Origin of the sequence: Aureimonas flava (genome assembly GCF_003583935.1) — a bacterium.
Taxonomy (GTDB): domain Bacteria; phylum Pseudomonadota; class Alphaproteobacteria; order Rhizobiales; family Rhizobiaceae; genus Aureimonas; species Aureimonas flava.
This window is the reverse complement of the sequence record NZ_QYRN01000004.1, coordinates 278,364-387,515: the sequence shown is the minus strand read 5'-3', so window position 1 is coordinate 387,515 and position 109,152 is coordinate 278,364. Positions and strand designations below refer to the sequence as shown.

At 67.3% G+C, this 109,152-nt stretch carries 117 protein-coding genes, 5 tRNA genes and 2 pseudogenes (1 of these 124 cut by a window edge); 28 read left to right on the top strand and 96 right to left on the bottom strand.

Annotation, left to right across the window (positions count from 1 at the left end; translation table 11 throughout):
- From lpdA to tpiA, 11 genes and pseudogenes are all read right to left on the bottom strand, one after another.
- Positions 1–665, bottom strand: the start of a protein-coding gene (gene lpdA / locus D3218_RS09640; RefSeq protein WP_119539850.1) for a dihydrolipoyl dehydrogenase. It extends 787 nt beyond the left edge of the window; only the first 665 of its 1,452 coding nucleotides appear in the window; the start codon lies at positions 663–665; its stop codon lies off the left edge, out of view.
- 30 nt (positions 666–695) lie between these two features.
- Positions 696–1,331 (bottom strand): SGNH/GDSL hydrolase family protein, encoded by a 636-nt coding sequence (locus D3218_RS09635; protein ID WP_119539849.1) that lies wholly within the window; start codon positions 1,329–1,331, stop codon positions 696–698.
- Between the two features lie 25 nt (positions 1,332–1,356).
- Complete coding sequence (locus D3218_RS09630) at positions 1,357–2,751, bottom strand: pyruvate dehydrogenase complex dihydrolipoamide acetyltransferase (RefSeq protein ID WP_119539848.1); 1,395 nt, start codon at positions 2,749–2,751, stop codon at positions 1,357–1,359.
- 219 nt (positions 2,752–2,970) lie between these two features.
- Complete coding sequence (locus D3218_RS09625) at positions 2,971–4,386, bottom strand: pyruvate dehydrogenase complex E1 component subunit beta (protein WP_119539846.1); 1,416 nt, start codon at positions 4,384–4,386, stop codon at positions 2,971–2,973.
- A 12-nt stretch (positions 4,387–4,398) separates the two neighbouring features.
- Positions 4,399–5,343, bottom strand: coding sequence for a pyruvate dehydrogenase (acetyl-transferring) E1 component subunit alpha (pdhA, locus tag D3218_RS09620; protein ID WP_245414993.1), 945 nt, complete (start codon positions 5,341–5,343; stop codon positions 4,399–4,401).
- Positions 5,344–5,628: 285 nt separating this feature from the next.
- A complete protein-coding gene (locus D3218_RS09615) occupies positions 5,629–5,964 on the bottom strand; it encodes an FtsB family cell division protein (RefSeq protein WP_119539842.1) in 336 nt (111 codons plus the stop codon).
- Between the two features lie 112 nt (positions 5,965–6,076).
- Positions 6,077–7,354: a phosphopyruvate hydratase gene (eno, locus tag D3218_RS09610; protein ID WP_119539840.1), complete on the bottom strand. Its 1,278-nt coding sequence runs from the start codon at positions 7,352–7,354 to the stop codon at positions 6,077–6,079.
- A gap of 78 nt (positions 7,355–7,432) precedes the next feature.
- Positions 7,433–8,266 (bottom strand): 3-deoxy-8-phosphooctulonate synthase, encoded by an 834-nt coding sequence (kdsA, locus tag D3218_RS09605; protein WP_119539838.1) that lies wholly within the window; start codon positions 8,264–8,266, stop codon positions 7,433–7,435.
- A gap of 20 nt (positions 8,267–8,286) precedes the next feature.
- Positions 8,287–9,915, bottom strand: a complete 1,629-nt coding sequence (locus D3218_RS09600; RefSeq protein WP_119539836.1) for a CTP synthase — start codon at positions 9,913–9,915, stop codon at positions 8,287–8,289.
- Positions 9,916–10,148: 233 nt separating this feature from the next.
- A pseudogene (secG, locus tag D3218_RS20365) lies at positions 10,149–10,679 on the bottom strand (preprotein translocase subunit SecG); the annotation flags it as partial.
- A gap of 85 nt (positions 10,680–10,764) precedes the next feature.
- Positions 10,765–11,520 carry a triose-phosphate isomerase gene (gene tpiA, locus D3218_RS09590; protein ID WP_119539834.1) on the bottom strand — a complete coding sequence of 252 codons (756 nt, stop codon included), beginning with the start codon at positions 11,518–11,520 and terminating at the stop codon, positions 10,765–10,767.
- 166 nt (positions 11,521–11,686) lie between these two features.
- Between tpiA and D3218_RS09585 the strand changes: the two genes are divergently transcribed.
- The 6 genes from D3218_RS09585 to lexA all read left to right on the top strand — a co-directional run bounded on the left by D3218_RS09585 (position 11,687) and on the right by lexA (position 17,853).
- Entirely contained in the window at positions 11,687–13,576 is a 1,890-nt protein-coding gene (locus D3218_RS09585; protein ID WP_119539832.1) for a peptidyl-prolyl cis-trans isomerase, read from the top strand.
- Positions 13,573–14,598: an anthranilate phosphoribosyltransferase gene (gene trpD / locus D3218_RS09580; RefSeq protein ID WP_119539830.1), complete on the top strand. Its 1,026-nt coding sequence runs from the start codon at positions 13,573–13,575 to the stop codon at positions 14,596–14,598. The genes D3218_RS09585 and trpD overlap by 4 nt, the downstream gene beginning before the upstream one ends.
- A complete protein-coding gene (gene trpC, locus D3218_RS09575; RefSeq protein WP_210209665.1) occupies positions 14,599–15,411 on the top strand; it encodes an indole-3-glycerol phosphate synthase TrpC in 813 nt (270 codons plus the stop codon).
- Positions 15,408–15,890 carry a cyclic pyranopterin monophosphate synthase MoaC gene (gene moaC / locus D3218_RS09570; RefSeq protein WP_119539826.1) on the top strand — a complete coding sequence of 161 codons (483 nt, stop codon included), beginning with the start codon at positions 15,408–15,410 and terminating at the stop codon, positions 15,888–15,890. The genes trpC and moaC overlap by 4 nt, the downstream gene beginning before the upstream one ends.
- Positions 15,887–17,107, top strand: a complete 1,221-nt coding sequence (locus tag D3218_RS09565) for a molybdopterin molybdotransferase MoeA (protein WP_119539825.1) — start codon at positions 15,887–15,889, stop codon at positions 17,105–17,107. Before moaC ends, D3218_RS09565 begins: the two co-directional genes overlap by 4 nt.
- A 62-nt stretch (positions 17,108–17,169) precedes the next feature.
- Positions 17,170–17,853: a transcriptional repressor LexA gene (gene lexA / locus D3218_RS09560; protein ID WP_119539823.1), complete on the top strand. Its 684-nt coding sequence runs from the start codon at positions 17,170–17,172 to the stop codon at positions 17,851–17,853.
- Positions 17,854–17,921: 68 nt separating this feature from the next.
- Here lexA and D3218_RS09555 read toward each other — a convergent pair whose 3' ends face one another.
- Positions 17,922–20,240 carry a ComEC/Rec2 family competence protein gene (locus D3218_RS09555; RefSeq protein ID WP_119539821.1) on the bottom strand — a complete coding sequence of 773 codons (2,319 nt, stop codon included), beginning with the start codon at positions 20,238–20,240 and terminating at the stop codon, positions 17,922–17,924.
- 147 nt (positions 20,241–20,387) lie between these two features.
- On the opposite strand from D3218_RS09555, the gene gltX reads away from it, so the two are divergent.
- Both gltX and gltA read left to right on the top strand, forming a co-directional pair.
- Entirely contained in the window at positions 20,388–21,809 is a 1,422-nt protein-coding gene (gene gltX / locus D3218_RS09550) for a glutamate--tRNA ligase (protein WP_119539820.1), read from the top strand.
- Between the two features lie 139 nt (positions 21,810–21,948).
- Positions 21,949–23,238 carry a citrate synthase gene (gene gltA / locus D3218_RS09545; protein ID WP_119539818.1) on the top strand — a complete coding sequence of 430 codons (1,290 nt, stop codon included), beginning with the start codon at positions 21,949–21,951 and terminating at the stop codon, positions 23,236–23,238.
- Positions 23,239–23,260: 22 nt separating this feature from the next.
- On the opposite strand, the gene D3218_RS09540 is transcribed toward gltA, so the two are convergent.
- The 14 genes from D3218_RS09540 to D3218_RS09475 form a co-directional block, all read right to left on the bottom strand.
- Positions 23,261–24,436: a lipid-A-disaccharide synthase gene (locus D3218_RS09540; protein ID WP_119539816.1), complete on the bottom strand. Its 1,176-nt coding sequence runs from the start codon at positions 24,434–24,436 to the stop codon at positions 23,261–23,263.
- Positions 24,433–25,311 carry an LpxI family protein gene (locus D3218_RS09535; RefSeq protein WP_119539815.1) on the bottom strand — a complete coding sequence of 293 codons (879 nt, stop codon included), beginning with the start codon at positions 25,309–25,311 and terminating at the stop codon, positions 24,433–24,435. The genes D3218_RS09540 and D3218_RS09535 overlap by 4 nt, the downstream gene beginning before the upstream one ends.
- A complete protein-coding gene (gene lpxA, locus D3218_RS09530; RefSeq protein WP_119539813.1) occupies positions 25,308–26,117 on the bottom strand; it encodes an acyl-ACP--UDP-N-acetylglucosamine O-acyltransferase in 810 nt (269 codons plus the stop codon). Before lpxA ends, D3218_RS09535 begins: the two co-directional genes overlap by 4 nt.
- Positions 26,114–26,578 (bottom strand): 3-hydroxyacyl-ACP dehydratase FabZ, encoded by a 465-nt coding sequence (fabZ, locus tag D3218_RS09525; protein ID WP_119539811.1) that lies wholly within the window; start codon positions 26,576–26,578, stop codon positions 26,114–26,116. The genes lpxA and fabZ overlap by 4 nt, the downstream gene beginning before the upstream one ends.
- Positions 26,556–27,623, bottom strand: coding sequence for a UDP-3-O-(3-hydroxymyristoyl)glucosamine N-acyltransferase (gene lpxD, locus D3218_RS09520; RefSeq protein WP_119539809.1), 1,068 nt, complete (start codon positions 27,621–27,623; stop codon positions 26,556–26,558). Before lpxD ends, fabZ begins: the two co-directional genes overlap by 23 nt.
- A gap of 22 nt (positions 27,624–27,645) precedes the next feature.
- On the bottom strand, positions 27,646–30,063 hold the full coding sequence (bamA, locus tag D3218_RS09515) for an outer membrane protein assembly factor BamA (RefSeq protein ID WP_119539807.1): 2,418 nt from the start codon (positions 30,061–30,063) through the stop codon (positions 27,646–27,648).
- 201 nt (positions 30,064–30,264) lie between these two features.
- Positions 30,265–31,404 carry an RIP metalloprotease RseP gene (gene rseP / locus D3218_RS09510; RefSeq protein WP_119539805.1) on the bottom strand — a complete coding sequence of 380 codons (1,140 nt, stop codon included), beginning with the start codon at positions 31,402–31,404 and terminating at the stop codon, positions 30,265–30,267.
- Between the two features lie 155 nt (positions 31,405–31,559).
- Positions 31,560–32,411: a phosphatidate cytidylyltransferase gene (locus D3218_RS09505; protein WP_119539803.1), complete on the bottom strand. Its 852-nt coding sequence runs from the start codon at positions 32,409–32,411 to the stop codon at positions 31,560–31,562.
- Positions 32,412–32,415: 4 nt separating this feature from the next.
- Entirely contained in the window at positions 32,416–33,144 is a 729-nt protein-coding gene (locus D3218_RS09500; RefSeq protein ID WP_119539802.1) for an isoprenyl transferase, read from the bottom strand.
- A gap of 44 nt (positions 33,145–33,188) precedes the next feature.
- Positions 33,189–33,746 (bottom strand): ribosome recycling factor, encoded by a 558-nt coding sequence (gene frr, locus D3218_RS09495; RefSeq protein WP_119539800.1) that lies wholly within the window; start codon positions 33,744–33,746, stop codon positions 33,189–33,191.
- 37 nt (positions 33,747–33,783) lie between these two features.
- A complete protein-coding gene (gene pyrH, locus D3218_RS09490; protein WP_119539798.1) occupies positions 33,784–34,497 on the bottom strand; it encodes a UMP kinase in 714 nt (237 codons plus the stop codon).
- 106 nt (positions 34,498–34,603) lie between these two features.
- Positions 34,604–35,530 carry a translation elongation factor Ts gene (tsf, locus tag D3218_RS09485; RefSeq protein ID WP_119539796.1) on the bottom strand — a complete coding sequence of 309 codons (927 nt, stop codon included), beginning with the start codon at positions 35,528–35,530 and terminating at the stop codon, positions 34,604–34,606.
- Positions 35,531–35,636: 106 nt separating this feature from the next.
- Complete coding sequence (gene rpsB, locus D3218_RS09480) at positions 35,637–36,431, bottom strand: 30S ribosomal protein S2 (protein WP_119539795.1); 795 nt, start codon at positions 36,429–36,431, stop codon at positions 35,637–35,639.
- 166 nt (positions 36,432–36,597) lie between these two features.
- Positions 36,598–37,407 (bottom strand): EipB family protein, encoded by an 810-nt coding sequence (locus D3218_RS09475; protein WP_119539793.1) that lies wholly within the window; start codon positions 37,405–37,407, stop codon positions 36,598–36,600.
- A 103-nt stretch (positions 37,408–37,510) separates the two neighbouring features.
- On the opposite strand from D3218_RS09475, the gene D3218_RS09470 reads away from it, so the two are divergent.
- From D3218_RS09470 to D3218_RS09455, 4 genes are all read left to right on the top strand, one after another.
- A complete protein-coding gene (locus tag D3218_RS09470; RefSeq protein ID WP_119539791.1) occupies positions 37,511–37,975 on the top strand; it encodes a RidA family protein in 465 nt (154 codons plus the stop codon).
- A gap of 4 nt (positions 37,976–37,979) precedes the next feature.
- The gene (locus D3218_RS09465) at positions 37,980–38,705 is read left to right on the top strand and encodes a glycerophosphodiester phosphodiesterase family protein (RefSeq protein ID WP_119539790.1); all 726 of its coding nucleotides are present in this window, start codon (positions 37,980–37,982) and stop codon (positions 38,703–38,705) included.
- Positions 38,706–38,737: 32 nt separating this feature from the next.
- A complete protein-coding gene (locus D3218_RS09460; RefSeq protein ID WP_119539788.1) occupies positions 38,738–39,940 on the top strand; it encodes a GNAT family N-acetyltransferase in 1,203 nt (400 codons plus the stop codon).
- Positions 39,941–40,005: 65 nt separating this feature from the next.
- The gene (locus tag D3218_RS09455) at positions 40,006–40,428 is read left to right on the top strand and encodes an HIT family protein (protein ID WP_119539787.1); all 423 of its coding nucleotides are present in this window, start codon (positions 40,006–40,008) and stop codon (positions 40,426–40,428) included.
- Positions 40,429–40,432: 4 nt separating this feature from the next.
- Here D3218_RS09455 and D3218_RS09450 read toward each other — a convergent pair whose 3' ends face one another.
- The 5 genes from D3218_RS09450 to D3218_RS09430 all read right to left on the bottom strand — a co-directional run bounded on the left by D3218_RS09450 (position 40,433) and on the right by D3218_RS09430 (position 45,108).
- Positions 40,433–40,798 (bottom strand): AzlD domain-containing protein, encoded by a 366-nt coding sequence (locus D3218_RS09450; protein ID WP_119539785.1) that lies wholly within the window; start codon positions 40,796–40,798, stop codon positions 40,433–40,435.
- Positions 40,795–41,535 (bottom strand): AzlC family ABC transporter permease, encoded by a 741-nt coding sequence (locus tag D3218_RS09445; protein WP_119539783.1) that lies wholly within the window; start codon positions 41,533–41,535, stop codon positions 40,795–40,797. Before D3218_RS09445 ends, D3218_RS09450 begins: the two co-directional genes overlap by 4 nt.
- Before the next feature lie 67 nt (positions 41,536–41,602).
- Positions 41,603–44,113 (bottom strand): ATP-dependent Clp protease ATP-binding subunit ClpA, encoded by a 2,511-nt coding sequence (gene clpA, locus D3218_RS09440; RefSeq protein WP_119539781.1) that lies wholly within the window; start codon positions 44,111–44,113, stop codon positions 41,603–41,605.
- 8 nt (positions 44,114–44,121) lie between these two features.
- Entirely contained in the window at positions 44,122–44,520 is a 399-nt protein-coding gene (clpS, locus tag D3218_RS09435) for an ATP-dependent Clp protease adapter ClpS (RefSeq protein ID WP_119539779.1), read from the bottom strand.
- A 228-nt stretch (positions 44,521–44,748) separates the two neighbouring features.
- The gene (locus D3218_RS09430) at positions 44,749–45,108 is read right to left on the bottom strand and encodes a phasin family protein (RefSeq protein ID WP_119539777.1); all 360 of its coding nucleotides are present in this window, start codon (positions 45,106–45,108) and stop codon (positions 44,749–44,751) included.
- A 325-nt stretch (positions 45,109–45,433) separates the two neighbouring features.
- On the opposite strand from D3218_RS09430, the gene D3218_RS09425 reads away from it, so the two are divergent.
- A complete protein-coding gene (locus tag D3218_RS09425) occupies positions 45,434–46,915 on the top strand; it encodes a D-alanyl-D-alanine carboxypeptidase family protein (RefSeq protein ID WP_245414983.1) in 1,482 nt (493 codons plus the stop codon).
- Positions 46,916–47,022: 107 nt separating this feature from the next.
- Positions 47,023–47,286, top strand: a complete 264-nt coding sequence (locus D3218_RS09420) for a hypothetical protein (protein ID WP_210209660.1) — start codon at positions 47,023–47,025, stop codon at positions 47,284–47,286.
- A 7-nt stretch (positions 47,287–47,293) separates the two neighbouring features.
- Here the strand turns inward: D3218_RS09420 and D3218_RS09415 are convergent, their stop codons facing one another.
- Complete coding sequence (locus D3218_RS09415; protein WP_119539775.1) at positions 47,294–47,716, bottom strand: DUF1489 family protein; 423 nt, start codon at positions 47,714–47,716, stop codon at positions 47,294–47,296.
- Between the two features lie 107 nt (positions 47,717–47,823).
- Here D3218_RS09415 and D3218_RS09410 point away from each other — a divergent pair, with 107 nt between their 5' ends.
- Entirely contained in the window at positions 47,824–48,522 is a 699-nt protein-coding gene (locus D3218_RS09410) for a DUF599 domain-containing protein (protein WP_119539773.1), read from the top strand.
- Complete coding sequence (locus tag D3218_RS09405; protein WP_119539771.1) at positions 48,522–48,794, top strand: DUF3253 domain-containing protein; 273 nt, start codon at positions 48,522–48,524, stop codon at positions 48,792–48,794. The genes D3218_RS09410 and D3218_RS09405 overlap by 1 nt, the downstream gene beginning before the upstream one ends.
- A 2-nt stretch (positions 48,795–48,796) precedes the next feature.
- Here D3218_RS09405 and D3218_RS09400 read toward each other — a convergent pair whose 3' ends face one another.
- Both D3218_RS09400 and D3218_RS09395 read right to left on the bottom strand, forming a co-directional pair.
- On the bottom strand, positions 48,797–49,594 hold the full coding sequence (locus D3218_RS09400; RefSeq protein ID WP_119539769.1) for a YdcF family protein: 798 nt from the start codon (positions 49,592–49,594) through the stop codon (positions 48,797–48,799).
- A 69-nt stretch (positions 49,595–49,663) separates the two neighbouring features.
- Complete coding sequence (locus tag D3218_RS09395; protein WP_119539767.1) at positions 49,664–50,494, bottom strand: aldo/keto reductase; 831 nt, start codon at positions 50,492–50,494, stop codon at positions 49,664–49,666.
- A 106-nt stretch (positions 50,495–50,600) separates the two neighbouring features.
- On the opposite strand from D3218_RS09395, the gene D3218_RS09390 reads away from it, so the two are divergent.
- Positions 50,601–51,557: a heparan-alpha-glucosaminide N-acetyltransferase gene (locus D3218_RS09390; protein WP_119539765.1), complete on the top strand. Its 957-nt coding sequence runs from the start codon at positions 50,601–50,603 to the stop codon at positions 51,555–51,557.
- 5 nt (positions 51,558–51,562) lie between these two features.
- Here the strand turns inward: D3218_RS09390 and D3218_RS09385 are convergent, their stop codons facing one another.
- Positions 51,563–51,955 carry a MerR family transcriptional regulator gene (locus tag D3218_RS09385; RefSeq protein ID WP_119539764.1) on the bottom strand — a complete coding sequence of 131 codons (393 nt, stop codon included), beginning with the start codon at positions 51,953–51,955 and terminating at the stop codon, positions 51,563–51,565.
- A 125-nt stretch (positions 51,956–52,080) separates the two neighbouring features.
- A tRNA-Leu gene (locus tag D3218_RS09380) sits at positions 52,081–52,165 on the bottom strand.
- A 178-nt stretch (positions 52,166–52,343) separates the two neighbouring features.
- On the opposite strand from D3218_RS09380, the gene lipB reads away from it, so the two are divergent.
- Genes lipB through D3218_RS09360 form a run of 4 tightly spaced genes read left to right on the top strand, consistent with a single transcriptional unit; the run spans position 52,344 to position 55,210 of the window.
- Positions 52,344–53,093 carry a lipoyl(octanoyl) transferase LipB gene (gene lipB, locus D3218_RS09375; protein ID WP_119539762.1) on the top strand — a complete coding sequence of 250 codons (750 nt, stop codon included), beginning with the start codon at positions 52,344–52,346 and terminating at the stop codon, positions 53,091–53,093.
- Positions 53,090–53,548 (top strand): YaiI/YqxD family protein, encoded by a 459-nt coding sequence (locus D3218_RS09370; protein ID WP_119539760.1) that lies wholly within the window; start codon positions 53,090–53,092, stop codon positions 53,546–53,548. Before lipB ends, D3218_RS09370 begins: the two co-directional genes overlap by 4 nt.
- Before the next feature lie 58 nt (positions 53,549–53,606).
- Entirely contained in the window at positions 53,607–54,434 is an 828-nt protein-coding gene (locus tag D3218_RS09365) for a cytochrome b/b6 domain-containing protein (protein ID WP_119539758.1), read from the top strand.
- Positions 54,431–55,210, top strand: coding sequence for a molybdopterin-dependent oxidoreductase (locus D3218_RS09360; RefSeq protein WP_119539757.1), 780 nt, complete (start codon positions 54,431–54,433; stop codon positions 55,208–55,210). The genes D3218_RS09365 and D3218_RS09360 overlap by 4 nt, the downstream gene beginning before the upstream one ends.
- On the opposite strand, the gene D3218_RS09355 is transcribed toward D3218_RS09360, so the two are convergent.
- From D3218_RS09355 to tuf (D3218_RS09115), 50 genes are all read right to left on the bottom strand, one after another.
- Positions 55,211–55,930: an ATP12 family chaperone protein gene (locus D3218_RS09355; protein ID WP_119539755.1), complete on the bottom strand. Its 720-nt coding sequence runs from the start codon at positions 55,928–55,930 to the stop codon at positions 55,211–55,213.
- Positions 55,931–55,959: 29 nt separating this feature from the next.
- Positions 55,960–56,649 (bottom strand): HAD-IA family hydrolase, encoded by a 690-nt coding sequence (locus D3218_RS09350; protein ID WP_119539753.1) that lies wholly within the window; start codon positions 56,647–56,649, stop codon positions 55,960–55,962.
- The gene (locus D3218_RS09345; RefSeq protein WP_119539752.1) at positions 56,649–57,638 is read right to left on the bottom strand and encodes an RluA family pseudouridine synthase; all 990 of its coding nucleotides are present in this window, start codon (positions 57,636–57,638) and stop codon (positions 56,649–56,651) included. Before D3218_RS09345 ends, D3218_RS09350 begins: the two co-directional genes overlap by 1 nt.
- 101 nt (positions 57,639–57,739) lie before the next feature.
- A complete protein-coding gene (locus D3218_RS09340; RefSeq protein WP_119539750.1) occupies positions 57,740–59,074 on the bottom strand; it encodes a replication-associated recombination protein A in 1,335 nt (444 codons plus the stop codon).
- A gap of 7 nt (positions 59,075–59,081) precedes the next feature.
- On the bottom strand, positions 59,082–60,521 hold the full coding sequence (locus D3218_RS09335; RefSeq protein WP_119539748.1) for a DegQ family serine endoprotease: 1,440 nt from the start codon (positions 60,519–60,521) through the stop codon (positions 59,082–59,084).
- Between the two features lie 101 nt (positions 60,522–60,622).
- A complete protein-coding gene (locus tag D3218_RS19720) occupies positions 60,623–60,793 on the bottom strand; it encodes a hypothetical protein (protein ID WP_168990470.1) in 171 nt (56 codons plus the stop codon).
- A 231-nt stretch (positions 60,794–61,024) separates the two neighbouring features.
- Positions 61,025–62,041 carry an NAD-dependent epimerase/dehydratase family protein gene (locus tag D3218_RS09330; protein ID WP_119539746.1) on the bottom strand — a complete coding sequence of 339 codons (1,017 nt, stop codon included), beginning with the start codon at positions 62,039–62,041 and terminating at the stop codon, positions 61,025–61,027.
- Between the two features lie 83 nt (positions 62,042–62,124).
- Positions 62,125–62,547 (bottom strand): 50S ribosomal protein L17, encoded by a 423-nt coding sequence (gene rplQ, locus D3218_RS09325; RefSeq protein WP_119539745.1) that lies wholly within the window; start codon positions 62,545–62,547, stop codon positions 62,125–62,127.
- Positions 62,548–62,691: 144 nt separating this feature from the next.
- Positions 62,692–63,711, bottom strand: a complete 1,020-nt coding sequence (locus D3218_RS09320) for a DNA-directed RNA polymerase subunit alpha (RefSeq protein ID WP_119539743.1) — start codon at positions 63,709–63,711, stop codon at positions 62,692–62,694.
- 137 nt (positions 63,712–63,848) lie between these two features.
- The gene (gene rpsK / locus D3218_RS09315; RefSeq protein ID WP_039192607.1) at positions 63,849–64,238 is read right to left on the bottom strand and encodes a 30S ribosomal protein S11; all 390 of its coding nucleotides are present in this window, start codon (positions 64,236–64,238) and stop codon (positions 63,849–63,851) included.
- A gap of 117 nt (positions 64,239–64,355) precedes the next feature.
- Complete coding sequence (rpsM, locus tag D3218_RS09310; RefSeq protein WP_061936338.1) at positions 64,356–64,724, bottom strand: 30S ribosomal protein S13; 369 nt, start codon at positions 64,722–64,724, stop codon at positions 64,356–64,358.
- 182 nt (positions 64,725–64,906) lie between these two features.
- Entirely contained in the window at positions 64,907–65,500 is a 594-nt protein-coding gene (locus tag D3218_RS09305) for an adenylate kinase (protein ID WP_119539741.1), read from the bottom strand.
- The gene (gene secY / locus D3218_RS09300; protein ID WP_119539739.1) at positions 65,497–66,840 is read right to left on the bottom strand and encodes a preprotein translocase subunit SecY; all 1,344 of its coding nucleotides are present in this window, start codon (positions 66,838–66,840) and stop codon (positions 65,497–65,499) included. The genes D3218_RS09305 and secY overlap by 4 nt, the downstream gene beginning before the upstream one ends.
- Positions 66,841–67,043: 203 nt before the next feature.
- Complete coding sequence (gene rplO, locus D3218_RS09295; protein WP_119539901.1) at positions 67,044–67,520, bottom strand: 50S ribosomal protein L15; 477 nt, start codon at positions 67,518–67,520, stop codon at positions 67,044–67,046.
- Positions 67,521–67,536: 16 nt separating this feature from the next.
- Entirely contained in the window at positions 67,537–67,740 is a 204-nt protein-coding gene (gene rpmD / locus D3218_RS09290) for a 50S ribosomal protein L30 (RefSeq protein ID WP_119539900.1), read from the bottom strand.
- A gap of 65 nt (positions 67,741–67,805) precedes the next feature.
- A complete protein-coding gene (gene rpsE / locus D3218_RS09285; protein ID WP_062016722.1) occupies positions 67,806–68,357 on the bottom strand; it encodes a 30S ribosomal protein S5 in 552 nt (183 codons plus the stop codon).
- 141 nt (positions 68,358–68,498) lie between these two features.
- On the bottom strand, positions 68,499–68,861 hold the full coding sequence (gene rplR / locus D3218_RS09280) for a 50S ribosomal protein L18 (RefSeq protein ID WP_119539738.1): 363 nt from the start codon (positions 68,859–68,861) through the stop codon (positions 68,499–68,501).
- 10 nt (positions 68,862–68,871) lie between these two features.
- On the bottom strand, positions 68,872–69,405 hold the full coding sequence (rplF, locus tag D3218_RS09275) for a 50S ribosomal protein L6 (protein ID WP_119539736.1): 534 nt from the start codon (positions 69,403–69,405) through the stop codon (positions 68,872–68,874).
- A gap of 44 nt (positions 69,406–69,449) precedes the next feature.
- Positions 69,450–69,848: a 30S ribosomal protein S8 gene (gene rpsH / locus D3218_RS09270; RefSeq protein ID WP_119539734.1), complete on the bottom strand. Its 399-nt coding sequence runs from the start codon at positions 69,846–69,848 to the stop codon at positions 69,450–69,452.
- A 12-nt stretch (positions 69,849–69,860) separates the two neighbouring features.
- On the bottom strand, positions 69,861–70,166 hold the full coding sequence (gene rpsN, locus D3218_RS09265; protein WP_119539733.1) for a 30S ribosomal protein S14: 306 nt from the start codon (positions 70,164–70,166) through the stop codon (positions 69,861–69,863).
- Positions 70,167–70,187: 21 nt separating this feature from the next.
- Positions 70,188–70,745, bottom strand: a complete 558-nt coding sequence (gene rplE / locus D3218_RS09260) for a 50S ribosomal protein L5 (RefSeq protein ID WP_119539731.1) — start codon at positions 70,743–70,745, stop codon at positions 70,188–70,190.
- Positions 70,738–71,061 carry a 50S ribosomal protein L24 gene (rplX, locus tag D3218_RS09255; protein ID WP_119539729.1) on the bottom strand — a complete coding sequence of 108 codons (324 nt, stop codon included), beginning with the start codon at positions 71,059–71,061 and terminating at the stop codon, positions 70,738–70,740. The genes rplE and rplX overlap by 8 nt, the downstream gene beginning before the upstream one ends.
- Before the next feature lie 12 nt (positions 71,062–71,073).
- A complete protein-coding gene (gene rplN / locus D3218_RS09250; protein ID WP_055885514.1) occupies positions 71,074–71,442 on the bottom strand; it encodes a 50S ribosomal protein L14 in 369 nt (122 codons plus the stop codon).
- Between the two features lie 67 nt (positions 71,443–71,509).
- A complete protein-coding gene (gene rpsQ, locus D3218_RS09245; protein WP_055885512.1) occupies positions 71,510–71,755 on the bottom strand; it encodes a 30S ribosomal protein S17 in 246 nt (81 codons plus the stop codon).
- 12 nt (positions 71,756–71,767) lie between these two features.
- Positions 71,768–71,968, bottom strand: a complete 201-nt coding sequence (gene rpmC / locus D3218_RS09240) for a 50S ribosomal protein L29 (RefSeq protein ID WP_119539727.1) — start codon at positions 71,966–71,968, stop codon at positions 71,768–71,770.
- Positions 71,969–71,979: 11 nt separating this feature from the next.
- Positions 71,980–72,393: a 50S ribosomal protein L16 gene (rplP, locus tag D3218_RS09235; protein ID WP_055885507.1), complete on the bottom strand. Its 414-nt coding sequence runs from the start codon at positions 72,391–72,393 to the stop codon at positions 71,980–71,982.
- Between the two features lie 26 nt (positions 72,394–72,419).
- Positions 72,420–73,148 (bottom strand): 30S ribosomal protein S3, encoded by a 729-nt coding sequence (rpsC, locus tag D3218_RS09230; RefSeq protein WP_119539726.1) that lies wholly within the window; start codon positions 73,146–73,148, stop codon positions 72,420–72,422.
- The gene (gene rplV, locus D3218_RS09225; RefSeq protein ID WP_055885501.1) at positions 73,148–73,534 is read right to left on the bottom strand and encodes a 50S ribosomal protein L22; all 387 of its coding nucleotides are present in this window, start codon (positions 73,532–73,534) and stop codon (positions 73,148–73,150) included. The genes rpsC and rplV overlap by 1 nt, the downstream gene beginning before the upstream one ends.
- Positions 73,535–73,536: 2 nt before the next feature.
- Positions 73,537–73,815: a 30S ribosomal protein S19 gene (rpsS, locus tag D3218_RS09220; RefSeq protein WP_061936381.1), complete on the bottom strand. Its 279-nt coding sequence runs from the start codon at positions 73,813–73,815 to the stop codon at positions 73,537–73,539.
- A gap of 12 nt (positions 73,816–73,827) precedes the next feature.
- Entirely contained in the window at positions 73,828–74,664 is an 837-nt protein-coding gene (rplB, locus tag D3218_RS09215) for a 50S ribosomal protein L2 (protein WP_119539724.1), read from the bottom strand.
- A 25-nt stretch (positions 74,665–74,689) separates the two neighbouring features.
- Positions 74,690–74,983 carry a 50S ribosomal protein L23 gene (locus tag D3218_RS09210; RefSeq protein WP_055885492.1) on the bottom strand — a complete coding sequence of 98 codons (294 nt, stop codon included), beginning with the start codon at positions 74,981–74,983 and terminating at the stop codon, positions 74,690–74,692.
- Complete coding sequence (gene rplD, locus D3218_RS09205) at positions 74,980–75,600, bottom strand: 50S ribosomal protein L4 (RefSeq protein ID WP_119539722.1); 621 nt, start codon at positions 75,598–75,600, stop codon at positions 74,980–74,982. The genes D3218_RS09210 and rplD overlap by 4 nt, the downstream gene beginning before the upstream one ends.
- On the bottom strand, positions 75,600–76,316 hold the full coding sequence (rplC, locus tag D3218_RS09200) for a 50S ribosomal protein L3 (RefSeq protein WP_119539720.1): 717 nt from the start codon (positions 76,314–76,316) through the stop codon (positions 75,600–75,602). Before rplC ends, rplD begins: the two co-directional genes overlap by 1 nt.
- Positions 76,317–76,379: 63 nt before the next feature.
- Complete coding sequence (gene rpsJ / locus D3218_RS09195; RefSeq protein ID WP_006205468.1) at positions 76,380–76,688, bottom strand: 30S ribosomal protein S10; 309 nt, start codon at positions 76,686–76,688, stop codon at positions 76,380–76,382.
- A 166-nt stretch (positions 76,689–76,854) separates the two neighbouring features.
- Positions 76,855–78,030 carry an elongation factor Tu gene (tuf, locus tag D3218_RS09190; protein ID WP_119539704.1) on the bottom strand — a complete coding sequence of 392 codons (1,176 nt, stop codon included), beginning with the start codon at positions 78,028–78,030 and terminating at the stop codon, positions 76,855–76,857.
- A 63-nt stretch (positions 78,031–78,093) separates the two neighbouring features.
- Positions 78,094–80,184 carry an elongation factor G gene (gene fusA / locus D3218_RS09185; RefSeq protein WP_119539718.1) on the bottom strand — a complete coding sequence of 697 codons (2,091 nt, stop codon included), beginning with the start codon at positions 80,182–80,184 and terminating at the stop codon, positions 78,094–78,096.
- Positions 80,185–80,214: 30 nt separating this feature from the next.
- Complete coding sequence (rpsG, locus tag D3218_RS09180) at positions 80,215–80,685, bottom strand: 30S ribosomal protein S7 (protein WP_061938757.1); 471 nt, start codon at positions 80,683–80,685, stop codon at positions 80,215–80,217.
- Between the two features lie 35 nt (positions 80,686–80,720).
- Positions 80,721–81,092, bottom strand: coding sequence for a 30S ribosomal protein S12 (gene rpsL, locus D3218_RS09175; RefSeq protein WP_019998957.1), 372 nt, complete (start codon positions 81,090–81,092; stop codon positions 80,721–80,723).
- A 374-nt stretch (positions 81,093–81,466) separates the two neighbouring features.
- Entirely contained in the window at positions 81,467–85,666 is a 4,200-nt protein-coding gene (gene rpoC, locus D3218_RS09170) for a DNA-directed RNA polymerase subunit beta' (RefSeq protein WP_119539716.1), read from the bottom strand.
- A gap of 139 nt (positions 85,667–85,805) precedes the next feature.
- On the bottom strand, positions 85,806–89,960 hold the full coding sequence (gene rpoB / locus D3218_RS09165) for a DNA-directed RNA polymerase subunit beta (protein ID WP_119539714.1): 4,155 nt from the start codon (positions 89,958–89,960) through the stop codon (positions 85,806–85,808).
- 286 nt (positions 89,961–90,246) lie between these two features.
- Positions 90,247–90,621, bottom strand: coding sequence for a 50S ribosomal protein L7/L12 (gene rplL, locus D3218_RS09160; protein ID WP_119539713.1), 375 nt, complete (start codon positions 90,619–90,621; stop codon positions 90,247–90,249).
- 51 nt (positions 90,622–90,672) lie between these two features.
- Positions 90,673–91,191, bottom strand: a complete 519-nt coding sequence (rplJ, locus tag D3218_RS09155) for a 50S ribosomal protein L10 (RefSeq protein WP_119539711.1) — start codon at positions 91,189–91,191, stop codon at positions 90,673–90,675.
- 369 nt (positions 91,192–91,560) lie between these two features.
- Positions 91,561–92,262, bottom strand: coding sequence for a 50S ribosomal protein L1 (gene rplA / locus D3218_RS09150; RefSeq protein ID WP_119539710.1), 702 nt, complete (start codon positions 92,260–92,262; stop codon positions 91,561–91,563).
- Between the two features lie 5 nt (positions 92,263–92,267).
- Positions 92,268–92,696 carry a 50S ribosomal protein L11 gene (gene rplK / locus D3218_RS09145; protein WP_119539708.1) on the bottom strand — a complete coding sequence of 143 codons (429 nt, stop codon included), beginning with the start codon at positions 92,694–92,696 and terminating at the stop codon, positions 92,268–92,270.
- Positions 92,697–92,842: 146 nt separating this feature from the next.
- The gene (gene nusG / locus D3218_RS09140) at positions 92,843–93,373 is read right to left on the bottom strand and encodes a transcription termination/antitermination protein NusG (RefSeq protein WP_061938778.1); all 531 of its coding nucleotides are present in this window, start codon (positions 93,371–93,373) and stop codon (positions 92,843–92,845) included.
- A 24-nt stretch (positions 93,374–93,397) separates the two neighbouring features.
- On the bottom strand, positions 93,398–93,598 hold the full coding sequence (secE, locus tag D3218_RS09135) for a preprotein translocase subunit SecE (protein WP_119539707.1): 201 nt from the start codon (positions 93,596–93,598) through the stop codon (positions 93,398–93,400).
- 134 nt (positions 93,599–93,732) lie between these two features.
- Positions 93,733–93,808 (bottom strand) — tRNA-Trp (locus tag D3218_RS09130).
- A gap of 51 nt (positions 93,809–93,859) precedes the next feature.
- Positions 93,860–94,717: a 3-deoxy-manno-octulosonate cytidylyltransferase gene (locus tag D3218_RS19715; protein WP_168990469.1), complete on the bottom strand. Its 858-nt coding sequence runs from the start codon at positions 94,715–94,717 to the stop codon at positions 93,860–93,862.
- A 4-nt stretch (positions 94,718–94,721) separates the two neighbouring features.
- Positions 94,722–95,420: a glycosyltransferase family protein gene (locus D3218_RS09120; RefSeq protein WP_119539705.1), complete on the bottom strand. Its 699-nt coding sequence runs from the start codon at positions 95,418–95,420 to the stop codon at positions 94,722–94,724.
- A gap of 141 nt (positions 95,421–95,561) precedes the next feature.
- Positions 95,562–96,737, bottom strand: coding sequence for an elongation factor Tu (gene tuf / locus D3218_RS09115; RefSeq protein ID WP_119539704.1), 1,176 nt, complete (start codon positions 96,735–96,737; stop codon positions 95,562–95,564).
- 184 nt (positions 96,738–96,921) lie between these two features.
- Between tuf (D3218_RS09115) and D3218_RS09110 the strand changes: the two genes are divergently transcribed.
- Both D3218_RS09110 and D3218_RS09105 read left to right on the top strand, forming a co-directional pair.
- On the top strand, positions 96,922–97,101 hold the full coding sequence (locus tag D3218_RS09110; RefSeq protein ID WP_119539702.1) for a hypothetical protein: 180 nt from the start codon (positions 96,922–96,924) through the stop codon (positions 97,099–97,101).
- Positions 97,102–97,725, top strand: coding sequence for an exopolysaccharide biosynthesis protein (locus D3218_RS09105; RefSeq protein WP_119539701.1), 624 nt, complete (start codon positions 97,102–97,104; stop codon positions 97,723–97,725). It begins immediately after the preceding gene.
- Between the two features lie 23 nt (positions 97,726–97,748).
- On the opposite strand, the gene D3218_RS09100 is transcribed toward D3218_RS09105, so the two are convergent.
- Together D3218_RS09100 and D3218_RS09095 are read right to left on the bottom strand one after the other, a co-directional pair.
- Positions 97,749–97,822: transfer RNA gene (locus D3218_RS09100), tRNA-Gly, on the bottom strand.
- 14 nt (positions 97,823–97,836) lie between these two features.
- Positions 97,837–97,921, bottom strand: a tRNA-Tyr gene (locus D3218_RS09095).
- A 169-nt stretch (positions 97,922–98,090) separates the two neighbouring features.
- Here D3218_RS09095 and rlmB point away from each other — a divergent pair.
- The gene (rlmB, locus tag D3218_RS09090; protein ID WP_119539899.1) at positions 98,091–98,942 is read left to right on the top strand and encodes a 23S rRNA (guanosine(2251)-2'-O)-methyltransferase RlmB; all 852 of its coding nucleotides are present in this window, start codon (positions 98,091–98,093) and stop codon (positions 98,940–98,942) included.
- A 14-nt stretch (positions 98,943–98,956) separates the two neighbouring features.
- Here the strand turns inward: rlmB and D3218_RS09085 are convergent, their stop codons facing one another.
- Complete coding sequence (locus tag D3218_RS09085) at positions 98,957–99,166, bottom strand: hypothetical protein (protein WP_136625078.1); 210 nt, start codon at positions 99,164–99,166, stop codon at positions 98,957–98,959.
- A 163-nt stretch (positions 99,167–99,329) separates the two neighbouring features.
- Between D3218_RS09085 and D3218_RS09080 the strand changes: the two genes are divergently transcribed.
- A complete protein-coding gene (locus D3218_RS09080) occupies positions 99,330–99,869 on the top strand; it encodes a TRAP transporter small permease subunit (protein WP_119539698.1) in 540 nt (179 codons plus the stop codon).
- Between the two features lie 24 nt (positions 99,870–99,893).
- The gene (locus D3218_RS09075; protein WP_119539696.1) at positions 99,894–101,465 is read left to right on the top strand and encodes a TRAP transporter large permease; all 1,572 of its coding nucleotides are present in this window, start codon (positions 99,894–99,896) and stop codon (positions 101,463–101,465) included.
- Between the two features lie 61 nt (positions 101,466–101,526).
- On the opposite strand, the gene D3218_RS09070 is transcribed toward D3218_RS09075, so the two are convergent.
- Positions 101,527–102,645, bottom strand: coding sequence for a TRAP transporter substrate-binding protein (locus tag D3218_RS09070; protein ID WP_119539694.1), 1,119 nt, complete (start codon positions 102,643–102,645; stop codon positions 101,527–101,529).
- A gap of 121 nt (positions 102,646–102,766) precedes the next feature.
- Positions 102,767–103,870: a TRAP transporter substrate-binding protein gene (locus D3218_RS09065; protein WP_119539692.1), complete on the bottom strand. Its 1,104-nt coding sequence runs from the start codon at positions 103,868–103,870 to the stop codon at positions 102,767–102,769.
- A gap of 171 nt (positions 103,871–104,041) precedes the next feature.
- Here D3218_RS09065 and D3218_RS09060 point away from each other — a divergent pair.
- Together D3218_RS09060 and D3218_RS09055 are read left to right on the top strand one after the other, a co-directional pair.
- Positions 104,042–104,116, top strand: a tRNA-Thr gene (locus tag D3218_RS09060).
- A 208-nt stretch (positions 104,117–104,324) separates the two neighbouring features.
- Positions 104,325–105,110 carry a DUF4145 domain-containing protein gene (locus D3218_RS09055; RefSeq protein ID WP_119539690.1) on the top strand — a complete coding sequence of 262 codons (786 nt, stop codon included), beginning with the start codon at positions 104,325–104,327 and terminating at the stop codon, positions 105,108–105,110.
- A 354-nt stretch (positions 105,111–105,464) separates the two neighbouring features.
- Here D3218_RS09055 and D3218_RS19710 read toward each other — a convergent pair whose 3' ends face one another.
- From D3218_RS19710 to D3218_RS09025, 5 genes and pseudogenes are all read right to left on the bottom strand, one after another.
- The gene (locus tag D3218_RS19710) at positions 105,465–105,665 is read right to left on the bottom strand and encodes a zinc ribbon domain-containing protein (protein ID WP_168990468.1); all 201 of its coding nucleotides are present in this window, start codon (positions 105,663–105,665) and stop codon (positions 105,465–105,467) included.
- 217 nt (positions 105,666–105,882) lie between these two features.
- A pseudogene (locus tag D3218_RS20360) lies at positions 105,883–106,527 on the bottom strand (RNA-guided endonuclease InsQ/TnpB family protein); the annotation flags it as partial.
- 219 nt (positions 106,528–106,746) lie between these two features.
- Positions 106,747–107,916, bottom strand: a complete 1,170-nt coding sequence (locus tag D3218_RS09035) for a phage major capsid protein (protein WP_119539688.1) — start codon at positions 107,914–107,916, stop codon at positions 106,747–106,749.
- Between the two features lie 12 nt (positions 107,917–107,928).
- Positions 107,929–108,567 (bottom strand): HK97 family phage prohead protease, encoded by a 639-nt coding sequence (locus D3218_RS09030; protein WP_119539686.1) that lies wholly within the window; start codon positions 108,565–108,567, stop codon positions 107,929–107,931.
- 170 nt (positions 108,568–108,737) lie between these two features.
- Complete coding sequence (locus tag D3218_RS09025) at positions 108,738–108,989, bottom strand: hypothetical protein (RefSeq protein ID WP_119539684.1); 252 nt, start codon at positions 108,987–108,989, stop codon at positions 108,738–108,740.
- Positions 108,990–109,152: the final 163 nt, after the last annotated feature.

Here is a 109,152-nt window from a genome sequence, read left to right as displayed (position 1 = left end):
TCGACCACCGTCACCTCGGCGCCCATGGTGCGGTAGAACGAGGCGAACTCGATGCCGATCGCGCCCGATCCCATGACGATCAGCGACTTCGGCATGGCCTGCGGCTTCATCGCCTCGAAATAGGTCCAGATCCGTTCGCCGTCCGCCTCGATGCCGGGCAGGACGCGCGGACGGGCACCGGTGGCGACGATCACGTGCTTCGCCTTGTAGGTCCCGTGGCCGAGAACGCCCTTCGGAACCGGGTTCTGCGGCTGCACCGCCGGCTTGGACGGCTCGCCCACGACGACCTCCACCGGGCCGCCCTTGCCGGCTTTGGACAGCTTCGCCTGACCCCAGATCACGTCGATCTTGTTCTTCTTCATCAAGCCGGCGACGCCGCCGTTGAGCTGGGCCGAGACCCCGCGCGAACGCTTCACCACCGCGCCGATGTCGAAGTCGGGTTTCGCGATCTTTAGGCCGTAGTTGTCGCCGCGCTCGGCATAGTGGAACACTTCGGCGGAGCGCAGCAGCGCCTTGGTCGGGATGCAGCCCCAATTGAGGCAGATGCCGCCCATGTGCTCGCGCTCCACCACGGCCGTCTTGAAGCCGAGCTGCGCCGCGCGAATGGCCGCCACGTAGCCGCCCGGCCCGCCGCCGATGATCAGGATGTCATAGGTATCGGCCATGGTCGTGTCTCCGTCGGAAGGGTTTTTTTGCTAGATCAGCGGAATCAGCATTCGCGCGACCGCCTCGCCGAGCGCGCAGGTGTTCGCGGCATCCAGATGGACCCCGTCGAGCGGGGTCGCGACGCAATGGTCCGCCGCATCCAGATGGTGGCAGCCGGTGGCCTCGGCGACGCGGGCATAGGCGTCCTTGAAGCGACGCGACTCGGCCAGGCCGTGACCGAACATCGCGTCGAAGTCGGGATCGGCCGTCGGCACCAGGGCCGGCGGCGAGACCAGGACGATCTCGCCGACCCGGAAGCCGAAGGGCGACGGGAATTGGCGGGCGATCTCCACCAGCCGCGCCATGCCGAACGCCGCCTCGGCCGCGCGCCCGCCGCCCGTGTGCTTCTTCAGATCGTTCGACCCGAGGGCGATCACGAGAATATCGACGGGCTCGTGCGTCGCGAGGATCGTCGGCAGCAGCCGCGCACCGTTGCGGTCCGCAGGCGAGAGGTGGTCGTCATAGGCCGTGGTGCGCCCGTTGAGCCCTTCCGCGACGACGCGCGCTCGGCCCCCGAGACGTTCGCCGACGACGCTCGGCCACCGATCCTCGTACCGATGCCGGCCGGGCCCGGCCGCGTCGTATCCCCAGGTCAGGGAGTCGCCGAAGCACAGAACGGTCTTCACGATCGCGGCTCCCCAGACCCGCCGATCAGACCAGCATGCTCATCGGGTTCTCGATAAAGCGCTTGAAGGCCGAGATGAGCTCGGCGCCGAGCGCCCCGTCCACCGCACGGTGGTCTGTCGAGAGCGTCACCGTCATGACGTTGGCGACCGTCACGGCGCCGCCCTTCACGACGGCCCGCTCCTCGCCCGCGCCGACCGCGAGGATCGTCGCGTGCGGCGGGTTGATGACCGCCGAGAAGTCCTTGATGCCGAACATGCCGAGGTTCGAGACGGCCGTGGTGCCGCCCTGATACTCTTCGGGCTTCAGCTTGCGGGCGCGCGCCCGCTTGGCCAGGTCCTTCATCTCGTTGGAGATGGTCGACAGCGTCTTCTCGTCGGCCTTGCGGATGATCGGCGTGATGAGGCCGCCCTCGATCGACACGGCGACGCCGACATCGGCGTTGCGGTGCTTCAGCATGGCGCTCTCGGTCCAGGAGACGTTGGCGTCGGGCACCGCGACCAGCGCGCATGCCATGGCCTTGATCACCATGTCGTTGACCGAAAGCTTGTAGGCGGGCTTCTCGCCGGCCTCGGTCTTGATCATGGGCGCCGCGGTGTTGAGCTGCTTGCGCAGGGCGAGGAGCGCGTCGAGCTCGCAGTCCACCGACAGGTAGAAGTGCGGCACGGTCTGCTTCGACTCCACCAGCCGCTTGGCGATGGTCTTGCGCATGCCGTCGTGCGGGATCTTCTCGTAGGAACCCTCGGCAAACAGCTTGAGGATCGCGTCGTCGCTCGCCGGCTTAGGCGCGGCCGAGGGCGCGGCGCCCGCGGCCGCGGGCGTGTCGGACGGCTTGGCGGCAGGCGCCTTCGCGCCGCCCTTGGCCGCGGTCTCGATGTCGGCCTTCACGATGCGGCCGTGCGGCCCGCTGCCCTGAACGCCGGACAGCTCGACGCCCTGCTCCTTGGCGAGCCGGCGCGCGAGCGGCGAGGCGAAGACGCGCCCACCCTTGGGCTGGGAACCGGAAGCGCCCTGTTGCGCGGGTGCGCCGCCTGCGGCCGTCTCGGCGGGGCGCTCGTAGCCGCGCTCGTCGGCGCGCTTTGCATCGGCCTCGGTGCCGACGGCCTGCTGGTCGGCGGCCACGGACTGCGGCGCCGGCGCGGCGGAGCCGCCAGTCGAAGCGGCGGCGGAGGCGTCCTCGCCCTCTGCGGCCAGGATGGCGATCACGGCGTTGACCTTGACCCCTTCCGTGCCCGCCGGAACCACGATCTTGGCCACCGTGCCCTCGTCAACGGCCTCGACCTCCATCGTGGCCTTGTCGGTTTCGATCTCCGCGATGACGTCGCCGGAGGAGACCTTATCACCCTCCTTCACCAGCCACTTCGCGAGGTTGCCCTCTTCCATCGTCGGCGAAAGGGCCGGCATCGTGACGTTGATCGGCATCGGCGAACGTCTCCTCAGTCGCCCATTCGACGGGCATCGATAGTTCCATGGGCCACGATCCGCCTGACGCGGAACCGTTCGGCCGCGATCAAGGGTCGCCTGCGCGGCCGCCCCGTCAAGCGGGCACCTTTGCCGCACCGCGGCGAAGCGGGTCGGCGCGGCCGCCGGGCCCGCAGGGCGAGGTCCCGGCGCACGTGCGCCGGGACTTCGCAAGCGCCTTCAGCGGTAGCAGACGGCCTTGACCGCCTCGACCACTTCCTTAGCGGACGGCAACGCCAGCTTCTCGAGATTGGCGGCATAGGGCATCGGCACGTCCTTGCCGCAGACCTTGAGAACGGGCGCGTCGAGATGATCGAACGCCTTGACCATGAGCTGCGAGGCGATCTCCGAGCCCACCGAACTCTGCGGCCAACCTTCCTCGACCGTCACGCACCGATTGGTCTTCTTCACCGAGCGGACGATCGCATCGACGTCCATCGGGCGGATCGTGCGCAGGTCGATCACCTCGGCGTCGATACCCTCCTTGGCGAGCTGCTCGGCGGCCGCCACGGCATAGGTCATGCCGATGCCGAAGGAGACGATGGTGACGTCCTTGCCCTTGCGGTGGATGCGTGCCTTACCGATCGGCACCGTCCAGTCGTCGGTGTCGGGCACCTCGAAGGAATGGCCGTAGAGGATCTCGTTCTCGAGGAACACGATCGGGTTCGGGTCGCGGATCGCCGACTTCATCAGGCCCTTGGCGTCGGCCGCCGAATAGGGCTGGACGACCTTGAGGCCGGGTATCTGGCTGTACCAGGCCGCGTAGTCCTGGCTGTGCTGCGCGGCGACGCGCGCGGCGGCGCCGTTCGGGCCGCGGAACACGATCGGGCAGCCCATCTGGCCGCCGGCCATGTAGAGCGTCTTGGCGGCCGAATTGATGATCTGGTCGATCGCCTGCATGGCGAAGTTGAAGGTCATGAACTCGACGATCGGCTTGAGCCCGGCGAAGGCCGCGCCCACTCCCATGCCGGCGAAACCGTGCTCGGTGATCGGCGTATCCACCACGCGGCGCGCGCCGAACTCGTCGAGCAGGCCCTGGCTGATCTTGTAGGCGCCCTGGTACTCGGCGACCTCCTCGCCCATCAGGAACACCGTCTCGTCGCGGCGCATCTCCTCGGCCATCGCCTCGCGGAGCGCCTCGCGCACGGTCTGCGTCTTCATCTTGGTGCCGGCCGGAATCTCCTCGGCGAAGTCGCCGTCGGCGTCCTTGACCTCCGGATGCGACAGGCCCTGGGCCGGGACCGGCGCGGGCTTCGACTTGTCGCCCTCGGCGGCCTGCGGCTCGCTCTCGGCCGGCGCGGCTGGGGGCGAAGCGGATTTCGGCGCGGCGGACACGGCGTCGTCGGCGCTCTCGCCCTCCGCCAGGAGGATGGCGATCGGCGTGTTGACCTTCACGCCCTCGGTCCCGGCCTCGATCAGGATCTTGCCGATCGTGCCCTCGTCGATGGCCTCGACCTCCATGGTCGCCTTGTCGGTCTCGATCTCCGCGATCACGTCACCGGGGGCGACGCTGTCGCCCTCCTGCTTGACCCATTTGGAAAGCGTGCCCTCTTCCATGGTCGGAGACAGGGCGGGCATCAGGATTTCGGTCGGCATGCGCCCCTCCCCTCAGTTCGAAGCCTGCGGAACGGCGTCCGCGTAGATGTCGGTCCAGAGTTCCGAAACGTCCGGCTCGGGATCGTTCTGGGCGAACTCCGCGGCGTCCGCCACGATGTCGCGGACCTCGCGATCGACCGCCTTGAGATCGTCCTCGCTGGCGCCGTGCGCATCCACCAGACGCTGGCGGACCTGCTCGATCGGATCGGACTCGGCGCGCATCTTCTGCACCTCGTCGCGCGTGCGGTACTTCGCAGGGTCCGACATGGAGTGGCCGCGATAGCGATAGGTCAGCATCTCGAGGATCATCGGCCCCTCGCCGCTGCGGCAATGCTCCACAGCGAGGTCGCCCGCCGCCTTCACCGCCCGCACGTCCATGCCGTCGACCTGGATGCCCGGAATCTTGAACGACAGGCCGCGGTGGGCGAAGTTCGTCTCGGCCGACGCGCGGTTCACCGAGGTGCCCATCGCGTAGCGGTTGTTCTCGATGACGTAGATCACCGGCAGCTTCCACAGCGACGCCATGTTGAAGCTCTCGTAGACCTGGCCCTGGTTGGCCGCGCCGTCGCCGAAATAGGTGATGGAGACGGAATCGTTGCCCCGGTAGCGGTTGGCGAAGGCCAGACCCGTGCCGAGCGAGACCTGCGCGCCGACGATGCCGTGCCCTCCATAGAAGTTCTTCTCCTTGGAGAACATGTGCATGGAGCCGCCCTTGCCTTTGGAGTAGCCCGAGCGGCGCCCCGTCAGCTCGGCCATCACGCCGCGCGATTCCATGCCCGTGGCCAGCATATGGCCGTGGTCGCGATAGCCGGTGATGACCTGGTCACCCTCCTTCATCGCCATTTGCATGCCGACCACCACGGCCTCCTGGCCGATATAGAGGTGGCAGAAACCGCCGATGAAGCCCATGCCGTAGAGCTGGCCGGCCTTCTCCTCGAAGCGGCGGATGAGCAGCATGTCGCGATAGGCGCGCAGCTCCTCGTCCTTGCCGAACTGCGCGGGCGCGGGCGCCGTGTACTGCTTCAGCGTCTTCTCGATCTCGCCGGCGCCGGGCGCCTTGGCTTCGCCGTCACCGACCGAGCCTGGTTTCTTGAGTGCGGCCATATCGACTCCCATACCTTGACGCCCTCAGTCCGGCGGGCAAGTTTTGGGCAAGTATATGGACAAGACGCAGGCACGCAAGCCGCGCGACAGTCCTTAACCTGTCGAAAGTTAATAGGGGCGCGGACGCGTCATATTAACTCATTGCCGGTTGATGTCGGTGGCCGGATTCAGGAGGATCGTCACCTCGTCCTCGTTGGACAGGTTGAGGGAGCGCCGGGCGCGCTCGTCGATCATGTCGCGCTCCAGCGTCCCGTCGCTCAGGAGCCGCACGCGGGTTTCCAGGGCCTCGCGCGTGTCCACGAGGCGGTCGTAATCCGCTTGCTTGCGCGCCAGTTCCTGCTCCAGGGCGATGCTCGCTTCCGTTCCATATCGGCCGCTCTGCGCGTGGAAGACAAAGTAGGCAAGGCACGGCAGGGTGATGGCGGGTACGACGAGCTGCGACAGCCAGGACCTGCGCTTCTGCTTGGTATGCATCGATGGACCTCCGGAACGGCCCACCCTACGCCACCGCCGATTTACAGCTCGTTAAGCCTGTTGCGGCGCGGAGATAAAGGAGGGGCGCCGGAGCGCCCCTCGATGGGTGTCGTCAGCGGCGGCGCAGGATCGAGCGCCCGGCGTAGACCGCCTGGTCGCCCAGCTCCTCCTCGATGCGCAGGAGCTGGTTGTACTTGGCGAGCCGGTCGGAGCGCGCGAGCGAGCCGGTCTTGATCTGCCCGCAATTGGTGGCCACGGCGAGATCCGCGATGGTGGAGTCCTCCGTCTCGCCGGAACGGTGGGACATGACCGCCGTGTAGCCGGCGCGGTGCGCGACGCTCACGGCGTCGAGCGTCTCCGTCAGCGTGCCGATCTGGTTGACCTTCACGAGGATCGAGTTGGCGACCTTCTTCTCGATGCCGTCGCGCAGGCGCACGGAATTGGTGACGAAGAGATCGTCGCCCACGAGCTGGACGCTGCCGCCCACCTTGTCGGTCAGGCTCTTCCAGCCGGCCCAGTCGTCCTCCGCCATGCCGTCCTCGATCGAGATGATCGGGTAGGCCGCGGCGAGTTCGGCGAGATAGCCGGCCATGTCGTCCGCCGAGAGCTTCCGCTTCTCGCCCTCGAGATCGTAGAGGCCGTTCTTGAAGAACTCGGTCGAGGCGCAGTCGAGCGCGAGATAGACGTCCTCGCCGGGCTTGTAGCCCGCCTTCTCGATCGACGACATCACGAAGTCCAGGCCCGCCTTGGCAGACTCCAGGTTCGGCGCGAAGCCGCCCTCGTCGCCGACATTGGTGTTGTGCCCGGCCGCCTTGAGCGCCTTCTTGAGCGTGTGGAACACCTCGGCACCCATGCGCAGGCCTTCCGCGAAGGTCTCCGCGCCGACCGGCATGATCATGAATTCCTGGAAGTCGATCGGGTTGTCCGCGTGCGCGCCGCCGTTGATGATGTTCATCATCGGCACCGGGAGGAGATGCGCGCTGGCGCCGCCCACGTAGCGGTAGAGCGGCAGGCCGGCGGCCTCGGCGGCCGCCTTGGCGGTGGCGAGCGACACGCCCAGGATGGCGTTCGCACCCAGACGGCTCTTGTTGGCGGTCCCGTCCAGCGACTTCAGCACCGCGTCGATGCGGATCTGGTTCTCCGCCTCGAAGCCGACCAGCGCCTCCAGGATGTCGGTGTTCACCGCCTGGACGGCCTGTTGCACGCCCTTGCCGCCGTAGCGCTCGTCGCCGTCGCGCAGTTCGACCGCCTCGTGCGCGCCGGTCGATGCCCCGGAGGGAACGCCGGCGCGGCCCATGGAGCCGTCTTCCAGCACCACGTCGACCTCGACGGTGGGATTTCCGCGACTGTCGAGGATCTCGCGCGCGATGATATCGATGATGGCGGTCATGATCCGTCCCTTGTCTTGTGGCTGACGCCGGGGTTGGGGATAGCCGGCCCCTAGGGGCGCCGACCGGAATGGATGCTGTCAGAGACCCTTCGCGACGGCGTCGAGATCGCGCAGGCGCTTCAGGAGTTCGGGCATGTCGTCGAGGGGCACCATGTTGGGCCCGTCGGAGGGGGCGTTGTCGGGGTCCTCGTGCGTCTCGATGAAGAGGCCAGCGACGCCCACCGCCACGGCCGCGCGGGCCAGCGTCCCGACGAAGCGGCGCTCGCCGCCCGACGATCCGCCCTGCCCGCCCGGCTGCTGCACGGAGTGGGTCGCGTCGAAGACGACGGGCGCCCCCGTCTCGGCCATGATCGGCAGCGCGCGGAAATCGCTCACCAGTGTGTTGTAGCCGAACGAGGCGCCGCGCTCGGTCAGGAGCACGTTGGCGTTGCCGCTGCCCACGACCTTCTCCACCGCATGGCGCATGTCCCACGGCGCCAGGAACTGACCCTTCTTGATGTTGACGACGCGCCCGGTGCGGGCGGCGGCCACGAGAAGGTCGGTCTGGCGCGACAGGAAGGCGGGAATCTGGAGCACATCGCAGACCTCGCCCACCGGCTCGCACTGCTCGGCGGTGTGGACGTCGGTGAGCACGGCGAGGTCGAACTGCGCCTGGATCTCGTCGAAGACCGGAAGCGATTCCGAAAGGCCGATGCCGCGACGACCCTCGCGGCTGGTCCGGTTGGCCTTATCGAAGCTGGCCTTGAACACGTAGCCGATGCCCAGATCGGCGGTGATCCGCTTCATCCGCTCCGCGATCATCATCGCGTGGTCGCGGCTTTCCATCTGGCAGGGGCCGGCGATCAGCGAGAACGCCGCTCCCTGCGAGAACTCGGCACCCCGAAGTCGGATGGCGGAATTCGGAGCGAGCATGGGAAGCCTTTCGTGGAAGGTCAGAGCAGCCGCGAGCGTTCGATCGCCGCCGCGATGAAGGAGGCGAACAGCGGGTGCGGCTCGAACGGGCGCGACTTCAGCTCGGGGTGATACTGCACGCCGATGAACCACGGATGATCCGGCAGTTCCACCGTTTCAGGCAGCAGCCCGTCCGGCGACATGCCGGCGAAGATCATGCCCGCCTGTTCCAGCCGCTCGCGATAGGTGCGGTTGACCTCGTAGCGGTGGCGGTGCCGTTCGTTGATCGTGGTGGATCCGTAGATCTCGGCGATGCGCGAGCCGTCCGCCAAGCATGCCTCGTAGGAGCCGAGCCGCATCGTGCCGCCGAGGTCGCCCTCCGAGGCGCGCTGTTCGAGCTCGTTGCCCCGCATCCACTCGGTCATGATGCCGACCACGGGCTCGTCGGTCGGGCCGAACTCGGTGGAGGCCGAGGCCTCCACGCCGGCCAGCGACCGTGCCGCCTCGATCACCGCCATCTGCATGCCGAAGCAGATGCCGAAATAGGGCACGTCGCGCTCGCGCGCGAAGCGCGCCGCGCTAATCTTGCCCTCCGAGCCGCGTTCGCCGAACCCGCCGGGAACGAGAATACCGCCGACCTTCTCCAGGTAGGGCGTCGGGTCCTCCTTCTCGAAGACCTCCGACTCGATCCATTCGAGGTTGACGCGCACGCGGTTGGCGATGCCGCCGTGCTGCAGGGCCTCGATCAGCGACTTGTAGGCGTCCTTCAGGCCGGTGTACTTGCCCACCACCGCGATGGTGACCTCGCCCTCGGGCCGAGCGACGCTCTCGACCACCTGCAGCCAGCGTTCGAGCTTCGGCTTAGGCGCGGGGTCGATGCCGAAGGCGGCGAGCACTTCCGTATCGAGCCCCTCGTTGTGGTAGGCGATCGGCACGTCGTAGATCGTCGCGACGTCCAGCGCCTGGATCACCGCGGTCTCCCGCACGTTGCAGAAGAGGCTCATCTTGCGGCGCTCTTCCTTGGGGATCGGGCGATCGGCCCGCACCAGGAGAATGTCGGGCTGAATGCCGATCGAGCGCAACTCCTTGACGGAGTGCTGCGTCGGCTTGGTCTTCAGCTCGCCGGCCGTCGGGATGTAGGGCATCAGCGTCAGGTGGACGTAGACGGCGCCGTTGCGCGGCAGGTCGTTGCCGAGCTGGCGGATCGCCTCCATGAACGGCATCGCCTCGATGTCGCCCACGGTGCCGCCGATCTCGCAGAGCACGAAATCGTATTCCTCGTTGCCCTCAAGGACGAAGCTCTTGATCGCGTCGGTGACGTGCGGAATCACCTGAACGGTCGCGCCGAGATAGTCTCCGCGCCGCTCCTTGGCGATGATCTCCTGGTAGATCCGCCCCGTGGTGATGTTGTCCATCCGGTTCGCGGAGCGACCGGTGAAACGCTCGTAGTGGCCGAGGTCGAGATCCGTCTCCGCGCCGTCGTCGGTCACGAAGACCTCGCCGTGCTGCGTCGGGCTCATCGTGCCCGGATCGACGTTGAGATAGGGATCGAGCTTGCGGAGGCGGACGCGGTAGCCGCGCGCCTGGAGCAGCGCGCCCAGGGCCGCCGATGCGATGCCCTTTCCCAAAGATGAGACCACGCCGCCGGTGATGAAGATGTATCGCGCCATGGGCCTTCCCGATACTCGCTCAAGCAGGATTCGGCCAGTCCCCTCGTGGCCGAAAAGAAAAAGGGGCGCCGGAGCGCCCCTCGGATGATGTCGGCGTGGGCGCGCCGCTACTGCGCCGGCTGGGCGGGAGCCGTCTGCACGGGCGCGGTGGTGTCGGCCGGGGCCGCCTGCTCGGGCGTCGTGGAGCCGGCCGGCGGCGCCTCGACCGGGGGAACCGTCGGCACGTCGGTCGGCTGCGCTTCCGGCGCGGGATTGGCCGGAACGGCGCCGGACGCACCCGTCGGAACGCCCTGCGTCTCGGCGGGAGCCGCCGGGGTCGTCGCGGGGGCTGCGGCGGGAGCCGGCGTGCTCGGCGTCGTGGCCGGCGCGGCGGGCGTCGCACCCGAGGGCACGTCCACCGGCGCCTCGCCCTGCGGCTGCGCCTCGTCGGGCAGCCCGCCGAGCTGGTCGAGCAACGAACCGCCTGCCGCGTCGCCGGCGGCACCGCCGGTGGCGGGCGCGGTCTGCGAGGGCACGCGGTCGAGGAGGTCGAGGCCGTCCGAGCCATAGCGCGCCAGCAGCGCGAGCGCCAAGGACGTGATGAAGAACCCGGTCGCGAGAATCGCCGTGGTGCGCGTCAGCATGTTGGCGGCGCCGCGCGCCGTCATCAGCCCGCCTCCGCCGCCACCCATGCCGAGCGCGCCGCCTTCGGAACGCTGGAGCAGGACGACGACCACGAGGGCCAGCACGATCAGGAGGTGGATGACGATCAGAACGGTCTGCATGGCCTCGAGGCGCAATCTCTCACAAGTTGCGCGTCTTCTATAGGAGGCGTTCGACTATTCCAACCGCTTTCGGAAGCGCGCCGGCTCAGGCGCGCGCGGCGCGGCAGATCGGCAGGAAATCGCCGGCCTTGAGGCTGGCGCCCCCGACCAGCGCCCCGTCCACATCCTCCAGCGCCAGCAGCTCGGCGGCGTTGGAGGCCTTGACCGACCCGCCGTAGAGCACGCGCAGGCCATTCGCCGTCGCCGCGCCGAAGCGGCGGGCCAGCTCGCGGCGGATGAAGGCATGAGTCTCGCCGACCTCGGCTACGGTCGGGGTGCGCCCCGTGCCGATCGCCCAGACCGGTTCGTAGGCGACCACCGTGTTCGAGGGCGTCGTCCCATCCGGCAGGGAGCGCCGGATCTGGTCGCCCAGAACGTCGAGCGTCCTGCCCGCGTTCTTCTCCGCTTCGGTCTCGCCGATGCAGACCACCGCCACCAGACCGGCGGCCCAGGCGCCTTCCGCCTTGGCCGCGACCAGCTCACTCGCCTCCCCATGGTCGGTCCGGCGCTCGGAATGTCCGAGGATCACGTGGCTCGCACCCGCGTCCTTCAGCATGGCAGCGGAGACGTCGCCCGTATGCGCCCCGCTCGCCTTGGCATGGGCGTCCTGCCCGCCGATGGCGACGACGCCGCCCGCGAGCTCCACCGCCGCGGCGACCAGCACGACCGGCGGGCAGATCAGGACCTCGATCCCGTCTGCCGGCGCCTCCCGCAGGTCGTCCACCATCGCGGAGAGTTCGGACAACGCGGCACGCGAGCCATTCATCTTCCAGTTTCCGGCGATCAGCGGCGTGCGGCTCATGGTCGTCCCCCTCGATTCGGCGCGTGGTCCCGCACAAGGAACCCGCGGCCAACCGTGCTACCGGCACGCGCCCCGGTAAATCAAGCGCGTGCTCGGCCGTGCGGCGCTTTCCTTCGCCCGCCAAAATGCCTATTCCCCTCACGCGAAGGATGAATTCGGGAGACGGATGATGCTGAATCAGATGCGGCGCGGCGCGTCCGGCTGGGTGGCCAGGATCTTTCTGGGCGCGCTGGCCGTGAGCTTCGTCGGCTGGGGCATCACCGACGTGCTGCGCAACCGCGACGGGGGCAGCACGATCCTCAGCGCGGGCGACACGCGGGTCACCGTGCCCCAGTTCCAGTTCGCCTACCGCCAGGGGCTCGCACGCCTGTCGCAGCAGTTGCAGCGCCGGCCGAGCGCCGACGAGGCGGAGGCCTTCGGCCTGGATCAGGCCGTGCTGTCGCAGCTCACCGCCGGCGCGCTGCTGGACGAGCAGGCGCGTCGCCTCGGCGTCGGCGTGTCCGACGACGGCCTGATCGGGCTCATCCAGAACGAGGCGGCCTTCAAGGACCGGTCCGGCAATTTCTCGCGCGACACGATGCGCGCGGTTCTGGCGAACGCCCAGATCTCCGAGCAGTCCTATCTCGAAGACCTGCGCGGCAGCGCCACGCGCAACCAGCTCATCGCCCCGCTGTCGGACGGCGCCTCCGTGCCCGTCGCCTTCATCGACGCGCTCGGCGCCTACAACGGCGAACGCCGCACGGTGAACTTCCTCCGGCTGCAGCCGCCCTCCGTGGACACCGTGGAGGAGCCGACCGACGAGGCATTGGACGACTTCTACACGCAGGGGCAGGACGGCTACCGCGCGCCCGAGTATCGCGGCTTCTCCTACCTGTCGCTGTCGCCCGCCGCGCTGTCCGACCCCGCCGCCGTGACGGACGAGGCCATCGCCGCCTACTACGAGGCCAACCGCGCCCGCTACACGACACCGGAGCGGCGCCAGGTCCGGCAGATCGTCTTCGCGGACCGCGCGTCCGCCGACCGCGCCGCGCAGGCCATGGCCTCCGGCACGAGCTTCGCCGACGCCGCCGCGGCGGAGGGGCGGCAGGTGGCCGACCTCGGGCTCGTGCCGCGCTCCGCGATCCCCAACGCGACGCTTGCCGACGCGGCCTTCTCGGCGGCGCCGAACACGCCGACGCCGGTGGTGGAAGGCCCGTTCGGACCGGTCGTGATGCTGGTCGAACAGGTCGTGCCCGAAGTCGTGCGCCCGCTCGACGAGGTGCGCGGCGAGGTGCGCGACGCCATCGCGCTCGATGCAGGCAACGCCAAAGTGACGGAGGTCTACAACGCGATCTCGGACGCGACCTTGAGCGGCGCGCCGCTGGCCGAAGCCGCGCAGCAGGCGGGCTACGAGCTGACGGCCGTGCAGCCGGTCGACGCATCCGGCAACCGCCAGGACGAGGGCGCGGTGGACGGCCTGCCGGCGAAGGCGCAGCTCCTCGCGGCGGTGTTCGCCGCCCAGCCGGGCACCGCCGCCCAGCCGGTGAACTACGACGGCAACAATTACGTGTTCTTCGAGCTCGGAGACGTGATCCCGGCACGCGACCGTCCGCTCGCCGAGGTGCGCGACCGCGTGGTCGCGGATTGGAAGGAGGACGAGGCGGAACGGCTGATGACCGACCGGGGGGAAGCCCTGGCCGAGCGGGTCCGAGGCGGCGAAACGCTCGCCGACGTCGCCACGACCGAAGGCCTCTCCGTGGAGACCGCGGCTTCGATCACGCGTGAAAGCGGCCGCGCCGAGATCGGCGAGGCAGCGACGCGCGCCGCGTTCTCCGGCCCCCAGGGCACCGTGGCGGAAGCGCCGGCCCGCGAGTCCGGCCAGGCCGTGGTGCTGCAGGTCGCTGAGGTTGCGGACGCCGCCGACCCCGCCGCGAACGTGCCCGCCGCGGCGCGCCAGACCCTGGACGACACGATGCGCGAGGACCTGTTCCAGAGCTACGTCGCCTATCTCCAGGGAACGATCCCGGTCTCGCTGAACAGCGCGGCCATGAATCAGGCGAAGGTCGCCGTCCGATGAGCGCAGGCCTCAAGGCGCTGATCGGCAGGGTCGCGGGCGGCGAGGCGCTCTCGCGGGACGACGCGCGCCTTGCCTTCGGCATCCTGATGTCGGGCGAGGCGACGCCCTCGCAGATCGGCGGCTTCCTGATGGCGCTGCGCGTGCGCGGCGAGACGGTGGACGAGATCGCGGGCGCCGTCGACGTGATGCGGGCCAACATGGCTAGGGTCCGCGCACCCGCCGACGCGGTGGACATCGTCGGAACGGGCGGCGACCACGCGGGCACCTACAACGTCTCCACCTGCGCCGCCTTCGTGGTGGCCGGCTGCGGCGTGCCGGTCGCCAAGCACGGCAACCGCGCCCTGTCGTCGCGCTCCGGCTCGGCCGACGTGCTCGCCGCGCTGGGCGTCGACGTCGACCTGACCCCCGACCACATCTCAGCCGTGGTGGCCGAGACGGGCCTCGGCTTCATGTTCGCACCGACCCACCATGCCGCGATGCGGTTCGTCGGTCCGACGCGCGTGGAACTCGGCACCCGCACGATCTTCAACATGCTCGGCCCCCTCGCCAACCCGGCCGGCGTCCGGCGCCTCCTGGTCGGCGTCTACGCAGCGGAATGGGTGCGCCCGATCGCCGAGGCCCTGCTGGCGCTGGGAACCGAGGCCGCCTGGGTCGTCCACGGCGACGGGCTCGACGAGATCACCAATTGCGGGCCGACGGCCGTCTGCGAGATCCGCGACGGCGCGATCCGCGACTTCACGATCGAGCCGGAACAGTTCGGCCTTCCCAGGCGACGGCTCGAGGAGATCGTCGGCGGAGACGCCGCGCGCAACGCCGCGGCGCTCCGGTCGGTGCTGGCCGGCGAGCCCAGCGCGTATCGCGACATCGTGGTGCTGAACGCGGGCGCCGCGCTGGTCGTCGCCGGCCGCGCCTCGGACCTCGCCGAGGGTATCCGGCAGGCGGGCGAAGCGATCGACGGGGGGCGGGCGCGCGAGGCGCTGGATCGCCTCGTGGCCGCCACGTCGAAGGCACGGAGGGCCTGAATCATGTCCGACATCCTGTCCCGGATCGAAGCCTACAAGCGCGAGGAAATCGCGAAGGCCAAGGCGACGGTCTCGCCCGCGGAGCTGCGCGAGCGCATCTCGGCCAGGGGCGCGCCGAGGGACTTCCAGGGCGCGCTGGAGCGCAGGCACGCCGAAGGGCGCTACGCGCTGATCGCGGAGGTGAAGAAGGCGAGCCCATCCAAGGGGCTGATCCGCGCCGACTTCGACCCGGCTTCTCTCGCCCGCGCCTACGAGAACGGGGGCGCGGCGTGCCTGAGCGTGCTCACCGACACGCCCTCCTTCCAGGGCGCGCCGGAATTCCTGGGTGAGGCCCGCGCGGCTACCGCCCTGCCCGCTCTGCGCAAGGATTTTCTGTTCGACACGTATCAGGTGCTCGAAGCGCGGGCCTGGGGCGCGGACGCCATCCTGATCATCATGGCGTCGGTGGACGACGCCCTGGCCGCCGACCTGGAAGCGGCCGCCGCCGATCTCGGCATGGCCGCCCTGATCGAGGTGCACGACGAAGCCGAGATGGAGCGGGCGCTGAAGCTCCGCTCCGCCCTGATCGGCGTCAACAACCGGAACCTGCGGACCTTCGAGGTCGATCTGGCGGTCAGCGAGCGGCTGTCCGGGATGGTGGGCGCCGAGCGCATCCTGGTGGGCGAGAGCGGCATCGGCAGCCACGCCGACTGCGCGCGCCTCACCCGATCCGGCATCTCCACCTTCCTGATCGGAGAAAGCCTGATGCGGCAGGCGGACGTGGAGGCCGCGACACGCGCGCTCCTCACAGGCGAACAGGCTTCGGGCGCATGAGCGGCGACCGCCTCACCCATCTCGACGACGCCGGCAACGCTGCGATGGTCGACGTGGGCGGTAAGGACGTGACAGTGCGCCACGCCAGCGCCGAGGGGCTGGTGATGATGGCACCCGAGACGCTGGAGATGATCCGCACCGGCGCTTCCAAGAAGGGCGACGTGCTCTCGATCGCCCGCGTGGCCGGCATCATGGCCGCCAAGCGCACGCACGAGCTGATCCCGCTGTGCCATCCACTGCTTCTGGAAAAGGTTTCCGTGGACCTCGAGTTCGAGCCCGCCCTGCCCGGCATCCGCGTGACCGCGGGCGCACGCGTCTCGGGCCGAACCGGGATCGAGATGGAGGCGCTCACCGCCGTATCCGTCGCCTGCCTCACGATCTACGACATGGCGAAGGCCGTGGATCGCGGCATGTCGATCACCGGCATCCGGCTTCTCGCCAAGTCCGGCGGCCGTTCGGGCGACTGGTCGGCGCGATGACGCTGGTCCCGTTCGAGGAGGCGCTGGATCGGCTGCTCCGGGGCGCGCAGCCCGTATCCGACGTCGAGACCGTTGCGATCGACGGCGCGTTCGGGCGCATCCTCGCGGCCGACCTCCACGCGCGCCGGACGCAGCCCGCCTTCGACGCCTCGGCCATGGACGGCTATGCGCTTCGCGCCGCCGATCTGCGCGCCACGCCCTGCGAGCTCGACATCGTCGGCGAATCGGCGGCCGGCCACGCCTTCGACGGCGCGATGCCGACGGGCGGCGCCGTGCGAATCTTCACCGGCGCCCCGGTGCCCGACGGTGCCGATGCCGTGGTGATCCAGGAAAACACCGAGCGCGTCTCGGACCGCCGCGTCCGTGTGCTGGAGCCCATGGCGGCCGGCGCCAATATCCGGCGCGCCGGAAACGACTTCGCGGGCGGCGATGTGCTGCTGCGTGCCGGCCTGCGTCTCGGGCCCGCCGCCTGCGCCCTCGCCGCCAGCGGCGGCCACGGCGCCCTTCCCGTTCGCCGTCAGGTCCGCGTGGCGGTCGCCGCCACCGGCGACGAACTCGTTCCGCCCGGCGCGATGCCCGGCCCCTCGCAGACCGTCGCCTCCAACAGCCTCGCCGTTGCCATGATCGTGCGCGCCGCCGGCGGACGGGTGATCGATCTCGGCATCGTGCCGGACCTGCGCGACGCCCTCGCCGATGCCTTCCGCCGTGCCCGGAGAGAAGAGGCCGACGTCCTCGTGACGATCGGTGGTGCGTCCGTGGGGGATCACGACCTCGTGGGTCCGGTGCTCCGGGACGAAGGTGCGAAGCTCGACTTCTGGAAGGTCGCGATGCGCCCCGGCAAACCTTTGATGGCGGGCTCGCTGGGCCCGATGCATGTGCTCGGCCTTCCTGGAAATCCGGCATCGAGCTTGGTGACGGCGGAGCTGTTCCTTCGCCCGCTGGTGGAGCGCCTGTCGGGCCTCCCGGCCGCCGCACGGCGCCGCAAGGGGATCCTCGGGGCGCCGGTCAGGGCGAACGACCATCGCTGCGACTTCCTGCGCGCGCGTCTGGAAAGCGGCGAGGATGGTGGGCCGGCGCGCGTGGTGCCGCTGGACCGGCAGGACTCCTCGCTCCTCACCGTCTTCGCGCGAGCGGATGCGCTTCTGGTCCGGCCCGCGCACGCGTCCGCGGCGCTTGCCGGAAGCGAATGCGAGTATGTCCTCCTGAGCCTTGGATGATCCTTGCAGAACACAAACGGAACAGCTAGTTTTGTTCAGGTTTTGTTTCGAGGAATCATCCCATGCTGACCCGCAAGCAGCACGACCTCCTGATGTTCATTCACGAGCGGTTGCAATCGGTCGGCGTTCCGCCTTCGTTCGACGAGATGAAGGACGCGCTGGATCTGCGCTCGAAATCGGGCATCCATCGCCTGATCACGGCGCTCGAGGAACGTGGCTTCATCCGCCGCCTTCCCAACAGGGCACGCGCGCTGGAGGTGGTGAAGCTGCCCGAATCCGCCGGGCGAGCCGCGGCGGCTCCGCCTCCCCTTCCGTCCAATGTCGAGCCGCTGTTCAAGACGCCGCGCACGGTCGAGCGTGACACGTCCTCGGTGCCGGTCATGGGTCGGATCGCGGCCGGCGTACCCATCTCCGCGATCCAGCAGAACACGCACGATATCGTCGTTCCGCCCGAGATGCTGGGAGCCGGAGAGCACTACGCTCTGGAGGTGAAGGGCGACTCGATGATCGAGGCGGGCATTCTCGACGGCGATACGGTCGTGATCCAGCGGTCGGACTCGGCGACCGTCGGCGAGATCGTCGTGGCCCTCGTGGACGACGAGGAAGCGACGCTGAAGCGCTTCCGCCGGAAAGGCAACATGGTGGCGCTCGAGGCGGCCAACCCGGCCTACGAGACGCGGCTACTCGGCGCCGAGCGCGTCAAGGTGCAGGGAAAGCTGGTCGGGCTGATCCGCCGCTACCACTGAAGGCGATCCCGCGGCGCCGGACGATGCCCGGCGTCGGCCACCGCCGCCGGAACCGCGCCCCGCCGGCCTCATGGCGTCTCGGCATTTGCCGGATCGCGTGCGGTCGAACCATCGGACGGAGCCGGACCGTCCCCGTCGCGGCGCCATCGCTCGGGCCAAGGGGCCAGGCGATGGCGGTTCCACTCCTGCGGAACGGCGGGAACCGAGGGTTCCAGGACGACGGCTCCGTCGGGACCTCGGGAGACGGCAAGCGATCCGGTCCGCCGCAGCGTTCTCAGGGTGACGAGTTGACCGCCGCCCGCGTCGCAGCGGCGGGCGCGGACCGCGCGGGCCATGATGGCGACTTCGCTGGTGCGGCAGAGCTCGTCGAGCGTTTCGTAGTCGTCGCTCCAGCCGACCACGATGCCGGTCCGCGTGCGCGCGTGACAGATACCGTTCTCGCAGCGAAAAGCGTCGGTCGCATCGATCGCGGCCGCCGAGCCCTGCCCTCCGGCGGTCGAGGGGGCGTCCGCTTCGGCGCGGTCCGCCTCTCCCTTTTCCGGGGGCGACCCCGGATAGGCCCGCCGCCATTGATCCCAGACGAAGGCCGCGGGGCGGGGCCGCAGCGAGCGGATCGCGCCGCCGGCATCCAGCACCGCGACCTCGCGCCCGCTTTCGAAGATCAAAAGCTCCGGCGGCGGACCTGGGCGAAACAGAACGAGGCCGAGTGCGGCCGGGGCGAGCGCGGCCCACCGGAAGGCGCTGGCCGAGAAGGACAGGATCAGGATCGCAGCCGAGAAGCACAGGAGCGCGGTGCCGCTCATCCGCCCCGTCGGGTAGTCCGGCAGAGCGTCGGCAAGCCAGCCCGCCGTGGCGAACACGAGATCGAGCCCCCATCCCATCGCCGCGAGAGGCCAGGCGTGCAGTCCGAACGGCATGGACAGGGCCGAAATCATCCCGAGAGGCATGACGGCCAAGCTGAAGATCGGCGTCACCAGCACGTTGGCGATCAACGAGAACGGCGCGCCGCGCTGGAAGTGATGGATGGCGAAGGGCGCCGTCGCGCCGCCCGCGATCAGCGAAGAGACCGCTGCGCCGGAAACGAAGGCCGCGATCGCGCGCGGATCGAGCCAGCCGCGCGTGGGCCTCCCTCGCCGCACCCGCCACCGCGCATAGGCGCCATAGGCGCCGATCAGCGCGGCCGTGGCGGCGAACGACATCTGGAACGTCGCGGTGACGACGGCGTGCGGCGTGAAGGCGATCACCACGACGGCGGCCACGCAGACGTTTCGCAGCGTCAGCGCCGGTCGGTCGAACAGAATCGCGCCGAGCATCACCGCGATCATCACGAAGGACCGTTCTGTCGCCGCGTTGTCGCCTGCCAGAAGGAAATAGAAGCCCGTGCCCGCCAGCGCGACCAGCGCCGCAATCTTCTTGACCGGCCAGTGCAGCGCGAGCGGGGCGACGGCGGCAAGGCCGAGGCGGGTCGCGAGCATGAAGAATCCCGCGACCAGCGCCATGTGAAAGCCGCTGATCGACAGGACGTGGGCGAGGCCGGTGATCCGCAGGTCCTCGTTGATGTCGTCGGGGATGCCGGCGCGGTCTCCCGTCACCAGCGCCGCCGCGACCGCGCCCGTGGGGCCCGGCAGAGCCTCGCGGATCCGCTCGCTCATCGTCAGCCGAAGCGTGGCGACCCGGTCGGCGAATGTCGGGTCGCGCAGCTCGCCTCCGGATTCGGGAGCACCGAGCGAAAAGCCGTAAGCGCCCAATCCGTCGAAGTAGGCGCCGAAGGCGAAGTCGTGCGCGCCGGGAAACGCGGGGCCGGCGGGCGGGCGCAGGCGCACGAGCCCCATGTACCGCGCCCCGATCGCCAAGGGTTCGTGACGGCTGGAGACGACGATGCGCACGCGCTCGGGCGGCCGCGACAGGACGGGTCGCTCGGTGTGCGAGACGTCGAGCAGATAGCGGTATCGCCCGCGTTCGTCCTGCTCGCGTCGCACCACGGTCCCCGTGAGGCGAACGGTCGCCTCCCCCGAGAAAACGGTGGTGCGGGTGCGGGCAAGTTCCACATGGCAGGCCGCAAGGCCTGCCGCGAGGCCAAGGAGAACGATCCCCGCCGTGCGCAGCGGGCGTGCGTGGACCCACGGCGACACGAGGGCCAGCGCGCAGACGGCGAGCATGGCCACGGACGGCACGTCCGGCCGGACGGGCCCGCGGTAGACGAGGACGGCCGCGACCATCATGGCGATCGGAAACAGCGCGAAGCCGCTGCGCGCCCGTTCTTCGAGAGAGAGTTGCGCGACCGCCCACCGGCGCCAGCGAGCGCGCGGCGCGGCGAGCGGCGCGGTGCCGGCCTGCGCCCCGGAAGACAGCGCACGCGCCGCGATGCCTGGATCGGCTGAGGTCACGATGGTTCGCTTCGCTTGTCTCCCCTGTCCTCTATGCTACACCACGGCTCGAAAAAGACAGGCATCGTCTCGCCGGGTTCGCACAGGCTTTCGCGGACCACCGCCGCCCGGCCCCGGGCCGAGACGCCCCACCTTCGAGGATCTTGGATGACCGACCGCGTGGTAACCCGGTTCGCACCGTCGCCGACGGGCTATCTTCACATTGGCGGCGCGCGCACGGCGCTCTTCAATTGGCTCTACGCGCGGCGGATGGGCGGCAAGATGCTGCTACGCATCGAGGACACCGACCGCGAGCGTTCCACCGAGGCTGCCGTCTCGGCGATCATCGAGGGGCTGCATTGGCTCGGCCTCGATGCGGACGAGCCGCCGGTGTCCCAGTTCGCCCGCGCCGCGCGCCACCGCGAGGTCGCCGAAGCCCTCGTGGCCGCCGGCAAGGCGTACTATTGCTACGCCTCGCCCGCCGAGCTCGACGAGATGCGCGAGAAGGCGAAGGCGGAGAAGCGGCCGCCGCGCTACGACGGCCGTTGGCGCGATCGCGATCCGTCGGAGGCACCGGCGGGGGTCAAGCCCGTGATCCGCATCAAGGCGCCGCTCGACGGCGAGACCGTGGTGCAGGACCGCGTACAGGGCGAGGTCCGCTTCCCCAACAAGGACCTGGACGACTTCATCCTGCTGCGCTCGGACGGAACGCCGACCTACATGCACGCCGTCGTCGTGGACGACCACGACATGGGCGTCACGCACATCATCCGCGGCGACGACCACCTGACCAATGCCGGCCGCCAGACGCTGATCTACCGTGCGATGGACTGGGACGTGCCGGTTTTCGCGCACATCCCGCTCATTCACGGCGCGGACGGGGCCAAGCTGTCGAAGCGGCACGGCGCGCTGGGCGTCGAGGCGTATCGCGAGATGGGCTACCTTCCCGTCGGCCTGAAGAACTATCTCGTGCGCCTCGGCTGGAGCCACGGCGACGACGAGATCATCTCGCCGGAGGAGATGATCGCCTGGTTCGACATCGACGACGTGAACCGGGGGGCGGCGCGCTTCGACTTCGCCAAGCTCGACGCGGTGAACGGCCACTGGATCCGCGCCAGCGGCGACGCGGAGCTCGTGGACATGCTGATGTCCGTGCGCGAGCATCTGCCGAACGGCGCCATCCTGCGGTCCGAACCGGACGAAGTGGTGCGCGACCGCCTGCTGCGGGCGATGCCTGGCCTCAAGGAACGCGCGAAGACGCTGGTGGAACTTGCCGAGAGCTCGGCCTACCTGTTCGCCGCCCGCCCGCTGGCCATCGAGCCGAAGGCCGAGGAAATCCTGGCCGGTGGTGGACGCGAGGTCGTGTCCGGTCTCCTGCCCGTCCTGGAGCAGGTCGCCGATTGGAACGCGGCCAGCGTCGAAGCCGCGGTGCGAGACTACGCCGAGCAGCAGGGCCTGAAACTCGGCAAGGCTGCTCAACCCTTGCGCGCCGCGCTCACGGGCAAGACCACGTCGCCCGGCGTCTTCGACGTTCTGGACGTTCTCGGGCGTGATGAAACATTGGCCAGACTGCGCGAACAGGCCGCATGAACCAACGCTCTGCACTGGCGCTTAATAGAGTGCGGTGCAATATTCCGCTCACCAATGGCCCGGGTTGCGCCTCCGCGCGTTCCGGGCCGGCAAGCTCCCGTCGGGCCCAGCCTGCGCGGTCTTTCAGAAGGGGTAACGCATGACCGATTCGGCGAAACTGTCCTTAGGCGCGAAGGAAACCGAGCTGAAGCTGCGCCAAGGGACGATCGGTCCCGATGTCGTCGACATTGCGGCGCTCTACAAGGACACCGGGCTGTTCACCTACGACCCCGGCTTCACCTCGACCGCGTCCTGCGAATCGAAGATCACCTTCATCGACGGCGACGAGGGCGTCCTCCTGCATCGCGGCTACCCGATCGATCAGCTCGCCGAGAAGGGCAACTTCCTGGAGACCTGCTATCTCCTGCTCTACGGCGAATTGCCGACCGCGAACGAGATGAGCGACTTCTCCTACCGGGTGACGCGCCACACCATGGTGCACGAGCAGATGTCCCGCTTCTACACGGGCTTCCGCCGCGACGCGCATCCGATGGCCGTGATGGTCGGCTCGGTGGGCGCGCTGTCGGCCTTCTACCACGACTCCACCGACATCGCCGATCCGCACCAGCGCATGGTCGCGTCGATCCGCATGATCGCCAAGACGCCGACGCTGGCGGCCATGGCCTACAAGTACCACATCGGCCAGCCGTTCGTTTATCCGCGCAACGACCTCTCCTACGCGGAAAACTTCCTGCACATGTGCTTCGCGGTTCCCTGCGAGCCGTACCAGATCAACCCGGTTCTCGCCCGAGCGATGGATCGGATCTTCACCCTGCACGCGGATCACGAGCAGAACGCCTCGACCTCGACCGTCCGCCTGGCGGGCTCCTCGGGCGCCAACCCCTTCGCCTGCATCGCGGCGGGCATCGCCTGCCTCTGGGGGCCGGCCCACGGCGGCGCCAACGAGGCGGCGCTCAACATGCTGGCCGAGATCGGCAGCAAGGAGCGGATTCCCGAGTTCATCGCCCGCGCGAAGGACAAGAACGACCCGTTCCGCCTCATGGGATTCGGCCACCGGGTCTACAAGAACTACGACCCGCGCGCCAAGATCATGCAGCAGACCTGCCACGAGGTGCTGAACGAGCTCGGCATCAAGGACGATCCGCTGCTCGAAGTGGCGATGGAGCTCGAGCAGATCGCGCTGCACGATCCGTACTTCATCGAGAAGAAGCTCTATCCGAACGTCGACTTCTACTCCGGCATCACGCTGAAGGCGCTCGGCTTCCCCACCGAGATGTTCACGGTGCTGTTCGCGGTCGCCCGCACCGTGGGCTGGATCGCGCAGTGGAAGGAGATGATCGAGGATCCGCACCAGCGTATCGGCCGTCCGCGCCAGCTTTATACGGGCGCGGCGCAGCGCGACTACGCTCCGGTCGAGGCGCGCGGCTGAGCCGCACGACCACGCGAGAGGATCAGGCGGGCGCTACGGCGCCCGTTTTCTTTCGGGCATGGAGGTCGAGAAGGATCCGCGCGGCCGCCGCGCCAGGCGGTTCGGGCACCGTCATCCGATCGCGGATCGTGTCGAACCCGCGCATCTGCGCCGCACGCTCCGGCGTGTCCGTCATCAGGCGCTCCAGTCGCCGCGCAAGATGCTCGGGCTGGATCATGTCGTGGAAGTGTTCCGGCACCAGCGGATGACCGGCGATGAAGTTCGGCAGCGCCGCCGTCCACCCCGTCATCAGATGCCGCAACTGGTAGGACAGTGGGTCGAGCCGGTAGGCCAGCGCCATGGGCATCGCGGCCAGCGACAGTTCGAGCGCGACCGTACCCGAGGCCGCGAGCGCCGCGTCGGATTCGGCAAACGCCCGCCATTTCGCGTCGTCGCCCTCCACCACCTCCGGCCGCACCGCCCACGTCGCCAGCTTCTCCTCGATCAGCGGACGCACGCGGGCGACGGCGGGCAGGACGCCGCGCACGCCCGGCAGGCGCGCAGAGAGTTCGGCGAAGGTCCGGCCGAAGTCGTCCATCAGGCGGCCGATCTCGCCGCGCCGCGACCCCGGAAGGATCAAGAGCGTCGGCGTCTCCGACGGGCGCCGCATTCCGTGTGCGCTGTCGCGCGCGAGGATCGTGGCAAGACGCGGGTCCGACATGATCGGATGGCCGATATAGGTGGCCGGCGGGCCACCGTGCCGCTCAAAAGCCTCAGGCTCGAAGGGAAACAGGCAAAGTGTGCGGTCGACCGCGGCCTCGAGCTTCTTCGCCCGTTCCGGCCGATAGGCCCAGATCGCGGGCGGGACGATGTTGACGAAGACGGCGTCTGGCAGCGCGGGCCGGAGCCGAGCCGCCACGCGGTTGGTGAAGGTGAAGCTGTCGATCGTGACGACGAGGTCCGGCCGCTCGGAGCGCAGGAACGCGACGGTCTGGTTCAGCCGCCCCACGAGTTTCGGCAGCCGCGCGACGATGGCGCCGACGCCGATGATCGACAGCTCCTCGATGTCGAAGAGCGAGGGGAGCCCCTCCTCGCGCATCGCCGCGCCGCCGAGGCCGATCGCCTCCACGGGCTCGGGCGACAGCGCCACGAGATGCCGCAGGAGATCGGCCCCGATCCGGTCCGCCGATTCCTCGCCGAGGACGAAGGCGACCTTCATGGGGCCTCCGCCTCCGCCGTTTTCGACGTGCCGATCACGAACATCCCGGCTGCGTCGGCCTCCTCCACGACCGCGCCCGCCTCGAGGATCAACGAGCGCCCCGCACTGAGACCGATGCCTCGCAGGCCGGCCGCGTTCGCCTGACGGATCGTCTCCCGGCCGATGCTCGGAAGATCGAAACGTTCGTCCTGCTGTGGCTTGAAGGCCTTGAACAGCACGCAGGGCTCGCTTCGGCCGATGCGCCCCGCCGCTCGCAAAGCACCGACGCGCTCCAGCATGGCCTGCGTTCCCTCGATCCCCTCCAGCGCGATGACGCGGTCGGGCGAAGCCACCACGGCCTGCCCTACGTCCAGGCGGCCGATCTCGCCGGCGGCATGGGCGGCGCGACGCAGGGCCAAGTCGTCGCGCTTGTCCGGCGCGCGCCTGGTGAGGCTCCCCGCTGGGGTCAGCACGTCGTGCAGGACGGAATGCACGGCCACGACCCCGATCCCGCGCCGCTCGAAGACGCCGGCCACGGCACGCAGCAGGCTGTCGTCGCCACCGCGCACCATGCGCAGGATTTCGGGAAGCATCATCAGCGTCCGAGGGCTCGGAATCATCGACCGATAGTCGGGGCGCACCGAGATGGTTCCGCAGAACACCACGCGCCGGATGCCGCGGCGTGCGAGAATCGGGAACACGTCGCCGGTGCGCGACCACGGCAGCTTCACCGATTCGTAAGGGGTCCAATCCGATCGGATGCCGTCCGCGATGGCGACCACGAAGGGCAACTGCCCGTCGGCGCGCGCGGCTTCCGCGACGAGCCGAGGCAGGACACCGCCCCCCGCGATGATGCCGAGGGCCTCGCCCGTCCGCTCCGTGTCCGCCCGGCTCAAGCGGGCCGTGTGCTGCGCGGGAAGCAGATCGCACGATCGCCGCCCGCCCGGATGAAGCCGAGGAGGTCCTGCACAAGCGGATCCTCCGGATACTCCGACTCGACCTCGTCCAGGTTCTCCCGGAAAGTCAGGTCGTCCGAGAACAGCATGCGATAGGCCTTCCGCACGTTGCGGATGGCATCGCGGTTGAAGCCGGCCCGCTTCATGCCGATCACGTTGAGGCCGCTGAGGTAGGCACGATTGCCGAGAACCATGCCGAAGGGAATCACGTCGCCTTCCACGGCCGCGAGGCCGCCGACATAGGCGTGGTGGCCGATCCGGGTGAACTGGTGAATGCCCGATCCGCCCGCGATCGTCGCGAATTCGCCCACCACGCAATGGCCGGCCAGCATCACATTGTTGATGAGCGTGACGTTGTCGCCGAGCACGCAATCGTGCGCGACGTGCGAGCCGGTGAAGAAGGCGCAATTGTCGCCGACGGTGGTCTCGGACCGGCCCTGCACCGTCCCCGGATTCATGGTGACATGCTCGCGGATCAGGCAGTTCCGGCCGATCACGAGCCGCGTGTCCTCGCCCGCGTACTTGAGATGCTGCGGCTCGTTGCCAACCGAGGCGAACGGATGGATGCGCGCACCCTCGCCAATTGCCGTGTTTCCGGCTAGGACGACATGCGATTTCAACCGCGATCCCGCGCCGAGCACGACATTGGCGCCGATCACGCAGAACGGCCCGATCTCGCAACCCTCGCCGATCTGCGCCCCATCCTCCACGATGGAGGACGGATGAACCCGATAGGCGCCGCTCACTTGGCTTCGCCGGCGACCAGCATCGCGCTGATGGACGCCTCGGCGACCTTGGAGCCTTCCACCATCGCCTGGCAGTCGAACTTCCAGATGTTGCCGCGCTTCTTGGTCTGGGCCACGTGGTATTCGAGCAGGTCGCCCGGCACCACAGGCTTGCGGAACTTCGCCCCGTCGATGGTCATGAAATAGACGATGGAGTTTGCGTCGCCGCCCGTGGCCTTCTGGCAGATCGCGCCCGCCGTCTGGGCCATGCCCTCGATGATGAGGACGCCCGGCATCACCGGATACTCCGGGAAGTGGCCGAGGAAGTGCGGCTCGTTCGCGGTGACGTTCTTCAGGCCCCGCGCCTTCCGGTCCCCGTCGATGTCCACGATCCGGTCCACCATCAGGAACGGGTAGCGGTGCGGCAGAAGCTTCAGGATGCCGAGAATATCGATGCTCTCAAGCGTCGTCGTGTCCGTCATCTCTACCCGCCGTCTTCCGCTTTTCCTTGGGCTGGCCCCGAAGCGCCGCCATGTCGCGCAACCAATCCTTGATCGGCCGGGCCGGAACGCCGCCCCAGCGCGCGCCGGCCGGAACGTCCGTGGCGACGACACTGACGGCCGCGATCTGCGCGCCGTCGCCGACCGTCACATGGCCGTTGAAGCCGGTCTGTCCACCGACCGAAACGCCGTTGCCGATCGTGACGCTGCCGGCGATGCCGACCTGACCGACGATCACGCAATGCCGGCCGATCACCACGTTGTGGGCGATCTGGACCAGATTGTCGATCTTGGTCCCTTCGCCCACCACCGTGTCGCGAACCGCGCCGCGATCGATCGTCGAGTTGGACCCGACCTCGACATGATCCTGAAGGATCACGCGGCCGACCTGAACCTGTTTCACCAACCCTCGAGGGCCGGCGACATAGCCGAAACCGTCCTGCCCCACGCGAACGCCCGGATGCAGGATCACGTGGTTGCCGACCAGCGCATGCTGGACGCTCGCCTGCGTGCCGATGCGGCAGTCACGCCCGATCCGGCAGCGCCCGCCGATCGTCGCCCCGCTTCCGATCACCGTTCCCGAGCCGATCTCGACCTCCGGGCCGATCACGGCGAAGGGCTCCACGGTCACGCCCGGCTCCAACCGGGCCGTTGGATGGATGCTCGCCTGGGATGAAACGCCCGTGCCGTCGAAATCCGACTTCGGCGCGACCGCGTCCGGGAACAGGGCGTGGCCCGCCGCCGCGAACGCGAGGCCGGGCTTGCGCGCGATCAAGGTCGCGATGCTGGGCGGCACCGACGGCGCGAGGCGGGCGGAGACCACCACCGCGCCGGCGCGCGAGCCGCGCAGGCCCGCCTCGTAGCGCGGATTGTCGAAGAAGCTGAGGTCGTCGTCCCCCGCCTGGTCGAGCGATGCGATGCCGGTCACGACCCGGTCGGCATGCTCGGGAGCCACGGAGGCGTCGCAGATACGGGAAAGCTCGGCAAGGGACATGCCCCTGCCGAGCCGAAAGAGCGTGCTGGCCATCCGTGCCGGATCTCTCGGCGACTCAGAAGCGCGAGGAGAAGCCGAAGGAGAATTCCTGCGTGCGGTCGTAGTCTTCCTTGGCCAGCGGCGCGGCGTAGTTGACGCGCAGCGGACCGAACGGCGAAGCCCAGATCAGGCCGACGCCCGCCGAGGCGCGCAGGGCGAAGTCCTCGCCCTGGATGCCGAGCTGGTTGTCGACGTTGTCGAGACCCCAGAGCGAGCCGGCATCGGCGAAGGCCGCACCGCGGAAGCCGAAGTCGCGCGACACGAGCGGCAGCGGGAAGGTCACCTCGGCCGAGGCGTTCACGTAGTTCGTGCCGCCGATCGCCACGCCGTTCTGGCGCGGTCCGAGACCCTGATACTTGAAGCCGCGGACGATGTCCTGCCCCTTGAAGAAGTTGTCGAATACGCGCAGGTCGTCGCCGAGCGACGAGACGTTGCCGCCGCCACCGCTGAGCTGGCCCACCAGATCGTACTCCTCCGACAGGAGGCTGAACCAGGACGCCCGCGCCGTGGTGCGCACGAAGTTGGCGTCGCCGCCGAGGCCCGCGACCTCCTGCCCGATCTGGGCGAACAGACCGTCGCGCGGGTCTTGCTGGCTGTCCAACGTGTTGTAGGTCAGCGCGTAGGAGATCGAAGAGGTCGTGTACGGGCTGTCGCAGATCGCCTGATTGATGATCGGCGAGAGGGTGTAGATCGGCGCCGTCACGGAGTTGGCGCAGGTCGCGTACTGGAACGCGCCGTTGGAGACCACCGGGTTGCCGAGTGCATCGCGCACCACGACGCCCTGGTCGTCGCCGAACGTCTCTTCCTTGTAGTTGTAGGCGATCTGGGCGGTGACATCCTCGGTGATCGGCGCCGCTAGGCGCAGCGATCCACCCGTGCGCGTGATGTCGTAGGCCGTCGAGGACGAATTCTCCGTCCGGTAGATGTCGAAGCCGGCCGCGAGGCGGCGACCCAGGAAGTAGGGCTCGGTGAACGAGAGGTTGTAGCTGCGGGTGTCCTCGCCGAAGCCGGCCGACACCTTCACGAACTGGCCGCGACCGAGGAAGTTGCGCTCGGTGATGCCCACCTCGGCCACCGGGCCGGAATTCTCGCCGCCCGTCGTGTAGCCGCCGCCGACCGAGAACTCGCCGGTGGACTGCTCGTCCACCTGGACGATGACGACGACGCGGTCGGGCTGGCTGCCGGGCGCCGTGGAGACGTTGACCGTCTTGAAGAAGCGCAGCGCCTCGAGGCGCTTCTTGGCGCGCTGCACCAGCACCTGATTGAACGCATCGCCTTCCGACACGTCGAACTCGCGACGGATCACGTAGTCGCGGGTCTTGGTGTTGCCGCGCACCTCGATACGCTCGACATAGGCCCGCGGGCCCTGGTCGATCACGTAGTCGATGGAGATGGTGTTGTTGGCGAAGTCACGGTCGCCGCGCGGGGTGACCTGCGCGAAGGCGTAGCCCCGGTTGGCCACGGCGTTGGTCAGATCGACCAGCGAGTTCTCGACCTGCTCGGCGCTGTAGACGTCGCCGGTCTTGGTCTTCAGCTCACCGCGCAGGGTCTCGCCGTCGATCCCCGGAACGGTGGAGTCGATGTTGATGTTGCCGTAGGCGTAGCGCTCGCCCTCGTCCACCGTGATGGTGATGAAGTACTGGTTCTTGGCGGCGTCGAGCTCGGCCACCGAGGACACGATGCGGAAGTCCGCGTAGCCGCGGTTGAAGTAGAAGCGGCGCAGCGCCTCCTCGTCGGCGCGCAGGCGATCCTCGTCGTAGATGTCGTTGCGCTGGAGGAAGCTGAAGAGGCCCGACTCGCGCAGCGAGATGACCTCCTTCAGCCGGCCGTCGCCGAAGGCGTTGTTGCCGACGAAGTTGATGCTCTCGATGCGCGTACGGTCGCCTTCCTGGATATCGAAGACGACGTTGACGCGATTGCCCTCGGCCGGAACGGTGCGCACCGAGACCACGGCGTCGGACCGGCCGATGCGGGTGTAGGCGGCGCGGATCGCGTCGACGTCGGCCTGCGCGGTCGAGGCGTTGTACGGCTCGCGCGTCGCGGTCTGGACCGAGGCGGCGAGCTGCTCGTTCTTGATCTTGTTGTTGCCCTGGAAGATCACCTCGCCGACGATCTGGTTCTCGTCCACCTCGATGATCAGCGCGCCGCCGGACTGGCGCGCGCGAACGTCGGAGAACAGCCCCGTCCCGAACAGGCGGGTCACGGCGGCGTCGACATCGGCATCGGACACGTTCTGGCCGGCGCGGATCTGGGTCACGTTGCGCACCGTTTCGGCGTCGACGCGCTGGTTTCCGCGCACTTCGATCCGGTTGACCACGGCGGCGAAAGCCTGGGGCATGGTCCCAAGCTCAATGGTGATGACCGAAGCTGCGAGAACCGTGGACGAAAGAGCGGCCGCCGACAGGGCGTTCAGAAGCTTCGATCCAGCCTGCATAGGGCTATTACCTTTTCTCATTCCGCCGACGGCGCGCATGCAAGACTCGGCATGCCCGTGCGTTTCTATCGGCTTTGCGGAGCCGTTCAACCAAACTGGACCGATTCCGTTTAGGAATCACGAAACCGTTGCACGGTCGCCACGCCGGCCACCGCTATGGTTAACGAAACGCAAACCCCCTCGAATTTCCCCTGATCCCGATCAGCCGAGGCTGGAGAGATCGTTCCAGAATGCGAATACCATAAGCATCAGCACCAACGCGAGGCCTATCCTGAACCCGACCTCCTGGATGCGCTCGCTGAGCGGCCGTCCGCGCACGGCCTCCGCCGCGTAGAACAGGAGATGACCCCCGTCGAGCATCGGGATCGGCAGAAGGTTGAGGAGACCGATGGACACCGAGAGGAGCGCCGCGAGGTTCAGGAGCGGCGCGATTCCCAGGGTCGCCACCTGGCTCGACACCTGGGCGATGCGGATCGGCCCCCCGATCTGGTCGCTCGACTGCGAGCCCCCGAAGATCCCGCCGATGAACGACACCGTCTGCTGCGTCACGAACCAGGTCTGCGACACGCCGTAGCTGAGCGCCTCCAGCGGGCCGAGCTCGCGCGTGCGGAAACCGCCCTGCTCCGCGTTGGCGACGACGCCGATCACGGCCGTCTTGTACTCGTTGCCGAAGCCGTCGGTCTGCGCCTGCTCCTGCGGGGTCACGGTGAGCGATAGGTGCTGCCCCGCCCGGTCGATCCCGAGCTGGACCGGCACGCCCGCGCGCGTCGAGACATGGCGCTGCAGGTCGCCGAAATATTCGATCGCGTCGCCGTCGGCGCTGACGATGCGGTCGCCCGGCTGAAGGCCGGCGGTCTGGGCGGGCGAACCGGGGCGCACTTCCGAGACCACCGGGTCGCCGACCACGATGCCGGTGGAGAAGGCCGTCAGCGCGAAGATGGCGATCGCCAGAATGAAGTTGGCGATCGGTCCGGCCGCCACCGTCGCGGCGCGGCGTCCGACGCCCGCGGTATGGAAGGCCCCGCCCCTCTCCCGCTCGCTCATGCGCGCCAACGCCGCGTGGTCGGGGACGCTGGCGGCGTTCTCGTCGCCGAAGAACTTCACGTAGCCGCCGAGCGGGATCGCCGAGAGCTTCCAGCGCGTGCCGTGCCGGTCCGTGAAGCCGACGATCTCCGGTCCGAACCCCACCGAGAAGGCCAGGACGCGGATTCCGGACCAGCGGCCGACCAGATAGTGTCCCAGCTCGTGGAAGAAGACGATGACGGTAAGGACGAACAGAAACGGCACCACGCGGATCAGGGCCGTGTCCCAGATCGTCGTCCACCAGCCTTCGAGACCCATTCCGTCCACCTACGCTTCTGTCTCGGGGCGCCTCGTCGCGCCCGGCCGCACTATCGAACATCCTGCATGGACGCGGTGAACAGCGGCTCACCGCCGGGGATGCAAATTTCCGTAAGATCGCCCCGCCGGATGACGCTGCCTCCGGCGCACGGCTTCTATAGGTTGAATATGGCCCTTGCGGGATGTTCGACGCCCGCCACCAGCATGCCGAACACCCAGGCCGCGCCGGACGCGAAGACCAGGGCGTCGATCCGGTCCATCAGGCCGCCGTGTCCGGGAATCAGGCGCCCCGAATCCTTGACGCCGAACCGCCGCTTGACCCAGGACTCGTAGAGGTCGCCCGCCTGCCCCACCGCCGACAGGATGACGCTGAGGACGATCACGAGCGCGCCCACCGAGCCGGTGAGCCAGAAGGCGTAGAAACTGCCGAACGCGACGCCCGCCGCGAGTCCGCCGAGCGCCCCGGCGATCGTCTTCTTGGGCGAGACCCGGGGCATGAGCTTCGGCCCGCCGATCATGCGGCCGCTGAAATAGGCGAAGACATCGGTCGCCCAGACCACGCAGATGATGAGGCCGAGAACGGCCAGCCCCTCCGCGCCGTCCTCGCGCAGCAGCCCCGGCGCGATGCCGGCGACCGCCGCGTAGGCAAGCCCGGTCATCACCCAGTCGGCCTTGCGCTCGCCTCGGTCCACCAGCGCGATGAACGCGACCGAGAGAAGCACCACGGCCACCGCCACGACGTGGAAGCCGAAGAAGAAGGCGAAGAGGCTGACGAAGAGCGCCCTTCGCGCGAAGAGGTAGATGTCGCCGGCGCGCTTGCCGCGCGTCATCCGCATCCATTCGTCGAACACGATGACGCAGGTCGCGCAGCACAGAAGCCGGAACGCCACGCCGCCCGCGAACGTCAGGAGCAGGATCGCGATGCCGAGGATCAGCGCCGAGACGAGCCGCGATTTCAGGTCGGTCCAGGTCGCGTTGGCGACGAGACGTCCGAGGCCCAGCCCCATCGCGTCAGGACGCGATCTCGTGCGAGAGACCGCCGAAGCGCCTGTCCCGCAGCGAGTATTCGCGCACCGTCTCGGCGAAGATCGCCTCGTCGAAGTCCGGCCAGTAGCAGGGCAGGAAGGCGAACTCCGAATAGGCCGCCTGCCAGAGGAGGAAGTTCGACAGCCGCAGCTCGCCGCTGGTGCGGATGATGAGGTCGGGATCGGGGATCCCGGCCGTGTCGAGATGCGCGTCGAGGAGCTCGGGCGTCACCGCGTCGACCGTGGTCTCCCCGGCCACCAGCTTCTCCGCGATCCGCCGCATGGCGCGTGCGATCTCGTCGCGTGCGCCGTAGTTGAAGGCGACCAGGAGCGTGTTGCGGTCGTTGTCGACCGTCAGCTCCTCCGCCTCCTCCAGGAGGTGGCGAATATCGGCGGGAAGCGAGTTGCGCTCGCCGATCACCCGAACGCGGACGCCTTCGCGGTGCAGCTCGGCGAGATCGCGGCGGATGAAGAACTTCAGGAGGCGCAGGATCTCGCCAACCTCCTCCTGCGGCCGCTTCCAGTTCTCGGACGAGAAGGCGAACAGCGTCAGATACTCGATCCCGAGCTCGCGAGCCGTGCGCACGGCCTGGCGCACGGCCTCGACGCCCCGCCGATGGCCCATCGTGCGCGGCAGGCCGCGAGCCTTCGCCCAGCGTCCGTTGCCGTCCATGATGATGGCGACATGCTTGGGATGCCGCACCTGATCTTCCATCGCGCCCGTCCGTCCTGAATCCGCCGCCGCCGATTCCGGACAGCCTAGACCTGCATGATTTCGGCTTCCTTCACGGAAAGCGCCTTGTCGATCTCGGCGATCGTCTCGTCCGTCATCTTCTGGACCTTCTCGGCCAGCACACGGCTCTCGTCCTGGCCGATGTCGCCATCTTTCTCGGACTTCTTGAGCGTGTCCATCCCGTCGCGGCGAACATGGCGGGCCGCGACGCGCGCGTTCTCGCCGTAGGTGTGGGCGACCTTCACGAGTTCCTTGCGGCGCTGCTCGTTCAGTTCGGGGAGCGGGATGCGCAGGGTGGTGCCGTCCGTGATCGGGTTGAGGCCGAGGCTGCTCTCGCGGATCGCTCGCTCCACCGCGCCGACCATCGACTTGTCCCAGACCGACACCGAAACCATGCGCGGCTCGGGAACGGAGACGTTGGCGACCTGCGTCAGCGGCATGGACGAACCGTAGGCCTCCACCACGATCGGGTCCAGGAGGTTGGCCGAGGCGCGCCCCGTGCGCAGGCCCGCGAGGTCGCCCTTGAACGACGTGATCGCCCCGTCCATGCGGCGCTTCAGTTCGTTGAGGTCGAGAGCGGCCATTGCGGTTCCTTTCTGATGGTCTGCGAGCGGGCGGCGATTAGTCGGAAACGATAGTCGAGCGGCCGCCGCCGGTCAGGATGCGGGCGAACTCGCCCTTTTCGTGGATGGAGAATACGACGATCGGGATATGGTTCTCGCGCGCCAGCGCGACAGCCGTCACGTCCATCACGGCGAGCCCGCGGGACAGGACCTCGCCGTGCGTCAGCCGGTCGAAGCGCGTGGCGTCGGGCACGAGCTTGGGGTCGGCGCTGTAGATGCCGTCCACCTGCGTGCCCTTGAACAGGGCGGTCGCGCCCATCTCGGCGGCGCGCAGCGCGGCGGCGGAATCGGTGGTGAAGAACGGATTACCGGTGCCGCCGGCGAAGATCACGACGCGGCCGGCGCTCGCATGCGCCAGGGCGGCGCGCTGCGAGAAGCTCTCGCACAGCTCCGGCATGGCAATGGCCGACAGCACGATCGCGTCCACGCCGAGCTTGGTGAGCGAAGTGCGCAGCGCCATTGCGTTGATCACGGTCGCCAGCATGCCCATGTGGTCGCCGGTGACGCGGTCGCCACCCTTGGACGCCACGGCGACGCCTCGGAAGATGTTGCCGCCGCCGATCACCACCGAAATCTCGACGCCGAGTTCGCGCGCTTCCTTGATGTCGGCCGCGATGCGGTCGGCCACCGCGACGTCGATCCCGAACCCCTGCCCGCCCATCAGCGCTTCACCGGAAACCTTCAGCAGAACGCGCTCGAAACGGATCGTCATGGATTGTCCTTCGGATGATGCCGGCTTGCGATACAGGAAGGGCGCCCGCTTCTCAAGCGGACGCCCTTCCACGTTCCACGGGTGAGACGAGCCCCGAGGGCCCGGCTTACTTCTTGCCGGCCGCCGCGGCGACTTCCGCCGCGAAGTCGCTCTGCTCGCGCTCGATGCCCTCGCCCAGCGCGAAGCGCACGAAGCCGACGATCTTGGCCGGCGCGCCGAAGTCCTTGGCCGCCGCTTCCAGCGCCTTCTCGACCGTGAGGTCGGGGTTGATGACGAAGTTCTGCTTCAGGAGGACGACCTCCTCGTAGAACTTGCGCATGCGGCCCTCGACCATCTTCTCGACGATCGCTTCCGGCTTGCCCGACTCGCGCGCCTGCTCCGAGAAGATCGCCTTCTCGCGCTCGGCGGTGGCCGCGTCGACCTCGCTCTCGGTCAGCGCCAGCGGGTTGGTCGCCGCGACGTGCATGGCGACCTGGCGCCCGAAGGTGGTCAGTGCGGCCTTGTCGCCGGTCGACTCCAGCGCCACCAGCACGCCCAGCTTGCCGAGGCCCTCGGTGACCTGGTTGTGGATGTAGGTCGCGACGACGCCGTTGGAGACCGTGAGCTTGGCCGAGCGACGCAGGTTCATGTTCTCGCCGATCGTGGCGACCGCGTCCTTGACCGTGTCCACCACGCTCTTGCCGGAATCGGCCAGGGTCGCGGAGCCGACCGCCTCGACCGAACCGTCGGTGCCGAGCGCGGCCTGGGCCACGTTGCGGACCAGAGCCTGGAAGGCGTCGTTGCGGGCCACGAAGTCGGTCTCGGAGTTGAGCTCGACCACCACCGCGGCGTTGTCGCCGCTGGCCACGCCGACGAGACCCTCGGCCGCCGTGCGGCTCGACTTCTTGTCGGCCTTGGCGATGCCCTTGGCGCGCAGCCAGTCGATCGCGGCTTCCATGTCTCCGTTGGTCTCGGCGAGCGCGGTCTTGCAGTCCATCATGCCCGCGCCGGTCTTTTCGCGCAGTTCCTTCACCATCGAAGCGGAGATCGTCATGAATTGGCCTCTATCAAAAAAATCGGCGCACGGCTTCTGCGGGAAGGAGTGCGCCAGTCTTGTGACGGCGCGGTGACGCCGTCACATCGATGGTTGGGTCTGGCGATCAGGCGGCCGAGGCGGCCTGCTCCTCGGACGCGGGCTCACCCTCCTCGAGGGCCTCCTCGACCGGGGCCTCTTCCATGGCGCCGAGATCGACGCCCATCGAGCCCTGCTGACGGGCGATGCCGTCCACCGCCGAACGGGCGACGAGGTCGCAATAGAGCGAGATCGCGCGGGCCGCGTCGTCGTTGCCCGGGATCGGGAAGTCGATGCGGGAAGGATCGCAGTTCGAATCGACGATGGCGACGACCGGGATGCCGAGACGCTTGGCCTCGTCGATGGCGATCGCCTCCTTGTTGGTGTCGATGATGAAGATCATGTCCGGCACGCCGCCCATGTCCTTGATGCCGCCGAGCGCGCGGTCGAGCTTGTCGCGCTCGCGCTGCAGGGTGAGGCGCTCCTTCTTGGTGAAGCCCTGGGCCTCGCCGGACAGGAGCTCGTCCAGCTTGCGCAGGCGCTGGATCGAGTTGGAGATGGTCTTCCAGTTGGTGAGCATGCCGCCGAGCCAGCGGGCGTTCACGTAGTACTGGGCCGAGCGGTTGGCGGCGTCGGCGATGATCTCCGAAGCCTGGCGCTTGGTGCCGACGAACAGCACGCGGCCGCCCTTGGCAACGGTGTCGGACACCGCCTGGAGCGCGCGGTGCAGCATCGGCACCGTCTGCGCGAGGTCGATGATGTGGATGTTGTTGCGCGCGCCGAAGATGAACGGCGACATCTTCGGGTTCCAGCGGTGGGTCTGGTGGCCGAAGTGGACGCCCGCCTCGAGGAGCTGGCGCATGGAGTAATCTGGCAGAGCCATGTTCGTTTTCCTTGACCGGTTATGCCTCCACGGAACGAAGCGGCCGGCGGCCGCCACCGGAGGGAAGGGAGAACCGTGGCTCTCCCGATGCCCAACTTCCGTGTGTGGAATGTCGGCGCGCATACACCATATGCGCTGCCCCGGCAAGTCGGACCCGCGCCCGGCCCTAGGGCGATGCGGGGCAGCCGGTGGGCCGGCCGTAGTAGCTCAGCCGCGCCAGACCGCCCTCTAGCGTGTACTCGCCGAAATCCAGCCGCAGCCGGTCGGTCACCCCGTTCTCGTAGAGCCGGTAGCGGGTCTCGAAGACGGGCATCCCGTCGTCGTCGCTGTCGCTGTTGTAGTAGGATTCGGTGATGTTCCAGGACCGAAGGCCGTCGAGCAGCCCGGCGATGCCGGCGTCCGCCGGCCGTTCCCCCGACTTGGCCGGCAGGATCAGCGACGTCGTGGTCAGCAGCTTGTCGGCGTCGTCGTCGCCGTCGAAGAGCTTGGCCTGCACCATCCGGTCGCCCGCCAGGGCGCGGTCGATCAGCTTGGCCGTGTGGCCGAGCGGAAAGACCGACAACGGAAGCTCGGTTTCGCGTTTCACCGGCGTCTCGAACCGCACGTGGGTCGCCTCGGCGTCGTTCACCGCGACGCCCTCGACCACGCTCTGCTCCGTGCCGTCCACCAGGGTGCGCGTGCGGAACTCGTAGCGCTTTCCGTCCCGCGTTTCCTTGGAAAGCGTCTGCTGGTCGGTCACGGTCAGTTCGTCGTCCTCGTGGAACCGAGCGACGAAGCGGTAGTCCAGCGAAAGGGCGGCGCAGGCGTCAGTCTTCAGTTGCAGCGCGATCCGCCCGTCCACGCTGTTGAAGTCCGCTGTCTGCGACACGAGCGCGAGATCGTAGACCGCCTCGTGCGGCTGGAGGTCCGCTGCGGGCGCGTCGCGGGACGCGGAGAGGGCGAGGGCCATCGCCGACAAGGCCAAGCCGTATTGCATCAAAGCGAGTGCGTCCCATCATGAAGGCGTCGGGTTCGACGATCGAACCGGCCGATAAAACCTGATAGCCGTGTGCGGCGCAAATTCCCATCCGGAGTGGACCATGACCGAATCGATCGCCGACCGTCTCGCCGCCGCCGGCGTGACAGTGCCAGACGCCGCCGCGCCCGCGGCGAACTACGTCTCCTACGTGCGCTTCGGATCGACGCTCCAGACCTCGGGCCAGCTTCCGATGGAAGCGGGCAAGGTCGCCGTGACGGGCAAGTTGGGCGACGGCGTGTCGCTCGAGGACGGGCAGCGCGCGGCGCGCCTGTGCGCGGTCAACATCCTCGCTCAGGCGAAGGCCGCGCTGGGCGACCTCGAGACGATCGGCCGCCTCCTGAAACTCACCGTCTTCGTCGCGAGCGCCCCGGGCTTCACCGAGCAGCACAAGGTCGCCAACGGAGCGTCCGACTTCCTGGCCGAGATCCTGGGCGAGCGCGGCCGGCATGCCCGCTCCGCCGTGGGCGTGCCGGCGCTGCCGCTCGACGCCGCGGTGGAGATCGAGGCCCTGTTCGAGATCGGCTGACGCCATGGTCGACGCTCCGTCCGGTCTTGGCTGGCTGACCGCCCGCCCCATCGCTCATCGCGGGCTGCACGATCGCGCGCGCGGCATCCCCGAAAACTCCCTTGCGGCCTTCCGGGCCGCGATCGAAGGGGGCTTCGCGATCGAGTGCGACATCCACCGCACGCGCGACGGCGTTCCGGTGGTCTTCCACGACCACAACCTCGCCCGGCTAGCGGGTGTCTCCGGCCGGATCGACGACCTCACGGCCGCCGAGGTCTCGAGGTTGCGGCTGTTCGACACGGACGAGGCGCCGCCCACGCTTGCCGCGCTTCTCGACCTCGTGGACGGCCGGGTGCCGATCGTGGTCGAGGCCAAGGGCATCGACGCAGCCGCGGACGCGGGTTTCATGGACGATGCCGGGCCCGTTCTGGCAGCCTATCGCGGCCCGCTCGCGCTGATGTCGTTCGACCACTGGCTGCTCGACCAGGCGGGTGAGGCCGGGCTCGACCTGCCGATCGGACTCACCGCCGAGGGAACCCGGCCGGAGGCGCTGGAGCGACATCGTGTCGTCTTCGAGAGACGCTGCGCGTTCGTGTCCTATAACGTCCACCATCTTCCCAACGCATTCGTCACGTGGGTGCGGGACGTGCGGCGCGCGCCGGTGATCAGTTGGACCGTCCGCACGCCCTCCGACGTCGAGCAGAGCGCGACCCATGCCGACCAGATGACGTTCGAGGGCTTCGTTCCCTAGGGCGCCGCATCCATCAGCGCAGGACAGCCAGCATGAACGGTGAACCTTCCGGCGACGACGGGGCGGACTTCACCGTGCGGGTGGTGGAGAGCCTGTCGGCGGTCGAACCGGCGGCCTGGGATGTCCTGGCCGACCCGCAAGCCCGACCGGGTGCCCTGCCCCATCCGTTCACCCGCCGCGCATTCCTCGCTTCGCTCGAGGAGGCGGGCTGCGTGGGCGGGCGTACCGGATGGCTGCCGCAGCATCTTCTTCTCGAGGATGCCGAGGGACGGCTGCTCGCCGCCGTGCCCGCCTATCTCAAGGGGAACAGCCAAGGGGAATACGTCTTCGACCATGGCTGGGCGGACGCCTTCGAGCGCGCCGGCGGACGCTACTATCCGAAGCTTCAGGTCAGCGTTCCCTTCACCCCCGCGACCGGACCGCGCCTCCTGGTCGGCAACGGGCCGGGCGCCGATGTCCGGCGCGGCGCCATGGTCTCGGCGATCGCCGCCTATGTCCGCCAGACGGGCGTCTCGTCCGCGCACGCGACCTTCCTCGAAGAGGCGGATCTCGCGCCCATGCTCGAGGCAGGCTTCCTCCATCGCACCGACCAGCAGTTCCATTTCGTGAACCGTGGATATGCGACCTACGACGAGTTCCTGGAAACGCTCGCCTCGCGCAAGCGCAAGGGCCTTCGCAAGGAGCGGCGCGAGGCGGTCGCCGCCGGCATCTCGATCGAGCGTCTCGCGGGGGCCGAGATCGGCGAGGAGGCCTGGGACGCCTTCTTCGGGTTCTACATGGACACCGGCAGCCGCAAATGGGGCCGCCCCTACCTGAACCGCGCCTTCTTCCGCCTGATCGCCGAGCGCATGCCGGAGGCGATCGTCCTGGTGATGGCCCGCCGGGCGGGCCGCTACGTGGCGGGCGCGTTGAATTTCGTGGGCGGCGATCGGATCTTCGGCCGCTACTGGGGCTGCGTCGAGGACCACCCGTTCCTGCATTTCGAGGTCTGCTACCACCAGGCCATCGACTACGCGATCGAACACGGGCTCGCGATCGTCGAGGCCGGGGCGCAGGGCGAGCACAAGCTGGCGCGGGGCTACGAGCCGGTCATCACCCATTCGGCCCACGACATCGCGCATTCCGGTCTGCGATCGGCCATCGAGGACTATCTTGAGCGCGAGCGCCGGCATGTGCTCCTGGCGCAACCCGAACTCGCCGCAGCGACCCCCTTCCGCAAGGGCGACCCCGAGTAGACGAGACGCGCCCGGCCGTTTAGACCGTCACGTCCCGACGACCCACGACGACGAGGGGCCTCAGAATGACCGGCTACGACGACGGCAACATCTTCGCCAAGATCCTGCGCGGCGAGATCCCTTCCGCCAAGGTGTTCGAGACGGACGACTTCGTTGCCATCATGGACGCGATGCCGCAGAGCAAGGGACACTGCCTGCTGCTGCCCAAGGCGCCCTCGCGCAACCTCCTCGATGCCGAGGACGCGGTGCTTGCGAAGGCCCTGCCCCACGTCGCCCGCCTCGCTCGCGCGGCGAAGGCCGCCTTCGACGCCGACGGGGTGGTCGTCAGCCAGTTCAACGAGGATGCTGCCGGTCAGACGGTGTTCCACCTCCATTTCCACGTCGTGCCGCGCTACGCGGGCGTCGAGCCGAAGCGCCACGCGAGCGGCATGGCCGACCCGGCCGAGTTGCGCGAGCACGCGGAGGCCATCCGCGCCCGGCTAGGCTGACCCGTCAGATGATGCCGAGCCCCCAGGGCACGCCGAGAAGCACGATCTCGGCGAACAGGATCGCGATCAGGGTCTTGCGCCCGAGCCAGTAGTAGGCCGCGAACCCGACCGCCAATGCCGCGATGCGGATCGCGAGGGGGATCGCCTCCAGCGACTCGCCCGGCAGCAGCACGAGCCGCCCGATCACGGCCGCCACGAGGGAGGTCGCGATCGTGCGCGCTAGGGCGACGGCGGGCGACCGCTCGTTCAGCCGCCCGGCCGAGAACACGCCGAGCCAACGCCACACGTCGGTCGGCAGCCAGCCCGCCAGCAGGATGAAGAGATAGGGCCACCAGATGGCATCGATGCCGTGGAAGTCGAGGCCCGTCACCGCCCCGCCTCCCGGCTCGACCTGAGCTGACCGATCAGGAAGGCGGCTACGCCGCCGACGATGCCCGCCACCAGAATGTCGAAGCCCGGCGTGAGCCAGTTCGCCACCGGGATCGCCAGAAGCCCCGTGAGAAGCGCGAGCCGGCCGGAGAACTCGCGCGCCGAACCGAAGAGCGACGTCAGGAAGTAGACCGGGGTGAAGAAGGCCAGGGCGCCGGTCGCCAGCGCCGGGAGTTGCCCCATCAGGTTGAAGGCGAAGGCGACGACGGCGGTGTTGATCGCCGTCAGCGAGATCGCGAAGCCCCCGAAGAAGTGCGTCCGGTACCGCCGCGGCACGCTCGGCAGCTTCTCCAGAGCCACCACCCACGCGGTGACGGCGACGAAATGCGACAGGAAGAGAAGCGTCGAACGGCGCGTCTCCGGCCCTTTCAGATCGGGCAGCAGCGCGATCACCATCGGCATCATCCGCAGCGACGACAGGGCGACCGCCAGCGCGGTGGCGGCCAGCGACAGGCCGGCGGTCACCGCGCCGAGCAGGATGAGGTTGGCGGGCAACGCCCAGATCGTCGCCACCATGAAGCTGGCCTCGACCCAGGTGATGCCGGCCTCGCGCGCGAGGCCCGCAAAGCCGAGATGGGCGACGACGAGGATCAGCGCCGGGGCGCTGAACACCTGACGCATCCCCAGGAGTATCCAGTGGGAGGCGGAATCGGGTCCCGCCTCGGTCTGATCGGTCATGGGTCCGCGGTTCCGCCTGTGATTCGCCGCAAGAAAAAGGCCGCCCTGGCGGGCGGCCCCTTCTAGATCATTCGGCGGGCTTCCTGGGAACCTTCGGAACGGCCCCTGCCCGCTTTTCCGCCTTGTCGCGAGCGGACGCCGGCTCCTTGGCCGGCTGCGGCTCCGGCTCGTCGTCCTCGGGCGCATCGTCGTCGTCGAAGGCGGCGGCGCCCTCGTCCAACTCCTCGCCGTCCGGGCCGACACGCACCTTGCCGCGCGCCTCGTCCGCCTTGCGCGGCTTGGCATAGCTTTCCTCGGGGATCGACTCGAGGTGCAGCTTCCGCCCGTCCTCTCCGTCCACCACCGTGACCTTGACCGTTCCGCCGCGCTTGAGCTTTCCGAACAGCACCTCGTCGGCCAGCGGCTTCTTGACGTATTCCTGGATCACGCGGCCGAGCGGACGCGCGCCCATGTGCTCGTCGTAGCCCTTGTCGGCCAGCCAGGCGATCGCCTCCTGGTCGAGGTCGAACGTGACGCCACGCTCGGAGAGCTGCGCCTCGAGCTGCATGACGAACTTCTGCACGACCTCGTGGATCACCGGCGTCGGCAGGGCGCCGAAGGGGATGATCGCATCGAGGCGGTTGCGGAACTCCGGCGTGAACAGGCGGTTGATCGCCTCCACGTCGTCGCCCGTCCGCTTGGTCGAGCCGAACCCGATCGCCGCCTTCTGCGATTCGGATGCGCCGGCATTGGTTGTCATGATCAGGATCACGTTGCGGAAGTCGATCCGCTTGCCGTTGTGATCGGTCAGCTTCCCATGGTCCATCACCTGCAGGAGGATGTTGAACAGGTCGGGATGCGCCTTCTCGATCTCGTCCAGCAGCAGCACGCAGTGCGGATGCTGGTCGACGCCGTCCGTCAGGAGGCCGCCCTGGTCGAAGCCGACATAGCCCGGAGGCGCGCCGATCAGGCGCGAGACCGTGTGCCGCTCCATGTACTCCGACATGTCGAAGCGCAGGAGCTCGATGCCGAGCGCGGAGGCGAGCTGCTTGGCGACCTCGGTCTTGCCGACGCCGGTCGGACCCGAAAACAGGTAGGAGCCGATGGGCTTCTCCGGTTCGCGAAGGCCGGCGCGCGCCAGCTTGATCGCGGTAGTCAGGCTCTCGATCGCCGCGTTCTGGCCGTAGACCACGCGCTTGAGCTGCTCCGAGAGGTTCGACAGCACCTCCTCGTCGTCCTTCGACACGGACTTCGGCGGGATGCGGGCCATCGTGGCGACGGTCGCCTCGATCTCCTTCACGCCGATGCTCTTCTTCCGCTTCGCCTCCGGCAGCAGCATCTGCGAGGCGCCCGTCTCGTCGATCACGTCGATCGCCTTGTCGGGCAGCTTGCGGTCGTTGATGTAGCGGGCGGAAAGCTCCACCGCCGACTTGATAGCGTCGTTGGAGAACTTCACCCGGTGGAAGTCCTCGAAATACGGCTTCAGCCCCTTCAGGATCGCGATCGCGTCCTCGATCGTGGGCTCGGCCACGTCGATCTTCTGGAAGCGCCGGACGAGCGCCCGGTCCTTCTCGAAGAACTGGCGATATTCCTTGTAGGTCGTGGAGCCGATGCAGCGGATCGCGCCCGACGAGAGCGCCGGCTTCAGGAGGTTGGACGCGTCCATTGCGCCGCCGGACGTGGCGCCCGCGCCGATCACCGTATGGATCTCGTCGATGAAAAGCACCGCGCCGGGATACTCCTCGAGCTCCTTCACAACCTGCTTCAGCCGTTCCTCGAAGTCGCCGCGATACCGCGTGCCGGCCAGGAGCGTGCCCATGTCGAGCGAGAAGATGGTCGCGTCGGCCAGGACGTCGGGCACGTCGCCTTCCACGATCCGCTTGGCGAGACCTTCCGCGATGGCGGTCTTGCCCACGCCGGGATCGCCCACGTAGAGCGGGTTGTTCTTGGAGCGCCGGCACAGGACCTGGATGGTGCGATTGATCTCGTTCGCGCGCCCGATCAGCGGGTCGATCCGGCCGGTCTTGGCCTTCTCGTTGAGATTGACGCAGTAGGCCGTCAGCGCGTCCTGGGCGGTCTTGCGGCGCCCTTCCTCCTCGTTGCCCATGACCGACTGCTCGTCCTCCGCCCCGCGAACGGTGCGGCCTTCGGACGCGCCCGGACGCTTCGAGATACCATGGGAGATGAAGTTCACGGCGTCGTAGCGGGTCATCTCCTGCTCCTGCAGGAAGAAGGCCGCATGGCTCTCGCGCTCGGCGAAGATGGCCACGAGCACGTTGGCGCCCGTGACCTCCTCCCGGCCGGACGACTGGACGTGGATCACCGCGCGCTGGATCACCCGATGGAACCCGGCGGTCGGCTTGGAATCCTCGTCGTGGCCCGTCACGAGATTGGCGAGTTCGGTGTCGATGTACTCCGTCAGCGACGAACGCAGGACGTCGATGTCGACGCTGCACCCCCGCATCACGGCGGAGGCGTCCTTATCCTCGAGCAATGCCAGGAGCAGGTGCTCGAGCGTCGCGAATTCCTGGTGCCGTTCGTTGGCGAAGGTGAGCGCCTGATGGAGGGACTTCTCCAGGCTTTGGGAAAACGTCGGCAAGCTTCACCTCAATTCTTTTCCATCACGCATTGGAGCGGATGCTGGTGCTGGCGTGCGAAATCCATCACTTGGGTCACCTTCGTCTCGGCCACTTCATAGGTGTAGACCCCGCACTCACCCACCCCGTGCTGGTGCACGTGGAGCATGATGCGCGTGGCCGCCTCCCGGTCCTTCTGGAAGAAGCGTTCGAGGACGTGGATGACGAACTCCATCGGCGTGTAATCGTCGTTGAGAAGCAGCACCCTGTAAAGGCTCGGCTTCTTGGTCCTGGGCTTGGTCCGGGTGATCACGGAGGTGCCGCGATCGGGCCCGTTGGGTCGCTCGTCGTCCCGCCCCTGCGATCGGACCGCCGTCGTCCGGCTCCCCTGGGGAGCCGCCCGTTCGTTCAAGGAGTTCACGTTCGCCATCGCTCGATATGTATGTGCGCGGTCCGACAATTTAAGACGCCTCCCCGATGCGGCAAAATTTCGTCTCCGGGGGACACGCCGGGTCGCGGACCGAGAGCGACGTCCTGAATCGCCCCCTCCGAGCCGGACATAGTTACTCCGATCGCGAACCGCGCAACAAAAAAGGCCCGGCAGCGAGCCGGGCCTTCGTGGGACGCGCCCTTGGGCTGTCCGATGGGTGTCGATCCGTCAGTTCGACGGGTTCGCCATGTTCTGCGCGAACTGCTGGTTCTGCTGCATCGAGTCCTCGAACGGGCGGTAGGCCTCGCGAGCGATCTCCTGGTAGATCTCGCCCATCTTCGTGGCCTGCGACACCCAGGAATCGTAGGCCGAGCGCGCGTATTCGGACTGCAGCTCGATCGCCTTGTCCAGGGTGCGCACCTGCGCGAGGCGCTCGAACATCTGCGCCGACTGCTCGTAGGACTTCTTGGTGAATTCGGTGGTCTCGGCGGCGATCTGCTGGAAGCCCTTGGTCATCGCCGACATCGAGCGGAGGGCGTTGTCCATGCTGTCCTTGCCGACCTTGTTGGCGTCTGCGTATGCGTTCATCGAACTCTCCCGTGACTGGCTGGACGACGGCTGGCAGCGACCTCCACCGCCTTCCCAACCAATATATTGCACTGCACAAAATTCCGCAAGCCCATGGTGCAGCGCATTAGAACGCGGGCTCTGGTTCGGCCGATCACGATAATTCGAGGCGAATGCCACAACTCGATCACAAGGTTCCGGCAACCATAAACGGATTGGTAAGACCGCCCTGCGTATCTTTCCCTCAAGAAGAGATCGCGAAGACACAGTCTTGGGACCTGGACCGGCGCCCCACGCGCCGCGACCGGGGGCAGCATCTCGACACACGAACACGAGAGTGCCGCCCATGCCGCTGACCCTGTCGACGCTCACCGCAGCAGCAAGACGCCTCTCGAACTGCCTGATGGCCGCCGCGCTGGTCGGCGGCGTGGTGATGGTGGCCACCTCCGCCTCGGCGCAGGAATCGGCCGAGCGCTACGCCGCCTTCGTGATCGACGCCAACAACGGCAAGGTCCTGTTCTCGCGCAACGCGGACGACCGTCGCTATCCGGCATCGCTCACCAAGATGATGACGCTCTACATGCTGTTCGACGCGATGGAGAGCGGGCGCGCGACCCTGTCGACGCCGATGAAGGTCTCCGCCTACGCGGCGGCCCGGCCGCCCTCCAAGCTCGGCATGAAGGTCGGCTCGACGATCTCGGTCGAGGAAGGCATCTACGCCCTGGTCACCCGATCGGCCAACGACGCCGCCGTGGTGATCGGCGAGTTCCTCGGCGGCACGGAGAGCCGCTTCGCCGATATGATGACGGCCAAGGCGCGCAAGCTCGGCATGTCGCGCACCACGTTCCAGAACGCCAACGGCCTGCCGAACGACGCGCAGATGACCACCGCGCGCGACATGGCGACGCTCGGCATCGCGCTTCGCGAGCATTTCCCGCAATACTACAAGTACTTCAGCACCCGCAGCTTCAAGTTTCGCGGCCAGACCATCGGCAACCACAACCGCCTGCTCGGCCGGGTCGACGGCGTGGACGGCATCAAGACCGGCTACATCAACAAGTCGGGCTTCAACCTCGTGACCTCGGTGGTCCGCGGCGACCGCAAGCTGGTCGCGGTGGTGATGGGCGGTCGCACGGCCCGCTCGCGCGACGACCACATGGCCGAGCTCGTGAAGCAGTATCTGCCGCAGACCAGCACCCGCAGCTCCAGCGCGCTCATCGCGGCCTATAGCCCGAGCGCGCGTGGCCCGGCGGTGGCGTCCCATGCCGAGACCGTCGCCATGGCGGCCCTGCCCACCTCCGTGCCGGTCCCGACGCGCCGCATCTCGACCATCAACCAGCGTGTCGCCGAGGCCTACGGCTCCAACGCCACGGGCGCCATGAACGCCATCACGGCCCCGAGCCGCCGCCCGGTGGTGGGCCGCGACGCCATCCGCGAGGCGCTGGAGGCCAACGACCGCCCGGGCTCCGGCGTGGCCACGGCCTTGGCCGCTGCGCCGGTGCCCCGCGTCGCCATCCCCAACGTCGTCACCGAGGCGGCCGCGGCCGAACCGGCGATGGTCGCGAGCCGCGACGTGGTGACCGGCTGGGTGGTGCAGATCGCGGCGACCCCTGCCGAAGCGACCGCCTACGACATGCTGTCGGAAGCCAAGCAGCGGGCCGGTTCCGCACTGGCCGGCGCTCGCCCCTTCACCCAGGCCGTGGCGAGCGGCTCGCAGACGCTCTACCGCGCCCGCTTCGCCGGCTTCGCCGACAAGGCCGCCGCGAACGCCGCCTGCGATGCCCTGAAGAGCAAGGCCTACGCCTGCTACGCCATCGCGGCGAACTGACCGCCGCGCCTTCCCGCAGCCGCCTCCCGACCGCCCGCCGCACGGGGCCACCGGCTCCGAACGGCACCCCCTTGCCTGACGATGTCCCGAGCGTAACCGAGGTTCTCATGTCCTTCGAAACCGAAAGCGCCCTCCTGCCCAACGTCGAGCAGAAGTCGACCGTGATCGGTCTTCACCCGCTCCAGCAGGCCGCCTCGCGGCTCTCGGACTACCGCGACGGTCGCTCGCGCCTGCGTGCCAAGGACCTGGTGGGCATGCTCCTGTGCCATGGTGCACGTGCCTGGCGCGCCTCGCAGCCGCGCACGGAAACGCGCCTCGTGGTGCGGTCGGCCGCGGGCCAGCCCGCCGTGCGCATCGCGTTCGGTCGCTGAGCGCCCGTCAGAGCAGGCCGAGCTCGGCCAGTTCCCTGCGAAGCGCGGAGGGGAGTTCGGACAGGTCCGCCCCCTCCCCGAGATCGGCCGGCGCTTCCGCCGGGAGAAGATAGCGCCACCCCTGGAAGGGGCGCTTGGGCACCGGCCAGGTGCGGACGAAGTCCGGCTTGAGGACGATGCGGCAGCGTTCGACCCCGTCCTCGGTACGAATCGCGTCGAACCGCAGGATGGGCTGGCGTACCTGCACCTGCCCCTTGATGACCCAGAACAGCGAGCCCGCGCCGACCATTTCGGCCGCGCGCTTGGGCATGACGCGCGTCACATGCGTCTGTTCGACGCCCGAACCGGCCGACAGGCGGGCGCGGACGTGAGCCTCGAGATCCTCGACGCTGTCGACTCCCACGCAGAGCTTGATCATATGAAGCGGCATGCGCGGTGTTTGCTCGTACCGCCGGGCGGCGTCAAGGCGACGCGGCCCGCGCGGGGCCGGCCAGCCCGAGCCTGCGCCCTCTTGTCACCCCGCCGATCCGAGCCGCCATGCGCAACGCCGCCATCTTCGATCTGCCGGACCTCCTCGCCTTCGTCGCATTCGTGGGCGGATGGGTCGCCTACTCCTTCGTGGTCGAGTTCCCGATCTTCGCCCGCCATGGCCTCAGCCGGCAGATGAACCGGCAGCGCGAGGTGTGGATGCGCACGCTGCTGAAGCGCGACCTGCGGATGATCGACACGGCGATCATGGCTGGCCTGCAGCAGGGCACGGGCTTCTTCGCCTCCGCGTGCATCTTCGCCATCGGCGGCTGCTTCGCGCTGATCGGTTCGGCCGAGCAGATCGCGCTGATCGTCACCGACCTGCCGCTGGAAGGCAGCTTCGACAGGGGCTTAGTGGAAGCGAAGCTCCTCGGCCTCGTGGCGATCTTCGCCTTCGCCTTCTTCAAGTTCGGCTGGTCCTACCGGCTGTTCAACTACTGCTCGATCCTCGTGGGCGCCGTTCCCATGCGCCAGGAGGCGGAGGCCGACCCGGCCGCGGCGGAGGCCGCGATCCGCCGCGCGCTGACGATGAACCGCATCGCGGCCCGGCACTTCAACGCCGGTCTTCGCGGCATCTTCTTCGGACTGGCCTATCTCGGCTGGTTCGTCGGGCCGATCGTCCTCGTCGGTACGACGGTCCTGGTGATCCTGATCCTCGGGCACCGGCAGTTCTTCTCCGACGCCAACGTCTCGCTCCGGGAGCCCTGATGTCCGACGCCCCGTCCCCCGAAACCCTGCGTGCGGAAATCCTGCGGATGGTGCACGAGCGCGGCGCCGGCAAGACGGTCTGCCCGTCGGAAGTGGCCCGCAGCCTCGCCGGCTCCGACGAGAAGGTCTGGCGTCTCCTGATGCAGCCGATCCGGCGCGTCGCCGCCGCGCTGTCCGACGAAGGGCTGGTCGTGATCCGGCGAAAGGGTCGCCCCGTCGCGCCGGCCGACCTCAAGGGCATCTACCGCCTGTCGCCGCCCGAGGGCGACTGACCTCAGGCGCTCGGCGCGGGAAACAGCGCGTCGGTCTTGCCGGTCAGGCGGTAGACCGCAAGTCCAAGGTATTCGCGGATCGCGAAATGCACCTTCTCGAGGTTGCGCACGGTGGCCGTGGACGGCCAGAAGAGCGCGTCGCCCGAGGGGGTCTGATAATCGGTCGGATAGGGTAGAACGTCGAAGCCGGCGACCCGGAAGCAGCCCACGGCACGCGGCATGTGCGCCGCCGAGGTCACCAGAAGCCACGTCTCGCCGGGTTGGGGCTGGGCGATCTCGCGGGTGAAGATCGCATTCTCGGTCGTGTTGCGGGAGCGGTCCTCGAGCTCCAGCCGCTCCGGCGCGAGACCCAAGGCCGCGAAGAGCTTCTGTGCCATCGAGGACTCGGTGATGTCCTCCGTCAGCATCGCCGCCGCGCCGCCGCTGAACACGACGCGCGCATCGGGAAACTGCCGCGCCAGCGCCATGGTGGTGGTGATCCGGTCCGCCGCATCGTTCAGCTCCAGTTCGCCGCGCGTTCGCCCGATCCGAGTGTCGAACGAGCCCCCCAGCACCACGATGCCCGTGACCTCGGCCGGAAGCGGCGGCTTCTGAAAGCGGTTCTCTAGAACACTCAGCATCAGGAGACCGAGCGGCGACAGGCTGACGATCGCCAGGATCACGAACGACGTTCCCACCAGCCCGAGACCCAGCTTCGGCATCCGCAGGAGGGTCGCGAGGATGCCGGCCCCGCCGATCAGCAGGATCACCACCAGAGGCTGGACGAGGTACCAGAGAAGCTTGGACGCGGCGAAGAACATGGGGTCGAACGTCTCGAAACTGAGGCCGCCGTCGATCGGGCGAGGCGTGGCAGGGAAGGTCGCCGGGGGTCAGCGGTCGTCCCATTCCGGGGCGAAGGACGGATCGACAAGACGGCGGCGACCGCGCGACATCTCGTGGAGCCGCCGACGATCCTCGTCCTGAAGCTCGAAGCCGAACACGTCAAGGTTCTCGGCCAGGCGTTTCGGGTTCGAGGTGCGCGGGATCGCGCCGACCATCGGCTGCTCGATCTCCCAGCGCAGCACGATCTGCGCCGGCGTCCGGCCGTAGCGCGCGGCCATCTCGGTGATCGCCGGATCGGCCAGTAGGTCCTTGCCCTGGCCGATCGGCGAATAGGCGATCATCGCCATGCCGAGGCGCTCGCAGGTCGCGTGCACCGTCTCCTGCGACAGCCGGGGATGATATTCGACCTGGTTGCAGGCGAGCGGATGGCGCGTCAGCGCGCTCGCCTTCTCCAGAAGCGCGGCGTTGAAGTTGGCGACGCCGATATGGCGCGTCAGCCCTTCGTCGCGCGCCCGGTTCAAGGCGTCGATCGTCCCTTCGAGCGGGATCGCGGCGTTCGGCCAGTGAATCAGCAGAAGGTCGACGGGGCCGATGTCGAGGGCGCGCACCGCCGCCTCGGCGGACTTCATGAAGTCGTCCGGCGCCAATTGCTCGAACCAGATCTTGGTGGTGACGAACAGCGCGTCGCGATCGACGCCGGAGGCGCGCACGCCCTCGCCCACCTCGACCTCGTTGCCGTACATGCGCGCCGTGTCGATATGGCGGTAGCCGACGCCGATGGCCTCGCTCACCATGCGCGCGCAGGTCTCGCCTTCCAGCCGATAGGTGCCGAGGCCGATGGCCGGGATCCGGGCGCCTGCTGCTTCGATGATCTCCATGGCGTCCGCTCCGTCCTTCCTCAATGCTCCGGCGCGATGGCCCTGGTCGCCATCGCTCGCGGTTTCAGATAGGCGGGATGTCACGAGGACCAGGGGATTTCGTGGGATGAGTGCAACGGATGGCGGTCGCTTCGGCGGCCGGGTCGAGGTCTTGGACGTGGCTCGCGGCGTCGCGCTCCTGGCGATGCTCGTGTACCACTTCACCTGGGACCTGGAATTCTTCGGATACCTGCCGCCCGGCTATGCCCAGGTCGGCGGCTGGCGCATCTTCGCGCGATCGATCGCGATCAGCTTCCTCGTGCTGGTCGGCGTCAGCCTGTTCCTGGCGCATCGCGGCGGGGTCCGCTGGCCGGCGTTCGGCCGCCGCCTCGCACAGGTCGCGGCCGGCGCGCTGGCCATCTCCGTCGCCACCTACGCCTTCACGCCGCAGAGCTTCGTGTTCTTCGGCATCCTGCACCTGATCGCCGTCGCGAGCGTCGTCGGCCTCCTGGCGATCCGCCTGCCCTTCGCACTCAACCTCGCGGCGGCGGCGGCCCTGATCGCGCTGCCGCTCCTCTTCGCGACGTCGGCGACCGATCCGCGCTGGCTCGCCTGGCTGGGCCTTTCGGAACGCCCGCCCCTGTCCAACGACTTCGTGCCCCTCGTTCCCTGGCTGGCACCGGTTCTGATCGGCATCGCGCTGGCGCAGATCGCGGGGAGGCTCGACCTCTGGGCCCGGCTGCGCCGCCTCAACGGACGCTTCGGCGCGGGCCGGCACCTCGGCACGCTCGGCCGTCATTCGCTCCTGTTCTACCTCCTGCACCAGCCGATCTCGATCGGCCTCGTGGCGGCCTTCGCTTCCGTGTTTCCGCCCGATCAAACGGCGGCCTTCGACCAGAGCTGTCGCCAGACATGCCTCGAGTCCCGCGACGAAGCCTTCTGCCGGAGCTATTGCGGCTGCGTGCTCGGCGAGCTGAAGGATCGGGACCTGTTGCAGGCGCTGCTGTCGGGACGCCTCGACGAAGCGCAACAGCAGACGGTTCGCCGAACGGTGGACCAGTGCTCCCTCCAGGCGGAGCCCTGAGCGCCTCAGGCGCCGGGGGAGACGCCGAGTTCGGCCATGCGCGTGAGACAGGCCTCCTCGGCCTGATCGAGTTCCGACAGGAGGTCGTCGATATCGCGACGCTTCTGCTCCAGTTCGGCCCGGCGTTCGCCGACGCGGCGGACGATGGTGCGCAACTGCCCCGCCTCGCCCGGCGGGGTGCGGTACATGCCCATGATCTCGCGAATCTCGGCGATCGAGAATCCGAGGCGCTTGCCGCGCAGGATCATCTTGAGCAACTGGCGGTCCGAATGCCGGAAGAGCCGGGTGCGTCCGCGGCGAATCGGGGAGATCAACCCCTCGTCTTCGTAGAAGCGGATCGTGCGCGTGGAGATGTCGAACTCCCGCGTCAGCTCGGTGATGGTGTAGTAGTCGCGCATGCGGCAGTCCCTCTGGAGGTGAGACAAACCAGATTGACGTAAAAGTCAATCACGCGACCGACTGCGAACCATCCGACCAAAAGGGCCGAGCCGGATCGAAATTTTCAGTAGGGAGAAGAGAAGGCTGGTGCGGTCGAGAAGACTCGAACTTCCACGGGTTGCCCCACAGCGACCTCAACGCTGCGCGTCTACCAATTCCGCCACGACCGCACGCCGTGTTCCGGTCCGGGGACCGGCCCGGCCTCTCTGGACCGGTGGCGGCGATGTAACAAACGCCCCCGTGGCGCACAAGCCTTTTCGCAGCGCCGTCCGTATTCTTTTTTCGTGACGGGCCGCATGCCGCGCGAAGCCCTTTGCGCCGGGGCGACGGCGACGCTATCTCCCCGTCATGGACACCCCCACGCCGCGCGCCGCGCTCGACATCGGCAGCTTCCTTCCCCGACCGGGCAGCCCGCCGGTGGAATGGGTCACGGTCGACGGCAGAATCGACTATCCCGCCGCCGTCGCGCTCATGGAGGAGCGGGCGGGCCGCGTGGCGGAGGGCGAAGCACCGGAGGCCGTGTTCCTGGTCGAGCACCCACCGCTCTACACGAGCGGCACCAGCGCTCAGGACGGCGATCTCCTCGACGCGGCCCGCTTTCCCGTGTTCCGCTCCGGTCGCGGCGGCGAGTTCACCTATCACGGGCCCGGACAGCGGGTGGCTTACGTGGTGCTCGACCTGAAGCGCCGCCGCCAGGACGTGCGCGCCTTCGTGGCGGCGCTGGAGGAATGGGTGATCTCGACGCTGGCCGATTTCCAGATCCGCGGCGAGCGACGGGAGGACCGCGTGGGCGTGTGGGTGCAGCGGCCCGACCGGCTGGCCATCGCGGGCGGCGCGCCGGCGGAGGACAAGATCGCCGCGATCGGCATCCGGGTGCGCAGGTGGGTGACGTTCCACGGCATCAGCCTGAACGTCGATCCCGAGCTTTCCCATTTCGACGGCATTGTGCCCTGCGGCATTCGCGGCTACGGCGTCACCAGCCTCCTCGACCTCGGCATCGTCGTTTCGATGCCCGAGGTGGACGCGCTGTTGCGCGCGCGCTTCGAGGCGATCTTCGGTCCCTCGGTCCTGCCGCCAGGGCAAGGTGGCGCCGCATGAGCGCGACTCGCGTCATCGTGGACGCCGACGCCTGCCCGGTGAAGGACGACGTGCTGGAGGTGGCCGAACGGCTCGGCGCGGGCGTCGTGCTGGTGTCCAACGGCGGCATGCGCCCTTCGCGCTATCCCAGCGCGCGCATCGTCAGCGTGTCGGACGGGTTCGACGCAGCGGACGACTGGATCGCGGAGGAAGCGACGGCGGCCGACGTGGTGGTGACCGCGGACATCCCGCTTGCCTCGCGGGCGCTGGAGAAGGGAGCCGCCGTGCTCGGCCCGGACGGGCGACCGTTCACAGCCGCCAATATCGGCGCCGCGCTCTCGCTCCGATCGTTCAACCAGCACCTGCGCGAGAGCGGCGAATCGAAAGGCTACAACAAGCCGTTCGCGCCGGCCGACCGGTCGCGCTTCCGGCAGGAGCTGGACCGCGCGCTCCGGCGCGCCATCATGCCTTCCTGATGCGTCCGAACGGGTCTGCCGCCCGTATCTCCACCGGACGCGCTCGGATGGACGGGACATGAAGCTGCTAGCCAATCGCGACGGACCGCTGGTCTACCGGCAAAGGCTCGCCACACGGCTGACCCACTGGGTCTGGGTCGTGTGCCTGTTCTTCCTGCTCCTGTCGGGGCTGCAGATCTTCACCGCACGGCCGGACCTCTACATCGGACAACAGTCCGGGTTCGCATTCGAGAACCGGGTGCTGAGCATCGGCGCCGCCTTCGACCAGGGCGAGCTCGGTGGCGTGACGACCGTCTTCGGCCGCAGCTTCGACACGACGGGCGTCTTGGGCGTCGTGGAGGACGCCGATGGCAACTTCCAGATGCAGACCTTTCCGGGCTGGCTGACGATCCCGTCCTATCGCGACCTCGCCACGGGCCGCATCGTCCACTTCTTCTTCGCCTGGGTCCTGGTCGGCACGCTCGCGCTCTGGCTCGTGGCCAGCCTCGTGAACCGCCACCTGACGCGCGATATCCTGCCGCGCGGGCGCGACCTGGCAGCCCTGCCCGGCGACATCGCCGACCATGCGAGGCTGCGCCTGCACCACCGCCGCAGCTACGGGCCGCTCCAGAAGCTGTCCTATTTCACGATCCTGATCGTCGTGCTCCCGCTGATGGTGGCCACGGGGCTGACCATGTCGCCTGGCGTGAACGCCTATGCGCCTTGGATGCTCGATCTTTTCGGCGGACGGCAGACGGCCCGAACGATCCACTTCGTCCTGATGCTGGCGCTCGTCGCCTTCGCGGCGATCCATATCGCGATGGTGCTGCTGGCCGGACCGTTCAACGAAATGCGTTCCATGGTCACCGGCTGGATCCGGATCGACGGCAAGGAGGACGAGCGATGAGGGGGCCTCTTCACCGCCGCCGCTTTCTGAGCGGCCTCGCCGCGGCGTCCACCCTGCCCCTGTCCGGCTGCTTCGACCCGCTGGTGGCCAACGACTCGCAGGTGCGCGGCGTGCTGGCGAGCGCGAACGACTTGACCTATCGCGCACAGCGGCTGCTGCTCGGCTCGGACGATCTGGCGCGCGAGTTCTCGCCGACCGAAATCCGCCAGCCGATGCGCCCCAACGGCTCCACCAATCCGCAGGACGAGCCCTATCTGGCACTCGCCCGGCAGGACTTCGCGTCCTATCGCCTGTCCATCACCGGCGCTGTGCAGCGCCCGCTGTCGCTGTCGCTCGTCGACCTCCAGGCGATGCCCGCGCGCTCGCAGATCACCCGCCACGACTGCGTGGAGGGTTGGAGCTGCATCGCGGAATGGACGGGTACGCCGCTCGGTCTCGTGCTGGACCGTGCCGGCGTCGCGCCCTCGGCCCGCTATGTCGTGTTCCTCTGCTTCGACACGCTGGCGAACGGCTTTGCCGGACCCATCCGCTACTACGAATCGATCGACCTCCTCGACGCGCGCCATCCGCAGACGATCCTCGCCTACGGCATGAACGGCACGGCGCTGCCGGTCGCCAACGGCGCGCCGCTGCGCGTGCGGGTCGAGCGGCAGCTCGGCTACAAGATGGCGAAATACGTCCGCGCGATCGTGGTCACCGATTCGCTGGTCGCTTACGGCGAGGGCAAGGGCGGCTTCTGGGAGGACCGGGGCTACGACTGGTTCGCCGGGATCTGATCAACCGACGAGAAGGATCTCCGCCGCGCGCATGTCGGCGAAGCGCGCCTCGCGGCGGGCCGAGGCTTCCGCGTCCTCGCCCCACAGCGAGATGTTCCAGTCCTCGTCCACGTGGGCAAGCCGCCAGGCTTCCGGCGCGCCGAGGCGACCTTCGGCCACCGCGAGCGCCAGGATCAGCGAGCCGGTGAGGGTCGTCATCTGGTGGATGGCGGCAAGGCGGAACGGGTCCGTCTCCGCGTCCAGCCGCGCCCGAAGAGCCTCGAGCGTGGCGGGCGCCTGCGCCACGTGCATCACGCCCGACGCCACCGCGACGCGCGCGCCGAAGCGCTCCGCAACCCATTCGATCATCGGGTCCCAGGCCTCCGCCTGGCGCGCCACGAGCCGCTCCGGCTCGTCGGCGCGATAGGCGAGGAGGTCGGTCTCGGCGTAGCGGCCGAGGTCCGTGCGCGTGGCGGCGGGATCGGTGGCGACGCCGTCCAGCACCGTGTTGACGAGACGGGTCACCGGCATCGTCGCCGGGTCGATATGCGTGCCCTGCCCCGCCCACTCGGCCGCCACGATATCGGCGGGCGCCCGTGCCGACAGGGCCAGGAGCCTGCGTGCCGGCGTGCGCACCGGACGCCCGTCCAGCCTGATCTCGAAGCCGTCCGCCGTCTCCTCGACGGTGACGTCGGCGTAGAACCGCTTCGGCAGTTCGGGTGTCTGAAGGGTGTTGGACATCGCGTTGGAGCCCCGTTGCGGTTGGTTCTTCAAGCGTGCTTGGAGGCGACCGGCGCGCCGGCCAGCCAGAGGTCCAGCGCGGCGGTCAACTCGGCCACCGTCGCAGAAACGCCGCTCGCGCCGGCCGAGATCAAGGCTTCGGCAGGCTGCGCACCCCAGGCGACGCCCCAGCCGGTGGCGCCGGCCGCCACCGCCATCTGCATGTCGTAGATCGCGTCGCCGACCACGAGCGTATCCTCCGGGCGCACGCCGAGATCGCCGCAGCATTCCAGCACCATGGCCGGATGCGGCTTGGAGGGGCAGTCGTCGGCGGTGCGCACGGCCGGGAAAACGCCCTCCAGCGCGTGGACCGAGACAACGCTGCGCACGCCCCGCCGCGACTTTCCGGTGACCATGCCCAGAAGCACGTCGTCGCGCGACGCCAGCGCGCGCAGCATCGGCTCGATGCCGGGAAACAGGCGCTCGGGGAAGCCGCCCTCGGCCCGCACTTCGTGAAACGCCTGCCGATACGTCTCCACCAGCGCCGGAAGCGCATCGGCCGCCACCGTGGGCGCCAGGCGGTGGATCGCGAGGTCGAGCGAAAGACCGATCACGCCCGCCGTGGCCGCATCGTCCGGCTCGGGCAGGCCGGCCAGGGCGAAGCAGCGGCGCATGGTCTCGCAGATCAGCCCGAAGCTGTCGGCCAGCGTGCCGTCGCAGTCGAAGAGAATGGCGCGCATCAGTCGTTTTCGGCCGCCTCGTCGAACCCGAAGAGGTTCCAGGTCTGGACCATGTGCGGCGGCAAGGGCGCGATCTGATCGATCCGGCGCCCGCCGTCGGGATGGGGGATCACGATCCGGCGCGCATGGAGATGCAGCCGCTGCTGCACGCCGCCGGGAAACTCCCAGTTGGTGTCGTGCTCGAAATATTTCGGGTCGCCGAGGATCGGGTGGCCGATATGCGCGGCGTGGACGCGGAGCTGGTGGGTCCGGCCGGTATAGGGCTCCATCTCGATCCATGCGAAGGCCTGGGCCACCTGGTCCACCACGCGGTAGTGCGAGAGCGCGTGATCGGCGCCCTCCTCCCCGTGCCGGGCGACACGCATGCGGTCGCCATCGCGCGTCTGCTCCTTCACGAGATAGGTCGAGACGCGCCCCTCGTGCGGCGCGGGCACGCCCTTCACCAGCGCCCAGTAGAGCTTCTTGGTGTCCCGCTCGCGAAACGACTTGGTGAGCGAGACGGCCGCGCCGCGCGTTCGCGCGACCACGAGGATGCCCGACGTGTCGCGGTCGATGCGGTGCACGAGGCGCGGCTTCTCACCCTTGCGGTTGCGCCAGGCCTCCAGCATGCCGTCGACGTGCCGGGCGACGCCCGAGCCGCCCTGCACCGCCAGCCCGGCCGGCTTGTTGAACACGAAGACCTTTTCGTCCTCGTAGATCAGCATCTGCGAGAGCACGTCACCGTCGTGCTTGTCGCGCATCGTGTTCGAGGTCAGCACCGCCGTGCGCGGCCGGCCGGCATCCACGCCCATCGGCGGCACGCGGATCAACTGCCCGGCCTCGACGCGCGTATCCGTCTTGGCCCGGCCGCCGTCCACACGCACCTGTCCCGACCGCAGCAGCTTCTGGAGATGCCCGAAGCCCAGGCCCGGATAGTGGATCTTGAACCAGCGATCGAGGCGGAGTCCCGTCTCGTCCGCTTCCACCCTGATCTGCTCGACTGCCGACATCGCTCGTTCCTATCGTTCTCGATCCCGGCGATACAGCATTCGGACGGCGGCCGGAACACCGGAGGAGAACGATCCTCCACGGTGCCCGGCGGGTCTGCCCGTCATCCCCCGCGCTCCCGGCGCAGGCGCTCCCACCTCTCCATGCGCTCCGCGATCCGCGCCTCCTCGCCGCGACCCGTCGGCCGGTAGAAGCGGAGGCGGCCCATCGCCTCCGGGAAATAGTCCTGGCCGGAAAAGGCGTCGGGCGCGTCGTGATCGTAGGCATAGCCCGCGCCGTAGCCCTCTTCCTTCATCAGCTTGGTCGGCGCGTTGAGGATGTGGCGGGGCGGAAGAAGCGAGCCGTGCTCCTGGGCCGCGCGCATCGCCGCCTTGTAGGCCGTGTAGACGGCGTTGGATTTCGGCGCTGAGGCGAGGTAGACGACCGCCTGCGCCAGCGCCAGCTCGCCCTCCGGCGAGCCGAGATAGTCGTAGGCGTCCTTGGCCGCGTTGGCGACGAGCAACGCGCGCGGGTCGGCGAGGCCGATGTCCTCAGATGCCATGCGCACGATCCGCCGGCCGAGATAAAGCGGGTCTTCCCCGGCGTCGAGCATGCGGCAGAGATAGTAGAGCGCGGCGTCCGGGTCCGAGCCGCGCACCGACTTGTGCAGGGCGGAGATCAGGTTGTAGTGGCCGTCCTGCCCCTTGTCGTAGATCGGCGCACGCCGTTGGACGACCGTGCGGAGCCCCTCCGCGTTCAGAACCTCGCCGGGCCTCGCCGCGCGCCAGACCTCCTCGGCGAGCGTCAGCACGGCGCGCCCGTCACCGTCCGCCATCCGCACCAGCATCTCGCGCGCCGCGCCGTCCAGGGGGAGCGGGCGGTGCATCGCCTCTTCCGCGCGGTCGAGAAGCCGGCCGAGGCTTTTCGCGTCGTGGGCGCGGAACGTCAGCACGCGGGCGCGCGACAGGAGGGCCGCGTTCAGCTCGAAGGACGGGTTCTCGGTGGTCGCACCGACGAGAACGATGGTCCCGTCCTCCATCACCGGCAGGAAGGAGTCCTGCTGGGCGCGGTTGAAGCGGTGGATCTCGTCGACGAACAGCAGCGTGCGGCGGCCGCCGGACCGGCGCAAACGCGCCGTCTCGAACACCTTCTTTAGATCGGCGACGCCCGTGAAAATCGCCGACACCTGTTCGAACGCGTAGTCGACCTCGCGCGCCAGAAGCCGGGCGACGGTCGTCTTGCCCGACCCCGGTGGCCCCCACAGGATCACCGAGCCGAGCGAGCCGCTCTCCAGCATCCGCGTCAGCGCGCCCTCCGACCCCGTCAGATGCTCCTGGCCGACGACATCGGCCAGGCGGCGCGGGCGGAGCCGCTCGGCCAGCGGTCCGCCGGCCATCGGCTCGTCGGGCGCGGGCTCGCGGCGCGGCGGCGGCTCGTCTGCGGCGAAAAGATCGGCCATCCGCTCCTCAGCGAACCGACTGGACGAGCCGCTGCCCGTTCCGGTCCACCTCGATGCGCCATCCCCGCTGCCCCTCGCCCGCCTGCTCCTCGAGTTCCTCGGTGGATTCGAGATCGCGGCCGTTGATGCTGGCGATGACGTCCTTGGGTCGCAGGCCGAACCGGGCGGCGGGGGAATTGCGCTCAACCTCGGTGACGACGACGCCCGTCGCCGTCTGCGGCATCTCCAACTCTCCTGCCAGGCGCGGCGACAGGTTGGCGACCGTCGCGCCCGCGAAGGGCGTGCGCCCGTCCAGCGTGCGCAGGTCGCGCGGCGGATCCTCCGGCGCGGCCTCCAGCGCGAGCCGCACGCGTTCGTGCTGGCCATCACCCGCCATCACCTCGAGCTCCGCCTCGCCGCCGAGCCCGGCGGTCGCGAGCCGGTATCCCAGCGTATCGGGGTTGTCGATCGGGAAGCGGTTCATCGAGAGCACGACGTCGCCTTCCCGAAGGCCCGCCTCGTCGGCGGGCGTTCCGCGGCGCACGGTCTGGACCAGCGCCCCGGTCGGGCGGTCGAGCCCCAGCGCCTCGGCGATGTCGGCGGTGACCGGCACGAAGCCGGCTCCCACATAGGGGCGCTCGAACGGCCGGCCCGCGCGAGCGGCGTCGGCGAAGGCGCGCACCATGTTGGAGGGGATGGCGAAGCCGATGCCGTTGGAGCCGCCCGACCGCGAGAAGATCGCCGTGTTGACGCCCACGAGCTCGCCGCGCATGTCGACCAGCGCCCCGCCGGAATTGCCGGGATTGATCGCCGCATCCGTCTGGATGAAGTAGCCGACGTCGTTGACGCCGACATGGGTGCGCGCCAGCGCCGACACGATGCCGTTGGTCACCGTCTGGCCGATACCGAACGGGTTGCCGATGGCCAGCACGAGGTCGCCGATCTGGGTCGTGTCGGAATCGGCGATGGCGATGCTGGGAAAGGGTTCGTCGCCCTCGATCTTCAGAACCGCGAGATCGGCCTGCTGGTCCTTGGACAGGACGCGAGCGTCGAACTCCCGCCCGTCGGCGAGCGCGACGCGCACCTCCTCGGCATCGGCGATCACATGGTGGTTCGTCACGATCAGCCCGGTCGGATCGACGATCACCCCGGAGCCCAGCGACGACTCGCGCCGGGTGCGCCCCTCGCCCCGGCCGAAGAACTGCTCGAAGAACGGGTCGCCCGCGAAGGGAGTGCGAACCGGCACCTGCCTCGCGGCGTAGACGTTGACAACGGCGGGTGCGCTCTTGCGCACGAGGGGCGCGAAGCTGAGCCGCACCTCGGCGTCCGACGTCGGCACGCGCTCGGCGGGAGCGGCAGGAGCGATCGGCGTGGGCGCCGGCGGCGACTGCGCGCCGGCGAGGGAAAGGGATGCCGCAAGGGCGAGCGTCGCGACGCCCGAACCGAGGATCAGCCTGCCGTACTGCATTGTCGTTCGCCTCGAAGATCGAATCGGACCCGACGTATCGCGCCACGATCCAACGAAAAAAGGGCCTTTCGGCCCTTTTTCCTGATTTCCCCCGGTGTGGCTTAGCGCGTCAGCACGTCGTGCTGCGTCTCGGCGGCCGCGGGTGCCGGCAGTTCCGCGGTCGCATAGCTCACGGTCAGGATACCGAAAGCGAACAAGGCCCCCAGAAGGGTCAGCATGGTACGACGCATCGAGAACTCGCTCGTGTGGGTGGCAGCGGTCCGATTTTCCATGATATCCGTTTAATCCGTCTAAACTCGCCGCCAAGCCGCTCGGCGATCGTCCCTATTCGCCTGGAAAATGCCGCAAACCACCAAAGGTTGCGTGGCGCTTGTCCAAACTTGCATGGAGCTGGCTTCGCGGCTCCTATCGCATGGGGTCACCCCGCCCCGCTATCGCGGCCGGGCAACACCCACAGGATATGCGAGCCGTTCTACGAGGCGGAGCGTTTCGCTCCGATGTCGTCAGACGCAACGGTGCCGCAACAGGCTTTCGCCAAGGGCCACCACGGCTTCGCGGACCGGAATGAAGCGCAGGTTCAAGAGCTCGCGCGCCGGCGCCGTATCGATCTCCTTCGCCCGCCCGACGTCCTCGGCCAGCATCGCGAGGCCGGGAGACAGGAGCGCCCCCGCCCGGAGCAAGGCGGACGGCAGGCGCCTGCGCGAGATGCGTCCGCACCGTTCGGGGAATGCCCGAGCCAGGATGTCGGCGATCTCGGGAAGCGATGGGGTTTCGGGCGCAGCCAGCAGGAACCGCCGCGATTCGGGAACGTCGAGGGCGCGCACATGCGCCCGCGCGACGTCGCGAACGTCGACCGAAGGGATCGACACGTCAGGCAGCAGCGGCAGCCACCCTTTCATGATGGTGGCCACGATCTGCGCGGAAGTGCCGAGGCGCGAATCGAGCAGCGGTCCCAGAACGAGCCCGGGATTGATGGTGGAGATCGCCAGTCCCGTCTCGCGTGCGACATCCCAGGCGTGCAGCTCGGCGACAGTCTTCGAGCGCGCGTAGGACGACACGGCGGCGCTCGCGAGATTGGTCACGTCGGCCTCGCCGAACGGGCGCACGCGGTCGCGAGGATGGCCGTAGAAGACGGCCGCCACGGACGAGGTGACGATCGCTCGTTCGGCGCTGCTGCGAGCCGCCGCGCGCAGCACGAACTCCGTGCCTCGGCGGGCGATCGACACGATATCGTCGGCACGGCGCGGTTGGATCAGCGGAAAGGGCGAAGCGGTATGGAGGACGAAGCGGCAGTCGCGCGTCGCCGCGTCCCACCCCGCCTCGGACCCGAGATCGGCTTCGGCAAACTCGCAACGCCCGGCGTCCTCGCCGACGTCCCGCACGACGCGCAGCACCTCGTCGGCGCGCAGGCTGCCGCGCACGGAGCCGCGCACGTCGAACCCGGCGCGCAGCAGTTCCAGCACCACATGCTTGGCGATGAAACCGGAAGCCCCGGTCACCAGGACCCTGTCGCGTGCCATGCCCTCGCCTCCGTGGCCCGTCGGTTCTTCAAAACAGAAAAGGGGCCGTCAGGCCCCTTTTTGGTCTTTGAGTGCGGCGCCGTTCAGGCGGCCTCGGTCTCGGCTTCCGCCTCCAGGCGGGCGCGGTCGGCGGCGCCGCGGGCGCTCACGTCGCGCTCCACGAACTCGATCACCGCGAGCGGCGCGTTGTCGCCGCGGCGGAAACCGGCCTTCAGGACGCGGCAGTAGCCGCCGTTGCGGCCGGCGTAGCGCGTGGCCAGCGCGTCGAACAGCTTGCGGACGGCCGCCTCGTCGCGGATCTGGCTGATCGCCTGGCGGCGGGCGTGCAGGTCGCCGCGCTTGCCGAGCGTGATCAGCTTCTCGACGATCGGGCGAAGGTCCTTCGCCTTCGGAAGCGTCGTCACGATCTGCTCGTGCGTGATGAGCGATGCCGCCATGTTCGCGAACATCGCCTTGCGGTGCTCGTGGGTGCGGTTGAGCTTGCGGCCGGAATTGCCGTGGCGCATGGGTCTTCTCCTCGATCAGGTCCGGCGCGTCGCCGGGGTCGGCATCCTCGCATCCCGACTTCGCGCCGGTGCATGTGCCTTTGAATCTTTGGGCTCAGGCGAAGCGCCCGCCACCTGCGTGGCGAGCGCCGTTGTCGGGTCGGATCAGTACTGATCCTCGTAGCGCTTGGCCAGATCGTCGATGTTCTCCGGCGGCCAGGCGCTGACTTCCATGCCGAGGTGCAGGCCCATCGAGGCCAGCACTTCCTTGATCTCGTTCAGCGACTTGCGGCCGAAATTCGGAGTGCGGAGCATCTCCGCCTCGGTCTTCTGGATCAGGTCGCCGATGTAGACGATGTTGTCGTTCTTCAGGCAGTTGGCCGAGCGGACCGAAAGCTCCAGCTCGTCCACCTTCTTCAGAAGCGCGGGGTTGAAGGCGAGCTCGGCGATCTGCTCCTCGGCGCCGCGCACCTCGCGCTGCGGCTCCTCGAAGTTGACGAAGACCGAAAGCTGGTCCTGCAGGATGCGCGCGGCATAGGCCACCGCGTCCTCGCCGCTGATGGAGCCGTCGGTGACGATCTCCATGGTCAGCTTGTCCTTGTTCAGGTCCTGCCCCTCGCGGGTGTTCTCGACCTTGTAGGACACCTTCTTCACCGGCGAGAACAGCGCGTCCACCGGGATCAGCCCGATCGGCGCATCCTCGGCGCGGTTCTGGTCGGCGGGCACGTAGCCCTTGCCGGTGTTGACCGTGAACTCCATGCGGATCTCGGCGCCCTCGTCCAGGGTGCAGATCTCGTGCTCGGGGTTGAGGATCTCGATATCCCCGACGGTCTGGATGTCGCCGGCGGTCACGACGCCCGGGCCCGACTTACGGAGCACCATGCGCTTCGGGCCGTCGCCCTGCATGCCGATCGCGACTTCCTTCACGTTCAGCACGATGTCCGTCACGTCCTCGCGCACGCCCGCGATCGAGGAGAACTCGTGCAGCACGCCATCGATCTGGATGGCGGTTACCGCGGCGCCCTGAAGCGACGAGAGGAGGACGCGGCGCAGGGCGTTGCCGAGCGTCAGCCCGAAACCGCGCTCCAGGGGCTCGGCCACGAGCGAGGCCTTCGTGCGGCCGCCGCCGCTCTTGAAGACGACCTGGTTCGGCTTCGTGAGGTTCTGCCAGTTGCTGGCGATCATGTCGCTTGCCTTTCAGCTACCTCGCCACCATCCAATCGTGGCGAAAGGTCTCCATGGGAAGGATCGGCTTCCCGAATACGGCGAAAGCCGCGCAGCCCGACCGGGGCTGCGCGGCGTCTTCTCGAATGCGCGCGCGCTTAGACGCGGCGCTTCTTGCGCGGGCGCACGCCGTTGTGCGGGATCGGCGTCACGTCGCGGATCGACGTGATCGTGAAACCCGCCGCCTGAAGCGCGCGCAGGGCCGACTCGCGGCCCGAACCCGGACCCGACACCTCGACCTCGAGGGTGCGCATGCCGTGCTCCTGCGCCTTCTTCGCCGCGTCCTCGGCGGCGATCTGGGCGGCGAACGGCGTCGACTTGCGCGACCCCTTGAAGCCCTGCGCGCCGGCGGACGACCAGGCGATCGTGTTGCCCTGCGCGTCGGTGATGGTGATCAGGGTGTTGTTGAAGGACGAGTTCACGTGGGCGACGCCCGAGGTGATGTTCTTCCGCTCGCGACGACGGACGCGCTGCGCTTCCTTGGCCATTTTCTTTTCCTTGGATCTCGACACCGCCGTAATGCCGGCGGCTCCACCGGCCGGCGGGCGACGAGCCCCCGGCCTAAAAACACGTGCCCCGCCCCGGCAACTGCCGGGTGCGGCGAATTACTTCTTCTTGCCGGCGATCGCCTTGGCCGGACCCTTGCGGGTGCGGGCATTGGTGTGCGTGCGCTGGCCGCGAACCGGCAGGCCGCGACGGTGGCGAAGGCCGCGGTAGCAGCCCAGGTCCATCAGACGCTTGATGTTCATCGAGGTCTCGCGACGCAGGTCACCCTCGACGCGGTAGTCCCGGTCGATGAGCTCGCGAATCTGGAGCACCTCGGCGTCGGACAGCTCGTTCACGCGGCGCTCGGCCGAGAGATTCGCCTTGTCCATGATCTCCTGCGCGAAGCGCGGGCCGATGCCGTGGATGTACTGAAGCGCGATCACGACGCGCTTGTTGGTGGGGATGTTGACGCCTGCAATACGGGCCAAGATAAGCCTCCTTTGGTCGCGGATCCGCCACGACACTGATGTCCACGACCCTTCCGGGCCGCTCCGAAACGCCAAGCGATCGAGCGCAAACGCCCAAGCGTATGCGTCGATCGCCCGATGATGCGCGAATTGGGCCGGTCCTTATAAGATTCCCGGCCGGTTAGTCAACCGTCAACGCGTGCCTAGGCGCCGACCCGGCCCTTGAGCGCGTCCTCGATCTCGGCCGTCACGCTGTCGACCGGCGCCATGCCGTCGATCTGCCGCAGGAGGCCGCGATCGCGATAGTAGGGCGACACCGCCGCCGTGGCCTGGCGGAACTCGCGCAGCCGCCGGTGAAACACTTCCGGCGTGTCGTCCTTGCGGACGGGCAGACCGGCGGAGGCCGTCTCGCGCGCGCGCTTCTCGATCCGTTCGACCAGCCGCTGCTCGTCGACCTTGAACTCGATCACCGCGTCGATCGCGAGCTTGCGCTCCTGGAGCATGCCCTCCAGCGCGCTCGCCTGCGCCACCGTCCGCGGGAACCCGTCGAGCACGAACCCCTTGCGCGCGTCGTCCTGGTCGATGCGGTCGGCCACGATGCCGATCACGATCTCGTCCGAGACGAGTTGGCCCGCATCCATGACGGCCTGGGCGCGACGACCGATCTCGGTGCCCTTCGCCACGGCCTCGCGGAGCATGTCGCCCGTCGAAAGCTGCGGAATACCATGCCGTTCGACAAGCCGTTGCGCCTGAGTCCCCTTCCCCGCTCCCGGGGGGCCCAGCAGTATGACCCTCATCGAGTTCCTCGCCTTCCTCCGCGCAGCTTCGCCTTCTTGACGAGGCCTTCGTATTGATGAGCCAGCAGGTGCCCCTGCACCTGGGCCACGGTGTCCATCGTCACCGACACCACGATGAGAAGCGACGTTCCGCCGAGGTAGAACGGAATACCGGCAGCCGAGATCAGGATCTCGGGAAGCAGACAGATCACCACGAGGTAGATCGCGCCGACCACCGTGATGCGGGTCAGGACATAGTCGATGTAGTCCGCCGTACGCTCGCCTGGGCGAATGCCGGGGATGAAGCCGCCGTGCTTCTTGAGATTGTCCGCCGTGTCCTTCGGATTGAAGACGATGGCGGTGTAGAAGAAGGCGAAGAACGCGATCATGCCGGCGTAGAGCAGCATGTAGAGCGGCCGCCCGTGCCCGAGCGACGCGATGATCGCCGTCGCCCAGCCGGGAAGCGAGCTCGTGTCGGAGAAATTCGCGATCGTCACCGGCAGGAGCAGTAGCGACGAGGCGAAGATCGGCGGGATCACGCCGGCGGTGTTGAGCTTCAGCGGCAGGTGCGACGTGTCGCCCTGGAACATGCGGTTGCCGACCTGGCGCTTGGGATACTGGATCAGCAGCCGACGCTGGGCACGCTCGAAGAACACGACGCCCGCGATGCAGACCACCACGACCACCGCGACGATCAGGATGATCGCGGTGGACAGAGCCCCGGTCCTCCCGAGCTCCAGAAGGTTGGCGAGCGCCGACGGCAGGTTGGCCGCGATGCCGGCGAAGATGATGAGCGAGATGCCGTTGCCGATGCCGCGCGCGGTGATCTGCTCGCCGATCCACATCAGGAACATGGTGCCGCCGACCAGCGTGATGACGCTGGACAGGATGAAGAAGGCACCCGGATTGGTGACGATGCTGCTGGTCGACTGAAGACCCGCCGCGATGCCGTAGGCCTGCACGGTCGCCAGCAGCACAGTGCCGTAGCGCGTGTACTGGTTGATGACCTTGCGCCCCTGCTCGCCTTCCTTCTTCAGGGCCTCGAGCGACGGAATCACCGACGTCATGAGCTGGATGATGATCGACGCCGAGATGTACGGCATGATGCCGAGCGCGAAGATCGCCATGCGTCCGACGGCGCCGCCCGCGAACATGTTGAAGAGGCCGAGAATGCCGGTCGACTGCTGGTGGAACGCCTGCGCCAGCGCCTCCGGGTCGATGCCGGGCATCGGGATATAGGTGCCGAGCCGGTACACCAGCAGCGCGCCGAGGGTGAACCAAATGCGCTTCTTCAGGTCTTCCGCCTTCGAGAAGGCCGAGAAGTTGAGGTTTGCGGCGAGTTGTTCCGCGGCCGATGCCATGTCTGCGCTCTCTCCGGATGGTCCGACACGGGCAGCCCGAAACGCTTCGGGCCGCGCGGACGATTCCGACACGTTCGTGACGTTATGTAGAAGGGCCTAGCGGCGCGAATTACAAGACAAATTCGCCCACCGGTCCGCGCCACACGAAAAAAGCCGCCCTCTCGCCGAGGGGCGGCTTTCGTTTCTTCGCCGCAGTGCGGCTGTCAGGCTTCCGCCGCCGGCTTCTCCGGAACGGTGAGCGTGCCGCCCGCCTTCCCGACCTTCTCGACCGCGGAGCGCGAGGCGCCGTCCGCGACGATCGTCAGCTTGGAGGACACCTCGCCATCGCCGAGGATCCGGACGCCGTCGCGAGCGCGACGGACGAGACCCGCGGCCTGCATCGCGGCCAGGTCGATCGTCGCCTTCGCGTCCAGCTTGCCGGCCTCGATCGCCTTCTGGATCTTGTCCAGCGAGACGATGTTGAAGTCCTTGGCGAAGATGTTCACGAAGCCGCGCTTCGGAAGGCGACGATAGAGCGGCATCTGGCCGCCCTCGAAGCCGTTGATGGCGACGCCGGAACGGGCCTTCTGACCCTTCACGCCGCGCCCGCCCGTCTTGCCCGAACCCGAACCGATGCCACGGCCCAGACGCTTGCGCGAATGGGTGGCGCCGTCCTTGTCGGCGATCTCGTTGAGCTTCATCTCGTTCACTCCCGGCTCACTGGCCGTCGACGACGCGGACGAGGTGGCTGACCTTGGCGATCATGCCACGGACCGAAGGCGTATCCTCCAGCGTCCGAACGCGGTGCATCTTGTTCAGCCCGAGGCCGATCAGCGTGGCACGCTGGTCGCTCGGACGGCGGATCGGGCTTCCGATCTGTTCGACGGTGATCGTCGAGCCCTGGGTCTGGGTCTTGGCCATCATTCGGCTCCTCAAATCTGGACGACGGGCGGCAAGCGCGGAAAAGGCGCGCTCGCGTTCAGCCATCAGTCCTCAGCGCCGACCAGGTCGCGGCGGCGCGCCTGGAGCGTCGAATACTTGATGCCGCGACGGGCAGCGACATCCTTCGGATGCATCTGTCCCTTCAGGGCGTCGAAGGTGGCGCGAACCATGTTGTAGGGGTTCGACGAGCCGAGCGACTTGGCGACCACGTCGTGCATGCCGACCGCCTCGAACACCGCGCGCATCGGACCGCCCGCGATGATGCCCGTACCGGCCTCGGCCGTGCGCAGGATCACCTTGCCGGCGCCGTGGCGACCGTGGACGTCGTGGTGCAGCGTGCGGCCGTCGCGCAGCGGCACGAAGATCAGGTCGCGCTTGGCCGCTTCCGTGGCCTTGCGGATGGCCTCGGGCACTTCGCGCGCCTTGCCATGACCGAAGCCGACGCGACCCTTGAGGTCGCCGACGACGACGAGAGCGGCGAAGCCGAAGCGACGGCCGCCCTTCACCACCTTGGCGACGCGGTTGATGTGGACCAGCTTGTCGACGAAGCCGTCATCCCGCTCTTCGCGGTCGTTGCGTTCATTACGAGGCGCCATATCCTGTCCTTGTTTTTTTCCGGAGGCGTCCTGGGGAAGAGTGCCGCCCTGGCGGCACCCGGCTTAAAGCACGACGCGGCCGGCGGGGAAACCCCGCCGGACCGTGTTCATGCCGAGGATCGGCGGCCCGAGGGCCGGCGATTAGAAGTTCAGACCGCCCTCGCGAGCGGAGTCGGCCAGCGCCTTGATGCGGCCATGATAGATGAACGCGCCGCGATCGAACACGACGTCGGTCACGCCGGCTTCCTTGGCGCGCTGGGCGACCAGCTTGCCGACGGCGGCAGCCGCCGCCACGTCGGCGCCCGTCTTCAGCTCGCCACGAAGACCGACATCGAGCGTCGAGGCCGCGGCCAGCGTGCGGCCGGCGGCGTCGTCGATGATCTGCGCGTAGATGTTCTTCGACGAACGGTGGACCGACAGGCGCGGACGCCCGTTCGCCACCGCCTTGATCGAACGGCGGACGCGGGATGCGCGGCGCCGGAGGAGTTCCTTCTGCGTTGCCATGTCCCGAGCCTTACTTCTTCTTGCCTTCCTTACGGACGATCTTCTCGCCCGCGTACTTCACACCCTTGCCCTTGTAGGGCTCGGGACCGCGATACTCGCGGATCTCGGCAGCCACCTGACCGACCTGCTGCTTGTCGATGCCGGTGATCACGATCTCGGTCGGCTTCGGCACGGCGATCGAGATGCCTTCCGGAACCGGGTAGAGAACGTCGTGGCTGAACCCGAGAGCCAGCTGCAGGTTCTTGCCCTGCATGGACGCGCGGTAACCGACGCCGGAGATCTCGAGACGCTTCTCGAAACCATCCTTCACGCCGGACAGGATGTTGACGATCATCGTGCGGGACATGCCCCACTTCGAGCGCGCATCCTTCGAGTCGTCGCGCGGATCGACCTTGATCGCCCCGTCTTCCATTTTCACGAGCACTTCGTCGTTCACCACGAACGAAAGCTCGCCCTTCGGGCCCTTAGCCCGGACGGTCTGACCGTCAACCGAGGCGGTGACACCGCCCGGGACGGCAACCGGCTTCTTGCCAATACGAGACATCTGAGAACCTGTCCGTTGATCGCTTGGGAGACCTCGATGCCGCGTCAGAAGACGCGGCAGAGGATCTCGCCACCGACGTTCTGCTCACGAGCGGCGTGGTCCGCCATGACGCCCTTGGGGGTCGACAGCACCGAGATGCCGAGACCGTTGGCGACGTGCGGGATCGTCTTCGCCGAAACGTAGACGCGACGGCCGGGCTTCGACACGCGGGAGATCTCCTTGATGACGGGAGCACCCTCGTAATACTTGAGCTCGATGTTGAACTCGGCCGTGCCGTTCTCGAACTTGGTCTCGGAATAGCCGCGGATGTAGCCCTCGTCCTTGAGGACGTCCAGGACGCGAGCGCGCAGCTTGGACGCCGGGGTGGCGACCGTGGACTTGCTCCGCATCGTAGCGTTGCGGATACGGGTCAGCATATCGCCGAGAGGATCGGAAAGTGCCATTGCAGTGCCTCCTTACCAGCTCGACTTGACGATGCCCGGGATCTGCCCGGTGTTGCCGAGATCGCGAAGCGCGATACGGCTCATCTTCAGCTTGCGATAATAGGCGCGCGGACGGCCCGTCACCTCGCAGCGATTGCGCACGCGAACCTTGGAGGAGTTGCGCGGCAACTCGGCCAGCTGGAGCTGGGCGCGGAAGCGCTCCTCCATCGAGGCATCCTGGTTCGTCGTGATCGCCTTCAGCGCCTCGCGCTTGGCCGCATATTTCGCGACCAGCTTCTGCCGGCGCTTGTTCTTCTCGATGGCGCTCTTCTTGGCCATAACTTTTCCTTTCGCCTGCCGTTACTGGCGGAACGGGAAGTTCAGCGCCTTCAGAAGGGCGCGGGCTTCCTCGTCGGTCTTCGCCGTCGTACACACGATGATGTCCATGCCCCACATCTGATCGACCTTGTCGTAGTTGATCTCGGGGAACACGATATGCTCCTTCAGGCCCATGGCGAAGTTGCCACGGCCGTCGAAGCTCTTGGGGTTGAGGCCGCGGAAATCGCGCACGCGGGGCAGAGCGATCTGCACCAGGCGATCCACGAACTCGTACATGCGCTCCTTGCGAAGGGTGACCTTCGCGCCGATCGGCATGTTCTCGCGCACCTTGAACCCGGCGATCGAATTGCGGGCGCGCGTGATGACGGGCTTCTGACCGGCAATCTTCGCCAGGTCGTCGGCCGCGATGGACGGCTTCTTGGAGTCGCCGGTGGCCTCACCGACGCCCATGTTGATCACGACCTTGTCGAGACGCGGCACTTCCATCTCGTTGGAGTACTTGAACTCCTCGAGAAGCTGCTTGCGGATCTCGTCGCGGTAGACCGCCTTGAGCCGGGGCGTGTAGCTGGTCTCAGCCATCGATCTGTTCTCCCGAACGCTTGGCGACACGCACCTTCTTCGCGTTCTCGCCCTCGCCGACAACCTTGAAACCGACGCGGGTCGGCTTGCCATCCTTCGGGTCGGCGACCGAAAGGTTCGAGAGGTGAATGGGAGCCTCCTTCGAGACGATCCCGGCTTCCTGGCTGGCGGTCTGCTTCTGGTGGCGCTTCACCATGTTCACGCCGGAGACGACCGCACGGTCCTCCTTCGGCATGACCTGGAGCACCTTGCCCGAGCGGCCCTTGTCCTTGCCGGCCAGCACGACGACGTTGTCGCCCTTCTTGATCTTCTGCATCGGTCCGGCTCCTTACAGCACTTCCGGTGCCAGGGAAATGATCTTCATGTGGTTCCGGCCGCGCAGCTCGCGCGGAACGGGTCCGAAGATACGAGTTCCAACCGGCTCCTTCTTGTTGTCGATCAGCACCGCCGCATTGCGGTCGAAGCGGATCACGGAACCGTCCGGACGACGGATGTCCTTGGCCGTGCGAACCACGACCGCCTTCATCACGTCACCCTTCTTCACGCGGCCGCGCGGAATGGCCTCCTTGATCGAGACGACGATGATGTCGCCGACCGAGGCATACTTCCGCTTCGAGCCGCCCAGCACCTTGATGCACATGACACGACGGGCGCCGGAGTTGTCCGCCACATCGAGGTTTGTTTGCATCTGAATCATGTCAGGCCGCCTTCAAATCACGAGCAGCCGGGGAGCGCGGGATCACGCGCTTCACCCGAGCCTATATTCACTGAGCCGAAGCCTGAGAGGCGACGACGATCCAAGTCTTGTCCTTCGAGATCGGCTTGGTCTCCTCGATGGAGACGATGTCGCCGACCTTGTACTGGTTGGACTCGTCGTGCGCCTTGTACTTCTTCGACCGGCGAACGGTCTTCTTGAAGAGCGGATGCGTGAAGCGACGCTCCACGAGCACGACGACCGTCTTGTCATTCTTATCGGAGACCACGGTCCCCTGCAAAACGCGTTTCGGCATAGTTGACTACCTTCAGGCCTTGGCCGCGCCGGCCTTCTGGCGGGCAATGGTCTTGATCCGGGCGATGTCGCGACGGACTTCCTTGACACGAGACGTGTTCTCGAGCTGGCCCGTGGCACCCTGGAAGCGCAGGTTGAACTGCTCCTTCTTCAGCTTGCCGAGCTCGGCGGTCAGCTCGTCCTGCGTCTTGGTGGTGAGATCGGAGGCTTTCATCGAACTTCTCCTTACTCGGCGATGCGCTGGATGAACCGCGTGCGGATCGGAAGCTTGGCCGCGCCGAGGCGCAGGGCCTCGCGTGCGACGTCTTCCGCCACGCCGTCGATCTCGAACATGATGCGACCGGGAGCGACGCGAGCCGCCCAATACTCGATCGCACCCTTGCCCTTACCCATGCGGACTTCCGTGGGCTTGGCGGTGACCGGCAGATCCGGGAAGATCCGGATCCAGACGCGGCCCTGGCGCTTCATCTGGCGGGTGATCGCGCGGCGAGCCGCCTCGATCTGGCGGGCGGTGACACGCTCGGGCTCGAGAGCCTTCAGGCCGAAGGTCCCGAAGCTGAGCAACGAGCCGCCCTTGGAGTTCCCGTGAATGCGTCCCTTGAACGCCTTCCGGAACTTCGTGCGCTTTGGTTGCAACATTTCCTAATACTCCGAAACTTCGCCTATCAGGCGTGCTCGCGCTCGCGCTCACGACGACGGTTGTTGCCGCCACCGGAGTTCGAACCGTCGCCCTCGACCGCCCGACGCTCGGAAGCCATCGGATCGTGCTCCAGGATCTCGCCCTTGAAGATCCAGACCTTCACGCCGCAGACACCGTACGCCGTATGGGCTTCGGCGGTGCCGTAGTCAACATCCGCACGCAGCGTATGCAGCGGAACGCGGCCCTCGCGGTACCATTCCATGCGCGCGATCTCCGCGCCGCCGAGACGACCGCCGCAGTTGATGCGGATGCCCTCGGCGCCGAGGCGCATGGCGGACTGCACGGCGCGCTTCATGGCGCGACGGAACGCGATGCGGCGTTCGAGCTGCTGCGCGATGGACTGCGCCACCAGCGTCGCGTCGGTCTCGGGCTTGCGCACCTCGACGATGTTGATGTGCGTCTCGGCGTTGGTCATCGAGGAGAGCTTCTTGCGCAGCTTCTCGATGTCGGCGCCCTTCTTGCCGATCACGATGCCCGGACGCGCCGAGTGGATCGTGATGCGGCACTTCTTGTGCGGGCGCTCGATGACGATCTTGGAGACCGCCGCCTGCTTCAGCTCGTTGAGGAGGTACTTGCGGATCGCAAGGTCCTCGTGGAGGAGCTGGCCGTACTCGCCCGTGTTGGCGAACCAGCGCGAGTCCCAGGTCCGGTTGATGCCGAGGCGCAGGCCGATCGGATTGACTTTCTGACCCATTACGCAGCCTCCTCTTCGGCCTTCTCGCGGACGATGATCGTCAGGTGCGAGAACGGCTTCTCGACCCGGCTCGCACGACCGCGACCGCGCGCATGGAAGCGCTTCATCGTGATCGACTTGCCGACGAAGGCCTCGGCGACGACGAGCGTATCGACGTCGAGGTCGTGGTTGTTCTCCGCGTTCGCGATGGCGCTTTCCAGCGTCTTCTTCACCGTCTCGGCGATCCGCTTGCGCGAGAAGGTCAGGTCCGCGAGAGCACGGTCCACCTTCTTGCCGCGGATCATCTGCGCGACGAGGTTCAGTTTCTGCGGGCTGACGCGGATCGTACGGGCGACTGCCTTCGCCTCGTTGTCCTTCAGCACGCGCTCGGCCTTGGCCTTGCCCATTGTTACTTCCTCTTCGCCTTCTTGTCGGCGCCGTGGCCGTAATAGGTGCGGGTCGGGGAGAATTCGCCGAACTTGTGTCCGACCATGTCCTCGTTGACCGAGACCGGGATGTGCTTGTTGCCGTTGTAGACGCCGAAGGTGAGACCGACGAACTGCGGTAGGATCGTGGAGCGGCGGCTCCAGATCTTGATGACTTCGTTGCGGCCGCCGGAGCGGACCTTTTCGGCCTTCTTCAGCAGGTAGCCATCAACGAACGGACCTTTCCAGACGGAACGTGTCATGGAGTGTTTCCCTTACTTCTTGCGCTGATGGCGCGAGCGCATGATGAACTTGTCGGTCGCCTTGTTCTGGCGCGTGCGCTTGCCCTTGGTCGGCTTGCCCCACGGCGTGACCGGGTGACGGCCGCCCGAGGTACGGCCCTCGCCGCCGCCGTGCGGGTGATCGACCGGGTTCATCGCGACGCCGCGCACGTGCGGGCGGCGACCGAGCCAGACCGAACGACCGGCCTTGCCCAGGTTGATGTTCCCGTGATCCGGGTTCGACACGGCGCCGACCGTGGCGAAGCACGAGCCCGAAACGAGGCGCTGCTCGCCCGAGTTCAGGCGCAGGATCGCCATGCCCTGATCGCGGCCGACGAGCTGCGCGTAGGCGCCGGCGGAGCGGGCGATCTGACCGCCCTTCATCGGCTTCATCTCCACATTGTGGATGATGGTGCCGACCGGCATCGCCGACAGCGGCATCGCGTTGCCGGGCTTCACGTCGACGCCCGTCAGGCCCGCGACCACCTTGTCGCCCGCCGCGAGACGCTGCGGGGCCAGGATGTAGGACAGCTCGCCGTCCTCATAGCGGAGCAGCGCGATGAAGGCGGTGCGGTTCGGGTCGTACTCAAGACGCTCCACCGTGGCGACGACGTCGAGCTTGCGACGCTTGAAGTCGATCATACGGTAGGTGCGCTTGTGACCACCGCCCTGGTAGCGAGCGGTGATGCGACCCGTGTTGTTGCGGCCGCCGTTGGAATGCAGGCCCTCGGTCAACTGCTTGACCGGCTTGCCCTTCCAGAGGCCCGAGCGGTCCACGATCACCAGCTGACGCTGGCTGGGCGTGACCGGCTTGAAGTTCTTCAGTGCCATGATCTTCTATCCTCGCAGCCAGCCGTCAGAGACCGGTCGAGACGTCGATGGACTGGCCTTCGGCCAGCGTCACGATCGCCTTCTTCTGATCGCTCTGTCGGCCCGGACGGCCGCGGAAGCGCCGCACCTTGCCCTTGCGGACCAGGGTGTTGACGGCAGTGACCTTGACCCCGAACAGAGCCTCGACCGCCGCCTTGATCTGCGGCTTGGTCGCGGTCTTCGCAACGTTGAAGATCACCTGGTTGAACTCGGAGACCAGCGTCGACTTTTCAGTGATGACGGGGCTCGTGATGACGTCGTAGTGGCGCAGGTCGCTCATTTGAAGCGCTCCTCGAGGGCCTCGACGGCAGCCTTCGACAGGACAAGCGTCTGACGGCGCAGAATGTCGTAAACGTTGATGCCCTGAACCGGCAGAACGTCGATGTTCGGGATGTTGCGGGCCGAGCGAGCGAAGTTCTCGTTCAGCTGCGCGCCGCCGATGATCAGCGCGTTCGTCAGGCCGAGGCCGGCGAACTGCGACAGCATCGCCTTGGTCTTGCCCTCGCTCGAGACGAGGTCGTCGACCACGATCAGGCCGCCCGACTTGGCCTTGGCCGAGAGGGCATGCTTGAGCGCGAGGGCGCGGACCTTCTTGGGAAGGTCATGGGCGTGGCTGCGCGACACCGGGCCGTGCGCCTTGCCACCGCCGCGGAACTGCGGGGCACGGGCGGAGCCGTGACGGGCGCGACCGGTGCCCTTCTGCTTGTAGAGCTTGGCGCCGGTGCGCGCGATCTCGGCGCGGCCGAGCGACTGGTGCGTGCCCTGCTGGCGCTTGGCGAGCTGGTAGCGGACCATGCGCTGGAGGATGTCCTCGCGCGGCTCGAGGCCGAAGATCTCGTCGGCCAGGGTCACCGAGCCGGCTTCGCCGCCGGTGAGGGTCTTGATCTGGATGTCCATTACTCGGTTCCCTCGGAAGCGGCCGAAGCGCCGTTGTTGGCGGCCTGGCGCAGGGCAGCCGGCTTGGGGGCGTTCTCGGGGAGCTTCGCCTTGACCGCGTCGCGGACCAGGATCCAGCCGCCCTTCGAGCCCGGCACGGCGCCACGGATCAGCAGCAGGCCCTTGTCGGCGTCGGTGCGGACGACTTCCAGGTTCTGGGTGGTGACGCGCGTCTGGCCCATGTGGCCAGCCATCTTCTTGTTCTTGAAAACCTTGCCGGGATCCTGGCGCTGACCGGTCGAACCGTGCGAGCGATGCGACACCGACACGCCGTGCGTGGCGCGCAGACCACCGAAGTTGTGGCGCTTCATGACGCCGGCGAAGCCCTTACCGATCGACGTGCCCGTGACGTCCACGAGCTGGCCCGCCACGAAGTGGTCGGCCGTGATCTCGGCGCCCACGTCGATGAGGTTGTCGTCCGACACGCGGAACTCGGCCATCTTGCGCTTCGGCTCGACGGAAGCCTGCGCGAAGACGCCGCGCATCGCCTTGGAGGTGTTCTTCACCTTCGCGGCGCCGACGCCGAGCTGGACGGCCGTGTAGCCGTTCTTGTCCTGGGTCCGCTGACCCACGACCTGGAGGTTCTCGATCTTGAGAACCGTGACCGGCACATGCTCGCCCGCATCGTTGTAGATGCGGGTCATGCCGACCTTCTGTGCAATCACACCTGAACGCATTCTGTGTTCTTTCTTCAGAGGAACCTTAGGAGCCCGAGGGCTCGGCCGGTTCATGTCCGCTCGTTAGAGCTTGATCTCGACGTCCACGCCGGCGGCGAGGTCGAGCTTCATCAGCGCATCGACCGTCTGCGGCGTAGGATCGACGATGTCGAGGAGCCGCTTGTGGGTGCGCATTTCGAACTGCTCGCGGGACTTCTTGTCCACGTGGGGCGAGCGGTTGACCGTGAACTTCTCGATACGGGTCGGCAGCGGGATGGGCCCGCGCACGTTCGCGCCGGTGCGCTTTGCCGTCGATACGATCTCGCGGGTGGAAGCGTCGAGCACGCGGTGGTCGAACGCCTTCAGGCGGATGCGAATATTCTGGCCGTTCATTGCATTCGTCCTTCCGTCGGAGCCATGCCGGAGTGCCGGCGCTTTCCGATCGCTAAACAGTCTTCAGCCAATCAAACCGGACGCCTGAACGGCGCCCGAACCGCCCCGCAGGGCAAAGAGAACGCGGCGGTTTAAACCGCCGCGTCCCTGACTTCAAGAGGCCGATTTACTCGACGATGCTGGCGACGATGCCGGCGCCGACGGTGCGGCCGCCCTCGCGGATGGCGAAGCGCAGCTTCTCCTCCATGGCGATCGGAACGATCAGCTTGACGTCCATCGTCACGTTGTCGCCCGGCATCACCATCTCGGTGCCCTCGGGCAGCGTCACCACGCCCGTCACGTCCGTCGTGCGGAAGTAGAACTGCGGACGGTAGTTCGTGAAGAACGGCGTGTGGCGTCCGCCCTCCTCCTTGGTCAGGATGTACGCCTCCGCCATGAAGCGCGTGTGCGGCTTCACCGAACCCGGCTTGCACAGAACCTGGCCGCGCTCAACGCCCTCGCGGTCCACGCCGCGAACCAGCGCGCCGATGTTGTCGCCCGCCTGCCCCTGGTCCAGAAGCTTGCGGAACATCTCGACGCCCGTCACCGTCGTCTTCTTCGAGTCGCGGATGCCCACGATCTCGACTTCCTCGCCCACCTTCACGATCCCGCGCTCCACGCGGCCCGTCACCACCGTGCCGCGGCCCGAGATCGAGAACACGTCCTCGATCGGCATCAGGAACGGCTGGTCAACCGGACGCTCCGGCGTCGGGATGTAGGCGTCGACCTCCTTCATCAGCTGACGCACCGCGTCCTCGCCGATCTCCTTGTTGGAGTCCTCCAGCGCCGCCAGCGCCGAGCCCTTCACGATCGGAATGTCGTCGCCCGGGAAGTCGTAGGACGACAGAAGCTCGCGGACCTCGAGCTCCACCAGCTCCAGAAGCTCCGCGTCGTCGACCTGGTCCACCTTGTTCAGGAACACCACGATCGCCGGAACGCCAACCTGGCGCGCCAGGAGGATGTGCTCGCGCGTCTGCGGCATCGGGCCGTCCGCCGCCGAACACACCAGGATCGCGCCGTCCATCTGCGCCGCGCCCGTGATCATGTTCTTCACGTAGTCCGCGTGACCCGGGCAGTCCACGTGCGCGTAGTGACGGTTCTCCGTCTCGTACTCCACATGCGCCGTCGAAATCGTGATGCCGCGAGCCTTCTCCTCCGGCGCCGCGTCGATCTGGTCGTACGCGCGGAACTCGCCAAAGTACTTCGTGATCGCAGCCGTCAACGACGTCTTCCCGTGATCAACGTGACCAATCGTCCCGATGTTCACATGCGGCTTGTTACGCTCGAATTTGCTCTTCGCCATTGTAGGCTCTCCAATTCATGCGCCCGTCAGGGCTTCAGAGGGTTGTCGCCGAGGCCGGAGGCCTCAGGCGTACTTCTTCTGGATTTCTTCCGCGACCTGGTTCGGCACCTGCTCGTAGTGGTCGAACTGCATCGTGTACTGCGCGCGACCCTGCGACATCGAACGCAGCGTGTTGACGTAGCCGAACATGTTCGCCAGCGGCACCATCGCGTTCACCACGGTCGCGATGCCGCGAGCCTCGGTGCCCTGGATCTGGCCACGGCGGGAGTTCAGATCGCCGATCACGTCGCCGACGTAGTCTTCCGGCGTAACGACCTCGACCTTCATGATCGGCTCGAGCAGCTTCGGCCCCGCCTTGGCGATGGCTTCACGGAAGCCGGCGCGCGAGGCGATCTCGAAGGCCAGGACCGACGAGTCGACGTCGTGGAACGCGCCGTCGATGAGCTCGGCCTTGATGTCCACCATCGGGAAGCCCGCGAGCGGACCCGAGGTCATCACCGAGGCGATGCCCTTCTGGACGCCCGGCACGTATTCCTTGGGAACCGCGCCGCCGATGATCTTCGACTCGAACACGAAGCCCGTGGTCGGCTCGCCCGGCTCGATGTGCAGCTTCACGCGGGCGAACTGACCGGTACCGCCGGTCTGCTTCTTGTGCGTGTAGTCGACGTCGGCTGCGCGGGTGATGGTCTCGCGATAGGCCACCTGCGGGGCGCCGATATTCGCCTCGACCTTGAACTCGCGCTTCATCCGGTCGACCAGGATGTCGAGGTGCAGCTCGCCCATGCCGGCGATGATCGTCTGGCCCGACTCCTCGTCCGTCTTGACGCGGAAGGACGGGTCCTCGGCGGCCAGGCGGTTGAGCGCGAGGCCCATCTTCTCCTGATCGCCCTTGGTCTTGGGCTCGATCGCGATCTCGATGACCGGATCGGGGAACTCCATGCGCTCCAGGATGACCGGCTTCAGCGGGTCGCAGAGCGTGTCGCCCGTGGTGACTTCCTTGAGACCGGCGAGAGCGACGATGTCGCCCGCATAGGCCTCTTCGATGTCCTCACGCGAGTTAGAGTGCATCTGAAGCATACGCCCGATGCGCTCCTTCTTCTCCTTCACCGTGTTCTGAACGCCGGTGCCCTTGGAGAGCTTGCCGGAGTAGATGCGGCAGAAGGTGAGCGAGCCGACGAACGGGTCGTTCATGATCTTGAAGGCCAGCATCGACAGCGGCTCTTCGTCCGACGACACGCGGCTGGTCTCGGTCTCGGTCTTCGGGTCGATGCCCTTGATCGCGGGAACGTCGACCGGCGACGGCAGGAACTCGACGACGCCGTCGAGAAGCGGCTGCACGCCCTTGTTCTTGAAGGCCGAGCCGCAGAAGATCGGCGTGAAGGTCACCTCGCAGGTGCCCTTGCGGATCAGCGCGCGCAGCTCGTCGTTCGAAGGCATGTTGCCCTCGAGGTAGGCCTCCATCGCAGCCTCGTCGACCTCGACCGCGGTCTCGATCATCAGCTCGCGATATTCGACGGCCTTGTCCTGCAGGTCGGCCGGGATCTCCACGACGTCCCACTGGGCGCCGAGCGACTCGTCGCGCCAGACCAGGGCGTTCATCTCGATCAGGTCGACGACGCCCTTGAACTCGTTCTCGGCGCCGATCGGCAGCTGGACCACGATGGGCTTCGCGCCGAGGCGCGTCTTGACCATGTCGACGCAGCGGTAGAAGTCCGCGCCGGTCTTGTCCATCTTGTTGACGAACATCATGCGCGGGACGTGATACTTGTCCGCCTGACGCCACACGGTCTCGGTCTGCGGCTCCACGCCGGCATTGGCGTCGAGCAGCGCGATCGCACCGTCGAGCACGCGCAGCGACCGCTCGACCTCGATCGTGAAGTCGACGTGGCCCGGGGTGTCGATGATGTTGAAGCGGCGCTTCTTGCCGTCGCGGCCTTCCCAGAAGGTCGTGGTCGCGGCGGACGTGATGGTGATGCCGCGCTCCTGCTCCTGCTCCATCCAGTCCATGGTCGCGGCGCCGTCGTGGACTTCGCCGATCTTGTGGGACTTGCCGGTGTAGTAGAGGATACGTTCGGTCGTGGTGGTCTTGCCGGCATCGATGTGGGCCATGATGCCGAAGTTGCGGTAGTCTTCGATCTTATATTCGCGGGCCATGGGGCGTCGCCTTTCGAAGAGAAGAGTGGCTTACCAGCGGTAGTGCGAGAAGGCGCGGTTCGCTTCCGCCATGCGGTGCGTGTCTTCGCGCTTCTTCACGGCGGTGCCGCGGTTGTTGGCCGCATCCATCAACTCGCCCGACAGACGATCCACCATCGTGGTCTCGTTGCGGTTGCGGGCAGCCGTGATCAGCCAGCGGATGGCAAGGGCCTGGCGACGCTCCGGACGGACGTCGACCGGAACCTGGTAGGTGGCGCCGCCGACGCGGCGCGAACGGACTTCCACGTGCGGCGCGACGTTGTCGAGCGCCTGATGGAAGATCGCGATCGCGTCCTGGCGGGTCTTCTGGTTCACGACGTCGAACGCACCGTAGACGATGGTTTCGGCGATCGACTTCTTGCCGTCGTACATGACGGCGTTCATGAACTTGGTGACGACCAGATCGCCGAACTTCGGATCCGGGTTGATCTCACGCTTCTCGGCAGAGTGACGACGGGACATGTTCTAGTCTCTCAATCTCGGACGGTCGTTCGGGCTTACTTCGGACGCTTCGCGCCGTACTTCGAACGACGCTGACGACGGTCCTTGACGCCCTGCGTGTCGAGCACGCCGCGGATGATGTGGTAGCGAACGCCGGGAAGATCCTTCACGCGGCCGCCGCGGATCATCACCACGGAGTGCTCCTGAAGGTTGTGCCCCTCGCCCGGGATGTAGCCGATGACCTCGAAGCCATTGACCAGACGGACCTTGGCGACCTTGCGGAGAGCCGAGTTCGGCTTCTTCGGGGTCGTGGTGTAGACGCGGGTGCAAACGCCGCGCTTCTGCGGATTGGCCTGGAGCGCCGGAACGGTGTTGCGCTCGCTCGGGCGAACCCGCGGCTTCCGGATCAACTGGTTGATGGTCGGCATTCCAACCTTCCTTCTCTTCAAATCTCGGTTCGAAACGTTCGGCACCACCGCACCACAAGCCGTCGGCTCATGCGCGAAACCGGGCATCGACCTCATCTAGTAAGAGGTCTGCCCGGCAGTGAAGCAGAGGATCACGGGCGAAACCGCGATCGTGCGTCTAGCAATGGTACGTCTCGTTGAACGAAGCCTTGTTTGAAGCGCTGGTCCCCGACGAGTCGTCAGGAAAGCGATGCCTCACATCGGCTCTGTTGGCGGCTGTTTAACGATTCCGACCCCGAGCGTCAAGCCTGCCCCTCGCCTCTGGAGCACGAAACCGAAACGAAAAGGGGCCGCTCTCACGAGCGGCCCCTCCCCCATGCGTTACGACCCCCGCCCTACTCGGCGGCGTCGGTCAGGTTGGTCAGCATCCGGTCGGCCTCAGCCGCGTTGGACGACTTGCGGCGGTCGTCCAGGATGAGGTCGTCGCGCGAGGTCGCGATCCGACGGACCTGGGTCATCATGCCGCCGGTGCCCGCCGGGATGAGGCGGCCGACGATGACGTTCTCCTTGAGACCCTGCAGCGTGTCCATCTTGCCGGCGACCGCCGCCTCGGTGAGGACGCGGGTGGTCTCCTGGAAGGACGCCGCCGAGATGAAGCTCGGCGTCTGCAGCGAGGCCTTGGTGATGCCGAGGAGCACCGGGTTGCCGGAGGCGGGCTTCTTGCCCTCCTCCTCAAGGCGTTCGTTGACCTCGGCCAGCTCGATCCGGTCGACGTGGTCGCCCGGGATGTAGCCGGAGTCGCCCGACTCCACGATCTCGACCTTCTGCAGCATCTGGCGAACGATCACCTCGATGTGCTTGTCGTTGATGACCACGCCCTGGAGGCGGTAGACCTCCTGGATCTCGTTCACCAGGTAGCTCGCCAGCGCCTCGACGCCCCGGATCGCCAGGATGTCGTGCGGTGCCGGGTTGCCGTCGAGAATGTGGTCGCCCTTCTCGATGACGTCGCCTTCCTGGAGGTGGAACGGCTTGCCCTTCGGGATCAGGTACTCGACCGGCTCGACGCCGTCCTCGTGCGGCTCGATGACGATGCGGCGCTTGTTCTTGTAGTCGCGCCCGAACCGAACCGTGCCGTCGATCTCCGCGATCACCGCGTTGTCCTTCGGCTTGCGGGCCTCGAACAGTTCGGCGACGCGCGGCAGACCGCCCGTGATGTCTTTGGTCTTCGCCGATTCCATCGGAATACGCGACAGGACGTCACCGGCGCGGACCGTCGCACCCGGCTCCACCGAAAGGATCGCGTCCACCGACAGGAAGTAACGGGCATCGGTGCCGCGCGCGAGCTTGGCCACCGAGCCGTCCTTGGCGCGGATCACGATCGCGGGCTTCAGGTCGGAACCGCGCGGGTTGGCCCGCCAGTCGATGACCTGACGCTTGGTGATGCCCGTGGACTCGTCCGCCTGCTCGGAGACCGACAGGCCCTCGACCAGATCCTCGAACTCGATCGTGCCGTCGAGCTCGGTGAGGACCGGACGGGTGTACGGATCCCACTCGGCGACGCGCTGGCCGCGACGCACCTGGTCGCCGTCGTCCACGAAGATGCGCGAACCGTAGGTGATGCGGTGCGACGCGCGCTCCTTGCCCGACGGATCGAGGATCAGGATCGCCATGTTGCGGCCCATCGCCACGAGGCGCCCGTCCGAGTCCCGCACCACGTTGCGGTTGCGGATCTGGACCGTGCCTTCGTAGGACGCCTCGAGGAACGAGGAGTCCACCACCTGCGCCGTGCCGCCCATGTGGAACGTGCGCATGGTGAGCTGCGTGCCGGGCTCGCCGATCGACTGCGCCGCGATGACGCCCACGGCCTCGCCCATGTTGACGGGCGTGCCGCGCGCGAGGTCGCGACCGTAGCAGACGGCGCAGATGCCGGTGCGTACCTCGCAGGTGAGCGCCGAGCGGATCTTCACCGACTGGACGCCGGCCTTCTCGATCACCTCGACGTCACGCTCCTCGACCGTGGCGCCGGCCTTCACCAGCACCTCGCCCGTGGCCGGGTTCACGACATCCTCGAGCGCCGTGCGGCCGAGGATGCGCTGGCCGAGCGTCGCCACGATCTGACCGGCATCCACGATGGGCTGCATGGTCAGGCCGCTGTCGGTGCCGCAGTCGGCCTGCGTGATGATGCAGTCCTGCGCGACGTCGACGAGGCGGCGGGTCAGGTAGCCCGAGTTCGCGGTCTTCAGCGCCGTGTCCGCGAGGCCCTTGCGGGCGCCGTGGGTGGAGTTGAAGTACTCGAGAACCGTGAGGCCTTCCTTGAAGTTCGAGATGATCGGCGTCTCGATGATCTCGCCGGACGGCTTGGTCATCAGACCGCGCATGGCGCCGAGCTGGCGCATCTGCGTGGGCGAGCCGCGCGCACCGGAGTGCGACATCATGTAGATCGAGTTCATCGGCTTCTGCCGGCCCGTCTCCGGGTTGAACTCGACCGCCTTGATGCGGCCCATCATCTCTTCGGCGATCTTGTCCGTGCACTTGGCCCAGGCGTCGACCACCTTGTTGTACTTCTCGCCCTGGGTGATCAGGCCGTCGTTGTACTGCTGCTCGTATTCCTTCGCGAGCGCCTGCGTCTCGCCGATCAGCTTCGGCTTGGTCTCGGGGATGACCATGTCATCCTTGCCGAAGGAGATGCCGGCGATGCACGCGTGCTTGAAGCCGAGCTGCATGATGCGGTCGCAGAAGATCACCGTGTCCTTCTGACCGCAGTGACGATACACCTGATCGATCAGACGCGAGATGTTCTTCTTCGTCATCAGGTCGTTGGCGATGTCGAAGGAGATCTTGTGCGTCTTCGGCAGAAGCTGCGCGATCAGCATGCGACCCGGGGTCGTCTCGTAGATCTTCGAGACGGGCTTGCCTTCGGCATCCACCGTCTTGAAGCGACCCTTGATCTTGGTGTGCAGGGTGATCGACTTCGTGAAGAGCGCCTGCTCCATCTCGCCGATGTCGGAGAAGGCCATACCCTGCCCCGGCTCGTTCTCGTTCATGATCGAGAGGTAATAGAGCCCCAGCACCATGTCCTGCGACGGCACGATGATCGGCGCGCCGTTCGCCGGGTGCAGGATGTTGTTGGTCGACATCATGAGGACGCGCGCCTCGAGCTGCGCCTCGATAGACAGCGGCACGTGCACCGCCATCTGGTCGCCGTCGAAGTCCGCGTTGAAGGCCGTGCAGACCAGCGGGTGGAGCTGGATGGCCTTGCCCTCGATCAGGATGGGCTCGAACGCCTGGATGCCGAGCCGGTGCAGGGTCGGCGCGCGGTTCAGCAGCACCGGATGCTCGCGGATCACCTCGTCCAGGATGTCCCAGACCTCCGGACGCTCCTTCTCGACCAGCTTCTTGGCCTGCTTCACCGTGGAGGAGAAGCCCTTGGCGTCGAGGCGGGCGTAGATGAACGGCTTGAACAGCTCGAGCGCCATCTTCTTCGGCAGGCCGCACTGGTGCAGCTTCAGCTCCGGTCCGGTCACGATCACCGAACGGCCCGAATAGTCGACGCGCTTGCCGAGCAGGTTCTGCCGGAAGCGGCCCTGCTTGCCCTTCAGCATGTCGGAAAGCGACTTCAGCGGGCGCTTGTTGGCGCCCGTGATGACCCGGCCGCGGCGTCCGTTGTCGAACAGTGCGTCCACCGCCTCCTGAAGCATGCGCTTCTCGTTGCGGATGATGATGCCCGGCGCGCGCAGCTCGATCAGCCGCTTGAGGCGGTTGTTGCGGTTGATGACGCGGCGGTACAGGTCGTTGAGGTCGGACGTGGCGAAGCGGCCGCCGTCCAGCGGGACCAGCGGGCGCAGGTCCGGCGGGATCACCGGAACGACGCGCATGATCATCCACTCCGGCCGGTTGCCCGACTCCAGGAAGTTCTCGACGATCTTCAGCCGCTTCATCAGCTTCTTCTGCTTCAGATCCGACGTGGTGGTCGCCAGTTCCTCACGCAGGTCGCCCGCGATGCGCTCGAGCTCCATCGAGCCGAGCAGTTCCTGGATCGCCTCGGCGCCGATCAACGCGGTGAACGAGTCCTCGCCGTACTCGTCCACGGCGATCATGTACTCCTCCTCCGTCAGGAGCTGGTGCTCCTTCAGGGCGGTGAGGCCAGGCTCGGTGACGATGTAGTTCTCGAAGTAGAGGACGCGCTCGATGTCCTTCAGCGTCATGTCGAGCAGCGTGCCGATGCGGCTCGGAAGCGACTTCAGGAACCAGATGTGCGCGACCGGCGCGGCCAGCTCGATATGGCCCATGCGCTCGCGGCGCACGCGCGAGAGGGTGACCTCGACGCCGCACTTCTCGCAGATGATGCCCTTGTATTTCATGCGCTTGTACTTGCCGCACAAGCACTCGTAGTCCTTGATCGGGCCGAAGATGCGCGCGCAGAACAGGCCGTCGCGCTCCGGCTTGAACGTGCGGTAGTTGATGGTCTCCGGCTTCTTGATCTCGCCGAACGACCACGAAAGGATCTTCTCCGGGCTCGCCAGCGAGATCCGGATCGAATCGAACGTCTGCGCCTGCACCTGAGGATTGAAGAGATTCATGACCTCTTGATTCATGGTGCTGTCTCCTTCTCAGGGCCTCGTGCCCCGCCACGCGCCGGGCGGAGCCGGCGCCAAGATCATCCGCAAAGTCCGATCGGCGCCCTTTGGCAATGGCGCCGACCATGGCCGCACAAGGCGACCTTTGCGTGGCGGCCTATTCGGCCGCGTCGGGAAGGCCCTGGAGCGGGCCCGCGCTCGAGGGAAGCTGGTCGGGCACCGACTGCGACAGGTCGACGTCGAGACCCAGCGAGCGCATCTCCTTGACGAGCACGTTGAAGCTCTCGGGGATGCCGGACTCGAACGCATCGTCGCCGCGCACGATCGACTCGTAGACCTTGGTGCGGCCCGCGACGTCGTCCGACTTCACCGTCAGCATCTCCTGCAGCGTGTAGGCGGCACCGTAGGCTTCCAGCGCCCAGACCTCCATCTCGCCGAAGCGCTGGCCGCCGAACTGCGCCTTGCCGCCCAGCGGCTGCTGTGTGACCAGCGAATACGGCCCGATCGAGCGTGCGTGGATCTTGTCGTCCACCAGGTGGTGCAGCTTCAACATGTAGATGTAGCCGACCGTCACCTGCCGATCGAAGGCCTCGCCCGTACGCCCGTCGTAGAGCGTCACCTGGCCCGAGCCGTTCAGCCCGGCCTTCTCCAGCATCTTGACGATGTCCTGCTCCACCGCGCCGTCGAAGACGGGCGTGGCGATCGAGACGCCGCGCTTCATCTGCTTGGCCAGCGTCAACACCGACTCGTCGTCGTAGGTCGCCACGCGCTCGTTGCGGTCGCTGTCGCCGAGGAGTCCCGCGATCTCGGAGCGGAGCGGCTGGACGTCGTGCGACTGCTGGTACGCCTCCAGCATCTCGCCGATCTTCTTGCCCATGCCGGCGCAGGCCCAGCCGAGATGCGTCTCCAGGATCTGGCCGACGTTCATGCGCGACGGCACGCCCAGCGGGTTCAGAACGATGTCGACATGCGTGCCGTCCGCGTTGAACGGCATGTCCTCGACCGGCACGATGCGCGAGACCACACCCTTGTTACCGTGACGGCCGGCCATCTTGTCGCCCGGCTGGATCTTGCGCTTGACCGCGACGAAGACCTTCACCTGCTTCATGACGCCCGGAGGCAGCTCGTCGCCCCGCTGGACCTTCTCGACCTTGTCCATGAAGCGGGCTTCCAGCAGCTTCTTGGAGTCGTCGTAGACCTGGCGCAGCGCCTCGAGCTCGCCCTGCAGACGCTCGTCCTCGACGGCGAACATCCACCACTGCGAACGCGAGTACTCGTTCATCACCTCGGCCGAAAGCTCGCCGCCCTTGCGGAAGCCCTTCGGCCCCGCGATCGCGGCCTTGCCCGACAGCATCTCGACCAGACGGCCGTAGACGTTGCGGTCGAGGATCGCCTGCTCGTCGTCGCGGTCCTTGGCGAGGCGCTCGATCTCCTCGCGCTCGATCGCCATGGCGCGCTCGTCCTTCTCGACGCCGTGACGGTTGAAGACGCGCACCTCCACAACCGTGCCGTAGGTGCCCGGGGGCATCCGGTTCGACGTGTCGCGGACGTCCGAGGCCTTCTCGCCGAAGATGGCGCGCAGGAGCTTCTCCTCCGGCGTCATCGGCGATTCGCCCTTCGGCGTGATCTTGCCGACGAGGATATCGCCCGGCTGGACCTCGGCACCGATGTAGACGATGCCCGCCTCGTCGAGGTTGCGCAGCGCCTCTTCCGACACGTTCGGGATGTCGCGCGTGATCTCCTCGGGGCCGAGCTTGGTGTCGCGCGCCATGACCTCGAACTCCTCGATGTGGATCGAGGTGAAGACGTCGTCGGCGACGATGCGCTCGGAGAGGAGGATCGAGTCCTCGTAGTTGTAGCCGTTCCATGGCATGAACGCGACGAGCACGTTCCGGCCGAGGGCCAGATCGCCGAGGTCGGTCGAGGGACCGTCCGCGATGATGTCGCCCTTGCGGACCCGGTCACCCACCGCGACCAGCGGACGCTGGTTGATGCAGGTGTTCTGGTTGGAACGCTGGAACTTCATCAGGCGGTAGATATCGACGCCCGAGCGGCCGGACTCGAGGTCCTCCGTCGCGCGGATGACGATACGCGTCGCGTCCACCTGGTCCACGATGCCCGTACGGCGCGCGCCGATGGCCGCGCCCGAGTCGCGCGCCACCACCGGCTCCATGCCCGTGCCGACGAACGGCGCCTCGGCGCGCACCAGCGGCACGGCCTGACGCTGCATGTTCGAGCCCATGAGCGCGCGGTTGGCGTCGTCGTTCTCGAGGAACGGGATCAGCGCCGCGGCGACCGAAACGAGCTGCTTCGGCGACACGTCCATGAGGTCGACGTTCTCGCGCGGCGTCATGATGACGTCGCCCGCGTGGCGGCAGATCACGAGGTCCTCGGCGAAGCTGCCGTCGTCGGCCAGCACCGCGTTCGCCTGCGCGACATGATGCTTCGCCTCTTCCATGGCGGAGAGGTAGACGACGTCCTGCGTCACCTTGCCGTCCACGATGCGCCGGTACGGGCTCTCGATGAAGCCGTACTTGTTGACGCGCGCGAAGGTCGCCAGCGAGTTGATCAGGCCGATGTTCGGGCCTTCCGGCGTCTCGATCGGGCAGATGCGGCCGTAATGCGTCGGGTGCACGTCGCGCACCTCGAAGCCGGCGCGCTCGCGGGTCAGACCGCCGGGGCCGAGGGCCGAGAGACGACGCTTGTGCGTGATCTCGGACAGCGGGTTGGTCTGGTCCATGAACTGCGAGAGCTGCGAGGAGCCGAAGAACTCGCGCACGGCGGCCGCGGCCGGCTTGGCGTTGATCAGGTCCTGCGGCATGACCGTGTCGATCTCGACCGAGGACATGCGCTCCTTGATCGCGCGCTCCATGCGCAGCAGGCCGACGCGGTACTGGTTCTCCATGAGCTCGCCGACCGAGCGCACGCGGCGGTTGCCGAGATTGTCGATGTCGTCGATCTCGCCCTTGCCGTCGCGCAGGTCCACCAGCGTCTTGACGACCGCGAGGATGTCCTCCTTGCGCAGCACGCGCACGGTGTCCTCGGCGTTGACGTCGAGGCGCATGTTCATCTTGACGCGGCCGACGGCCGAGAGGTCGTAGCGCTCCGCGTCGAAGAACAGCGACTGGAACATCGCCTCCGCCGTCTCCATCGTCGGCGGCTCGCCGGGACGCATGACGCGGTAGATGTCGAACAGGGCGTCCTGGCGGTTCTCGTTCTTGTCGGCCGCCAGCGTGTTGCGGATGTAGGCGCCGACCGTCACATGGTCGATGTCGAGGACCTGGATCTCCTCATGGCCCGCGTCGAGCAGGACCTTGAGCGTCTTCTCGTCGATTTCGTCGCCGGCCTCGAGGTAGACCTCGCCCGTCTGGTAGTTGACGATGTCCTCGGCAAGATAGTTGCCGTAGAGGTCCTCCTCGGAGGCGCGCAGGGCGACGACGCCCTTCTCCTTGATCTGACGCGCCTGGCGGGCCGTCACCTTCTTGCCGGCCTCGACCAGAACCTCGCCCGAATCCGCGTTGACCAGGTCGGTCAGCGCCTTCTGGCCGCGCACGCGCTCGACCGAGAAGGGCACGCGCCAGCCGTCCTTGTCCTTCTGGAACTGGATGACGTTGTAGAAGGTCGACAGGATCTCCTCGCCGTCCATGCCGAGCGCCATCAGCAGGCTCGACACGGGGATCTTGCGGCGACGGTCGATGCGCGCGAACACGATGTCCTTGGCGTCGAACTCGATGTCGAGCCAGGAGCCGCGATAGGGGATCACGCGCGCGGCGAACAGGAGCTTGCCCGACGAGTGCGACTTGCCCTTGTCGTGGTCGAAGAACACGCCCGGGGAGCGATGCATCTGCGAGACGATGACGCGCTCGGTGCCGTTCACGATGAACGTGCCGTTGGACGTCATGAGCGGCATGTCGCCCATGTAGACGTCCTGCTCCTTGATGTCCTTGATCGACTTCGAGCCGGTGTCCTCGTCGACATCGAACACGATGAGGCGCAGCGTGACCTTGAGCGGCGCCGCGAAGGTCAGGTCGCGCTGGCGGCACTCGTCCACGTCGAACTTCGGCTGCTCGAACTCGTACTTGACGAATTCCAGCATCGAATGGCCGGCGAAGTCGGAGATCGGGAACACGGACCGGAACACGGACTGGAGGCCCTCGTCCGGGCGGCCGCCCTCCGGCTCGTCGACCATCAGGAACTGATCGTAGGACGCCTTCTGCACCTCGATGAGGTTCGGCATCTCGGCAACCTCGGGGATGGACCCGAAGAACTTGCGCACCCGCCTGCGACCGCTAAACGTCGTCGTCTGAGACATCGTCGCTCCTTGCTCTCGTCATCGCCCTTGACCGAAGGGCTCGAATTTCGTGCCCTCCCGTCGGAGGGCCGATCGCTTTCGCCGGGGAGGCGAAAGCCGGGCCGTCAGCGCCGCCGAAGCGGCTCGCCCGCGTCTTCCGAAGCCAGGGAGGCCATGGGTTCGGAACACGTGGGCATCGGATCGCGGGAGGCCGTCATGGCCGTTCGCTCGATCCGAGCACGGAAGGCGGAACGGCAAACTGCCGCCCCGCCCGCCAGTTTCTGATGCAAGACGCCCGAAGGCCGTCTTACTTGACGTCGACCTTCGCGCCAGCCTTCTCGAGCTGGTCCTTGATCTTGGCGGCCTCGTCCTTCGTGGCGCCTTCCTTGACCGGCTTCGGAGCGCCGTCGACCAAGTCCTTGGCTTCCTTGAGGCCGAGACCCGTGATCGCACGGACTTCCTTGATGACGTTGATCTTGTTCGCGCCGGCGTCGGCGAGGATCACGTCGAACTCGGTCTTCTCCTCGACCTCGGCAACCGGGCCAGCGCCACCGGCGGCGGCGACGGCGACCGGAGCGGCGGCGGAGACGCCCCACTTCTCTTCGAGCATCTTCGAGAGCTCGGCGGCCTCGAGGACGGTCAGGGCCGACAGGTCTTCAACGATCTTGGCGAGATCAGCCATTGTAGTCTTCCTTTACGGTTCGAATGTTCTGAATTAGCTGAGGAACGAGCCTCACGCCGCTTCGTCCTTCTTGGCATACGCCGCGAAAACGCGCGCGAGCTGAGCCGCGGGCGCTGCAACGACGCCTGCGATGCGGGTCGCCGGGGTCTGGATCATGCCCACCAGCTTGCCACGCAGTTCGTCGAGCGACGGAAGGGCGGCCAAAGCCTTCACCCCTTCCGCATCGAGGGCGGTGGTGCCCATGGCGCCGCCGAGGATCACGAGCTTGTCGTTGCCCTTGGCGAAGTCGTTGGCCACCTTCGGCGCCGCGATCGGATCCGTGGAATAGGCGATCAGGGTCTGGCCCTGAAACAATCCCTGGATCGTCTCGGCGTCCGTGCCTTGAAGAGCGATTTGGGCGAGGCGGTTCTTCGCGACTTTGACGGTGCCACCCTGCGCGCGCATCTTCGACCGAAGGTCGTTCATCTGCGCGACGGTGAGACCGGCGTAACGAGCCACCACGATCGCGCCCGAGGCCTTGAAGGTCTCGTTCAGCTCCGTGACGAACTCGCGCTTTTCCGCTCTGTCCACTGCCACTCTCCAGTTGGAGCGCACCCTTGCGGCTGCACTCCGGTTGCCGTTTGCCGCCCGGCGAACCGGACGACGCTCGAGGATCCTGTCCCCTTGGCTTCTGGATTCCGCGATGGAACCGGCAGTCGCAGCAAGGCATTCAGAGGTTCGAACCGAAGGTATCGGCCGCGAGGCCAACGAATTCGGATCTTTCCCCGTCTCATGCGGGCTTGGCGATTAAGAGGGATCGGCCGGCTGACCGCTCCATCGCCCGCAATCTCGGACAGGAAGACGAAGGCCGGAGCCTTCGTCCTTTTCCGCCCGGCCGATGCCGCGCGGAAATGTTGAGGGAAGCCGCCGAGATAGGTCGACGGCGTCCCGGATTCAAACCTACTCGGCCGCGCGAACGGTCGAGGGATCGATCTTGATGCCCGGGCCCATGGTCGAGGACACGGCGACGCGCTGGACGTAGTTGCCCTTGGCGCCGGTCGGCTTGGCCTTCTGGACCGCGTCGGCAAAGGCGCGGATGTTCTCCAGCAGAGCCTCGGCGCCGAAGCTCGCCTTGCCGATGCCGGCGTGAACGATGCCCGCCTTCTCGACGCGGAACTCGACGGCGCCGCCCTTGGAGGCCTTCACGGCCGCCGCGACGTCGGGCGTCACGGTGCCGACGCGCGGGTTCGGCATCAGGCCGCGCGGGCCGAGCACCTTACCGAGACGACCGACGAGGCCCATCATGTCCGGGGTCGCGATGGCGCGGTCGAAGTCGATCTGACCGCCCTGCACCTTCTCCACCAGATCCTCGGCACCCACGATGTCGGCGCCGGCGGCCTTGGCCTCCTCCGCCTTGTCGCCGCGAGCGAACACGGCCACGCGGACCGTGCGGCCGGTGCCGTTCGGCAGGTTGACGACGCCGCGGACCATCTGGTCGGCGTGGCGCGGATCGACGCCGAGGTTCATCGCGACTTCGATCGTCTCGTCGAACTTCGCCGACGCGCGATCCTTCAGAAGCGAGACGGCCTCGGACAGGTCGTACAGCTTCTCGCGATCGATGCCCTCACGAGCCTTCGTGATGCGCTTGCCAATCTTCGCCATGGTCTTCAGCCCACCACTTCCAGGCCCATGGAACGGGCGGAGCCCAGAACCATCGCCATCGCCGCATCGACGTCGTTCGCGTTCAGATCCTTCATCTTCTTCTCGGCGATCTCGCGGACCTGGGCCTGCGTGACCGTGCCGGCCTTGACCTTGCCGGGCTCCTTGGAGCCGCTGGTCAGCCCGGCGGCCTTCTTGAGGAAGAAGCTCACGGGAGCCGTCTTCATCACGAAGGTGAAGGACTTGTCGACGTAGTAGGTGATCACCACCGGGACGGGGGACCCCTTCTCCATCTCCTGGGTCTGCGCGTTGAACGCCTTGCAGAACTCCATGATGTTGATGCCGCGCTGACCCAGCGCAGGACCGATTGGCGGCGACGGGGTCGCCGAGCCGGCCTTGACCTGCAGCTTGAGCTGGCCCGCTACTTTCTTAGCCATTCGCTTCTGCCTTCATCTTGGACCGGCGAACCGGTCGTTCGGCCGCCGCAGCGGCCACGCAGGAGTGCGGTGCGGCTCCGACATGGCCGGCTTGAGCCATGTCCGCCTTCCGCACGGGGTTCGGACGGCGAAGCCGCCCTTCCCGGTCAGACCTTCTCGACCTGACCGAATTCGAGATCCACCGGCGTCGCGCGCCCGAAGATGGACACCTCCACCTTGAGCCGCGCGCGCTCCTGGTCGACTTCCTGGACGACGCCGTTGAACGAGGCGAACGGACCGTCGGACACGCGCACCTGCTCGCCCACGTCGAACAGCACCGTCGCCTTGGGGCGCTCCACGCCTTCCTGAACCTGGTTCAGGATGTGGTTCGCCTCGGCTTCCGAGATCGGCACCGGGCGGTTGTCGGGGCCCAGGAAGCCGGTGACCTTCGGCGTGTTCTTGATGAGCGAGAACACCTGGTCCGTCAGCTCGGCCTTCACGAGCACGTAGCCCGGAAAGAACTTGCGCTCCGAATCGACCTTACGGCCGCGCCGCACCTCGACCACCTTCTCGGTCGGAACGAGGATCTTCTCGAACTTCTCCGACAGGCCCTTCTGGCGAGCCTGTTCCTCGATCGACTCGGCGACCTTCTTCTCGAAGTTCGAATAGGCGTGGACGATGTACCAGCGAGCGGTCATTGAATTCCTGCTTCTGTCCGGCGATCAGCGGCCGGCGCTCATGATGTAGCCGATCACGAAGGCGATCAGCTGGTCCGCCACGAAGAGGAACGCGGCGGCGAAGGCGACCATGACGAACACCATGACCGTCGAGATGAGCGTCTCGCGGCGGGTCGGCCAGGTCACCTTGGCGACCTCGGAGCGGACCTGCTGGAGGAACGTGAATGGGTTAGTCCTGGATGCCATGTACCGCTCACGACTGCGGGCGCGCAAAAGCTGGACGGCCAGCCCCACGCGCCACGTGTCTGTTAAGCTCTACATAACCGGAGCCCCCGTGATTCACAAGGGGCAAGGGGTGGACAATTTGCGCGGAAGATCCATGGCAGGGGCAGAGGGGCTCGAACCCCCGACCTGCGGTTTTGGAGACCGCCGCTCTACCAACTGAGCTATACCCCTGTGTGCCGAAGCGGGTCCTCGAATAATGCGGACGCGCCCGTTTGGCAAGCTCTATCCCCGCCCCTCGGCCGCGTCCCGCTCGGCGATCCTCGCTTTCCGCGTCTTGGGCTTCATCGAGCGCAACCAGTCGGCGAAACGCCGCTGCGTCCGGGTCGTGCGAAGGAGATCGTCGATCGCGGCATTCGCGCCGTCCAGCCGCTCGGCCAGCACCTCGGCCGACACCAGCGCGACCTCCGCGCGCGAGACGTCTGGGAACCGGCGCGCGATCGCGCCAAACAGATCGTCGCCGGCGACACCCGCCGTCTCGATTCGCCCCTCCCGCAGGAGAAGCCGCTGGACGATCTGCTCGAAGGTCCAGTCGTGGTCCGTGAAGAGCTTCCAGCGCCGGGAGCGGCGCGCCGTGAACCCGGCCAGCACGATGCGCGTGCCGGCGCAACGCTCGACCAGGAACAGCGCCAAGGCGAAGCCGCTCGTGGCGACCTGATCGGATGGATAGAAGCCGTCCATGGCGCCCGCCATGTCCAGATGCCCGACCGGCACGGCCCCACCGAACTCCGCCGGCGCGCTGAAGCGTTCGTGGCGGCCGGAGCGAAGGTTGCAGATGCCCAGGAAGCGAGGCCCGCGCACGAGACGCAGCACGTCCTCGACCTCCCGGCGGTAGACGATGTTGGCGCCCGCGCGGCTGGAGCGCGCGACGAGGAGGCACGCCCCGTCGAACGGGGTGTCCAGCACCTTGTAGACCTTGTTGAAGAAGACGAAGAGCGCGTCCGGCCCGTATCGCAGGCGGAGGTCGCCGATCCGCACGGCATCGCTGTTGGCGACGAGCACCACGGTGGGGTAGCGGGCGAAGACGGCGGCCCAGCGTTCCGCCGCCTGCGCATCGCCCTCCAGCGGCAGCGCGTCGCTCACGCGTTCAGGCCTTCGGCGCGCGCTGCGTGACGTCGAGCACCCGGTCGCGCATCGCGAACCATTCCTCGGCGTAGTCGTCGTCGCGGTACTCGTCGAAATACGGGCCGCCGTCGGTGAAGTGGACGTTCTTGGCGGCCGGGTCGTGGTCGTATTCGTTGACCAGCCAGTTCCAGGCGGCGGGCAGCTCGCCGATCTGGCCGTCGTTCTCCAGCCACTTGAACTGGTGAAGCTCGAGCCCGGTGGCGGTGTTGACGAAGTCGGGCGATAGCGCGCGGCACTTGGCGTTGTTGAAGAGCATCACGCTCGACCAGTTCTTTTTCTCGTACTTGGTCTGCACCTGACCCAGGAACTTGGTCTCGACCTTGGGCTGGTAGTCGTGCTGGACGCACATCACGGCCGCGTTTTCGTCGCGCAGCGCCCAGAGTTCGGCGATGTCCGCACGCATCAGCATGTCGCAGTCCATGAACAGGCTCCAGCCCTCGTAGTGCGAGAGGTACGGGACCAGGAAGCGCGAGAAGGAGAATTCGGTCGACTGGAGAGCGTTGCGCTCCCGGGTGAACGTGCCTTCGAGGTGCGGCAGCACGATCGGGCAGAACATGACCGGCATCGAGGCGTGCTCGATGATGCTCTGCGCCAGCACGTGGTAGGCGACGACCTCCTTGGAATCGAAACCGATGAAGACGCGCGCGATCTCGGCAGCCATGGATGCTTCCCTTTCCGTTCGCCCAAGCTTCTAGAACCGTGCCCCGCCCGGAACAAGCGAGAACGCCTCCAATCTGGCGGGGCGGCACAAACGAAAACGGGCCCCGAAGGGCCCGTTCGCATGCGGTTCGACGTTCGAGACTTACTCGACGATGCTGGCGACGATGCCGGCGCCGACGGTGCGGCCGCCCTCGCGGATGGCGAAGCGCAGCTTCTCCTCCATGGCGATCGGAACGATCAGCTTGACGTCCATCGTCACGTTGTCGCCCGGCATCACCATCTCGGTGCCCTCGGGCAGCGTCACCACGCCCGTCACGTCCGTCGTGCGGAAGTAGAACTGCGGACGGTAGTTCGTGAAGAACGGCGTGTGGCGTCCGCCCTCCTCCTTGGTCAGGATGTACGCCTCCGCCATGAAGCGCGTGTGCGGCTTCACCGAACCCGGCTTGCACAGAACCTGGCCGCGCTCAACGCCCTCGCGGTCCACGCCGCGAACCAGCGCGCCGATGTTGTCGCCCGCCTGCCCCTGGTCCAGAAGCTTGCGGAACATCTCGACGCCCGTCACCGTCGTCTTCTTCGAGTCGCGGATGCCCACGATCTCGACTTCCTCGCCCACCTTCACGATCCCGCGCTCCACGCGGCCCGTCACCACCGTGCCGCGGCCCGAGATCGAGAACACGTCCTCGATCGGCATCAGGAACGGCTGGTCAACCGGACGCTCCGGCGTCGGGATGTAGGCGTCGACCTCCTTCATCAGCTGACGCACCGCGTCCTCGCCGATCTCCTTGTTGGAGTCCTCCAGCGCCGCCAGCGCCGAGCCCTTCACGATCGGAATGTCGTCGCCCGGGAAGTCGTAGGACGACAGAAGCTCGCGGACCTCGAGCTCCACCAGCTCCAGAAGCTCCGCGTCGTCGACCTGGTCCACCTTGTTCAGGAACACCACGATCGCCGGAACGCCAACCTGGCGCGCCAGGAGGATGTGCTCGCGCGTCTGCGGCATCGGGCCGTCCGCCGCCGAACACACCAGGATCGCGCCGTCCATCTGCGCCGCGCCCGTGATCATGTTCTTCACGTAGTCCGCGTGACCCGGGCAGTCCACGTGCGCGTAGTGACGGTTCTCCGTCTCGTACTCCACATGCGCCGTCGAAATCGTGATGCCGCGAGCCTTCTCCTCCGGCGCCGCGTCGATCTGGTCGTACGCGCGGAACTCGCCAAAGTACTTCGTGATCGCAGCCGTCAACGACGTCTTCCCGTGATCAACGTGACCAATCGTCCCGATGTTCACATGCGGCTTGTTACGCTCGAATTTGCTCTTCGCCATGATCTCTACCTTGCGCCTAGCACGACAGGGCCGCGACATAGCGAGTGACAGGGCGAAACACAAGCGGCACCCGGTGCACGGGTCGCGCAACCGTGAAGCGGAAGCGCGGATCGCGGCCGGCGACGGCCGGCACTTTGCGGCCAGCCGCGCGTTTCCCCTCCCGGTTCATGCAGGGAGAAACAGGATGTCCAACACGCCGATGGAAGAGAGCGGCCACGCGCTGCCGGACACGGAAGCCGAGGAACTGGCGGCCAAGCACGGCATCAGCCTGGAAGAGGCCAAGCGCCACATTCGCGAGCAGGGACACAGCCACGCCAGCAAGGACGGCGCCGCCGAGGCCGCGAAGATGAAGCCGCCGCAGTGAATGACGCAGCCAGCACTCGATGACGAACGCCGGCTCGTGACGGCGGAGGTCGGCGGCGTCGGCGCGACGCTGGACGAACTGGAGCGGGTGGCGGCAGAGGGCGACGCCGTGACGCTGAGGACGATCGTCGAAGCGTTCGACGCGCGCAGCTACGGCCCTTTCCTTCTGGTGCCCGCGCTTCTGGAGATGTCTCCCATCGGCGGCGTTCCGGGACTGCCGACCCTGATCGCCTCGATCGTGGTCCTGTTCGCGGCTCAGATCCTTCTCGGCCGCGAGACGATGTGGCTGCCCGGAATCGTCGGCCGACGCTCCGTCGCGTCCGCCAAGTTCCTCGCGGCGGTGCGCTGGCTGCGTCCGGGTGCCCGTTTCATGGATCGCTGGTTTCGTGGGCGTCTGACGCCGCTGACGCGTGGCCCCTTCCTCAAGGATGCCGCGGTAGCGTGCATCCTCCTGTGCCTGACGGTGCCGCCGCTGGAACTCGTGCCGTTCGCCAGCACCGCTCCGATGGCCGCCATCGCCGCGTTCGGCCTCGCCATCCTCGTGCGCGACGGGGCGCTGATGGTTCTCGCCTACGCGCTGACCGCCCTCGCCTTCGGCGTCGGGTTCAGGCTCTGGACCGCGTGATCGCGTAAGACGGCATCGGACGATGGAGCGGGTAGAGGGAATCGAACCCTCGTATTCAGCTTGGAAGGCTGCTGCTCTACCATTGAGCTATACCCGCGCCGGGTGGGTGAATGGTGGAGGGAGTTGGATTTGAACCAACGTAGGCTAAGCCAACGGATTTACAGTCCGTCCCCTTTAACCACTCGGGCATCCCTCCAGGTCACCCTGCGCCCTTGGGGGGCGCGGGAAGCGGCGGGAAGTCCCGTTCGCTTCGAGCGGCGTTATGGCGACAGGCCGGCTCCGTGTCAACATGCGGATGACGCCCGCATGACCGATGCGCGAACGCCCCGCTTTGCGACGGCCCCGAAGTCCGATAGATGCCGCGCATGACCGACCGACCCAAGAGCCACACCCCGAAGGACTCGCACTACGCACGGCTGCGCCGGGCGCATCGCGACCAGGCGGGAACCGCCGCCGCGCAACCGTCGCGGCCGCGCAAGCCGCAGCATGCCGGAAAGCCCGCGCCGGCCGACCGGGTGCGTCTCTACGGCATCCATACGGTGCAGGCGGCCCTTGCCAATCCGCGCCGCCGATTCGTCCAGCTCTACGTCACGCGCAACGCGCTGAACCGCCTCGAACTCGACGAGGCGGCTCCGCCCTGCCCGGTCGAGATCGTAGAGCCGCGCTTCCTGGACCAGGAGCTCGGCTCGGACGCGGTGCATCAGGGCGTGCTCCTAGAAACCGCGCCCCTGCAGCCCGCTCGCCTGTCGGACCTCGGGGAGACCGATCTGGTGCTCGTGCTCGACCAGGTGACCGATCCGCACAACGTGGGGGCGATCCTGCGCTCGGCGGTCGCGTTCGGCGCGGGTGCCGTGGTGACCACGTCGCGCCACTCGCCGCAGGAATCGGGGGTGCTGGCGAAGTCCGCGTCCGGCGCGCTGGAGCTGATCGCCTATGTCCAGGTGACCAACCTCGCGGATGCGTTGGGCGAGATGAAGGATCGCGGGTTCCGGACGATCGGCCTCGATTCGGCGGGCAATGACGAACTGGAGCCGGCGCTCGACGGCGGCCGGCTGGCACTGGTTCTGGGCTCGGAGGGCAAGGGGCTGCGGCAGAAGACGCGCGAGACGGTGGACGTCCTGGCGCGGCTCGAGGTTCCCGGTGCGATCCGTTCGCTCAACGTCTCGAACGCAGCCGCCGTGTCGCTCTACGCGGCGCGCCGCCATCTGCGGAAGTAGACCCGGGCCCGCCGTTACCCTTCCGCCGCCTCGACGCTGCGCGCGAGCGCGGCGGCATAGACCTCGGCGAGCGACCCGAAAGCCCGTGGGGCGGCCTGCCCCTCCGGCGGCGCCCGCTCGGCCGCGCGCTCGCGCATCCGCCGCAGAAGCAGGAGCTCGAACCGCAGCTCGCGCGACAGGGCCGCCACCCTGGCGGCCTGCCGTTCCATCCGCGCCCGTGTCATCGCGCTCTCCCGCCTCGTAGCCTCTCCTTTCGCCTCGGCGCGTGCGCGCCATTTGCGCTCGGAGAAAAATGTCTGGCCTTGCCAGCATTTGCTGTCGTAGGCCACATGAGCGTCGCAGGTCTGCCACGATCGGTGTGCCCGCGACCCAATCGAAGGAGAGGTGATGGGGTTTCTTCTGGCCTTCAGCCGAGGCGTCGACAAGCTCAACGCGGGCTTCGCGGTGATCGCGGAATATCTTGTTCTGTTCGCGGTTCTCATCAGCGCCGGCAACGCCCTCCTCCGCTACACTTTGAACATGAGTTCGAACGGGCTGCTGGAAATCCAGTGGTACATGTTCGCCGGCATCGTGCTGCTGGGCGCGTCCTACACGCTGCGCCTCAACGAGCACGTGCGGGTCGACTTGCTCTACTCAACGTTCGGCACGCGGGGCCGGCTCTTGATCGACATCTTCGGCTTCATCGTCCTGTTCCTGCCCGTCATCGGCTACCTGTTCTCCCTGACCTTCCCGTTCTTCTGGCGCTCCTTCCTCAGCGGGGAAACGTCCATGAACGCGGGTGGCCTGATCCTCTGGCCCGCCAAGGCGAGCCTGCCGCTCGGCTTCGGCCTCCTGTTCCTCCAGGGCTTGTCGGAACTGGTGAAGCGGTTCGCGGCGCTGGCCGGCCTCATCACGATCGAAACCAAATACGAGAAGCCGCTCCAGTAAGCGGCCAGGCGGGGAACTAGCAGAATGTTCGCATACGGACCGATGCCGCCGCTGATGTTCGGCGGCATGATCGTCTTTCTCCTGATGGGCTTTCCCGTCGCCTTCTCGCTGGCGGCGGTGGGCCTGCTGTTCGGCGCGCTCGGCATCGCGTTCGACCATTTCAGCCCGGCGCTGCTCAACGCGCTGCCGCTTCGATTCTACGGGGTGATCTCGAACGATCTCCTCCTGGCGATTCCGTTCTTCACCTTCATGGGCGCCATCCTGGAGCGGTGCGGCCTCGCGGAGGATCTGCTTGAAGGGTCGGGGCAGCTCTTCGGCCCCAAGCCCGGCGGCCTCGCCTATGCCGTGGTTCTCGTCGGCGCGGTTCTGGGCGCGATCACCGGCACCGTGGCCGCTTCGGTCATCGCCATGGGCGTGGTGTCGCTGCCGGTGATGATGCGCTACGGCTACGACAAGCGGCTGGCGACCGGCGTGATCGCCGCCTCGGGCACGATCACGCAGGTCATTCCGCCCTCGCTCGTGCTCATCATCCTGGCCGACCAGCTCGGCCGTTCGGTGGGCGACATGTATGCCGGCGCAATCGGCCCGGCGCTGCTGCAGATCCTTCTGTTCCTCGGCTTCATCTTCGTGATGTCGAAGCTGCAGCCACACAAGATGCCGCCGCTGCCGCCCGAGGCCCGCACCAAAAGCGGAGCCGAGCTCCTGTGGCAGGTCGCCAAGGGCATGGTGCCGTGCCTGGCGCTGATCTTCCTGGTGCTCGGAACGATGTTCCTCGGCCTTGCGACGCCCACGGAGGCCGGCGCGATGGGCTCGGTGGGCGCGATCCTCCTGGCGGCGCTGCACCGGCGCCTGAGCTGGACGCTGACGCGTCAGGCGATGGCCACGACGATGCGCCTTACGGCGATGGTCGTCTTCATCCTGATCGGCTCCACCGTGTTCAGCCTGGTGTTCCAGGGCATGGATGGCGGCCACTGGATCCAGTACCTCCTGTCCCACATCCCGGGTGGCGTGGTCGGCTTCCTGATCTTCGTCAACGTCTTCGTGTTCTTCGTGGCGTTCTTCCTCGACTTCTTCGAGATCGCCTTCATCATCGTGCCGCTGCTCGCGCCGGCCGCCCACGCGCTCGGTATCGACCTGATCTGGTTCGGCGTGCTCCTGTGCGTGAACATGCAGACCGCCTTCATGCACCCGCCCTTCGGCTTCGCGCTGTTCTATCTGCGCGGCATCGCACCGGCGAGCGTGAAGAGCTCGGACATCTACCTCGGCGCCATTCCCTGGCTCGGGCTCCAGCTCATCCTCGTGGTGATCCTGATCGCCTGGCCTCAGTCGGTGACCTTCTTCCTCAAGAAGGAGCGCGTGGTCGATCCGGCGAGCATCCAGCTCAACGTTCCCATGCCCGGCGCTGCCGCGCCGACGGCCGGCATGGGGGCGCCTCCGTCCTTCGGCGCCCCGGCGGCGCCCTCGTTCGGGGCCCCGCCCCCGCCCAGCTTCGGCGCACCGGCGGCCCCGAGCTTCGGTGCGCCATCGACGGGACCCGCGCCCGCGCCGGCAACGCCCGCGCCGCCGAGCTTCGGGAGCCCCGCGCCCCAGCAGTGAGCCCAAGAAGAAGGGCCGGCGGATCGCTCCGCCGGCCCTTTTCGTTCAGCACCGCTCGCGCTTACTTGCCAGCGGCCTGCTGGCTGTAGACGTAGGTGTCGTAGGAATATTCCGCGACACGGAACCACTCGTAGCTCTCCGTGCGGAACTTGCTCCACGGGTCGTAGATTGCCTTCCACTTCGGATTGCTCTCCGAAAGCGAGGCGTAGAGCTTCATCGCCGAATCGTAGGACGCGTCGAGAATGTCGCGCGGCAGCGGCCGGAGCTGCACGCCCTTGCCCACCAGCGAGCGGATCGCCTGCATGTTCTTGGCGTCGTAGAGCGCCAGCATGTTGACGTTGGCGGCCTTGGCCGCCGTGTCGAGCGCCGCCTTGTAGGCCGCCGGAAGCTCGTCGTACTTCGCCTTATTGAACAGGAAGTGCAGCGTGAGCCCGCCCTCCCAGAAGGCCGGGTAGTAGTAGTACGGCGCCACCTGGTAGAAGCCGAGCTTCTCGTCGTCGTAGGGGCCGATCCATTCGGTGGCGTCGATGGTTCCGCGCTCCAGCGCCGGGTAGATGTCGCCGCCCGCGAGCTGCTGCGGCACCACCCCGAGCGGCTCCAGCACGCGGCCGGCCAAGCCCGCGATGCGCATCTTGAGGCCGTTGAGGTCGGCCACGGAGTTGATCTCGCGCCGGAACCAGCCTCCCATCTGGACGCCCGTGTTGCCGCCCGGCAGGCCCTTGACGGAATAGCCGGACAGGAACTCGTCGAAGGCTTCGTTGCCCCCGCCGTGGTAGAGCCAGGCGTTCTGCTGGCGCGCGTTCAGGCCGAAGGGGATCGTGGCGCCGATCGCGAAGGTCGGGTCCTTGCCGACGTAGTAGTAGCAGGCCGTGTGCGCCGCCTCGACGGTGCCACCCTGGACCGCATCCAGCGCCTGCAGGCCCGGTACCAGCTCGCCCGCCGGAAACACGTCGATCGTGAACTTGCCCCCGGTGATCTCGGAGACGGCCGTCGACAGGGCCTTGGCACCGCCGAAGATCGTGTCGAGCGTGTTGGGGAAGCTCGACGTCAGACGCCAGCGGATGCTGGGCATCTCCTGGGCGATGGCCGGTGCCGCGAGCACCGTGCTGGCCGCGGCGCCGCCCGTGACGGCGCCCGCGTTGAGAATGAACTTTCTGCGATTCACGCGATCTCCTCCCATTCGCCTCGAAGCGAAACATCGGCATTGGAGACCACGCGGCGATCGCGTGCAAGCGATCGCATGAGCTAAGCAAAAGGCCGGCTCACCGAGCCGGCCTGAAGCATTCACGCGATTTTGAGCGTCAGCGGCCGGCGGCCTGCTGGCTGTAGTTGTAGGTGTCGTTGGTGAACTCGGCGACGCGGAACCATTCGTAGATCTGCGTGCGGAACTGGCTCCACGGGTCGTACATCGCCTTCCACTTCGGATTGGATGCCGAGAGCTTGGCATAGAGGTCCTGCGAGGAGGCGAGGGCCGCGTCCAGCACGTCGCGCGGCAGCGGACGGAGCTGCACGCCCTTGCCCACCAGCGAGCGGATCGCGCGCATGTTCTTGACGTCGTAGTCGGCGAGCATGCGGGTGTTGCAGGCCGCCGCCGCGACTTCCAGCGCCGACTTGTAGGCGTCGGGCAGCTCGTCGAACTTCGACTGGTTGAACATGTAGTGGACGGTGGGCCCAGCCTCCCAGAACGCCGGGTAGTAGTAGTACGGCGCGACCTGATAGAAGCCGAGCTTCTCGTCGTCGTAGGGGCCGACGAACTCCGTCGCGTCCAGCGTGCCGCGCTCCAGCGCCGGGTACACGTCGCCGCCCGCGAGCTGCTGCGCCACGACGCCGAGCGGTGCGAGCACCTGCCCGGCGATGCCGGCGATGCGCATCTTCAGGCCCTGGAGATCGTTGAGCGAGTTGATTTCCTTGCGGAACCAGCCGCCCATCTGCGTGCCGGTGTTGCCGCCGGGATAGGCGCGCACGCCGTAGGGGGTGAGGAACTCATTGATCGCCTCGTTGCCGCCGCCGTTGTAGAGCCAGGCGTTCTGCTGGCGCGCGTTCAGGCCGAAGGGGATCGAGCTGCCGATCGCGAAGGTCGGGTCCTTGCCGACATAGTAATAGAGCACGGTGTGCGCCCCTTCCACCGTGCCGTCCTGCGTCGCGTCCAGGGCCTGAAGGCCCGGCACCAGTTCGCCGGCCGGGAACACGTCGATCGTGAACCGGCCGTCGGTGAGCTTGGAGACCATCTCGGAGAACAGGCGCGAGGAGCCGAACAGCGTGTCGAGCGTGTTCGGAAAGCTCGAGGTCATGCGCCAGCGCAGCGTCGGCGCGCTCTGCGCGAGCGCCGGTGCCGCAAGGCCCGCGCCGGCGACGGTACCGCCGGCGACGACCCCGGCCCGGCGAATGAATTGGCGACGATCCATCGGGTTCCTCCCACAGTTCTGATGCAAACCCTATGCCCCGAAAACGTGGGCCTTGAAAGCGTCGCGCCGCGCTTTTGTCGCCGCTCTGCACCGGTGCATGCGGCCGAGGTAACGGCGCGCGGAAAAATGCGGGTGCGGGCGCGACGCCCGTGTGATAGATCGGCCTGCGTGGCCGGCTTAGCTCAGCGGTAGAGCAGCGGTTTTGTAAACCGAAGGTCGGGGGTTCAATCCCCTCAGCCGGCACCAGCAAAAACAACAGGTTATTGCCGAAAGCCGCGCCTTTCATGTCGCACCATGTTGCAAACTGGTTTCGTTGATTTCCAATGGTTTCCCGTTACCCTCGGCGGCTCCACGCAACATGCCGCGCGACACGAAGGGATATGATTCGTGCTGCTGCTTCGGCGGTCATAATTACGCCCTTGGGTGCACCTGACGTTTAGGGAAAATTGCGCATATGCGGTTCGAAGCGCCAGCAACGACAAAGACGGCTTTCAACTGCCCGCATTGTAATGCATTGGCCGCACAATCTTGGTTCGAGTGCCGCGCGGAAGGAATGGGCCCGCAGAAGACCCCAACATTCATCGATTTAGAGGCTGCATCTACGGTGGTCCGTAAGGATCATGAGGATGACGCCCAATGGGAAAAGCTGAAAAGATTTATTGACGATCTACAGCTTGGCGGTCCAATTTTCGAACAAAGTTCTTCCTACACACATTACAATATCCATCATATGCATCTTGCGAGATGTTTCAACTGTCGAGCAGCCAGTGTGTGGATCGATAATAAGTTAATCTATCCACCCTCATCAGACGCCCCCATCGCGACTGAAGACATGCCCGCCGATGTTAAAAGAGACTATACCGAAGCAGCTGAAATCGTAAATCTGTCGCCACGTGGGGCAGCAGCCTTGCTGCGACTTAGTCTACAACGTTTATGCAAACACCTCGGAGGCGACGGCCGAGATATTAATAAAGATATTGGAAGCTTGGTTGCCAAAGGGCTGGATACACGGATTCAAATGGCTCTGGACGTAGTTCGGGTCGTAGGGAATAATGCGGTTCATCCAGGTCAGATTGCAATCGATGACGATCGCAGCGTCGCGTTCAAGCTTTTCGGGCTGATCAATCTCATTGTTGAGAAAATGATCAGCGAACCAAAGCACATCAACGCGCTTTTCGAAAATCTACCCGAAGGTGCGCGAAAAGGCATCGAACAACGAGATAAATCTAGACCATCATAGCTCGCATCCTCCAACGGTTGTAGTTTGCGGAGGCGCCCTTCCTGCTGCGAAATCCATTTTTATCGAAGCACCCTTCTTGGATACAAAAGGTCCTGGTAACGTACAAATCCGGTTCCGTCCGCCAGCTCGATCCAGTCGTTTCGATTCATGGTAATGTTGCATACGGGGTTGCTCGAGGGTTTGCCCCTCGCACGTCCGCAGCGACTTCCCGCTTCAACGACGCGCGCCTGCCGACGGCTGGTGCCGAGGGCCCGGCGGAGGGATCTCCACAGGCGTCGGACATGCCATTCGGCACGTCCCGTTCGGGCGTGACCCGCCCTACGTCGTCCATGTTCGCCGGGGCCGGCACGGCGCTCAACACGCCGCCACCATGTAGTGCCTCAGGTTCTGCGAGGCGTTGTCGTCGCGGTCCGCGACATGGCCGCAGGTCGCGCAACGGAAGGTGCGCTCCGAGAGCGTCAGCTTCTCGCCGCTCTCCTTGCGCGCGCCGCACCGCGAGCAGGTCTGGGTCGAGGCGAAGAGGCGGTCCGCCTTGAGGTGCGTCTGCCCGCCCAAGCGCACTTGTAGCCGACCTGCCGCAGCGTCTCGCCGAGGTTCGCGTCGGCAACCGACAGCCCCAATCGCAAGCCGCGGCCCCTGCCCGCCACGGCGAGCGTCTTGGCGACGACGGCCGACGCGCGGTCGACCAGGCAGCGGGTCGCCTTGTGCGTCGCGTCCGCGCGGCAGTTCGCGACCCTCGCGCGGAGGCGGGCCACGCGCATCGCCTCTTCCCGCGGTTCGCCGAGCCGCGCTTGCGGAGCATCAGCACTCTCTGCGCCCGCGCCAGCCGCTTATGCGCGGCGCGCAGGTGGCGCGGCGCCTTCACCCGAACGCCGTCGGAGGCGACCATCAGGCGCGTCAGTCCGAGGTCGACGGCAACGACGGTGGCCGCCTCGGGGACGACCTCCGGGATCTGCTCCTCAACCTCGCACTGGAGCGTCACGAACCACTCGTCAGCGACGCGGTGGACGTTGCCGACGACGACGCGGCCCTCCGGCAGGCGGCCGGCGCGGAAGCCCACCGCGCCGACCTTCGGAAGAAAGACCCTGTCGCCCTCGACCCTAACGGCCTGGCCGATGGCGTACCACGCCTCGCGGCACTTGCCCCGCACCTTGAACTTGGGGAAGCCACGCTGCGGCCCGTCCCTGCGGAACGAGTCCCCGAGCGCGCGGTCGAGGTTCTTGGCAACCCGCACCAGCGCGTTGCTTGGCGCGTCGGCGAGCCACTCGACCTGCCGCTTCAGGTCCGGCAGGAGCTTGGACATGTCGTTAAAGAAGACGAACTTGCCCGTCAGCTCGTACGTCTTCCGCTGGAGATCGAGCAGGTGGTTCCAGAGCCAGCGGCAAGAGCCTGCGTGCCGTGCGAGAGCCACGCGCTGCCCGGCGTTCGGTTACAGCTTCAGCCGGTATGCCCTGCGGACCGTCGCCACGTTCCGTTCACTCTCCGTTCGCGGCAGACATTGCCGCCGTGGGCGGGACGGCGTAGTGCTCGAGCAACCCCGTATGCAACATCACCGGAAGATGGAGGTGGCGGCGGTCTGGGAAACCGTCAGACCGCCGCCGGGTCCGGAGCGAGGGGGAAGGCGCTCCGAAGGCGGTTAGGCGATAAAGCCGAAGTCGCCGTAGACCAGCGCATTCGGGTTCTTCACCGCAAAGGCGAGGCGTTCCTCGGCGAGGATCGCCACCAGGTTGCGCGCGAAGAAGTCCGAATGTTCCGTGCTGATTTCGACGCGAGGCTCCCATCGGTCGTAGACCGTCGCCGCGTTCTGGAACGAGCCGCAGAGGAACTTGTCGATCTGCATCGAGGTCGTGGCCACGACGGGGAGGCCCCATAAAAGCGCGGTGCTGCTGGTCGCCGGATTGCCGAAGATGTAGTTGCCGCCGGCATCCTTCGTCAGGCGAATGCGCATCCAGTCCGACGGGTGCATGATGATGCCGTCCGGCGGGAAGTCGGTCAGCGCGGTCTGAAGGATCGCGAGGCCGACCTGATCGATGATCGTCTGCCCGCTGACGGTGAACGGCGCGGCGTAGGCCGTAGCCTGCGTGATCATGCCGAGCAGGTTCTCGCCGGAACCCGAGCCCATCAGAAGCTGCTCGTCCTCCTTCATCGCCAGTCCGAAGCGAAGATCGCTATCGATGATCCCGGCGAGCTGCGAAGCGTCGTCGAGGATCTGACGTGACGCCGGCACCCAATGCGCGATCACCTTCGCGGCCGTCGTCTGCATGGTGAAGCTGATCGCGCTTTCGGGCTTGAGCTGCCCTTCGGCGACCATGGCCGGCGCCGACGACCGCGCCGTCTGCTTCGGGTACTCGACCGCGCCCGTCGTGATCTTGATGGACGGGATCAGGTCGCGCACGCGGAGCGGGCGGCGCGGCAGGAGCACCGCCTCGTCCCGGTAGGGCTGCGTCAAGGCGCCACCGGACGACGCGCCCGACGTGATCGTCGTCTTCATGATCAGCCCTTCGGACTGCTTCCGACGCTGGACGTTGTTGCGGAAGCCTTCGAGGTCGATCCCCTTCACGAACTGCTCGCCCCAGGTCTCCTCACGGGCGGGCGCGCCGCCGCCGAAGCCGCGAGCGAGCTTCTGCTCGAGCTCATCGAGGCGCGCCTCCGACACGAGACTCTTTGTAGCGCCATCGTCGGCCGTCTTCTTGATGGCGTCGAGGCGTGCGGCAACGGCCGCGTCGCGCTGCTCGATCGCGCGCGTGATGGCGTCCACATCGACGCCGCCGCCGGCATTGGACTTGGTTCGAAGTTGCATGTGCATGGGAGCGGTTCCTTAGAAGCGCCGAGCCGACGCCTGAAGCGCGGCCAGGAGGGGCGAGAAGTCGGAAGGGGCGGATTGGTCGAGCGCAGGCCAGCCGCCGAAGGCCACGCGACGCGCAGCCTCCTTCGACATGCCGGACTTACGGAGGTGGTCCTCCAGCTCGCTCTTACTGCCGAGCTGGATCAGGGACTGGCGGTTGGCGGGGAAGCTGACGACAGAGACCTCGAACAGCTCGACGCCGCGCAGCTTCTGCACGCCTGTCTTCTGATCGATTTCGGCGCCCCCATCGGGGACCCGATAGCCGATCGAGAGCCCGGCCACGTCGCCGCCGGTGACGTGGTGGAAGGCATCCTTGCCGGCCGTGGTCTGGGTGTTGAACTGTCCTCGGACGAGAAGGCCGATATCGGTCTCTTCCATGTCGAGCCAGCGGCCGATCGGCTTGGTCTGGTCATGCATCCAGAGCATGAGGGGCATGGTCCCCTCGCGCTTGTGCTGGGCCAGCGACTTCGCGAAGGCGCCGGGCATCACCATGTCGCCGTAGCTATCGACGTTGCCGAAGACGGAGCCAAGGCCCGTCACGTTGCCCGTCTGCGCGCTGGCATCGAGCTTGAGCCGAAGGTAACCGGACTGCTTCAGGGAAAGTTGGGTCATCTGCCAATCTGACGTGAAGGAGCGAGCCGAGAATCGGCTGGATCAAACTTCGCGTCCCGGCATCCACCGGTGGCAGGAAGGTCGCTGTCGCTCCGAACCCGTACCAGACGGTGAACTTCTACGATCAGGCGACTCCATAGCTACCGCGGGCCGGGTCGCTGTTCAAGGGGTCAGTTCGCCGTCGTGCGACGTTCCACAGACACAAGGGCGCCCTGGTCGATGTTGTCGGCCATGGATCGGAACACCCGCGCCGTCTGCTCCGCGCCCTCATGGTGGGCGATCTGCGCCGCCGCCGTCGTCAACAGGCGATCCATTGCCATGTCGAACGGCACGCCGTGGTCGAGCAGCAGGACCAGGACATTGTGAAGGGCGCTGTCGGCGAAGGCCTTCAGCTCGGTGGCGGAGTTGGTTTGGCGGCTCATGGCATAGCCCTTTCCGGCTTCGTGATTGCGATGAAAAGTAATGGTCCGCTTCGGACCCGTTGGGTCGCCCGACCCGTTGCATCGCAGGGGTTACAGCACTCGATCCGACCGCATCGGCTCCCGAAAACTCGCTCGGCCGAAATTAAATCTCCGCGTGAGTACC

What these genes read in the sequence shown, in the direction of transcription:
- D3218_RS09630 (WP_119539848.1), bottom strand. Translation starts at nt 2,751, where the DNA reads ATGCCGATCAACGTCACGATGCCGGCCCTTTCGCCGACGATGGAAGAG.
- D3218_RS09625 (WP_119539846.1), bottom strand. Translation starts at nt 4,386, where the DNA reads ATGCCGACCGAAATCCTGATGCCCGCCCTGTCTCCGACCATGGAAGAG.
- pdhA (WP_245414993.1), bottom strand. Translation starts at nt 5,343, where the DNA reads ATGCTGCTCATCCGCCGCTTCGAGGAGAAGGCCGGCCAGCTCTACGGC.
- D3218_RS09615 (WP_119539842.1), bottom strand. Translation starts at nt 5,964, where the DNA reads ATGCATACCAAGCAGAAGCGCAGGTCCTGGCTGTCGCAGCTCGTCGTA.
- eno (WP_119539840.1), bottom strand. Translation starts at nt 7,354, where the DNA reads ATGACCGCCATCATCGATATCATCGCGCGCGAGATCCTCGACAGTCGC.
- kdsA (WP_119539838.1), bottom strand. Translation starts at nt 8,266, where the DNA reads ATGCTCGCTCCGAATTCCGCCATCCGACTTCGGGGTGCCGAGTTCTCG.
- D3218_RS09600 (WP_119539836.1), bottom strand. Translation starts at nt 9,915, where the DNA reads ATGGCGCGATACATCTTCATCACCGGCGGCGTGGTCTCATCTTTGGGA.
- tpiA (WP_119539834.1), bottom strand. Translation starts at nt 11,520, where the DNA reads ATGAGCCGCACGCCGCTGATCGCCGGAAACTGGAAGATGAATGGCTCG.
- D3218_RS09585 (WP_119539832.1), top strand. Translation starts at nt 11,687, where the DNA reads ATGATGCTGAATCAGATGCGGCGCGGCGCGTCCGGCTGGGTGGCCAGG.
- trpD (WP_119539830.1), top strand. Translation starts at nt 13,573, where the DNA reads ATGAGCGCAGGCCTCAAGGCGCTGATCGGCAGGGTCGCGGGCGGCGAG.
- moaC (WP_119539826.1), top strand. Translation starts at nt 15,408, where the DNA reads ATGAGCGGCGACCGCCTCACCCATCTCGACGACGCCGGCAACGCTGCG.
- D3218_RS09565 (WP_119539825.1), top strand. Translation starts at nt 15,887, where the DNA reads ATGACGCTGGTCCCGTTCGAGGAGGCGCTGGATCGGCTGCTCCGGGGC.
- lexA (WP_119539823.1), top strand. Translation starts at nt 17,170, where the DNA reads ATGCTGACCCGCAAGCAGCACGACCTCCTGATGTTCATTCACGAGCGG.
- gltX (WP_119539820.1), top strand. Translation starts at nt 20,388, where the DNA reads ATGACCGACCGCGTGGTAACCCGGTTCGCACCGTCGCCGACGGGCTAT.
- gltA (WP_119539818.1), top strand. Translation starts at nt 21,949, where the DNA reads ATGACCGATTCGGCGAAACTGTCCTTAGGCGCGAAGGAAACCGAGCTG.
- D3218_RS09540 (WP_119539816.1), bottom strand. Translation starts at nt 24,436, where the DNA reads ATGAAGGTCGCCTTCGTCCTCGGCGAGGAATCGGCGGACCGGATCGGG.
- fabZ (WP_119539811.1), bottom strand. Translation starts at nt 26,578, where the DNA reads ATGACGGACACGACGACGCTTGAGAGCATCGATATTCTCGGCATCCTG.
- lpxD (WP_119539809.1), bottom strand. Translation starts at nt 27,623, where the DNA reads ATGGCCAGCACGCTCTTTCGGCTCGGCAGGGGCATGTCCCTTGCCGAG.
- bamA (WP_119539807.1), bottom strand. Translation starts at nt 30,063, where the DNA reads ATGCAGGCTGGATCGAAGCTTCTGAACGCCCTGTCGGCGGCCGCTCTT.
- rseP (WP_119539805.1), bottom strand. Translation starts at nt 31,404, where the DNA reads ATGGGTCTCGAAGGCTGGTGGACGACGATCTGGGACACGGCCCTGATC.
- D3218_RS09505 (WP_119539803.1), bottom strand. Translation starts at nt 32,411, where the DNA reads ATGGGGCTGGGCCTCGGACGTCTCGTCGCCAACGCGACCTGGACCGAC.
- D3218_RS09500 (WP_119539802.1), bottom strand. Translation starts at nt 33,144, where the DNA reads ATGGAAGATCAGGTGCGGCATCCCAAGCATGTCGCCATCATCATGGAC.
- frr (WP_119539800.1), bottom strand. Translation starts at nt 33,746, where the DNA reads ATGGCCGCTCTCGACCTCAACGAACTGAAGCGCCGCATGGACGGGGCG.
- pyrH (WP_119539798.1), bottom strand. Translation starts at nt 34,497, where the DNA reads ATGACGATCCGTTTCGAGCGCGTTCTGCTGAAGGTTTCCGGTGAAGCG.
- tsf (WP_119539796.1), bottom strand. Translation starts at nt 35,530, where the DNA reads ATGACGATCTCCGCTTCGATGGTGAAGGAACTGCGCGAAAAGACCGGC.
- rpsB (WP_119539795.1), bottom strand. Translation starts at nt 36,431, where the DNA reads ATGGCTCTGCCAGATTACTCCATGCGCCAGCTCCTCGAGGCGGGCGTC.
- D3218_RS09475 (WP_119539793.1), bottom strand. Translation starts at nt 37,407, where the DNA reads ATGCAATACGGCTTGGCCTTGTCGGCGATGGCCCTCGCCCTCTCCGCG.
- D3218_RS09470 (WP_119539791.1), top strand. Translation starts at nt 37,511, where the DNA reads ATGACCGAATCGATCGCCGACCGTCTCGCCGCCGCCGGCGTGACAGTG.
- D3218_RS09465 (WP_119539790.1), top strand. Translation starts at nt 37,980, where the DNA reads ATGGTCGACGCTCCGTCCGGTCTTGGCTGGCTGACCGCCCGCCCCATC.
- D3218_RS09460 (WP_119539788.1), top strand. Translation starts at nt 38,738, where the DNA reads ATGAACGGTGAACCTTCCGGCGACGACGGGGCGGACTTCACCGTGCGG.
- D3218_RS09455 (WP_119539787.1), top strand. Translation starts at nt 40,006, where the DNA reads ATGACCGGCTACGACGACGGCAACATCTTCGCCAAGATCCTGCGCGGC.
- D3218_RS09445 (WP_119539783.1), bottom strand. Translation starts at nt 41,535, where the DNA reads ATGACCGATCAGACCGAGGCGGGACCCGATTCCGCCTCCCACTGGATA.
- clpS (WP_119539779.1), bottom strand. Translation starts at nt 44,520, where the DNA reads ATGGCGAACGTGAACTCCTTGAACGAACGGGCGGCTCCCCAGGGGAGC.
- D3218_RS09430 (WP_119539777.1), bottom strand. Translation starts at nt 45,108, where the DNA reads ATGAACGCATACGCAGACGCCAACAAGGTCGGCAAGGACAGCATGGAC.
- D3218_RS09425 (WP_245414983.1), top strand. Translation starts at nt 45,434, where the DNA reads ATGCCGCTGACCCTGTCGACGCTCACCGCAGCAGCAAGACGCCTCTCG.
- D3218_RS09420 (WP_210209660.1), top strand. Translation starts at nt 47,023, where the DNA reads ATGTCCTTCGAAACCGAAAGCGCCCTCCTGCCCAACGTCGAGCAGAAG.
- D3218_RS09415 (WP_119539775.1), bottom strand. Translation starts at nt 47,716, where the DNA reads ATGCCGCTTCATATGATCAAGCTCTGCGTGGGAGTCGACAGCGTCGAG.
- D3218_RS09410 (WP_119539773.1), top strand. Translation starts at nt 47,824, where the DNA reads ATGCGCAACGCCGCCATCTTCGATCTGCCGGACCTCCTCGCCTTCGTC.
- D3218_RS09405 (WP_119539771.1), top strand. Translation starts at nt 48,522, where the DNA reads ATGTCCGACGCCCCGTCCCCCGAAACCCTGCGTGCGGAAATCCTGCGG.
- D3218_RS09400 (WP_119539769.1), bottom strand. Translation starts at nt 49,594, where the DNA reads ATGTTCTTCGCCGCGTCCAAGCTTCTCTGGTACCTCGTCCAGCCTCTG.
- D3218_RS09395 (WP_119539767.1), bottom strand. Translation starts at nt 50,494, where the DNA reads ATGGAGATCATCGAAGCAGCAGGCGCCCGGATCCCGGCCATCGGCCTC.
- D3218_RS09390 (WP_119539765.1), top strand. Translation starts at nt 50,601, where the DNA reads ATGAGTGCAACGGATGGCGGTCGCTTCGGCGGCCGGGTCGAGGTCTTG.
- D3218_RS09385 (WP_119539764.1), bottom strand. Translation starts at nt 51,955, where the DNA reads ATGCGCGACTACTACACCATCACCGAGCTGACGCGGGAGTTCGACATC.
- lipB (WP_119539762.1), top strand. Translation starts at nt 52,344, where the DNA reads ATGGACACCCCCACGCCGCGCGCCGCGCTCGACATCGGCAGCTTCCTT.
- D3218_RS09370 (WP_119539760.1), top strand. Translation starts at nt 53,090, where the DNA reads ATGAGCGCGACTCGCGTCATCGTGGACGCCGACGCCTGCCCGGTGAAG.
- D3218_RS09365 (WP_119539758.1), top strand. Translation starts at nt 53,607, where the DNA reads ATGAAGCTGCTAGCCAATCGCGACGGACCGCTGGTCTACCGGCAAAGG.
- D3218_RS09360 (WP_119539757.1), top strand. Translation starts at nt 54,431, where the DNA reads ATGAGGGGGCCTCTTCACCGCCGCCGCTTTCTGAGCGGCCTCGCCGCG.
- D3218_RS09355 (WP_119539755.1), bottom strand. Translation starts at nt 55,930, where the DNA reads ATGTCCAACACCCTTCAGACACCCGAACTGCCGAAGCGGTTCTACGCC.
- D3218_RS09350 (WP_119539753.1), bottom strand. Translation starts at nt 56,649, where the DNA reads ATGCGCGCCATTCTCTTCGACTGCGACGGCACGCTGGCCGACAGCTTC.
- D3218_RS09345 (WP_119539752.1), bottom strand. Translation starts at nt 57,638, where the DNA reads ATGTCGGCAGTCGAGCAGATCAGGGTGGAAGCGGACGAGACGGGACTC.
- D3218_RS09340 (WP_119539750.1), bottom strand. Translation starts at nt 59,074, where the DNA reads ATGGCCGATCTTTTCGCCGCAGACGAGCCGCCGCCGCGCCGCGAGCCC.
- D3218_RS09335 (WP_119539748.1), bottom strand. Translation starts at nt 60,521, where the DNA reads ATGCAGTACGGCAGGCTGATCCTCGGTTCGGGCGTCGCGACGCTCGCC.
- D3218_RS19720 (WP_168990470.1), bottom strand. Translation starts at nt 60,793, where the DNA reads ATGGAAAATCGGACCGCTGCCACCCACACGAGCGAGTTCTCGATGCGT.
- D3218_RS09330 (WP_119539746.1), bottom strand. Translation starts at nt 62,041, where the DNA reads ATGGCACGCGACAGGGTCCTGGTGACCGGGGCTTCCGGTTTCATCGCC.
- rplQ (WP_119539745.1), bottom strand. Translation starts at nt 62,547, where the DNA reads ATGCGCCACGGCAATTCCGGCCGCAAGCTCAACCGCACCCACGAGCAC.
- D3218_RS09320 (WP_119539743.1), bottom strand. Translation starts at nt 63,711, where the DNA reads ATGATCGCCAGCAACTGGCAGAACCTCACGAAGCCGAACCAGGTCGTC.
- rpsK (WP_039192607.1), bottom strand. Translation starts at nt 64,238, where the DNA reads ATGGCCAAGGAAGCGCAGCGCGTCCGTCGTCGCGAGCGGAAGAACATC.
- D3218_RS09305 (WP_119539741.1), bottom strand. Translation starts at nt 65,500, where the DNA reads ATGAGGGTCATACTGCTGGGCCCCCCGGGAGCGGGGAAGGGGACTCAG.
- secY (WP_119539739.1), bottom strand. Translation starts at nt 66,840, where the DNA reads ATGGCATCGGCCGCGGAACAACTCGCCGCAAACCTCAACTTCTCGGCC.
- rplO (WP_119539901.1), bottom strand. Translation starts at nt 67,520, where the DNA reads ATGAAGCTCAACGAGATCGCCGACAAGGACGGCGCCACCCATTCGCGC.
- rpmD (WP_119539900.1), bottom strand. Translation starts at nt 67,740, where the DNA reads ATGGCCAAGACCCAGACCCAGGGCTCGACGATCACCGTCGAACAGATC.
- rpsE (WP_062016722.1), bottom strand. Translation starts at nt 68,357, where the DNA reads ATGGCGCCTCGTAATGAACGCAACGACCGCGAAGAGCGGGATGACGGC.
- rplR (WP_119539738.1), bottom strand. Translation starts at nt 68,861, where the DNA reads ATGGCAACGCAGAAGGAACTCCTCCGGCGCCGCGCATCCCGCGTCCGC.
- rplF (WP_119539736.1), bottom strand. Translation starts at nt 69,405, where the DNA reads ATGTCTCGTATTGGCAAGAAGCCGGTTGCCGTCCCGGGCGGTGTCACC.
- rpsH (WP_119539734.1), bottom strand. Translation starts at nt 69,848, where the DNA reads ATGGCACTTTCCGATCCTCTCGGCGATATGCTGACCCGTATCCGCAAC.
- rpsN (WP_119539733.1), bottom strand. Translation starts at nt 70,166, where the DNA reads ATGGCCAAGAAGAGCGCCATCGAGAAGAACAAGCGCCGGCAGAAGCTG.
- rplE (WP_119539731.1), bottom strand. Translation starts at nt 70,745, where the DNA reads ATGGCTGAGACCAGCTACACGCCCCGGCTCAAGGCGGTCTACCGCGAC.
- rplX (WP_119539729.1), bottom strand. Translation starts at nt 71,061, where the DNA reads ATGCAGAAGATCAAGAAGGGCGACAACGTCGTCGTGCTGGCCGGCAAG.
- rplN (WP_055885514.1), bottom strand. Translation starts at nt 71,442, where the DNA reads ATGATTCAGATGCAAACAAACCTCGATGTGGCGGACAACTCCGGCGCC.
- rpsQ (WP_055885512.1), bottom strand. Translation starts at nt 71,755, where the DNA reads ATGCCGAAACGCGTTTTGCAGGGGACCGTGGTCTCCGATAAGAATGAC.
- rpmC (WP_119539727.1), bottom strand. Translation starts at nt 71,968, where the DNA reads ATGAAAGCCTCCGATCTCACCACCAAGACGCAGGACGAGCTGACCGCC.
- rplP (WP_055885507.1), bottom strand. Translation starts at nt 72,393, where the DNA reads ATGTTGCAACCAAAGCGCACGAAGTTCCGGAAGGCGTTCAAGGGACGC.
- rpsC (WP_119539726.1), bottom strand. Translation starts at nt 73,148, where the DNA reads ATGGGTCAGAAAGTCAATCCGATCGGCCTGCGCCTCGGCATCAACCGG.
- rplV (WP_055885501.1), bottom strand. Translation starts at nt 73,534, where the DNA reads ATGGGCAAGGCCAAGGCCGAGCGCGTGCTGAAGGACAACGAGGCGAAG.
- rpsS (WP_061936381.1), bottom strand. Translation starts at nt 73,815, where the DNA reads ATGACACGTTCCGTCTGGAAAGGTCCGTTCGTTGATGGCTACCTGCTG.
- rplB (WP_119539724.1), bottom strand. Translation starts at nt 74,664, where the DNA reads ATGGCACTGAAGAACTTCAAGCCGGTCACGCCCAGCCAGCGTCAGCTG.
- D3218_RS09210 (WP_055885492.1), bottom strand. Translation starts at nt 74,983, where the DNA reads ATGAGCGACCTGCGCCACTACGACGTCATCACGAGCCCCGTCATCACT.
- rplD (WP_119539722.1), bottom strand. Translation starts at nt 75,600, where the DNA reads ATGGACATCCAGATCAAGACCCTCACCGGCGGCGAAGCCGGCTCGGTG.
- rplC (WP_119539720.1), bottom strand. Translation starts at nt 76,316, where the DNA reads ATGCGTTCAGGTGTGATTGCACAGAAGGTCGGCATGACCCGCATCTAC.
- rpsJ (WP_006205468.1), bottom strand. Translation starts at nt 76,688, where the DNA reads ATGAACGGCCAGAATATTCGCATCCGCCTGAAGGCGTTCGACCACCGC.
- tuf (WP_119539704.1), bottom strand. Translation starts at nt 78,030, where the DNA reads ATGGCGAAGAGCAAATTCGAGCGTAACAAGCCGCATGTGAACATCGGG.
- fusA (WP_119539718.1), bottom strand. Translation starts at nt 80,184, where the DNA reads ATGGCCCGCGAATATAAGATCGAAGACTACCGCAACTTCGGCATCATG.
- rpsG (WP_061938757.1), bottom strand. Translation starts at nt 80,685, where the DNA reads ATGTCCCGTCGTCACTCTGCCGAGAAGCGTGAGATCAACCCGGATCCG.
- rpsL (WP_019998957.1), bottom strand. Translation starts at nt 81,092, where the DNA reads ATGCCGACCATCAACCAGTTGATCCGGAAGCCGCGGGTTCGCCCGAGC.
- rpoC (WP_119539716.1), bottom strand. Translation starts at nt 85,666, where the DNA reads ATGAATCAAGAGGTCATGAATCTCTTCAATCCTCAGGTGCAGGCGCAG.
- rpoB (WP_119539714.1), bottom strand. Translation starts at nt 89,960, where the DNA reads ATGTCTCAGACGACGACGTTTAGCGGTCGCAGGCGGGTGCGCAAGTTC.
- rplL (WP_119539713.1), bottom strand. Translation starts at nt 90,621, where the DNA reads ATGGCTGATCTCGCCAAGATCGTTGAAGACCTGTCGGCCCTGACCGTC.
- rplA (WP_119539710.1), bottom strand. Translation starts at nt 92,262, where the DNA reads ATGGCGAAGATTGGCAAGCGCATCACGAAGGCTCGTGAGGGCATCGAT.
- rplK (WP_119539708.1), bottom strand. Translation starts at nt 92,696, where the DNA reads ATGGCTAAGAAAGTAGCGGGCCAGCTCAAGCTGCAGGTCAAGGCCGGC.
- nusG (WP_061938778.1), bottom strand. Translation starts at nt 93,373, where the DNA reads ATGACCGCTCGCTGGTACATCGTCCACGCCTATTCGAACTTCGAGAAG.
- secE (WP_119539707.1), bottom strand. Translation starts at nt 93,598, where the DNA reads ATGGCATCCAGGACTAACCCATTCACGTTCCTCCAGCAGGTCCGCTCC.
- D3218_RS09120 (WP_119539705.1), bottom strand. Translation starts at nt 95,420, where the DNA reads ATGGCTGCCGAGATCGCGCGCGTCTTCATCGGTTTCGATTCCAAGGAG.
- tuf (WP_119539704.1), bottom strand. Translation starts at nt 96,737, where the DNA reads ATGGCGAAGAGCAAATTCGAGCGTAACAAGCCGCATGTGAACATCGGG.
- D3218_RS09110 (WP_119539702.1), top strand. Translation starts at nt 96,922, where the DNA reads ATGTCCAACACGCCGATGGAAGAGAGCGGCCACGCGCTGCCGGACACG.
- D3218_RS09105 (WP_119539701.1), top strand. Translation starts at nt 97,102, where the DNA reads ATGACGCAGCCAGCACTCGATGACGAACGCCGGCTCGTGACGGCGGAG.
- rlmB (WP_119539899.1), top strand. Translation starts at nt 98,091, where the DNA reads ATGACCGACCGACCCAAGAGCCACACCCCGAAGGACTCGCACTACGCA.
- D3218_RS09085 (WP_136625078.1), bottom strand. Translation starts at nt 99,166, where the DNA reads ATGACACGGGCGCGGATGGAACGGCAGGCCGCCAGGGTGGCGGCCCTG.
- D3218_RS09080 (WP_119539698.1), top strand. Translation starts at nt 99,330, where the DNA reads ATGGGGTTTCTTCTGGCCTTCAGCCGAGGCGTCGACAAGCTCAACGCG.
- D3218_RS09075 (WP_119539696.1), top strand. Translation starts at nt 99,894, where the DNA reads ATGTTCGCATACGGACCGATGCCGCCGCTGATGTTCGGCGGCATGATC.
- D3218_RS09070 (WP_119539694.1), bottom strand. Translation starts at nt 102,645, where the DNA reads ATGGGAGGAGATCGCGTGAATCGCAGAAAGTTCATTCTCAACGCGGGC.
- D3218_RS09065 (WP_119539692.1), bottom strand. Translation starts at nt 103,870, where the DNA reads ATGGATCGTCGCCAATTCATTCGCCGGGCCGGGGTCGTCGCCGGCGGT.
- D3218_RS09055 (WP_119539690.1), top strand. Translation starts at nt 104,325, where the DNA reads ATGCGGTTCGAAGCGCCAGCAACGACAAAGACGGCTTTCAACTGCCCG.
- D3218_RS09035 (WP_119539688.1), bottom strand. Translation starts at nt 107,916, where the DNA reads ATGCACATGCAACTTCGAACCAAGTCCAATGCCGGCGGCGGCGTCGAT.
- D3218_RS09030 (WP_119539686.1), bottom strand. Translation starts at nt 108,567, where the DNA reads ATGACCCAACTTTCCCTGAAGCAGTCCGGTTACCTTCGGCTCAAGCTC.
- D3218_RS09025 (WP_119539684.1), bottom strand. Translation starts at nt 108,989, where the DNA reads ATGAGCCGCCAAACCAACTCCGCCACCGAGCTGAAGGCCTTCGCCGAC.